Below are 112498 nucleotides of genomic sequence, written 5' to 3'. Positions count from 1 at the left end.
CAGCGACCGGACGCGGGCCTGAACCCCGTGCAGGATGTTGCGGGCGTCCGAGTCCGTGATACGGCGCAGTTGCAGGTTCAGGATCGAGGCGATCAATTGCAGGTTGTTCTTGACCCGATGATGGACTTCTTTCAGCAAGACGGTTTTTTCGCGCAGGGCATCTTCCCGCTCGACCTCGTCGCGGCGGATCAGGCGCGCCATCTTGGTGAAAGTTGAATCAATTTCACGCAGCTCGGCGGGGGCTTCGTCGGGAAGGCGCTGAAACTCTTCCCGATTGCCAAGGGCGAAACGACGAAGCTGGGTGTTGATATGACGCAGATGGCGAACAACCATGTAATTCACCGCAAACATCACCACCGCAACAGAGGCCAGCCACATCAGGAATGGAAACCCTACCCGCCACAGGTTGAAGCTTCTGGATTCATCGACATTCCAACTGCCAAGGACAAATAACTGTCCTGGTACAAGTTCCGCGACCGAGAATAGACGCTCTTTTCCTGCCACGCTGATAGAGGAAAAAACCCCATGCCGCGCAGAAATCATCTCTTGCATGATCGCGGGTTGGGGCAGAAAATCCTCTGCGTCGGGTTTGTCGGCGCTGGTCAGGGTTTGCCCTTGGTGATTGACCAGAAACGAAACGCGTGGCGATGTTTCGCTGTCTGGCATTGTCGCGATCATGTCAAAGGTCCGGCGCGATATCGAGATCGACAAGAAGCCAAGAAACGTGTCGCCGTCAAATACGGGGCGGTTGATCAGCACCACGGGGCGCCCGGTTATCACGCCAGAGGGCTGAAAGCTGAACGATGCCCTGGGATTGGCACTTGCTGCCGCAAATCCTTCGCTCTGGCTGAAGTCAACAGGCTCTCCTTCCGAGATACAGGCCATCTGACCTCGTGCATCAATAAAGCCCGCAAAGGAATAAAAGCCTGACTCGGCAATGAAACTTTCCAGAAAGGCGGAACAGGCGGTCGTGTTTTCCAGCCTGTCTGCGACCAGAGGTGACAATGTATCTGCCGATAGCATTGCACTTTCCAGCAGTGCGCGTTGTCCGGTGACCGTTTCGATTGTGCGGGCGATCAGCCCCGTCTCGAAGGCCGTTTTCTGCGTGTGCCAATTCTCGATTTCAGAATAAATGGCGATTGACCCCAGCGGCGCCAAAGCCAATGTCAGCAAAATCGCCAGGCGCGACGCCAGGCGATTGCCGATCTCAATCCGTTTTATGGATCTCCACGCTATGGTACAGCCCTCAGAAAATCGTGGGTGATGCCGCCATAACGGCTGCAACAGAACTGTCGGTCGACACGAGTTGATCTTCTCTGTCCAGGTTCAAAAGTTCTGCCAATGTCTTGCGCCCGCGATTGGCACGGCTTTTGATGGTGCCGGGCGCGCATCCGCAGGTTTCTGCGGCTTCTTCGACCGAAAACCCCAGCGCCCCGACAAGCAGCAGCGCCTCGCGCTGTTCGACCGGCAAGGTTTTGAGCGCGTCATTTAGTTCCTGCAACGCCATTCGACCGTCATGGTCGGGCTTTGAGGCAAGCTTGGCGGCAAAGCTGCCTGTGCTGTCTGACACTTCTTTTGCGCGTTTGCGCTGCTGTGACAGGAATGTGTTGCGCAGAATGGTAAACAACCATGCACGCAGATTCGTCCCTTCCTTGAATTGGTCGAACTTGCTCCACGCCTTGAGAACGGTGTCTTGAACAAGATCATCTGCGCTGGTTACATTTCCCGTCAGACCACGCGCAAAGGCGCGCAATGCAGGCAGGTGCGTAACGATTTCGTCACGCGGATCGGTCGGCGCAAGCGCCTCTTTTTGCGTTGTCATTCGTCACCTGACTTTTTCTGAGCGTCTTTTTCTCGCAGCGCATTCAGAAGTTCGGTCAGGCTGGGCGGAAGATCTTCGGACGTTGTTTCTGAATATAATCGTTTCAGGTTTTCATCAATCTGTTGCGCCACTGTGGGCGGAACTGTGCGTGATTCCTGATCGTCATTACTATTCATTGTCGTCATTTCGCCAAAGGCTCCAACTTCTTTCAACCTGACATGATCTTGCCGAATTCGCAAGACGGCGGACTTAAGCCGCATCACGGAACCAAACGCGGACTTCTGTGTTTGGTTCCGTGATGCGGAAAAAAACGTTGTAATGAAGCGTCAGAATTTGGATTGTCACAGGAAGACGGATTATTCCATGCACACACCCCTGGGAGAGACTATGTCGACATCGCTGCAGATTGCTAAAGAACTGCCATACCTGCGCCGCTACGCACGCGCGCTGACCGGATCGCAGCAGTCCGGCGATAGCTATGCTGCCGCAACCCTGGAAGCAATCTTGCAGGACCGCAGTTTGCTGAATGATGCCCTGACCCCCAAGCTTGCGCTTTTTCAGGCATTTCACACGGTCTGGCAAACGACCGGGGCGCCTGTCGGGCAAGAACCGGTAGAAGGACTCGAGGCGCGAGCGCAAAAGCTGCTTGCAGAACTTACCCCCAACACGCGCGAGGCGTTGTTGCTACGCTCGCTGGAAGAGTTTTCCTATCCGGATATTGCCCGGATCATACAGGTGCCCGAAGCAGAGGCGCAGGAACTGGTTGCCATTGCATATCGTGAAATGTCGAAATCAGTGCATGGCCGTATTCAGATCATCGAAGATGAACCGCTAATCGCACTGGATGTGAAAAGTATCGTGACCGAGATGGGGCACGAGGTCACAGGGATTGCCCGGACGCATACCGAAGCGGTCGCTTTGGGCAAGCGTGAAGCACCCGACTTGATCCTTGCTGATATTCATCTGGCCGATGACTCGTCCGGTGTAGAGGCGGTGACAGAATTGCTGGAAGAATACCCCGAAATTCCGGTCATCTTCATCACGGCCTATCCCGAGCGCCTGCTGACGGGTGACAAACCCGAACCCGCATTCCTGATTACCAAGCCATTTGAAGAAGAGCAGGTGCGCTCCGCGGTCTCGCAAGCGATGTTCTTTGCCTCAACCCAGACACTGAAAGTCTGAGGCTTCGATATCTGAAGCGATGACAAAGACCAAAAGACCCGGCACAGCCGGGTCTTTATCGTATTGCACGATGGCGGCCCCACGCGGTTTTCTCAAGCGGCTATTCCTGAGCGCGCTGCCACAGTTGGCCGCGCAGCGTTTCAGTGCACGCTCACTGGCTCCATATCGTTCTGCCGCGCCATGACAAAAGCCATTGTCCGGTCGGTGACTAATGCCAGCCTTTCGCCTTCTTCATGGTGAATCGCATAAAGATCGGTCACGCCGGGCAACTGGTCGCGGATTTCTGCGGGCAGGTCACGCGCCTTGATCGGGCGCACATAAGCGATCGGGCGACCTGTCGTTTTGATAGGAAACTCGCTGTTCATCTGCTCACCTCTCAGCCTCGTGTTATCGGGACGGTCTGCACCGTGTCTTCGGGTTCCTTGCGTACAAGGTCGATATGCAACAGCCCGTCTTCAAGCTGCGCTTTTGCAACATCCACGCCATCAGCCAGTGCGAAAGCGCGTTGGAACTGTCGCGCGGCAATGCCCCGATGCAGGAAAACGCGGCTATCATTTCCATTGTCTTGCTGCTGGCCATGTACCAGCAACTGGCGTTTCTCTACCGTAATCGTCAGATCCTCTTCGCGAAACCCGGCCAAGGCAAGCGTGATGCGAAACGCGTTCGGCGCGGTTACTTCGATATTGAATGGCGGATAGCCGTCTGTGCCCGCCCGAGCCGTGCGTTCAACCAGCCTTTCGAGCCTGTCGAAACCCAGCAACAGCGGGTGTGACGGAAAATTCAGTTTTGTCATCAGCTTCAGCCCTTTCAAGTAAGCGACATTGCTGCGGGCCCCGAATGCGGCGACCCTTTGCGCTATAGATATGGTGTGTTTTGCGCCGCTCACAAGAGGCGGCACGTCGCGTTCAGGCAGATCAAAGGCTTTTGCCGCAGCCTTTTTCCGGCTATCGTCACGCCTGCATCAACAAGTATAGAATCGCGCCCATGAATTCTCCGCAGGAACTGAGCCATGAAGACGTGTTGCGTGTCAAACTTGAAGTCTTGCGTCAGAAGCACCGTGACCTTGATGAGGCGATCAATGCCCTGCATGAGCAAGGCCCGCTTGCGCAGCTGACGATCCAGCGCCTGAAAAAAGAGAAGCTGAAGCTGAAAGACCAGATATCGCGCATTGAGGATGAACTGACCCCGGATATCATTGCCTGACGCGATTGCGCCCGTAGCGACCCTTGCTATAAGTGCCATGAATTTAGCCAAGAGGGGCCATATGTCCGATATTCAGGTAGGGATCATCATGGGAAGCCAGTCTGACTGGCCCACGATGCGCGAAGCGGCGCAGATGCTTGACGCCATGCAAATCCGTTATGAGGCGCGTATCGTATCGGCCCATCGCACACCTGACCGCCTGTGGGACTACGGGCGCAGCGCGGTAGAGCGCGGCTTGCAGGTTATTATCGCAGGTGCGGGTGGTGCTGCGCATCTGCCCGGCATGATGGCGTCCAAGACGCGTGTTCCTGTGATTGGCGTGCCAGTCCAGACCAAGGCGCTGTCGGGCGTGGATAGCCTGTATTCCATCTTGCAGATGCCGCGCGGCTATCCGGTTGCGACAATGGCAATCGGAGCGGCCGGGGCCGCCAATGCAGGATTGATGGCTGCTGGCATTCTTGCATTGCAAGACGATGCGCTTGCCGCGCGTCTGGACAAATGGCGCGCGGATCTGTCTGCCTCCATCCCTCAGGAGCCGCGCGATGACTGAGTTTTTGCCAGCCGGAAGCGTGATCGGCATATTGGGGGGCGGCCAACTGGGCCGGATGCTGTCCGTCGCGGCGTCACGATTGGGCTATCGGTGTCATATCTACGATCCCAGTCCCGAACCTCCAGCGGGCCAAGTGGCCGAGCATGTCACAACGGCCCCTTGGGATGATGCCGAGGCCCTGGCGCAATTTGCCGCGCGGGTTGATGTCATTACTTTTGAATTCGAAAATATCCCCACTGCGACCCTTGATCTGCTGGAACCGTTGCGGCCCATCCGCCCCGGCCGCCGCGCCCTGTCCGTGTCGCAGGACCGGCTGACAGAGAAAGAGTTTCTGCGCGGCCTTGGGTTGCAAACTGCACCTTTTGCTGCGGTGAACAGTGCCGATGAACTGGCGCTTGCGGTTGCTGACCTTGGCACCCCCGCAATCCTGAAAACACGGCGCATGGGCTATGATGGCAAGGGGCAGGCGCGGATTGACAGCGCTGCTGATATTCAACCGGCATGGGATGCCATGCAGGGTGCACCCGCCATCCTGGAGGGGTTTGTGACCTTCTCCCAGGAAATCTCTGTCATCGCGGCGCGTGGCCTGACAGGCGAGGTTGCGGCCTTTGATCCGGGCGAGAATGTGCATGAGGCCGGAATCTTGCGCGAAACCCGTGTGCCTGCGCGACTGTCGGGTGGCCAGCGCAGCGATGCAGTTTTGCTGGCGGCAAACATCCTGAATGCGCTGGACTATGTGGGCGTGCTTGGGGTGGAACTGTTTGTCACCAAGGACGGTTTGATCGTGAATGAAATCGCGCCGCGTGTGCATAATTCAGGGCATTGGACCCAGAACGGATGCAGCACCGACCAGTTCGAGCAGCATATCCGCGCTGTTGCGGGCCTGCCGCTGGGCGATGGTGGCCGCCATGCTGATGTGGTGATGGAAAACCTGATCGGTGACGACCTGAACCGCGTGCCCGAATTGTTGCGCGAAAAGGATGTTGCGGTGCATCTGTATGGAAAGCCGGAAGCCCGCGCAGGCCGCAAGATGGGGCATGTGAACCGGATTATTCGGTCAGAGCGTTAGAGCTTTGCCTGCAAACTGGCCAAGCAAAGCTGCGCGGAATCAAGGGCGTCAGCCCGCCGCGCATCGCCGGGCCGCACCCACGGCACGGCGATTTGGCTACCACCGGCGAGAAGATTTGATTTTGCGCGGATTGGGCTAGCATAAAGTGCTACAGATTCAACCTTGTATCGCCGCACCGCGGCCCGGCGCTGCGCGGCTTGTTGAAGCGTTCCACCGTCCGCAACGTCCACAATTCAGCCGCTCACCGCTCAAAGCGTTCGGTCCCTGAACCCTCGCGTTGCAACTGGCAGCCGCTACTGCGCAGCCGCGCGCAATATCTCTGACACCCAGTCTGGCACGACCTGACTTGCAGGGCCGAACTGTGCTGCATCAAACAGCGAGGCGGTGGCCGAAGGTTCCAGATTCAATTCCAAGGTCTGCGCGCCCGCAAGCGTGGCTTCCTGCACAAATCCGGCCGCCGGATAGACATTGCCTGACGTGCCGATGGCAACAAACATATCCGCCTGCGCCAGCGCCGCCTCGATCCTGTCCATGTAATAGGGAAATTCGCCAAACCAGACGATATCAGGGCGTGTTTTGGGGGCGCTACACGCGGGGCAGGGGTCATTCGGGGCCATTTCCGCAGGCGCGGCCCAGCGATGCGCGCAAGCGCCACACAGCGCGCGTGTCAGTTCCCCGTGCATATGAATGACCGACGCGGCCCCCGCCCGTTCCAGCAGGTCATCGACATTCTGCGTGACCAGTGTCACCTGATCGGGCCAAGCCTGTTGCAGGCGCGCAAGCGCATGATGCGCAGGGTTTGGCTGTGCTTGCAGACAATTTGCCCGGCGCGCATTGTAGAAGTCATGCACCAATGCAGGGTTGCGGGCAAAGCCTTCGGGAGTGGCCACATCCTCAAGGTCGTATTTCGTCCAAAGCCCGTCCTTGTCGCGAAATGTGCCCAGCCCGCTTTCGGCAGACAATCCCGCACCGGTCAGGATGACGATGCGCTGCATCTGCTTACCTCTCGTTCAGATGGTCGTGGATAACCTGCGCCAGTGCCTCGGAAATCCCGTCCACGGCCTGCAAATCCGACAGGCCCGCCCGCGCCACGGCCTTGGCTGAACCGAAATGCGCCAGAAGCGCACGCTTGCGCCCCGGCCCCACGCCTGCGATCCCGTCCAGCGGGGATGCGCTGACCGATTTGGCGCGTTTGGCGCGATGCGTGCCAATCGCGAATCTATGCGCCTCATCGCGCAGACGCTGGATGAAATACAGCACCGGATCATTGTGGCGCAGCGCAAAGGGGCGGCCACCAGGGCGGTGGAATTCCTCTTTGCCTGCGTCGCGGTCAATACCTTTGGCCACCCCCACCACCGGAATGTCATCAACACCCAGATCAGCCATGATTCCCGCCACAGCACTGATCTGCCCTGCGCCGCCATCAATCAACAACAGGTCGGGCCATGTTTCGCCCTGCCTGTCCGGGTCCTCTTTCAGCAGCCTCTCAAACCGGCGGGTCAGCACCTCTTTCATCATGCCGAAATCATCGCCCGGCGTCAGGCCATCGCCACGAATATTGAATTTGCGATACTGGCTTTTTATAAACCCGTCCGCGCCTGCCACGATCATGGCGCCCACGGCATCGGTGCCCTGAATATGGCTGTTGTCATAAACTTCGATCCGGGCAGGCGGCCCCTCCAGCCCGAAAGCTTCGGCCAGAGCTTCCAGCATACGGCCCTGCGCAGCATTCTGCGCCATGCGTCGCGCAAGGCTCTCGCGGGCATTGCGCAATGCGTTTTCGACCAGTTCCGCCTTTTCCCCGCGTTGGGGGGTGGCAATCTCGACCTTGCGGCCTGCGCGTTCAGACAGAAGGGCGCCCATCAGGTCTGTATTTTCGATCTCATGCGACAGCAGCACCAGACGGGGCGGTTCCTTGCTGTCATAAAACTGGCCCAGAAACGCTTCCAGGATTTCCGGCTCTTCTGCCCCGGCCCCTGTGGCCGGGTAGAAATCGCGGTTGCCCCAGCTTTGATTGGCGCGGATGAAAAATACCTGCACGCAAGCTTGCCCCTTTTCGAGATGTACCGAAATGACATCAGCCTCCGCCACTGATCTGGGGTTAATGCCCTGATTTTGCTGGACATTCGTCAATGCGCGAATGCGGTCGCGCAGGGCAGCCGCGCGTTCAAACTCCATCGCGTCAGAGGCTTTGCCCATTTCTTCCGCCAGTTGCGCCTGTATTTTCGTGCTTTTGCCCGACAGAAAGCGTTCGGCATCGGCCACCAGCCCGGCGTAATCACGCTCGGAAATATAGCCCACACACGGCGCAGAGCAGCGTTTGATCTGATAGAGAAGGCAGGGGCGCGTGCGGCTGTTGAACACGGAATCCGTGCAGTTGCGCAGCAAGAACACGCGCTGCAACTGGTTGAGCGTGCGGTTCACGGCCCCTGCACTGGCAAAAGGACCGAAATAGCTGCCCTTGGTTGCGCGCCGACCGCGATGCTTGCGCAACTGGGGAAAAGCATGGTCCTTGGGCAGCAGGATATAGGGAAAGCTCTTGTCGTCACGCAGCAGCACATTGTAGCGCGGCTTCAATTGCTTGATCAGGTTCTGCTCCAGCAGCAGCGCCTCGGTTTCGGTGCGCGTGGTCAGGAACATCATCGCGGTGGTTTCAGAGATCATCCGCGCGATCCGCGCCGAGTGACCCGACGGGCGCGCATAATTCGACACCCGCGCGCGCAGATTACGCGCCTTGCCGACATAAAGCACTTCGGATTTCTCGTTCAGCATCCGGTAGACGCCGGGTGATTTGTCCAGCGTCTTCAGATAGGACTGAATGCAGGCATGACCCCGCGTTTCAGAACCGGTCTTAATGATTTCTTCGGGTTCGTCTGACATGGCCTATCGGTTTGCGTGATTCTTTCTGGCTCTGCAATGTTTTCGACGTTCCTACAACCTGAATCATGTCCACGGAACCTGTGGATAACCTTGTGGAAAGAAACTGGATTAAGGGCATTTTCCCTTGATTAAAAGGCCAATCTCCAACTTGCCTAAAAAATGTGCAGATATATAACTAACTGAAAATAAATGGGATTTTTTTTGATTCTGACAACCATATGAAAATCCTACAGAATTTATCTCATTCCTGTGACATGTCTGTGAACAGTGCACAACTTCGGTCTTTTGGCCTAGGATGGCATGTCTGGCCCTGTGATGTCGGGGGTCTTCCAGATCAGATGTTGCCCGCCATCGACACATAAAAGCTGGCCTGTAACCGCGTGTGCATCAAGGAAAAAACCCAAGGCAGCGGTAATGTCATCAGGGTTCGCGCCACGCCCGAGCACCGTGGATTCACGGCTGTGCTGATACTGGTCCAAAGGCTGGTCAGCGGCTTGCAGGGTGGGGCCGGGGCCGATGGCATTAACCCGAATTTTCGGCCCAAGCTCTTGTGCGGCCATGCGGGTAAAGGCCCATAACCCCATCTTGGCAATGGAATAGGTCATATGCTCGGGCGTCAGCTTGCGCACTTTCTGGTCGATCATATTGACGACCAGACCCTGTGCAACCGGCTCTTCAGCGCTATCAGGAAGTGGCGGCGGACATTGCGCGGCGAATTGCTGGGTCAGGACAAAGGGCGCACGAAGGTTGGACATCAGATGCCTGTCCCAGCTTTCGCGGGTGGCCGTGGCGATCGAGTCCTGCTCGAAGATTGATGCGTTGTTGACCAGTACTGTCAGCGGCCCACCAAGCGCGCGAGATGCATCCGGCACCAGTGGGGCGAGGGCGGCCTCGTCCAGCAGATCGGCGCGCAGGCATATGGCCTTGCGCCCCAGCCCTTCGATCTCCTGCGCCAGTTCCTCTGCTGCTTGCGCTGAATTCGCGTAATGAATCGCCACATCATAGCCGCGCTGCGCCAGATATAGCGCCATTGCGCGCCCCAGCCGCTGCGCGGCGCCGGTGACCAAAGCTTTGCTCAAGGACTATCCTCCGTTCAGGAACAGAGCCCACAGATAGCCCAGATATGCCAAAAGCAATATCGCCCCGAATGCGCGACCAATGGGCCGCCCGCCCCAGATGAACGGCGCAAGCACCAAGGCCGCGCCCAGCATTACCCAAAGATCAAGCCGCAGCATTTCTGCCGGAACGGTCATCGGCCCGATCACACCCGCCACGCCAAGGATAAGCAGCAGGTTGAACAGGTTCGATCCAAGGATATTGCCCAGCGCCACCCCGCCTTCGCGGCGCAGCGCCGCCATGAGGGTTGTCGCCAATTCCGGCAGCGAGGTGCCGATGGCTACAATCGTCAAACCGATCACCACATCAGAGACACCCAGCGCCTCGGCAATATCCACAGCGCCGGTGACCAGCAATTGCGCGCCAATTGGCAGGCCAATCAGCCCAAGTGCCAGAAATAGTGCAATTTTCGGCCCGTGCAGGTTCGGGTCCGCGCCTTCCAACTCGTCAAGATCAATACGCGCCTTTCTGCCACGGATGATGCTGTCAGCCATGAACAGGCCGAAAGCCGCCAGCAGGACCAACGCCTGCCACAGCCCTATGACACCGGTAAAAGCCAGCGCAATGAACAGCAGCGTGGCCCCGATCATGATCGAAAAATCGCGCAGGCTTTCGCGGCCCAGCAGCACAGGGGCCAACAGCGCAGGCGCGCCCATGACCAGCAGGATATTGGCAATATTGGACCCCACGACATTGCCCAGCGCCAAACCGCCCGCACCTGCAAGCACCGCCTGCACCGAGACCAGCAATTCAGGGGCGGATGTGCCGAACGCAACCACGGTCATCCCCACCAGAAAGGCAGGAATACCCAACCTCAACGACAGGTTGACAGCGCCACGCACGAGAAAATCGCCTGCAAACAAGAGCAGAACAAGCCCTCCTGCAACAAGCAGAAGATCGATCAACATGAATTACTTTTCCTTACAATCACACGCATCGCCGCGCAGCATGAACTTGCCGCAACGACTGCATTTACGGGGGCGGGGCAGTTTTGCGGACCTTAATTTGTCCAATGGCGTCTTGTGGTTCGGGTTCAGAAACTTCTGGATCGCGCCCATGACCACCATGAAAACTAGAAATGCGGCAACGATCTTGATAATCACGTCTTATACCCCGTAGCGGGCATAAAGCGCGCGTTCTTCGGCCAAAGCCATTGTGTCGGACAGAAGCGACAGCCCCAGACGGGACAGAAACGGGCGGCGCATTCCGTAAATGCGAAACCGTACCTTGTCGCCGTAGCGCTCTTTCATAATCGGCACCAGATGGCCCAGCCCATCGACCAGACCAAGCTCTACCGCGCGATTGCCGACCCAGAATTCGCCGGTAAACAGGCTGTCATCATCCGCCAGTTTCGCACCGCGCCGCGACTTCACCTGCGCAATGAAATTCTGATGCACCTGGTCCTGCAAACTGCGCAGGCGCGCAACATCGTCAGGGTTTTCAGGGCTGAACGGGTCAAGCTGCGATTTCGACTTGCCCGAAGTATAGACCCGCCGTTCAACGCCGTAGCGGTTCAATGCCTCATGCAGGCCAAACCCTGCTGAAATCACCCCGATGGACCCGACAATCGAATTGCCATCGACAAATATATCATCTGCCGCAGTTGCCAGCCAATACCCGCCAGAGGCCGCGACATCCTCTACAAACGCGTGGACGGGAATCTCCACCTCTGCCGCCAGTCTGCGGATGCGCGCGGCAATCAGCGCCGACTGGACCGGACTGCCACCGGGCGAATTGATCACCAGCGCCACTGCCTTGGGCTTGCCGCGCCGGAACGCCATTTCAATTAGCGGCGCAAGGCTGGCATCATTCAGCCGCCCCGGATTGCTGCCGCTGGCAATCATGCCTTGCAAGCGAATGACGGCCACGGAAGGTTTGCGTTTTATAAGCGACATAATCTTGTTCATGGCGCTGCATGTAAGGCGATTATAGTGGCGCAACAAGAGGCGCCCAAAAGAATGCACACTTGCACGCGCAGGCCAGTCGGGTCAGATAGGCGGCATCATGCTGGATCGTCTGGAAATGTTCATCGCCCTTGCCACCGAGCGCCATTTTGGCCGCGCGGCAGAACGTTGCGGCGTAAGCCAACCCTCGCTGTCCTCTGCCATAAAGCAGCTTGAGGGGGAACTTGGTGTGCAGCTTGTCTGGCGCGGGGCGCGCTTTGAGGGGCTGACGCCGGAGGGCGCGCGGGTGCTGGACTGGGCGCGCCGCATTGTGGGCGATGCCCGGACCCTGAAAGAAGAGATGCGCGCCGCGCGGCACGGCTTGTCGGGCAATCTGCGCCTTGGGGTGGTGCCGACTGCATTGCCCATGATCGCGCAACTGACCGGCCCCTATCTGCGCCGCCATCCCAATGTGAAGATCGAAATCCTCTCGCGGTCCTCAATCGAGATCCTGCATCAGATCGACAATCTGCAACTGGATGCGGGAGTGTCCTATCTGGATAACGAACCCTTGGGCCGCGTGGTCACCGAACCGCTGTATCAGGAACGCTATCTTTTATTGATGCGGGTCGATCACGCCTTGGCCAAACGCCCGGCGCTGGATTGGGCTGAACTGGCTGATCTGCCGCTCTGTCTGCTGACGCAGGACATGCAGAATCGAAGGATCATCAATAATGAACTTGCGCGCGCCAATGTGCCTGTCGCGCCGCAGTTGGAATCGAACTCTGTCGTGGCGCTGGTCGCCCATGTGCAGGAAGGGCCCTGGGTCAGTGTGGTCAATGCCCATACTGCGACCTTGTTCGCAGCGACACCGGGGCTGTGTGCTGTGCCCTTGCAAGGCGAGGGCGGTGCAAAGCAGGTCGGGCTGATCGCGCCGTGGCGCGAACCGCATACGCCAGTGCTGAATGCCCTTCTGGCCGAGGCGCGGCGCTTCTCGCAGCAGTGAGACGGGACATAACCCGCAGCGCAGTCCCTTGCGGCCTACCCCGTGACATAACGCGCCAATTATACGGTTGTATCTGGAAACTGTCCGTCCGGGCATTTATAAGTCGAGCGACTGATTACGCTCATGTACACATGGTTTTTGGAGGTCGGAATGGAGTCTTGGTTAGAAGAACTTCGCAAAAGAATGCCGGGCGACGGGGCGGTGCGTGCCTTGGTCATCGGCGGTTTGGTCCTGCTGTTTCTGATCGTACTTGTTGACGCCTTTGGCGCAAGAGAGCGCGCAGTCGCTGCGCGTGCGAACCCACCGGTCGAAGAAACCCAGACAGCAACTGTGCCGTCTGTTTACCGGATTCCGCGCGACCTTGCCAGCGAAGCGGAGGCCGCGCGCGCACAGGCGCTTGCCGCAGACAGTGACGAAGCGCCTGTCGAAGCAGAGATTGCCGAAGACGCCATCGAGACCGATGTGGCTGAGGCTGAGGTAGCTGAGGATGCCGTGGAAGCTGATGTGGCCGAGGCAGAGGCAACCGAGGATGCCGTGGAAGCTGACGTGGCTGAGGCAGAGGCAACTGAGGAAGCTGTGGAAACTGATGTGGCTGAGGCAGAGGCAACCGAGGATGCTGTGGAGGCCGACGTGGCCGAGGCAGAGGCAACCGAGGAAGCTGTGGAAGCCGACGTGGCCGAGGCAGAAGCGACCGAGGAAGCCGTGGAGGCTGAAGCAGCCGAAGCTGAAGCGACCGAAGATGCTGCGCAAGATGTTGCCGCAGGTGATGACGATGCACTGGCCCTTCTGGCTGGCGCAGATATTGCCAATGGTGAAAGCGTATGGCGTCAATGTCGCGCCTGCCATATCCATGATGCCGAACAAAACCGTGGTGGGCCACATCTTGTGAACATTATCGGGCGTGAGGTCGCCGCCGCAGAAGGGTGGCGCTATTCACGCTCTCTCTCGGAACATGGGGGCGTCTGGACAGTGGAATCACTTCTGGCATGGCTGGAAAACCCTGACAGCTACATTCCCGGCAACCAGATGGCGTTTCGCGGGTTGCGCAATGAACAGGACAGGATTGATGTGCTTGGCTTCCTGAACGCCAGCAGCGCGAACTGACCTGAGACCCGCCAATGCCGGATGTGCTTCCGGCCTCGATCTGCCCCGCTGCACATGCCTGTGCCGGCGGGGCTTTTTCTTGGGTGATCCAGTCTGGCAACCGATCCCCGGCCAAGCTGCGCAGCGGGCCGGGGGCTTGGTGCGCGGCATAGGTATCTGCCCCCTTGTCATTCCGCCCGATCAGATTTAGCTTTCCCGTCACAACCGTTGGGGTGCCCTGTCACAGGGGCTGAGAGGCGCAAGCCAACCCATCGAACCTGATCCGGGTCATACCGGCGTAGGGAACGGTGACGAACAGATGCGCAGCATCTCTGGCCCGTATCCTTGCGTTTGACCCTCAAGCAAGGAGCGCCAGTTTGGTTCCCATCGCATTGACCATAGCAGGCTCTGATTCTGGCGGCGGCGCCGGGATACAGGCGGATCTGAAAACCTTTTCTGCGCTGGGCGTCTATGGCGCATCTGTCATCACGGCGCTGACGGCGCAAAACACCCGCGCGGTTACGCTGGTCGAAGCTGCAAGTCCTGCCATGATTGCAGCGCAGATTGCCGCTGTGTTCGACGATCTGAACATCCGCGCGCTGAAACTGGGCATGCTGGGCGGGTCAGAGGCGATCGAAACCGTCGCACAGGCGCTTGCGGGCCAGCACCTGCCGGTCGTGCTGGACCCGGTCATGGTGGCGAAATCCGGCGACAGGTTGTTGCCGCCCGAAGCGTTGCAGAGCTTGCGCCATGCACTACTGCCCCTTGCCACGTTGGTCACCCCAAACCTGCCCGAAGCCGCCGATCTGCTGGATACATCCCCCGCCCGGACCGAGGCCGAGATGATTGCCCAAGGCCACGCGCTGCGCGGCATGGGCGCGCAGGCGGTGCTGATGAAAGGGGGGCATGGCACGGGCAGTACATGCGTTGATCTGCTGGTCGAGGAGGGCGGTGTCACCGCCCTGACTGCACCGCGCCTGACCACGGTCAACACGCACGGGACCGGATGCACCCTGTCGGCGGCGATTGCAGCAGGGCTGGCGCAGGGTTTGGCGCTGGACGACGCTGTGCGCCGTGCACATGCCTATCTGCAAGGTGCAATTGCTGCGGCTGACAGTCTGGGGGTCGGGTCCGGGCACGGGCCTGTGCATCATTTTCACAAGGTCTGGGCGCATGGCTGATATCACCATCATCGGGGCGGGGGTCGCGGGCCTCTGGGCTGCGTGGGAAATGTGCAAGGCCGGGTTGACCCCGCGCATTCTGGACCGCAATGGCCCGCCGGGGCCGCATAGCTGCTCATGGTGGGCAGGCGGAATGCTGGCCCCCTATTGCGAAGGGGCGGTTGCTGAACCCGCTGTCGTCCGGCATGGCAAAGACGCCGCACGCGCTTGGGCCGAGGTGACAGAGGTCACATATCGCGGTTCGCTGGTTGTTGCCTTGCAGCGCGACCGGGCGGAACTGTCGCGCTTTGCGCGGCGCACGTCGGGCCACCGCCTGATCACAAATGAATTGGCAACGCTGGAGCCGGACCTGACCACAGCAGATCAGGCCCTGTTCTTCGAGGATGAAGCCCATCTTGACCCGCGCGGGGCCTTGCTGGACCTGACCCGCGCCCTGGCCGCGCAGGGCGTGTCAATCGAACGGGCCGAGGTCACCCCCGAGGAATTCTCTGGCCCTGTCATTGATGCGCGTGGTCTGGCGGCAGGGCTGCCGGGGCTGCGCGGGGTGCGCGGTGAAATGGTCGTGTTGCGCGCGCCCGATATCCGGCTTGGCCGCCCTGTGCGCCTGCTGCACCCGCGCCATCCGCTGTATATCGTGCCACGCGCGGGCGGGCTGTTCATGCTTGGCGCGACCCAGATTGAAAGCACGGACAAGCGCGGGATTTCCGCGCGTTCGACGCTGGAATTGCTGAGTGCGGCCTATGCGCTGGACCCGCGCTTTGCCGAAGCGGAGCTGGTGGAAACCGGCACCGATCTGCGCCCGGCCTTTGCCGACAATGTGCCGCGTGTCGTGGTGCAGGGCCGTGTGCTGCACCTCAACGGGTTGTTCCGGCACGGCTATTTGCTGGCGCCGGCGCTTGCGCAACAGGCGGCGGCGTTTCTGACACAAGGGATCAAGGGGGATATGGTCCATGAAAATTGAGGTGAACGGAGAGATGCGCGAGATCGCGGCCAATACGCTTGCGGACGCGCTGAGCGAACTCGACTGGGCTGAAGCGCGCGTTGCAACGGCGCTGAACGGTGCTTTCGTGCCCAAGGCCGCGCGGGCGCAAACCATGTTGCAAGACGGCGACCGGCTGGAAGTGCTGGCACCGATGCAAGGGGGCTGAGGTATGCGCGATTTTTATGGCGTCACGCTGAACTCCCCTCTCATGCTGGGCACAGCACAATACCCGTCCCCCGCGGTGCTGGAGGCGGCGTTTCGCAAATCTGCCGCGTCGGTGGCGACCGTATCCTTGCGCCGTGAAGGCGGGCAGGGGCAGGCGTTTTGGGATATTATTCGCGGGCTTGGTGTGCATGTGCTGCCCAATACTGCGGGCTGCTACAGCGCCAGAGAGGCGATCACCACCGCGCACATGGCGCGAGAGGTGTTCGAGACGAACTGGATCAAGCTGGAAGTGATTGGCCATGCCGACACCTTGCAGCCCGACCCCTTCGGCCTGCTGAAGGCAACCGAGGCGCTGGCCGCTGACGGGTTCGAGGTGTTCCCCTATACAACCGAAGATCAGGTTCTGGCCGCGCGCCTGTTGCAGGCAGGTGCAAAAGTGCTGATGCCTTGGGGCGCGCCCATCGGCTCTGGCCTTGGGTTGAACAATCGCTACGGGCTTAAAACCCTGCGCGCGGCCTTTCCCGAGGTGCCAATGGTGATCGACGCGGGCCTTGGCCTGCCCAGCCATGCCGCCGATGCGATGGAAATGGGCTTTGATGCGGTGCTGCTCAATACGGCGGTCGCGCAGGCGGGTGACCCAGTAGGCATGGCGCGAGCCTTTGCGCTGGCGGCACAGGCGGGGGCGCTGGCCCATGCCGCCGACCCGATGACCCCGCGCGACATGGCATCCCCCTCTACCCCTGTTGTCGGAAAGGCATGGCTATGACGCTGCCCCGGTTCTACCCGATCTTTGACAACGTTGATTGGCTGGAACGTGCCCTGCCACTTGGCGTGAAATTCCTGCAATTGCGCATCAAGGAGCGCGACCCCAACGCACTGCGACTGGATATTCGCGTCGGTCTGGCCATGGCGCAAACATATGGTGCGGCGCTGGTGGTCAATGATCATTGGCAACTGGCCATTGAGGAAGGGGCCGAGTGGTTGCATCTGGGGCAGGAAGACCTTGACGCGGCAGACCTGCCCGCGATCCGTCGCGCGGGGCTGAAGCTTGGTATCTCCACGCATGACCATGCCGAACTTGACCGCGCCCTTGCCCTTGCGCCGGATTATGTGGCGCTGGGGCCGGTTTACCCCACAATCCTGAAGCAGATGAAATGGCACCAGCAAGGGCTGGACCGGGTGACCGAATGGAAAGGGCTGGTGGGGGAAATCCCGCTTGTCGCCATTGGTGGCATGTCTGTTGAACGCGCCGCCGGTGCGTTCGACGCCGGCGCGGATATCGTCTCGGCGGTGACGGATATAACGCTGAACTCCGACCCGGATGCGCGCATTGCCCAATGGCTGGGGGCCTGTGCATGACCCGTTATGCCCGCCAGATGGTCTTGCCGGAAATCGGCGCAGACGGGCAGGCGCGGCTGTCACGCGCCCATGTGCTGGTTGTAGGTGCCGGGGGGCTGGGGGTGCCGGTGTTGCAATATCTGGCAGGCGCAGGGGTGGGGAAGATCACGCTTCTCGATGGTGACACAGTGGCAGAGCATAACTTGCATCGCCAGCCGCTGTACCGGATGGACCAGATCGGCCAGCCAAAGGCGCTTGCCGCTGCTGCGGCTTTGCAGGCGCTGAACCCCGAAACAGAAATTGTTGCCTATTGCGAATGGCTGGACCCGGCCAATGCGCCCAAACTGGGGGGCGCGTCGGATCTGGTGCTTGATTGCGCGGACACTTTCGCGGTCAGCCTGACATTGTCAGACACATGCCGCGATTCTGGCAAACCCCTGATCGCAGCCTCGGCGCTGGCGCTGTCGGGCTATGTGGCAGGGTGTTGTGGCGCAGCGCCTTCGCTGCGCGCCATTTTTCCCGACCTGCCGGAACGCGGGGCCACCTGTGCGACAGCGGGGGTCATGGGGCCGGTGGTCGGAACAATCGGCGCGCTACAGGCGCAAATGGCGCTTTCCGTGCTGCTGGGGCTGTCGCCTTCACCCTTGGGGCAACTTGTCAGTTTGGATGCCGCGCGCTGGCGGATGGGGGGCTTTCGGTTTGACGGGGCACCCGAACCCGCCCGCCCGCTGCCTTTCATCGCCCGAAATGACATAGGCGAAGATGACCTGTTGATCGACCTGCGCGCCGAATCCGCCCCCTTCAGCACGGCCGCGCGCCATATCCCGCCAGACGCCATTGCGTCGCTGCGCCCGCCATCGGGGGCGCGTGTGGTGCTGGCCTGTGCCACGGGTCTGCGCGCCCATAATGCGGGCCAGATCCTGCAAGCAAATTGGGGCGGCGATATCGCCCTACTTGCCCTTACCCACTGAAAGGACCGTCATGAAACACCTGTTTGCCGTATCATTGCTGACCGCAACCCTTGCGCTTCCCGTGCATGCACAGGACCGCCTCAGCGTCATGCTGGACTGGTTCGTGAACCCTGACCATGCGCCCATCGTTCTGGCGCAGGAATTGGGCTATTTCACCGATGCGGGGCTGGAGGTGGAAACCGTTACCCCTGCGGACCCGAACGACCCGCCGCGCATGGCGGCAGCGGGCCGGGTGGATATTGCCATCAGCTACCAGCCGCAACTGCACCTTAGCCGCCATAATGACCTGCCCCTGCGCCGCGTAGGCACGCTGATTTCGACGCCGCTGACCTGCCTTGTCGTGCTGGCAGATGGGGCGGTTCAGGACATGACAGACCTGAAAGGCGGCAAGGTGGGCTTTGCCGTGGCCGGGGTGCAGGAAGTGATGCTGGACGCCATGCTGGCCCATCACGGGATGGAGCCGACAGATGTCGAGCAGATCAATATCGGCTGGTCAATCTCGCCCGCGCTGATGTCGGGGCAGGTGGATGGCGTGATCGGTGCGTTTCGTAATTTCGAGTTGAACCAGCTTGAAATCGAAGGCAGCGCGGGGCGCTGTTTCTACCCCGAGGCCGAAGGCGTGCCCAGCTATGACGAGTTGATCTATGTCGCCAATCCCGACCAGATGGATGCGGATGTGATCGCCCGCTTTCTGGATGCGACCGAACGCGCGACAGGCTTCATCCTGAACAATCCCGATCAGGCATGGCAGATATTCTCGGCCACCGCATCCGAATTGCGCAGCGAGTTGAACACCCGCGCATGGTCCGATACATGGCCGCGCTTTGCCACCCGCCCCGCCGCACTGGATGCAGGGCGCTATGCGCGGTTTGAGGCATTTCTGGCCGAACGCGGGGCAACTGCGGGCGGGCTGTCGGTCAATGAACTGGCCATCGACGTGACCGCACAGGCCACACCATGAGCGCGCCGGACTATGGCCGCGCCTTCACCCTTTGGCGCGATGCTGCGCCCTTGTGGCAGGCCTATACGCGGCATGAGTTTGTCGAGGCCTTGCGCCGGGGTGATCTGCCACGCGCGAATTTTCTGCATTATCTGCGGCAGGATTATGTGTTCCTGACCCATTTCGCGCGGGCATGGGCGCTGGCGGCTGCGAAATCTGACACGCTGGCTGAAATGCAGGCGGCATCCGCCACAGTGCAGGCGCTGGTGCATCATGAAATGCCGTTGCATGTGCAGATCTGCGCGGCAGAGGGGATTGATGCGCAGGCACTTGAGGCCACAACGGAGGCCCCCGCCAACCTTGCCTATACCCGTTATGTGCTGGAGGCGGGCTATTCAGGCGATTTTCTGGACCTGATGGCCGCGCTTGCACCATGTGTGATGGGCTATGGCGAAATTGGCGCGCGGCTCAAAGGGGCAGGCGGGCCGTATTCCGACTGGATCGAAACCTATGCCGGGGCAGAGTATCAGGCGCTGTGCCATGATGTGGGCAGTCTGATTGATGGCGCATTGGCCCACAGGCTGGGGCCGGATTGGGCCAGCCTGCCGCGCTTCGGGCAACTAGGCCAGCGCTTTGCCACCGCCACAAGGTTGGAGGTCGGCTTCTGGCAAATGGGGCTTGAGGGCGTATGACGACCCTGCGCCTCCGTGGTGATCTGTGGATGGGCACAGCGCCGCTGATCCGCGATCTCGCGCTTGATCTGCCCGCATCGCGCTGGTCTGGCTTGCTTGGTCCGTCTGGTGTGGGCAAATCGACCCTTGCCCGGCTGGTTGCGGGGCTGCCCGGCCCTTACCGGCTGGAGGGCGCAATTTGCCCTGAAGATGGCAAGCCGCTTCAGGGCCGCGTGGCGATGATGGCGCAAGAGGGGCAGCTTTTGCCCTGGGCCGATTGCGTGCAGAACGTCACCATCGGCGCGCGACTGCGCGGGGTGCGGCCAGATGTGACGCGCGCGCGCGCCTTGCTGGCGCAAGTCGGGCTGAAAGGGTTGGAGCGCCGCCGCCCAGCGGCCTTGTCAGGCGGCCAGCGCCAGCGCGTGGCACTTGCGCGTGTCCTGATGGAAGATTGCCCTATTGTTGTGCTGGATGAGCCGTTCTCGGCCCTGGACACGCTCACCCGGCTGGCAATGCAGGATCTGGCCGCATCGCTGTTGCAGGGCCGCACAGTGATTTTGATCACGCATGACCCGCTGGAGGCTATTCGCCTGTCTGATCAAGCCTATTTGCTGGGGCCGGATGGGGCAGAAGTGCTGAACCTGCCCGCCAGCCCCGTCCCGCGCGACTACACTGCGCCCGAGACACTGGCCGCGCAGGCGCAGATGCTGGCCCGGCTGCACAGGGTGGAGTCTGAAACTTGCGCTGGATGAATACGCCCTTGCTGCGCGGCCTGCTGGCCTTGGGTTTCGCGCTGGCGCTGTGGCAGGGCGTGGTCTGGGCCAGTGGGGTGCCGCCGTTCATCCTGCCGGGGCCGGGGCGTGTGGGGGCCAGCCTTTGGGCCAATGCGCCCCTGCTGTGGGAACACGCGCGCTTCACAGCGGCCAATCTGGGCATGGGGCTGGCGGCCGGGGTGGCGCTGGGGGTGGCGACGGCGCTTAATCTGGCGCTGTCGCCCGGCGCGCGGCTGTTGTTGCGGCCCATGTTGATCTTTGCGCAGGCCGTGCCAGTCTTTGCGCTGGCCCCGATCATTACCTTATGGCTTGGCTATGGCGCACCGTCCAAAATTGTCGTGGTCATGCTGGTGATCTATTTTCCGGTCACATCGGCCTTTTTTGACGGGCTGATGCGCCTGCCTGCCCCGCTGAATGATCTGGCGCAGATGATGCGCGCAACACCCTTGCGCCGTCTGTTCCTGCTGCAACTGCCCAATGCGCTGCCCGCGCTGGCCTCTGGTCTGCGGTTGGCAGTGGTCTATGCGCCTTTTGCGGTCTTGATCGGGGAATGGGTCGGTTCGTCGCGCGGGCTTGGGTATCTGATGCTTATGGCCAATGGGCGCGGGCAGACCGACCTGATGTTTGCCGCCCTTCTGGTGCTGGCGGCGCAAAGCCTGATTCTGTTTGCGCTATTTGAAACGCTTTCGCGGGGTCGACTGGACAGGGCCGGGCAGTGAATGCCCGGCCTTGATTGTGATTTGGCTGACACCAGCGCAAATATCTGATCTTGCGCGGATTTGGCTGGCATAAAGTGCTACAGATTATGCGGTGGAACGCCGCACCACGGCCCGACGCTGCGCAGCTTTACACCCAGCGTTGATTCGTCTGCAAAGCCCCACAAACCCGCCCCTTGTCGCTAAGGGGCGGGTATTTTGTGTCAGGTGCCGGAGGTTAGCGCTTGCCGCGCCGGGGTGGCTCTGCCCCGCCGGGCCGCGCGGTGGCGCGGGGTTTGCGCGCGGCAGGCTTGTCCTTACCGGGCGGTGTGAAGCGTTTGGAGCTGTCGCGCGCATCGCTGAACGAGGCGGGTTTCCCGGCATGTTTCGGCTTGGCCCTTGGCGCGGGCTTGTCGCCGGGTTTCACTGCTGGATCGCGCCGTTCATACTTGGCCTTGGCGCGCGGCGCATCTGCTTTGTCCCTGGGCTTGTAGCTGTCCTTGCCGCGCGGCGCGTCAGCTTTTTCCCGCGGCTTGTAAGCTTCGGCCTTGTCTTTCGGCTTGTAAGAATCGGGCTTGCTTTTCGCGTGCGGGGCAGTGCTGGCGCTTGCGCTGTGGCGCGGCTTTCTTTCACCCTCGGCGCGCGGGGCGGCAGCGGCCTTGCGTTCGGGGGCCGGCTCTGCGCGCGGCCGTGGCGAAGGCGCGCTGGCGCGGTATTCCGGGCGTGGTCGGGGGCTGGACTCCGGCTTTGGCCTGCCGCCGCCGGATTGCCGGTCGGGTGCTGCATCCATCGGGCGTACCTTGACCCCGTCTTCCAGTACCCCATCTGCGCCGATGGTGGCCATGAAGCCAGCGGCGCTGGCCTCGGTCAGTTCGACATGTGTTTCGGTGTCCTGCACGCGGATCGCGCCGATGGCTGTTTTGTCCAGATTGCCCGCGCGGCATAGCAGCGGCAACAGCCAGCGTGGTTCTGCCTTGTCATTACGCCCGACTGACAGGGCGAACCAGCGGCTTGGGCCAAATGGCTTATGCTCACGCGCGGCGGGTTTGGTGTCTGGTGGCAACAAGTCCTCGGGCGCGGCATTGCGCTGCTGATACAGGCGCAGATAGGCTGCCGCGACCACTTCCGGCGCATGAAGGGCCAGCAGTTTGGCAGCAAAGCTCTGCTCATCCTCGGTCAGGGGGGTGGTCCATGCCGGGTCTGCCAGCAGCCGCTCTTCATCCTTTTGCAAGACATCCTCGACCGAAGGCGCAGTGGTCCATTCTGCCGAAATCTTGGCCCATTTCAGCAGGTTCTCTGCCTTGCGCACCGCCCGTGGTGGCACGATCAGCGCCGAGATGCCCTTGCGCCCCGCGCGCCCGGTACGGCCAGAACGGTGCAGCAGGCTTTCGGTATTGCTGGGAAGGTCCGCATGAATAACCAGATTGAGGTTCGGCAGGTCAATGCCGCGCGCGGCCACATCCGTGGCCACACAAACCCGCGCGCGCCCGTCGCGCATGGCTTGCAGCGCATGGGTGCGCTCGGTCTGGCTTAACTCGCCCGACAGGGTAACAGTGGACAACCCGCGATTGGTCAGGCGCGCGGACAGATGGCTGACAGCGGCGCGCGTATTGGCAAAGACAATCGCGCTTTCTTCGGCGTGATAGCGCAGCAGGTTGAAGATGGCATGTTCACTGTCAGATGCCGCCACACGCAGCGCCTGATATGAAATATCGGCATGTTGGTCTGTGCTGCCCAAGGTGCTGATCCGGCGCGCGTCGCGCTGGTATTGCTTGGCCAGTTTGGCGATCATGGGCGAGACGGTGGCCGAAAACAGCAGCGTCCGGCGCTCTTCGGGGGCTTTGGACAGCATGAATTCAAGGTCTTCGCGGAAGCCCATATCCAGCATCTCGTCGGCTTCATCCAGCACGACAGCGCGCAATTCACCCAGATCAAGGGCACCACGTTCGATATGGTCGCGCAAACGCCCCGGCGTGCCAACAACGATATGCGCGCCGCGTTCCAGCGCGCGGCGTTCCTGCCGACTGTCCATGCCCCCCACACAAGAGGTCACAACCGCGCCGGTTTTGGCATAAAGCCATGTCAATTCGCGCATGACCTGAAAGGCCAGTTCGCGTGTGGGCGCGACGACCAGCGCCAGCGGCGCTGCCGCAGGGCCGAAGCGTTCTTCGGTTCCAAGCAAGGTGGGCGCGATGGCCATGCCAAAGCCTACCGTTTTGCCCGACCCGGTCTGGGCCGAAACCAGCAGGTCCTGATCCATGATATCGGCGGCGGTGACCGCGTTTTGAACAGGGGTGAGTTTGTCGAAGCCACGCTCTGCAAGGGCTTCGGACAGCGGAGTGATCATAGTAAGTATATCCATAGAATTTGGCAGCTTGTGCCGTTGAGATGGGTCAACGCGACATATATCGGACCCATCCCCGAACGTCACATTGGGTGTCATTGCACCGGGCACCTGTAAGTGCCGATATGCGTCCTTGCGTCTTGTCATCACAGCAAGGGAGAGAGGTGGCCTGACCTGCCTGTCCGGACAAACCAGAGACGGGCAGGCAGAATACCCTCTCTCTCGCTGCGATTTGTCGTCATGTCAAGGACATGCCGCTGAATGGGCAAGGAAGTGGCAAGCCTGTGCTATCTGGCGCGGGTTTCAGCACATATACGCCACCAGTTGACATGAATCAGTGACAGGGCCGCGCCGCCTGTGTTCAGTTGCGCCAACGTCACAACGAAGATGGCCCTCGCAGCCACAGCCAGCCAGCGCGCTGCGCGCAAGCGCCCATCCTGTTCCTGCGCGTGCTTTCATGCGCGCTACCAGCACAAGGCCGGATCATGCCACAAAAGCCCAAGCCCCCGAAATCCGCCCAACCCAAAGCGCCGTCAGCGCCCCCGCCGCGTCGAAGCGTCCCGTCGGTGCCCCATCCCACTTCTGCTGCTCCGGGGCACACGCATGCGTCATTGGATCGCAGCACAATGGCCACGCTGGCGCGGATGACATCGGGGTTGTCGCCACATGCGATTCTGGATGCCTGGGGCGATTGGGCAATGCATCTGGCCCGCGCGCCGGGGCGTCAGATCGAATTGATGGAGCGCGCGCAATCCAACTGGCTGAAACTCGCGCGGTTTGCCGCCGCTGCAACCCTTGGGCAAAGCCCTGAAAAGCCCTTTGCGCCCGGTCGCTATGATACACGCTGGACACATCAGGGCTGGGCTAAAGCCCCCTTCGCGGTCTGGCAGCAAGGCTTTCTGGCAACGCAGGATTGGTGGCAGGGGGCCACATCTGACCTGCGGGGGCTGAAGCGACAGAATGCGCAGCGCACCGGATTCATGATGCGCCAGTTGCTGGATACCGTTTCGCCCGCCAACTTTCCTGTCGCCAATCCCGAAATACTGGAAAAGACATGGCAGACCGGCGCACGCAATCTGTTTGACGGGGCAGTGCATTACGCTGATGATGCGCATCACATTCTTGCCAATGAACATCGCCCCGTGCCCGATCAATTTGCCTTGGGCAAGGTGCTGGCCTGCACCAAGGGCGAGGTGGTCTTTCGCAATGAGCTGATGGAATTGATCCAGTATAGCCCGACAACCGACAAGGTGCAGGCAGAACCGGTGCTGATCGTGCCGGCATGGATCATGAAATATTATATTCTGGACCTCTCGCCGGAAAATTCGCTGATCCGCTGGCTGGTGGGGCAGGGCTATACTGTATTCTGCATCTCATGGCGCAATCCGGGGGCGGAACATGCCGACTTGTCGCTGGAAGATTACCGCCTGCAAGGTGTGATGCAGGCACTGGAGGAAGTGAACCGGATCGTGCCGGACCAGAAGGTTCATGCCAATGGCTATTGTCTGGGCGGAACGCTGCTGGCGATCACCGCCGCGACCATGGCGCGCGACCACGACACGCGGCTGGCCTCAATCACGCTGATGGCCGCGCAGGTCGATTTTGCCGAGGCGGGCGAATTGCTGCTGTTTCTGGATGAAAGCCAGGTCGCCTATCTGGAAGACATGATGTGGGCGCAGGGGTATCTGGACCGGCCCCAGATGTCAGGCGCCTTTGCCGCCATCCGGTCCGAAGACCTGATCTGGACGCGCGCGGTCCGGCGCTATTTTCTGGGAGAGCCGGATTTGCCCACAGATATGGGGGTCTGGGTCAATGACACCACCCGTATGCCCGCGCGCATGCATTCGGAATATTTGCGCGGGGTGTTTCTGGAAAACCGTATCACGGCAGGGCGCTTCGCGGTTGAGGGGCGTGTGATCGCACTTAAGGATATCGAGGTGCCCATGTTCGTTGTGGCAACAGAAACCGATCATATTGCGCCGTGGCGGTCCGTCTACAAGACGGCCCTGTTCACCGATTGCGATATGCATGTGCTGCTGACAAAGGGCGGGCATAATGGCGGTATTCTGTCAGAGCCGGGCCATAAGGGGCGGCATTACCGTATCGGGCACCGCCCGGCTGGCGCGCATTACCTTGACCCAGACAGTTGGCTGGCCGCCAATGACCCTGTGGCGGGGTCTTGGTGGCCGGAATGGTCACGCTGGCTGGACAGCCACAGCAGCGGCACTCAGGCCGCGCGCATCCCCGCGCTGGGCCTTGGCCCCGCACCGGGGGAGTATATACACCAGTGTTGATACAGGCCACCTGTCCTCAAATCTGGTTAACGGGGGCGTGCGGCGCAGGCGCATCTTTGTTTTCCGCACCTGAGACAACACGTCGCGATGAGTCGCGACAGTCGGCTTTGCGGGATTTTACGGACATAGCAAAGCCGGGTGCAAAGCCGCGCATCGCCGGGCCGCGGTGGGGCGATATTCGGTTAAATCTGTAGCACTTTATGCTGGCCAAGCCCCTGCGAGATCTGATCTGAGCGCTTGGGGCAGCCAAATCGCCGTGCCGTGGGTGCGGCCCGGCGATGCGCGGCGGCCTTCGGCCTTGATTCCGCGCAACTGAGAGTTCGCAACGCCCCCAAAAGCTGTCATTGGAGAGCGTGTCTTGGCGGGCGCACCCTAGAACACCGCGCGTGCCGCGCTGGTCAGCGCATGATGCAAGCTTTGCGCCGAGGAACGTGGCCCATAGACATGTATCCCCTCTGTCCCACGGATCACATAGCAGCCAAGATGCTCGATGACACTGCGCCGCGCCGCACCTTGGCCCAGCTTCGCCAGATCAAGGTTGCACAGGCGTTCAAACAAACGCTCAATCCCGTCGCCGGTGACATCAAAGCGCACCCATGCATCACTTTGTTCGGTCACGCTGGCACATTCGCCCAGCTTGGCAGAAAGCATCGCGGCAAGATCTTCGTGGCTGTCGTAAGGCGCTTCCACGATCCAGATATGCGGTCCGGTCCAGAAGGCACTCATCGCAGGGCCTTGCGTATGGGCTGCAACACCGGGGATATCTGCGCCCAAGACGGACGCAAGGGCGGTGCTACAGGCTTTTTCCTGCCCAAGCCGCGCCGCGACAGAGGCCAGCGCCCAATCGGGGGCCTCGGTTATCGTAACGGGGCCGATGCTGTCCTGCACCGGCGTGGTGCCCGCAAGGGCGGTCAGGGGGGCCAGATCATGCACGAAGTCGTTCTCCCTCTGGGTCGATGAAATGGGCCGAGACGATTTCGACCTCGGTATCATCCCCTGTCAGGGGCGAGGCTGCGCGCAGCACATCGCCCATGCGTTCGTCACCCGCTTTCAAAAAGCCGATGGCGATAAAGGATTTCAGACAGGGCGAATAACAGGCCGAAGTGACATAGCCCAGGTCATTGGCCGCTGTCATATCTGCCCCGATTTCCAGCAGATGTGCGCCTGCCAAGACCCGCGCTTTCGGGTTCTTGGGCTTGAAACCCACCAGCCTCAAACCATCCGGCTGGTTCAGCCCCTCGCGCCGTGACAGGACTGCACCAATACTGTCTTTCTTGTCGCTGACCATGCGTCCCATACCCAGATCGCGCGCAGTGGTCTGGCCGTTCAGTTCATTACCGGCCGCGTGACCTTTTTCAATACGCATGACGCCAAGTGCCTCGGTGCCGTAGGGGGTAACGTCAAACTCTTCTCCCGCCTGCATCAGCCGCCGGATCAGCGCGTCGCCATAGCGCGTTGGCACCGCGATTTCATAGGCCAACTCGCCCGAGAAAGAGATGCGGAACAACCGCGCCCGCAACCCGCCACAAACCGTGATTTCTCCGCAAGCCATGAAGGGAAACGCATCATTCGAGATGTCGAATTCCGGGTCCACGATCTTTTGCAACAGCTTGCGCGCATTGGGGCCTGCAACCGCAAACTGCGCCCATGCTTCGGTGGTCGAGATCAGTTGCACATCCATATCCGGCCACAGGCATTGGCGCGCAAATTCCATATGGCGGTAAACGGGAACAGCATTGGCCGTTGTGGTTGTAACAACAAAATGGTCTTCGGCCAGACGCGCGGCAGTGCCGTCATCCATGGCGATGCCATCTTCACGCAGCATCAGCCCATAGCGCACCCGCCCGACAGCAAGTTTCGCAAAACCGTTGCAATAGATGCGGTTCAGGAATGCGGCCGCATCCCGGCCCTGCACATCTATTTTGCCAAGCGTGGTCACATCGCACACCCCGACAGAGGCGCGCGTGGCCAGAACCTCGCGGTCCACGCTTTCGCGCCATGTTTTCTCACCCGCGCGCGGGAACCATTGCGCGCGCAGCCACATGCCAACCTCGACAAAAACCGCGCCTTGCTCGGTCGCCCATTTATGGCTGGGCGTCAGGCGGGTCGGCTTGAAATCGCGTCCGGTAGAACGCCCTGCGAGAGCGCCCATTGAAACAGGCGTATAGGGCGGGCGGAAGATGGTGGTGCCTGTTGCCTCTATGCTTTTGCCGGTCAGTTCCGCCATCACCGCAAGCCCGCCCATATTCGAGGTCTTGCCCTGATCCGTGGCCATGCCCAAGGTGGTGTAGCGTTTCAGATGCTCGACCGAGCGGAAGTTTTCCTGATGCGCCAGCTTCACATCCTTGACGGTCACATCATTCTGGAAATCCAGCCAGGCGCGCTTGGTGCCGCCAACATGCCAGAACGGGGTTATGTTGACAGGTGCATCCTCTGCCTGCGGCAGATCGGGTGCGGCGGCAGAGATGCCGATATCTGCCAATATGCGCCGCGCGCTATCGGCCCCGCCATGCAAGGCCGCATGGGTGCTGAAATGTCCTTGCGCAGCGCCTGCAACCGCCATCCCTTGCGGCAATTCTGCGCCGGGCACAAAGGCCGCAATCGCATTGTTCCAGACAGGCCGGCCGCGCTGGTGACAGGTCAGCGCAACATTCGGGTTCCACCCGCCTGCAACCCCCAGTGCGCCGACATCCAGCTTGCGGCTTTTGCCATTGGCCAGACGCACCGTTACCGATTTCAGCCCCAAACGGCCCGCAGTGTCGGTGACCTGCGCCCCGGCCAGAACTTCAGCCCCTTGCAGGGCGGGCGCATCTTCGCGCGTGTCGATGACAGCGGCAACCTTCACGCCCGCGGCCAACAGGTCGCTGGCCGTGCGATGACCGTCGTCATTATTGGTGAAAACAGCGACCGTCTCGGCGGGGCTGGCGGCCCAACGGTTGACATAGGCGCGCAGCGCGCTGGCGGTCATGATGCCGGGGCGGTCGTTATTGGCGAATGCGATGGGCCGCTCAAGAGCGCCCGCACATAGAAGTGCGCGCTTGGAATAGATGCGCCACAGGATCTGGCGCGGCTTGTCAGGCGCAGGGGTAAGCAAATGGTCGGACACCCGCTCGACCGCGCCATAGACACCATGATCAAAAGCCCCGAAAATGGTCGTGCGCGACAGCAGGCGGACATTCGGAAGGCTGGCCAGTTCGGCCACAACCTGCGCGGTCCAATCTGCGCCCGACTGTGCGCCCAGCGTAAATGTTTCAGCATTCAGCCGCCCGCCCATGCGGAAATCTTCATCCGCAACGATGACCCGCGCACCTGCACGCCCGGCGGTCAGGGCCGCTGCAAGCCCGGCAGGCCCGGCCCCGATAACCAGCAGGTCGCAATGAAGGAACCCCTTGTCGTAAAGATCGGGGTCCGGCTTGGTTGTGATGGAGCCAAGCCCTGCCGCGCGCCGGATGATGGGTTCATACAGCTTTTCCCAAAAGGCAGCGGGCCACATGAAAGTCTTGTAGTAAAACCCCGCTGTCAGAAAGTTTGACAGCCGGTCATTGATTGCCAGCGCGTCGAATTTCAGGCTGGGCCATGCATTTTGGGAATGGGCCTGCAACCCGTCAAACAGCTCCACCGTGGTGGCGCGGGTATTGGGTTCCTGCCGCCCGCCAGTGCGCAACTCGACCAATGCATTGGGTTCCTCGCTGCCCGCAGTCAGGACACCACGCGGACGGTGATATTTGAACGAGCGCCCCATCAGTCGCACGCCATTGGCCAGCAGGGCAGAAGCAAGCGTATCGCCGGGGTGCCCCTTGTAATACTGCCCGTCGAACCGGAAGCTGATTTTGCGTGTGCGGTCGATCTGGCCGCCTGTTGGCAATCTGCTCATGCGCTGCGCCCCGATTTGCGCGCAACATCGCGCGCCAGTTCAACCTGTGTGATCTCATGGGTCACGGTATTGCGTGTGACCACCAGCCATGACCTGTCGCCCTGCTCATGAAACCACAATTCGCGGTGCTGGCCCGCAGGGTTATCGCGCAGATAGGCGTAGTTATAAAACGCGGCGTCAGCGCCATCAGCCATGCCGTCCGGGCGGTCGATCAGGCGTGCGTCGCCTTTGTAGGTGAATTCCTGCGCGTCACAGGGGCCAAGCAGTGGATGGTTGATGATCATGCGCGCCCCCTTTGGCGGCTGGTCCCGGTGGTGGCTGTGGGATTTGAGTATTTTTGGCAAGAAAATGACAGCATGGAATGTGCCCCTAATGCAGGTTGGGCTGTGCGCCCATGCCCTTTTCGTCGATCATCCGGCCCTTTTCGAACCGGTCGAAGCGGTAAGCAGCGGCGGTTGGATGCGGGGTATCAGTGGCCAGAAGATGGGCGAAGCACCAGCCAGAGGCCGGCGTTGCCTTGAACCCGCCATAGCACCATCCGCCATTGAAATAGAGCCCGTCAATATGGGTGCGGTCGATGATGGGCGAGCCGTCCATGCTCATATCCATCACACCGCCCCACATGCGCAGCAGGCGCACGCGGCCAAGGCCGGGAAACAGCGCCATGCCCCCTTCAATCACATCTTCGACGACAGGCAGGTTGCCGCGCTGGGCGTAGGAGTTGTAGCCGTCGATATCGCCGCCAAAGACCAGTCCGCCCTTGTCGGACTGGCTGCAATAGAAATGCCCGGCGCCAAAGGTGATGACGCCCGGCAAGACCGGCTTCAACCCTTCGGAGACAAAGGCTTGCAGCACATGGCTTTCGATCGGCAGGCGCATTCCGGCCTGCGCCATGACACGGCTGGAATTGCCCGCCACTGCAACGCCGACCTTACCCGCCCCGATGAAGCCGCGCGATGTCTCGACCCCCTTGCACTGGCCGTTTTCAATCCGAAAACCTGTGACTTCGCAATTCTGGATGATGTCGACACCCCGGCTGTCGGCACCACGGGCATAGCCCCAGGCCACTGCATCGTGGCGCACTGTGCCGCCGCGGCGTTGCGCCAGCCCGCCCTTGATGGGAAAGCGCGCATCGTCGAAATTCAGGAAGGGATATTCACGCCGGACTTGTTCCGCGCTCAGCAATTCGGCATCGGCCCCGTTCAGCAGCATGGCATTGCCGCGCCGAATATAGGCGTCGCGCTGGGCATCCGAATGGATCAGGTTCAGGATGCCGCGTTGGCTGACCATGGCGTTATAGTTGAAATCCTGCTCCAGCCCTTCCCAGAGCTTGAGCGAGAATTCATAGAATGGCTCGTTTCCATCCAGCAGGTAGTTCGAGCGGATGATCGTGGTATTGCGCCCCACATTGCCGCCCCCGATCCAGCCTTTTTCGATCACGGCGATCCTGTGCTGGCTGAATTCCTTGGCCAGATAATAGGCCGTTGCCAGACCGTGCCCGCCACCGCCAATGATGATGATGTCATATTGGGGCTTTGGTTCCGGGTCGCGCCAAGCTGGGGTCCAGCCCTTGTGGCCGCTGAGCGCCTCTTTGATCACGCGAAAACCTGAATAGCGCATATTGTCCACTCCTTGCCCGGCCAGATCTAGCAAATAATCGCAATCTGACTGTCGCTGAATCGGACATGGGTTGCCTCGGATGCGACATGCTATAATAATTTTTGAACGACTGGCGGGTGTTGGGCGGTGTCGGAATCTGACATGTTAATTCGGTTTGCCCATTTTGTGCCGGGTTGGGACGACGCGCTATGGATGCCGCAGCATCGTGGTGCTTACCAATCTTGCCCATGCCAGCAGGCGCGACAGAAGTGTGACCTGGTGTTTGTCGCCTGACATCAGAAACCCTATGACTGCTACGAGGGGCGTTGCGGACATTCAATTGCGCGGAATCAAGGCCGCAGGCCTCCGCGCAGCGCCGGGCCGCCCCCACGTCACGGCGATTTGGCTGCCATCTGCGCAAAGATCTAATCTCGCGGGGATTTGGCCAGCATAAAGCGCTACAGAGTAAACCTTGGATCGCCGCACCGCGGCCCGACGCTACGCGGCTTTGCACCCGGCCTCGCTATGTCCCCTTTGTCCCGATAGCCGCCTCTCGCGAAAACAGCGCATGTGGCGCGGGAACCTTTCGTCAGGTGGCGAACACTCGCGCGCGTAGTCCGTACAGTATTTTCGCATTCCAGGATTTGGAGCAACGCCAACAGCGCCCTGTCAAGACACCGCTTTCGCCTGCATTGGGAAGAGCCCCGCGATGCAAGATGCGCGATTTTAGTAGCTGCGAATCAACCCGACAAGCCGCCCTTGCACCTGCACCTGATCATCCCGCAGCAGGCGCGTTTCATAGGCCGGATTCGCAGCTTCAAGTGCGATCATGCCGTTCTGGCGGCGAAAGCGTTTCAGCGTTGCTTCCAGCCCTTCAACCAGCGCCACGACGATGTCGCCATTATCGGCCGTGTCCTGTTCCCGAATGACAACGATATCGCCGTCATTGATGCCCAGATCAATCATCGAGTCGCCTTGCACTTCCAGCGCGTAATGGCTGGCGCGGCCACGCAACATGCTGGCGGGCACTGAAATATCGTTCACAACCGCGCTGATTGCCTCAATCGGTGTACCTGCCGCGATGCGGCCCATGATCGGCAGGCTAAGTGCAGAAGCGTCCACAGGCAGCGCCTGCGCGGGCGGGGCGGGCTTGCCACTTGCGCCGCCGTCAATGACCTTGGCTTCGAACCCGCCCTTGTTCAGTGCATCGGGCAGTTTCAGCACTTCAATCGCGCGGGCGCGGTGATGCATCCGCCGTATGAAACCGCGTTCTTCCAATGCGGTTATCAGCCTGTGAATGCCGGATTTCGACCGCAGATCAAGCGCATCCTTCATCTCGTCAAAAGAGGGTGCAACCCCGTCCGCTTCCATGCGCGTATGGATGAGCTTGAGAAGTTCAATCTGCTTGCGTGTCAGCACGGCGGCCCCTCCGGCGATGGTTTTGCAACAAAGACTCTCAGGATGTTCTATCTCTGTTCTGCGTGTGTGTCAACGGCGTCACAAAGGGATATACCGCATTTGTTCCCCCGCCTTGCGCGGCCCGTCCCCGGCGGGGTGGATCAGAAGCGCGTCGGATTGACACAGGACACTGAGAAGCGCGCTGTCCTGATTGGGGTGGGGCGAGATGGTGCCGCCGGGGCCAAGGTTAGCGCGCATGTAATGTGTCCGCGCGCCATTTGCGGGCAGATCGCGGCCCAGCGTGGCGGTGGCGGTTTGCATCGGATACGCGCCAAGCCCTTGTAACGCGCGCAACGCCGGGCGCATGAACAGATGGCCGCAGACGATGGAAGAAACGGGGTTTCCGGGCAGCCCCAGCAAGAGCGCATCACCCAGACGCCCGGCCATAAGCGGTTTGCCCGGGCGCATGGCCACCTTATAGAAGGCCCGGCTGGCACCCATATCTTGTGCGACAGGGCCAACCAGATCATGGTCGCCTACTGATGCGCCGCCAATGGTCACGATCAGATCGGCATCCGCGGCCAGTTCCAGCACAGCGCGCAGGCTGGCCACAGTATCACTGGCAATGGGCAGGATGCGGGCGCGTGCGCCCTCTGCTTCGGCCATCGCCTTGAGCGCGAAGGCATTGGAGGCAATGATCTGATCCGCGCGCGGTTCCTCTCCGGGCATGACGAGTTCATCCCCGGTTGCGATGATCGCAACATTCGGGCGGCGGCTGACTGTGGCGCGCGGGCAGTTCATGGCCGCCAGCAGCGCCAGTTCGGCCGGGCGCAAGCGGCGCGGTGCGCTGATCTGGTCCCCGGCTTTGAAATCCGTTCCTTGGGCGCGGATGTGCAGCGGCGTTTCAAGCGGCTGTGTCAGGGTTATTCTGTCACCATCGCGCGATACATCTTCTTGAATGATCACGCGATCTGCCCCTTGCGGAATCGGCGCGCCAGTGAAGATGCGCACGGCCTCTCCGGGGGTGACATGGCCTGCAAAGGCATGGCCGGCGGCGGCTTCGCCAATCACGCGGTAGCTTTCGGCGTCATGGCTGGCAACGGCATAGCCATCCATTGCCGAAGCCGGGAAGGGCGGTTGGTCACGTTGCGCGGCCACTGGTGCGCGCAGCACACGCCCCGCAAGATGGGGTAGCTCAACTTCTTCCGTGGGCAGAGGCGAGATCAACGTGAAAACATGCGTCAGCGCCTCTTCGACCGCGATCATGGCTGCGCCTCGTAGCGACCGGATTTGCCGCCATCTTTCAGCACCACGCGGGTGGCGGTGATGGTCATCGACTTTTCAGCGGCCTTGAGCATGTCATAGATGGTCAGCGCGGCCACGGAAGCGGCGGTCAATGCCTCCATCTCTACGCCGGTCTGGCCGGTGGTGCGCACTTCGGCGCGGATACGCACGCCGGGCAGGCTGTCATCCGGGGTCAGGTCTACCGAGACTTTGGTGATCGGCAGCGGGTGGCACAGCGGGATCAGGTCGGCGCAGCGTTTGGCCCCCATGATCCCGGCCAGTCGCGCAACCCCTAGAACATCGCCCTTCTTGGCGCGCCCCTCAGTCACCAGCGCGAGGGTTTCCGGCAGCATCTGCACGGCGCTTTCGGCGACAGCGACCCGCGCGGTATGCGACTTTTGCGACACGTCAACCATATGTGCGTGGCCTTCAGCGTCGAAATGTGTCAGTTTTTCCACATTACACCTTTTCTGGCAGGATCGGGTTTGCCAGTAGCGCGCGGGTGGCCTGTGCCACATCGGACTGGCGCATCAGGCTTTCACCAATCAGGAAGCTGCGCGCGCCGTAGCCTGCCAGATCGGCCAGATCAGCGGGGGTGTAAATGCCGCTTTCTGCGATCAGCATCTTGCCTTCGGGGACCAGCCGCGACAGCCGGCGCGTGGTATCCAGCGTTACCTCAAATGTGTTCAGGTTGCGATTATTGATCCCCAGCATCGGCGAGGTCAGCGCCAGCGCACGCTCCAGTTCGTCTTCGTCATGCACCTCGACCAGCACATCCATGCCCCATGCAAAGGCGGCCTGTTCCAGCTCTTGCGCCTGCGCGTCAGAGACCGAGGCCATGATGATCAGGATGCAATCTGCATGAAGCGCGCGCGCCTCTGCGACCTGATAGATGTCGTACATGAAATCCTTGCGCAGCGCGGGCAGGGATGTTGCCGTGCGTGCGGCGGTCAGAAAGCTGTCCGCCCCCTGAAAGCTGGGCGTGTCGGTCAACACGCTCAGGCAGGTGGCCCCGCCGTCTTCATAGGCGTGGGCCAGCGCGGGAGGGTCGAAATCGGCGCGGATCAGACCTTTTGACGGGCTGGCTTTCTTAATCTCGGCGATCAGCCCATAGCCGGTGGTTTCGGCCTGACGCAAGGCAGCGGCAAAGCCGCGCGGGGCGGGGGCATTGCGCGCGACCTCTTCCACATCTGACAGTGCGCGCGTGGCCTTGCGGTCCACAACCTCTTGCAGCTTGTAGCTTTTGATCTTGTCGAGAATGGTGGCCATGTGTGCAGTCTTTCAGAGTTCAGGCGGATATGGGGCTGATGCGGGCAAGGTTTTCAACCGCGCGCATGGCTGCCCCGGAATCGAGGCTTTCGCGCGCCTGCGCCACGCCTTCGACCAAGGCACTGGCTTTGCCTGCGATCACCAGCGCGGCGGCTGCGTTCAGCAAGACCGCATCGCGGTAAGCAGGGCGGCCCGCGCCTTGCAGCACGGCGCGTAATTCTTGTGCGTTCTCATCGGGCGCGCCGCCCAACAACTGCTCGAACGGGTGCACGGGCAGGCCCGCATCCTCGGGGTGGACCGAAAACGCGCGCAGGGCACCGCCTTCCAGTGCCACAACGGCGCTTTCAGCGGCAATCGACAATTCGTCCGTGCCATCGCCGCCATGCACCAGCCACGCGCGCTCGGTGCCAAGGGCACGCAGCGTTTCCGCCATAGGGCGCAACAAATCGGTCGAGAACGCGCCGGTAAGCTGGTATTTCACCCCGGCCGGATTGGTCAGCGGGCCAAGAATGTTGAATATGGTGCGCGTGCCCAATTCCATGCGTACAGGGCCAACATGGCGCATAGCCGGGTGGTGCATAGGGGCCATCATGAAGCCGATGCCTGCCTCTTGCAAAGCCTTTTCGACCACATTGGCCCCGACCATAACGTCAATACCCAAGGCCCCCAGCGCATCTGCCGCGCCGGATTTTGACGAGAGGTTGCGATTGCCATGCTTGGCCACTGGCACGCCAGCGCCAGCAACGACAAAGGCTGTCGCGGTCGAGATATTCAGCGTGCCCTTGCCATCGCCGCCTGTGCCGACAATATCCATCGCGCCCTCAGGCGCGCGGACCTTGACGCATTTGGCCCGCATCACGCTGGCGGCGGCGGCATATTCATCGACGGTTTCACCGCGCGTGCGCAGCGCCATCAGGAACCCGCCGGTCTGCGCCGGTGTGGCCTGACCCTCAAACAACAGGTTAAACGCGGCCTCGGCCTCGGACCGGGTCAGGGGGCGGGTGGCGGCAATGCCGATCAGGGGTTTGAGGTCATCCATCATGCGGCCACGGCTGCCTGATCCAGAAAGTTGCGCAGCATCGCATGTCCATGTTCAGACCGGATGCTTTCAGGGTGGAACTGCACCCCTTCAATCGGCAGGTCGCGGTGACGCAGCCCCATGATAAGCCCATCCTCCAGCCAGCTTGTCACTTCCAGACAGTCAGGCAAAGTCTCGCGCTCGACCACAAGCGAATGATAGCGCGTCGCCATAAGCGGTGATGGCAGGCCGTGAAATACGCCTTTGCCGGCATGGTGCATTTCGCCCAGCTTGCCATGCACGATCTGCGGCGCGCGAATAACCCGCCCGCCAAACGCCTGTCCGATGGTCTGATGGCCAAGGCAGACCCCCAGAAGCGGTACACGCGCCTCGGCGGCAGCATGGGTCAGGGCAAGGCAAATACCGGCCTGATCAGGGTCGCAGGGGCCGGGCGACAAGACGATTACTGAAGGATTAAGCGCCATTGCGGCCTGTACATCCAACGCATCATTGCGCCGCACCAGCACATCGGCCCCCAACTCGCCCAGATAATGGACCAGATTGTAGGTAAAACTGTCATAATTATCTATCAGCAGCAGCATCGGCGTGTTCCGGTGTTCTTGTCCGTTGGAAACCTACATGCCCGCGCCTATAGGCCAAGGTCAAGGGCGCGCGGCCCATTCCGTTTGCTCCGCGCGTGTATTTGTGGAAGAATCACCTGCGACCGTGCAGTATAGCCGCGGGGCAGGCGTTGATTTGAGAATAAGAGGCAAAGAGTGAACAGCAGTCTTCTTGCAGGTTTGGCCGTGGGCGCGGGTGTCGTTGTGGCCGGGGTCATAGCAACCACCGTCATGTTCCCACCTGTGCCAACGGCGCAGGTCAGCGACAGCGCCGCGCAGCAACAGGCCCAGCCGGAAGCCGAGACTGTCATCCTTCAGCCGCCGATGGAAGACCAACCTGCCGCGCCAGACGACACCCCCACTGTTCTGGGCGATGGGCTGATCGTCGAAGATGCAACCGAGACGCCTATGCCCGAGGATATGGCGACTGATGATGTTGCAACAGACGATATGGCGACTGATGATGTGGCGGCAGACGATGCTGTGACAGATGAGCCAGTTTCCGAAGATTCTGCGCCTGAGGTTGCGGAAACTGTCGATTTGCCTGAAACCGAGGTCACGACCGAAGATACGGACGCCCTTGCCGATGCTTCCGAAAGCGACGTGCCCCTAGCAGAGCACCGCCCAGAGGTCGATCAAGACGGTGCCCCGGCGACCGAGGCATTGTCAGAGGATGGCGCACCTGAAGCGCCGGGTGCCGAAGATCAGCCTGAAAGATCATCTCTGCCGACCGCAATCGCATCTGTCCCGCAGGCGGATGCGGGGGTCGGCGGTGACCAGTTCCAGCCCCCTGCGCCCATTGCGCCAGTGGATGACGCGCCAGAGGCCAGCATCGGCCCCGACGCCGACACCTCCGAAGAACAGCTTCCCGAGGTTGAGCTGCAAGCCATGCCCGGAATGCGCGTGTCCGGTCTGCCCCTGATTGGCGAGGGGTCAGATGCGCCCATCGTTGTCGATCAATCCCCTTTGCCACAGGTGGACCAGCGGCCCGCATTGCTGCGCAACTCGCTGTATCAGCCCGGGGATAGCGCGGGCAACAAGATGGCCATCATCCTGTTGGATGAGGGTCTGCCAATGCCTATACGGCGTGATCTGGCCGCGCTTGAATACCCATTCACGGTAGCATTGAACCCAATGGACAGCAGCGCGACCGAGGCGGCAGAAATATATCATGCGGCTGGCAAGGAAGTGGTCATCCTTGCAGCTGACCTGCCATCGGGTGCCACCGCATCTGATCTTGATGTATCGCTGAATGCCTATTTTTCTGCACTACCACTGGCCGTGGGGGTGATGGACCTGCCAGAGAACGGCTTTGCCCGCAACGCAGGATTGCTGCGTGAGGTGTTGCCAGTATTGGGACAGGACGGGCATGGTCTTTTGACATTCGCGGGCGGTTTGACACAGGCCGCGCGCGCCTCTGACGCGGCAGGCATTGCACATTCCGAAATATTCCGGGTTCTGGATGCAGGAAATGAGAATGCCTTTACCATCCGGCGCTTTCTTGACCGCGCCGTGTTTCAGGCCGCCCAGATTGGTCAGGTGATCGTTTTTGGCAATGCCTCCAACGAAGACACCCTTGAAGCTATCGAAATGTGGCGTGAGGAGCGGCGCAGCGGTCAAGTCACGCTTGTGCCTGTTTCGGCTATCCTGTTGCAGAACGACTAATCGTCATCACCTGATACAAGCTATACAGTGACAATTTCGACGGTTTTGAGGACCATGACGCGCGCAGAGGCAAGGTCTTCAGCTCGCCCCCGCTGCCCGGCGTCATGCGGTTTCGTTCCCGGTGCAGCCATCATGGGGTGATCTTGCGAAGCTGACCCATTCCAAGCATGGCGAAACCTTGTGTCCGGTGCCGAACGACCATGCTGTCACACTCTGGGCTTGAAGCTGCCAGCGCCACGGTCTAGACCACTGCAACGCTGGCCGCTTGCTGGAACTGGTAGACAGACCGGACTTAAAATCCGTTGCTCGCAAGGGCGTGTGGGTTCGACTCCCACAGCGGCCACCAGCTTAGGGATATATGCGAATTGGCGTGCCGTCGCGCACCATAGCATAAATGTCTTCCATTTCGCGGTCGGACACAGCGATACAGCCATCTGTCCAATCACCGCGCGCGCGTTGAAATTCCGGGCCGCGCCCGTGAATGAAGATATCGCCGCCGGGTTTCCAGCCGTTTTCCTTGGCGCGTTCCTTGTCTGCCTCATTCGGGTAATCAATTCCGATTGACAGGTGGAACCGGCTGTTGGGGTTGCGCCGGTCGATGATGTAATCCCCTTCCGGGGTGCGACGGTCGCCCTCACGCTCCTTATGGCCATTGGGGTTTCCGCCCAAGTCCACACGGAAGCTGCGCAACAACTGATTATGGTGCCAGAGGTCCATTCGCCGGGTTGCCTTGTGCACGACAACCTGCGTGACCTCCGGGCCGTTATAGGTGCGGAATTTGCTTGGGGGGGCCTTGCTGCAAGATGCCACGACAGCGACCAGCGCCAGCGCGGCGAAGACACGGAAAAAGAACATTATGACTGCCTCAGGATTTTTCCAACAACAATGCCTGAAGGGCCAGCTTCTGCCAAGTCCTGTTGAATGCACGATCACGGGTATGTCATTCGGCAGGCGGTGTCTTGTCGCTCCCTTCGGCATTCAGGCGGGCCTCGATCGCCGCAAGGCGCCTGAGCACCTCGTCGCGGTAATCTTCGGTTGCCTGATTGCTTTCGGCGGCATGGGCGTCCTGCATCGAATTGACGATCAGACCGACCAGCAGGTTCACCACGGCAAAGGTCGTGACCATGATGAAGGGCACAAAGAAAGCCCATGCATAAGGATAGGCTTCCATCACAGGGCGCACAATTCCCATCGACCAGGATTCCAGCGTCATGATCTGGAACAGCGTATAGGCCGAATTGCCCAGATCGCCGAACCAGTCCGGGAAGCTGTCCTGAAACAGCTTCGTGGCCATGACCGCGCCGATATAGAACAACATTCCCATCAGCAAAAACACCGACCCCATGCCGGGCAGGGCCTTGATGAACCCCTCAACCACCCGGCGCAGATTCGGGCTGACCGACACAACGCGCAACAAACGCAGAATACGCAACGCCCGCAACACACTGAATGTTTGCGCGCCCGGTAGCAGCGATATACCGACGATCAGAAAGTCGAAGATATTCCAGCCCGAGCGCCAGAATTGCCCGCGCTGGGCATGAAGTTTCAGCAGCAACTCGACGACGAAGATGGTCAGGCATGCCGTATCCAGCCCGATGATCAGCGGCCCTGCGACCCCCATCAGCGTGTCCGATGTCTCCATCCCCAACAGGATCGCGTTGAAGATGATTACAACGATAATCCCGTTCCGCACCCAAGGCTGGTCCAGAAATGCGGCAGTTTTTTCACGGCTTAACATACGCGCCCCCAATTTTCGGCTGTAGGGCGCGATATGCTATCTTGTGAACCGGGCTGCAAGCTCCACATGGGGGCTGAAGCGGAATTGATCGACCATTTGCACCCATTCAAGGCGATAGCCGCCCGCAATCAGCAATTTCGCATCGCGTGCAAAGGTGGCTGGATTGCAGGACACAGCCGCAATCCGCTTGATGGGCGAGTCCGCCAGCGCATTGCTTTGCGCCTCGGCACCGGCGCGGGGCGGGTCGATGACGGCTGCGTCAAATTTGGTCAGTTCGGCTGGCAGCATCGGGCGGCGGAACAGATCGCGCGCCTCATGGGTGATGCGTTTAAGGCCCGTCGCCTGCCGCCAGCCCGCATCCAGCGCGCGCAACATCTCGGCCTCGCCCTCGACCGCGTGGACTTCCGCACGTTCTGCCAAGGGGATGGCAAAGGTGCCACAGCCTGCGAACAGGTCCAGAATATGGGCCGCATCGCCCAACGCGTCCAGCACGGCGGCCTGTAGGGCGCGCTCTGCCTGTTTGGTCGCTTGCAAGAATGCGCCGGGGGGCGGGGCGATCAGCGCCCGCCCGATTTGGTGAAACGGGGGCCGCGCCTGCGCGATCACCTCATCCGCCCATGCCAGCCGTGCAAGCCCGGCCTGTCCCGCCCATTGGCCCAGTTCTGCGCGCATCTTGTCATCAAGCGGCTTGCCGCCCGTGACCGCCAGATCAAGCCCCGCATCCGACCGTGTCAGCGACAGTGACAGCGTGGTTTTGCGTGCCCCAAACCGTGCGGTCAGGTCTTCCAGCAGCGGCAGGGCAGCGGTCAGGTCCGGGTGCAGAATCAGGCATTCAGGCACGGGCGTGATCACATCTGACGCGCGGGCGTGAAACCCCACCAATGCGCCTTTCTTCAGCCTGCGGCCTGCAAAACCGGCACGTCTGCGGCTGTGCAGTGGCGAGATATGTGGCATGCGAAACTCTGCCGATAGCCCCTGCGCGGCCAGCGCCTGCCGGATCACGCCTTCTTTCCATTCGGTCACAAAATCGGGCTGCGCATGTTGAAGCGCGCAGCCGCCGCAATTGCGATAATGCGGGCAGGGCGCCTTGATGCGCAGCGGTGAGGGGGTCAGGATGCGCGGCGCTTCTATCCGACCCTGCACAATTTCACCGGTGACAACTTCACCGGGCAAACTGCGCGGTACAAAGACCGGCCCTTCGGCAATGCCGTCGCCATGATGGCCAAGACGGGTAATTGTGAACATGAAGCCTCTGTCTAACGTGTCTAACATGCTGTCTTGTCGAAGTTTTCGGGCCTGCACACCTTGGCGGGTGCGGCGCGGTGCGGTGGTCTTATCATGGTGCTGCGTGACAGACAAAGCTTCCTTGATGTCATCGTGACAGGGTGTTCTGTGCGCCTTTCAGGCAAATCTGCCGCTGCCATGCTTGCCTTGCGCGGCTACCCCTTGCGCACAGATCTGAATTCTGGCGGGTTTGAGCAGTATAATGTGCGACATAGCCAGCTTTGCATTACCCGCGTCACCTAGCCCGCTTATGCGCCTTCCTCGGCTGCCATGTCGGCGTCATCATCAAAGCCCAGAAATCCGCCTGATTGCCGCGCCCAGAACCGGGCATAGGTGCCGCCCGCTGCCAGCAGATCATCATGCGTGCCCTGTTCGATGATATGGCCATCATCCAGCACGATGATGCGGTCCAGCTTGGCAATTGTTGACAGCCGGTGCGCGATGGCCAGCACGGTCTTGCCTTCCATCAGCGGCTCCAGCGCGTCCTGAACGGCGGCCTCGACTTCGGAATCCAGCGCCGATGTCGCCTCGTCCAGCACCAGTATCGGCGCATTTTTCAGGAATGCGCGGGCAAGAGCGATGCGCTGGCGCTGCCCGCCGGACAGGCGTACGCCACGTTCGCCCAGATGCGCATCATATCCGCGCCGCCCTTCATGATCTTGTAATTCCAGAATAAATTCATGCGCCTCTGCCGCACGGGCGGCTTGCTCGACCTCGGCCAATGTCGCATCCGGACGGCCATAGCGGATATTTTCAAAGGCAGAGCGGTTGAACATCGCGGTTTCCTGCGTGACCATTGCGATATTGCGCCGCAAGCTTTCCTGCGTCACCTGCCGGATGTCCTGCCCGTCAATGGTGATGCGCCCGTCTTCCACGTCATATAGCCGCAGCAGCAGCGCCACGAGCGTCGATTTGCCCGCGCCAGATGCGCCGACAATCCCGATCTTTTCGCCCGGTGCGATTTTCAGCGCCAACCCTTCCACCCCGCCAGTCTGGCGGCCATAGGCAAAACTGACGTTGTCAAAGTGCAGCGCCCCGTTCACGCGCCCCAGCTCGACAGCATTGGCCGCATCTTGCAGGTTCGAAGGCTTGGTCAGGGTTTTCATGCCATCCTCGACCTCGCCCAGATTGCCGTAAATCGCCATCAGCACGAAACTGACCCAGCCTGTCATCTGCGCGATGCGGATCGCGACCGCGCCTGCCGCCGCAATCGCCCCCGGTGTTGCCTGTCCCAGCATCCACAGCCATAACGTACCGCCAATCAGCAGTACCGGCAGCACACCGGCCACCACCATCAGCCAGAAGCGGAACCACGCCTGCACCTCGCCAAATTCCACGGCACGGTCGCGAAACACACCCATCGCGTTCAGCGCGGCGCGATCCTCGAAATCGGAATGGGCAAACAGCTTGACGGTCTTGATATTGGTGATCGTATCCACCACCTGCCCGCTGACCTGCGCGCGCGCCCCCGCCCGCGCGCCAGAGCGTTTGCGCACCTGTGGCAGGAAATAGCGGATCAACGCCAGATACCCCACCAGCCAGATGGTGAGCGCCAGCGCGATCCGTGCATCAATCGTCAGCAGCAAAATGACCGACCCGATGATCGAGGCCAGCGCGAAAGCCATCGTATTGATCGTTTCATTCGCCACATCGGTCAGCGCACGCGCTGTCTGAACCTGTTTTTGCGCAATCCGGCCTGCAAAGTCGTTGTCGAAAAACGTGACCGGCTGGCCCAATGTCCAGCGGTTCAGCCGCGATTGCACCAGAACATAGACATTTGGCTGCACCACGATCGAATTGGCCGCTGAAGACAGACCAAAGGCGACAGGGCGCAAGATGATGAAGAAGAAAATGAAACTGACCACCAGCCACTTATGCTGGGCCAGAAACGCGGTCGGGCCTGTTTCCACCACCGCGTCAATAATCATCCCCAGTAGCAGGGCCGAGATGACCTCGGTCGTGCCGACCAGTGCCGAAATCACGGCCGCCACCAGCAAGACCGGCCATGCGCCGCGCACCGACCACAGAATAAAGGCCCAAAGGCTGCGCGGTGGCGCAGATGGCGCGCGTTCGAAAGCGTTGATCAGCCCGGCCAGCCGCTGCGCAGGACCGGGCCGGTTTTCTTCTGTGAAGTCTTCGCTCTGTGTGGTCAGCTTTTGTAACACAACGCCCCCAATCCTGATGCCAGATATAGGGGCGGCGCGGGCCAAAGGCCAGTCAGCCCAGCAACTCTGCCTTGCTCAGGGTGAAATTTGAGGCGATCCAGCGTTCTTCCAGCGCGCGCAACTGCGCGCCGAGTTCCGGCCCTTGCAGATGCGGCAAATCCTGTGCGCGCAACGGAAAGCGCGCCGCCGCGCCGCGTGCGATGCTGTCTAGAAAATCGGCGGGCAAGGGCGTTTCAAACAGGGCCGCACGCGCCAGCACCACATTGCGCGCGATCCCTTCGCCCAGTCGATAGGCCATCTCTGCCGCCGGGGTCATTTTGGCCAGCGCCGCGCGCATCTTGTCCAAGTCGCGCGCCTCGCGCCGGGTCAGGCGCAAGTGGTCGGTCTGGCCGCCCAGAACCAGCAAACGGCGCAGCCAGTCCGGCGCGATGCCCGCTTCCAGATGTACCAGCACTGCCAGCGCGTCCGGCTGCGCGCCCGGCAATATGTGCGCCAGCGCCCCGCATTGCGCCATTGCGCCAACTGCGGGGGCGGGGTCGGTCGCGGAAAGCAGCTTGCGCATCTCGGCCCCGATCCGCTCATGGGAAAGCCGGTCCAACCCCTCAACCCCAGCCGCACAGGCGGCCAGCGCATCGGGGTCCAGCCCCTGCGCCGGGTCGCCATATTGCGCATGAAAGCGGAAAAATCGCAGGATGCGCAGGTAATCTTCGCGGATGCGTGCAGTCGCATCGCCCACAAAGCGTACGCGCCGTGCGTGCAAATCTGGCAAGCCCCCGAGAGGGTCCAGCACCGTGCCGTCTGCGCGGGCATAAAGCGCATTCATGGTGAAATCGCGCCGCGTGGCATCTTCGCGCAGGTCGCTGGAGAAGGCGACAGTGGCATGTCGGCCATGTGTTTCGACATCGCTGCGAAAGGTGGTCACCTCAAAGCCTTGCCCGTCGGCCACCAATGTCACCGTGCCATGTTCGATTCCAGTCGGCACCGCGCGCAAACCCGCAGTTTCAGCAAGTGACATGACTGTTTCGGGCCGCGCATCGGTCGCAATGTCAATATCGGTCACAGACACGCCTATCAGCGCATTGCGCACACATCCGCCCACCACATAGGCCTGATACCCCGCCGCCGAGATCAGATGCAGCACGTCTTGCGGTGCGGCGGCGTGCAGCCATGCGTCCTTTATCTGCACGGCCCCGTCCTTTCGGCCAGACCGCGCAGAATGCGCGCCGTGGCCCCCCAAATGTAATACGGCCCCCAAGGCACGATATAATAGTTGCGCCAGGTGCCCCGCCAGATGCGCCGTTCCACGCGGAAACGCGCGGGGTCGGTGACATGGGCAAGGGGGGCGGCAAAAATCTCTGCCACCTCTCCGGGGTCGGGGCGCGGGGTGAACTCGCGCGTGATCTCAGCCAGAATGGGCGTGACCATGAACCCGGTCACGGTTTCATGCGCGGGAAGGGCGCCCAAGACCTCTACCGCGTCGGCGGGCAGGCCGATTTCCTCTTCGGCTTCGCGCAGGGCGGTGGCGACAAGGTCTGCATCGCCCTTGTCCTGCCGCCCGCCGGGAAAGGCGATCTGGCCGGGGTGATTGCGCAGATGCGACGCGCGCTTGGTCAGCACAAGGCGCGGCCCATCCGGCGTGCGCGACACCCCCACCAGTACCGCAGCCGGGCGCAAGACACGGTTTTGCGGCAGCACAATGCCCGGGTTGAGGTCAAAGTCGCTTGACCCTTGCCATGGAACGGCAACTGCGCGGCGCAACTGATCGATTGCGTCACTCGTCATTGCCCTTCGCCTCGAAACCCAGTTCGGCAGGGTCCATCACATAATGCGCCCCGCAAAACTGGCAGTCGGCGGTCACGGTCCCTTCGGGGGTGGTCATGGTCGAAATATCCTTGGCCGAATAGATCGACAGGCTTTGACGCACCTTATCTTCTGAACAGGAACAGCCGAAATGCACCGCTTGCGGGTCAAAGACGCGGGGCGCTTCTTCATGGAACAGCCGCAACAGCAATTCAGGCGGCTGCACATTTGGGCCAACCAGTTCCAGATCTTCGACCGTGTCCAGCAGCAGATTGGCGCGTGACCAATCTTCGGCGATGTTTTCACCCTCGCGCGGGCTGCTGCCCGAGGCTTGGGGCATATGTTGCAGCATCACGCCACCAGCGCGCCATTTCTCTGGCTGGCCGGGCAAGATTGCGCGCCCAAAGCTTAGTTCAAACCGCGTGGGCAACTGTTCGGATTGGTCGAAATAGGTTTCGGCGCAATCGGACAAGGATGTGCCCGCAATCGGTGTGATCCCCTGATACGGCGTCATATCCGGGCCTTGGTCGATCAGAATTGCAAAATAACCTTTGCCAATCTGTTCGAACGCGGGGCCGTTTGGGGCAACGCGTTCTTTGTCGAAACTGGCATAGGCGCGGATGCGCGCGGGCGCGCCGTCTTCCGACGGGGCATAGTAGTCGGTCGCAATCAGCCGGATTGGCCCACTGCCGCGCACCTGTACCGATAGCCGCCAGCGCAGCTTGATTGTCTGGCCGATCATCGCGGTCAGCAGCGTGGCTTCGGCAATAAGCGCCTCGACCGCGGGGGGGTAGTCGTGGCGTGCAAGCACCCGCTCCAATGCGGTATCCAGCCGCGCGACCCGGCCGCGAATATCGCTGCGATCCAGCTGGAAGGGCAGGACAGTGTCATCCCAGGCGATCTGTGCGCCGAAGCTCATATAGGTTTTCCTTGTCTTGTCCGGCAGGCGGGCTGCCGCGTGTCTGGCCCCTCCATATAGGAAGTCACGCCCAAGGGCCAAGTGCGATCCCGGCTTTGTCTTGGCTAAGGGGCTGGGGCAGGGACAAAATGCACAGCCTGTACGCCATTTCTGCGCAAGCAAGCACGCGCTTGCGGAAATGTCGCCGTGACGGCGCGCCCACGCCATCAGGCTTGACCCCGGTGACCCGCGCGCAGCCCGGTTCAGTCGCTGACTGGCACCCCGCGATAGAACCGCGCTGGCGCTTCCTCGATCTGCTGTGCCTGATCAAATTCCAGCAACGCGCCCGAGACATCATCATCAAACTCGTCTTTGCCCGCCCAGCGCATCAATTCCCATTTCAGCGCATCGACAAATTCGACCCCTTTCAGATGGGCCAGCTTTTCAAGGGCCGATCTAAGGCCATCTTCGCCGAATTCCTCGGAATTGGGGTTGGTGCATTCGGTTATCCCGTCGCTGTATAACAGCAAGCGGTCCCCCGGTTTCAGTTGTGCCTCGATCGTGGCGAAGCTGGCATTCGGGATCAACCCGATGGGCAGCCCCCCTTCACCAATATAGTCAATCTGGCCATCTGCCCGCTGAATGACAGGGTGCGGGTGGCCCGCCTGAACCAGCCGCAACCTGCCGGTTTGCAGGTCAATATCGGCATAGGCGATGGTCAGATAGGTTTCTGTATCGAATTCTTCCAGCATCAGTTCATTGATGCGCGCCGCCACTTCATGCGGGTCGCCTGCCCGGGGTTTGCCGGTTCGGGGATCACGGATCACCACAATATTCTGATGGTGTTCGCCCCCGGAAAACAGCCCTGCAACGCGGGCACCCAGCATGGCCGCAGCGACCCCATGCCCCGATACGTCAATCGCATAGACCCCGATTCGCGCCGTCGAGATGATGAACGTGCCCACCATATCCCCGCCAACATGGCCTGAGGATTGCAACAGCAGTGACAAGGTGCTGCCACCCAGGTCGTGATGTCGTTTGCGGATCAGCGATTGTTGCAATCTGCGCGCTTCCATCAGGTCGCGATCCACCGCATCATAGAGTTTTTGCAGCTCATCAAGCGCGGCGCGGACTTCACGCTCCATCGCAAGCAGACGTTCCCCGGCGGCAATTCTTGCGCGTAATTCCACAGGGGAAACAGGCTTGGGCAGGAAGTCATCCGCGCCAACATTCAGCCCTTCGGCCACAGCGGTCTTGTCGTTTTTCGACGTCAGCAGAATAAAGTAGCTGTACCGTTCCCCCTGTTCGGCACGAAAGTTGCGGCAGAATTCCAGCCCATCCATGCCGGGCATGACCCAGTCCGACAGGATAAGGTCGAAATGCTGCCTTGCGCAGGCCTCCAGCGCTTCGAGGCCGGATGCGGCCTCGCAAGTCTGATAGCCCCAGCCCTGCAGATGCCGGGCAAAGGTCATCCGCTGTGCGCGACTGTCATCAACGATCAACGCGCATTTGCGCGACTCAGCAGTGATGGAGGGGTTCTTGATTCTATGCGCCACGCAACTGGACCCGGAAAACTAACTATTGTGCACTCTCTTGCTCTTTGTGTTTTCGCAGGGCTTTCTTAAGCAGCCGTAAAGCTGGCATGCGTTGCGCGCACTTTCTTTTCTCTGTTTTGAGACCATTTGCGTAAGGGGACGTTAGGAAACTTATGACATATGTTCTGCGCAAAACTGGAAAGGCGATACATGATCAACTGGGCGCATGTTGCAGAACTTTATGCTGAATTTGGCGAAGACGCTTTTGTGGAGGTGCTTCAGGTTTTCATGTCCGAGGTCACGGAGGGCCTTGCCACGCTGGCGGCGGCCCAATCGCCCGCCGAACACCGCGAGTCGTTTCATTTCCTGAAAGGGGCCGCGCTGAATCTTGGCTTCGAGGAAGTGGCGGCCCTGTGTGACGAAGGAGAAATCCGCGCCGAAAGCCGCGCCGATTTCATTGAGCAGAAGGCGCAGATCATGATCCTGTTCCCGTCCACTTTTGCCCAGTTCGAACAAACGTGGCGCGACAGGATTGCACTTGCCGGGTAGAGACGGGCCCTGCAATCAGTCAGATCACAAATCCCGCAATCACATCATCATCAGTGATATCGGTGAACCTGAAACCCTTGGCGGACATGCGCGCAAACAGGCTGTCGAAATTCTCTGGTCGGTGCGTCTCGATCCCGATCAGGACAGTCCCGAAATTGCGCGCGGTTTTTTTCAGATACTCAAACCTTGCGATATCATCCTCTGGCCCTAGTGTTTCCAGAAAATCGCGCAAGGCGCCGGGGCGCTGGGGCAGGCGCAGCATCAGGTATTTCTTGGTGCCCATATGGCGCATTGCACGTTCTTTGACCTCTGGCAAGCGCTCAAAATCGAAATTGCCCCCCGATGTCAGGCAGACAACCGTCTTGCCAGCCAGCTCCGCGCCAAGGGCGGGCAGGATATCGACAGCCAGCGCGCCAGCAGGTTCCAGCACAATCCCTTCGACATTCAGCATCTCCAGCATCGTGACACAGATGCGGTTCTCTGGTGCGATCAGCAGATGGGCCGGGTCAATCCGGTGCAGGTGTTGAAACGTGCGCGCCCCGATCCGCGCGACAGAGGCCCCGTCCACAAAGCTGTCCAGCCGCTCCAGCGTGACCGGCTTCCCTGCGGCAAGCGCGGCTTGCAGACTGGCCCCGCCCATCGGCTCGACATAGCGCAGGGCAGTTTCCGCGCCTGTCTCTGTCAGGTAGCGGGTGACGCCTGCACTCAAGCCCCCCCCGCCAACTGGCAGGATCACCATATCCGGTGCATGGCCCAACTGCTCCAGCATCTCGACCGCGACACTGGCCTGTCCCTCGATCACATCATCATCATCAAACGGCGACAGGAAATGCGCGCCCTGTTCGGTGCAATAGTCCTGTGCCGCTGACAGGGCCTGATCGAAAATATCGCCGATCAGCGTTATCTCGACCTGATCGCCGCCAAAGGTGCGGGTCTTCATGATTTTCTGCTGCGGCGTGGTCACCGGCATGAAGATCGTGCCCTTCACCCCGAAATGACGGCAGGCAAAAGCCACGCCCTGCGCATGATTGCCCGCACTGGCGCACACAAAATGGCGCTGGTCGGGATGGGTCGCAAGGCGCTTGCGCATCGCATTGAATGCGCCGCGTATCTTGTAGCTGCGCACGGGGCTAAGGTCTTCGCGCTTCAGCCAGATATCCGCGCCGAAACGCTTGGACAGATGCGCATTGCGTGCCAGCGGCGTGGCCTCGAATACCGCGCGCATATCAGTGGTGGCGGCCTGCGCGGCCTTGGCAAATTCGCTCATTGCGCGCCCATCCATGTTTCAAGCTGCGCGCGCACAGCCGCCGGCATGGGGGCTGATTTGCGTGTTTGCGGGTCAAATATCACTTCGACAAGATCATAGGTGGCGTGCAGCGCGCCCGTATCTGCATGCAGCATGCGCAAATGAAAGCTGCAACTTTTGGTGCCCAGCTTCTCGACACAGCCATCTATAACGATCAGGTCGCCAGCCGTCAGTTCCTGCACAAAGCGCGTGGTCGCCTGCGCGGTCACCAGATGCACGCCATGCTGTGCCTGCATGTCGCGATAGGCCAGCCCCAACCGCGTCCAGAGGTGATAGGTCGCATCATCGAAAAACGGCGCATAATGGCGCACATTCATATGCCCGAAATGGTCGTGATGCCACGGGTGGACCACCCCGCGCAAAAGCTCCAGCCGTTTGGTCATCGCGCAATTCCTTGTTCAGTCTGCCCCTGATACCAGCCGCCAGACAAGAAACGCAACTGCCGCGAAAGGCAGGCTGCGCCCGACGATAAAGATCCGCCATGACCACCAGCGGCTTTTGGCGCCCAACGCATAGACCACGCGCGCAGGCGGCAGCACCCAGCACAGCAGCCCCGCACCGATCACCCCTGAGGCGATGATGACATTTGTGCCGCCAAACTGGTCAAGAAAATCCAGAAACGGCATTCCTGCCACGGTCAATTGCACCGGGCTGAAACTCAGGGCAGATGGCAGGCCAAGGCCGAACATCAGTGCCGCAGTCACACCGACGGCGCGCGCATTGGACAGGCGCAACTCTTCGGCAAAGGCCGCGATAATGACTTTCAGCCCCGCCAGACAACTGGAAAAGGCTGCCGCAAAAAACATGCCGAAAAAGGCGATGGCCAGCCAGATGCCAATTTCCATTTCGTCAAAAACGCGCGGCAGGGTCGAGAAGGCCAGCTCACTGCCTGCGCCGGGATCCATCCCGTAGGAGAAGACAAAAGGAAAGATCATCCAGCCCGCCAGAAGCGCAATACTTGTTTCCGTAGCTGCAACAATAAGGGTTGCTCGCGGCACATTGGTCTTGCGTGGGATGTAACTGCCATAGGTGACCAGATAGCCCTGACCAATCGCCAGCGTGTAGAAGGCCTGACCAAAAGCGAAAAACCACAATTCCGGCGCGCGCAGGGCGCCTGCCTCCCATGTTGTCATGAAGGCCACCGCCTCTGACCAGCCGGGCATGGTTGCTGCCACACCGACCAGGGCCGCGATCATCACCACCAGAAGCGGCATCAGCAGTTTGGACAGCGCCTCGATCGCGCGCACCCCGCGCAACAGAACCACCCCGGCAAGGGCCGTGACAATCAGGAAATACCAGACAGAGTTATATCCCGCCGTGAAGTCATCGAAATCCTGCAATTCCAGACGAACGGCATCGACGGCATATCCCAGTGTCCAACCGGTGATGACCAGATAATAGCTGGTGATCACGATGGTCAGCAAAACCACAGCCCAGCCATACACAACGCCCAACCGTGTTGCGCCGCGATAGGTGGTGACGACTGACCCTTGCCGCAAGCGCCCGGCGGCAACTTCCAGCATCATGATCGGCATCGCCACCACAACCAGCGCCAGCAGATAGGCGACAATAAACGCCGCCCCGCCATTCTCACCCACCATATAGGGAAAACGCCACAGGTTCCCCAGCCCTACCGCGGCCGCTGCCATCGAAAAGACAAAGGCCGGTTCGGATGACCATTGCTTGCGGTTTTGCTGCTCCAAGTGTCGTGCGACCATGTCCCCTCCTGCTTGCACATACCTATGAGCGCCGCCACGGGTTTCAATCGCGCCCCCTTGCCCATAGGCAGCAAAGCCAATAGACGGTTGCCAAACCGCAAAGTGTGACCGGAGCCACCATGACCAAAGCCCCCAAGAAAGTCGTGCTTGCCTATTCGGGCGGGCTGGATACCTCGATCATCCTCAAATGGCTCAAGACTGAATATGACTGCGAAGTGGTCACATTCACCGCCGATCTGGGGCAGGGTGAGGAACTGGAACCCGCGCGCGCCAAGGCTGAGATGCTGGGTATCGCCTCGGAAAACATCTTCATCGAAGACCTGCGCGAAGAATTCGTGCGCGATTTCGTCTTCCCCATGTTCCGTGCCAATGCACTTTATGAGGGGCTCTATCTGCTGGGCACCTCGATCGCGCGCCCGCTTATCTCCAAGCGTCTGGTCGAGATTGCGGCCCAGACCGGGGCCGATGCCGTTGCGCATGGCGCAACTGGCAAGGGCAATGATCAGGTGCGGTTCGAACTGTCCGCCTATGCGCTCAACCCTGAAATCAAGGTCATCGCGCCTTGGCGCGAATGGGACCTGACCTCGCGCACGCGCTTGCTGGAATTCGCAGAGGCCAACCAGATCCCTATCGCCAAGGACAAGCGCGGCGAAGCGCCCTTCTCGGTCGATGCGAACCTGCTGCACACTTCGTCCGAAGGCAAGGTGCTCGAAGATCCTGCGGTGGATGCGCCCGATTATGTCTATCAGCGCACCGTGAACCCCGAAGACGCGCCCGACCAGCCCGAAATTGTCGAAATCACCTTTGAGAAGGGTGATGCGACCGCGATCAACGGGCAGGCGATGTCGCCCGCCACCATCCTGACCGAACTCAACGCCTTGGGCGGCAAGCACGGTATCGGGCGGCTCGATTTCGTGGAAAACCGCTTTGTCGGCATGAAGTCGCGCGGAATCTACGAAACCCCCGGCGGCACCCTGCTGCTAGAGGCGCATCGCGGGATTGAACAGATCACCCTCGACAGTGGTGCGGGCCATTTGAAAGATTCGATCATGCCGCGCTATGCGGAACTGATCTATAACGGTTTCTGGTTCTCGCCCGAGCGCGAGATGTTGCAGGCGCTGATCGACAAATCTCAGGAACATGTCAGCGGGACTGTGCGTTTGAAACTGTACAAGGGGCATGTGCGCACCATCGGGCGCTGGTCTGATCACAGCCTGTATTCCGAGGCGCATGTGACATTCGAGGAAGATGCTGGTGCTTACGACCAGAAAGACGCGGCAGGCTTCATCCAGCTTAACGCGTTGCGCCTCAAGCTGATTGCGGCGCGCAACCGTCGCCTGAAGGGCTGAGCGGGCACATTTTCTTGCCCCAAATACTCCCGCCGGAGGCAGGCTTGCCCCCGGCGCCACGCCAGACCGGGGGACCGACATGACCAAACCCGTTGTTTTGTGCATCCTTGATGGCTGGGGTCTGAGTGCCGCACGCGAAGGCAATGCGGTTGCTCAGGCAGATACCCCGAATTTTGACCGCGTGATGCGCGACTGCCCCAATGCCAGCCTGATCACACATGGCCCCGATGCAGGGCTGCCCACAGGGCAGATGGGCAATTCCGAAGTGGGGCATACCAATATCGGCGCGGGGCGTGTTGTTGCGATGGACCTTGGCCAGATAGATCTGGCCATCGAGGATGGCAGCTTCGCCGAAAACCCGGCGCTTTCCGGTTTTATCGAGAAAATGCAAGAAACCGGCGGCACAGCGCATCTTTTTTCGGTTGTTTCCGACGGCGGCGTGCATGGCCATGTTGAACATTTGAAAGCGGCGATCAAGGCTTTGACGCAGGCAGATGTTCCTGTGGTGATCCACGCCATCACGGATGGGCGCGACGTCGCGCCCAAAAGTGCCGATACATTCATTGCCAATCTGCAATCCGCTTTGCCCCCGACGGCGCAGATTGGCACTGTGATCGGGCGCTACTGGGCGATGGACCGTGACAACCGCTGGGACCGGGTTGAACGCGCCTGGCGTGCCATCATCCGCGCAGAGGGCGAGGCAGCGCCCAGTGCATCTGATGCGGTCGCGGCAGCCTATGCCCGCGACGAGACGGATGAATTCATCGCGCCGACAATCGTGGCTGGCTATGGCGGGGCCAAACCCGGCGACGGGCTGTTTTGCCTGAATTTCCGCGCCGACCGCGCGCGTGAAATTCTGGCCGCGCTTGGCGCGCCCAGCTTCAACGGGTTTGACCGTGGCGCGCCGCCCAACTGGTCAGCCATGCTGGGAATGGTCGAATATTCTGACGCCCATAACGCCTTCATGCGCACCGCCTTTCCCAAACGCGAGATCGTGAATACGCTGGGTGCATGGGTCGCGGCGCATGGTCTGCGCCAGTTCCGTCTGGCCGAGACAGAGAAATACCCGCATGTGACCTTTTTCCTTAATGGTGGCAAGGAAAACGCCGAGCAGGGCGAGGCGCGGCACATGCCCTCCAGCCCCAAGGTTGCCACTTATGACCTGCAACCCGAAATGGCCGCGCCCGAAGTCACCGCAAAGCTGGTCGAGGTGATTGGCGAAGGCTATGACCTGATCGTGGTCAATTTCGCCAATCCTGATATGGTCGGCCATACTGGCGACCTGCACGCCGCCATCCGCGCTTGCGAGGCGGTGGATGCCGGGCTTGGCGCTGCACTGGAGGCGCTTGGCAAGCGCGGTGGGGCAATGCTGCTGACTGCCGATCATGGCAATTGCGAACAGATGATCGACCCGCAAACCGGCGGCGCGCATACAGCGCATACGCTCAACCCTGTGCCTGTCGCGTTGATCGGTGGGCCAGCCGGGGCAGGGCTGCGCAAGGGGCGTCTGGCAGATGTTGCCCCCACCATTCTGGACCTGATGGGGCTGGAGCAACCGCCCGAGATGACAGGCGAAAGCCTGATCATGCGATGATCCGGCAGGCGCTGCTGACAGGGGCATTATGCCTGTTCTGGTCCGGCGTTTCTGCGCTTGCTGATCCTGCCGAACGTGCGATGGACGCGGCGCGCGCCTTGGAAGCGGCCAGTGCCGCGATGCAGGCCGCCAGCAGCGGGCGCAACCAGATCAGCGCGCTCAGCCAGACCATACAGGCCTATGAGGACGGGCTGGTTGCGCTGCGTGACGGGTTGCGCGATGCCCAGTTGCGCGAGGCCGCGCTTGAGCGTGAATTCGCCGCGCGCAGCGAGGAGATGTCGCGCCTGCTTGCCGTGCTTATGGCGACGGGCCGTGTGGATGAAAGCGTTGCCCTTTTGCACCCACAAGGCGGGCTGGAAACCGCGCGCGCCGCCATGCTGCTGGGAGAGGTGACCCCGCCGCTGGCCCGCGCCGTTACAGACCTGCGCGATTCGCTGGAGGATTTGCGCGCCCTGCGTCGCGCGCGGCAATACGGGTTTCTGGCGCTCGAACAAGGGTTGAGTGTCGCGCAGGAGGCCCGCGTTGCCCTTGCGCAAGCTGTGTCAGATCGCGGACCGTTGCCCAAACGGCTGGTTGATGAGCCTGAGCAGCTGGAGGTTCTGGCCCGCAATGCCCGGACATTGGAAGACTTCGCACAGGAACTGGCGCAAACATCGGCGGCCAGCGATAACCGGCCTGCGGTCACATTTCAGGCCGCCAGAGGGACGCTTGCACCGCCCGTACGCGCCACGATCCTGCACCGCTTCAACCAGCCCGATGCCGCCGGGATTACGCGCCAGGGGCTGGTTCTGGCGACCGCCGCTGATGCGCTTGTCACAGCCCCCTGGTCGGCAACCGTGCGCTATGCGGGGCCGCTGGCCGGGCAGGGCGAGGTGGTGATTCTGGAACCGGCAGAAGCTGTTCTTCTGGTCCTGGCCGGGCTTGGGGAATTGCTGGTCTCTACGGGGGAAATCCTGCCGCTTGGCGCACCGCTTGGCAATATGCCGGGCGGACACAGTCCCGAGATAACATCTGGCAGTCGCAGTCAAACACTCTATTTTGAGCTACGAGAAGGTAGCAACCCCATTGACCCAGAGCCTTGGTTCGCATTCAGTGGGGGCTGAACAGGACGAGGAAAGCGCGCGCTGCCAAAGCGGGCCGGCGCAGGATAGGATAGCGGGATGAAAAGATTTGTCATGGCAGGTATCGGGGGCATTGTTGGCGGTGCTCTTCTTGCGACACAGGTGGCCGGGCCGCTTCTGGCTCAGGAACGGGTGCGCACAACGAATGTTTACGAACAGCTTGACCTGTTTGGCGATGTCTTCGAGCGCATTCGCAACCAATATGTCGAAGAACCTGATACCGCCAAACTGATCGAAGCGGCGATCAACGGCATGCTCATGTCGCTTGACCCACATTCCGGCTACATGCCGCCCGATGATTTCGACGATATGCGCACCCAGACCCGTGGCTCTTTCGGGGGCTTGGGTATTGAGGTGACGCAGGAAGAAGGGTTCATCAAGGTCGTCACCCCGATGGATGGCACCCCGGCCGATGTGGCGGGTGTGGAACCGGGCGACCTGATCACCCATGTCGATGGCGAGTCGTTGATGGGCCTGACTTTGGCGCAGGCGGTGGACCTGATGCGCGGGCCGGTCGGGTCTGAGATTATCGTGACCATTCTGCGTGAAGGGGTGTCCGAACCGTTCGACCTGTCGATCATCCGTGACACCATCCGCCTGCAAGCGGTCCGCGTGCGCACAGAAGGTGATATTGTCGTGCTGCGCGTTACCACGTTTAACGAACAGACCTTTCCAAACCTGCGCGATGGCCTGAATGAGGCGATCGAGGAACTGGGCGGAATGGATCAACTCGGCGGCGTTGTGCTGGATATGCGCAACAATCCCGGCGGCCTGCTGACGCAGGCAATCCGGGTGTCGGATGCGTTTCTTGAACAGGGTGAAATCGTCTCGACCCGTGGTCGCGAAGATGATGCGGGGGAACGGTTCAACGCACAGGCGGGCGATCTGATAGATGGCAAGCCGCTGGTTGTGCTGATCAATGCGGGCTCTGCCTCGGCATCCGAGATTGTGGCCGGTGCCTTGCAGGACCACCGCCGCGCGATTGTCGTGGGCACGCGCAGCTTTGGCAAAGGCTCGGTTCAGACAGTCATGCCATTGCGCGGGGATGGCGCGATCCGTCTGACCACGTCTTTGTATTACACACCCTCGGGCCGGTCTATTCAGGCGCTGGGCGTGTCGCCTGACATTGTGGTGGAACAACCGCGCCGCCAGCCTATCGAGGATGGCGAGGCAGAGGAAGCGCCCCGGACCCGTTCTGAAAACGACCTTCGTGGCCGTCTGGAGAATAACGACATGTCCGAGGATGAGCGCCGCCAGATGGAAGAAGAGCGTCAGAAAGCAGAAGATGTGGCGCGGTTGCGTCAGGAAGATTATCAGCTTGCCTATGCGCTGGATATCCTGCGCGGTCTGACCGCCCTGAACGGTCAGCGATGACGCCTGCGCAAATCGAGAAGCTGCCCTATCGCCCCTGTGTCGGGATTGTTCTGATCAATGCGCAGGGGCTGATCTTTGCGGCACAACGCATAGACAGCCCCACCCCGGCCTGGCAGATGCCTCAGGGCGGGATTGACGCAGGCGAAAATCCGGGCGTGGCGGCCTTGCGAGAGTTGCAGGAAGAAATCAGCGTCACGCCGGATCTGGTCGCCCCCTTGTCCGAGACGCGCGACTGGCTGGCCTATGACCTGCCGCACGAGATTGTGCCGAATATCTGGAACGGTTGCTACAAGGGCCAGCAACAGCGCTGGTTCCTGATGCGCTATCTGGGGCGTGATGATCAGATCAATATCCAGACGGCGCATCCTGAATTCTCGGAATGGCGCTGGATTGCGGCAGATGCGATGCTGCACGCGATTGTCCCTTTCAAACGCCAGATCTACCAGCAGGTGATTGACGAATTCCGCGATTGGCTGGCCTGACACTCCTCGCGCCACTTTGTCATACTCTGGTGTCAGAAGCTGTCTTTGACATGCACATGCTCATGGCTGGTATGCCCATGTCCGTGGTCATGCGCGTGCGCTTTCGTTTCTATCGGGATCAGGAACAGATTGCCGTGTTTCACCCCGCGCTGGCCCAGAACACCGTCGGCATAGGCTTGCAAGGCGGCGATGGGTCCGCGCAGGATTGCTGTTTCCAAACAAGTGTCATGGTCCAGATGAACATGGCTTGTACTGACGCTCAGCGCGTGGTTGTCGTGGTGATGGTGCATCAGGCGGCTGGCCAATTCGCGGGTGTGGTGGTCAAAGACATAGGACAGAACACCCATTGCCTCGCCGTCCTCGGCGGTGCTGCCCGGTTGGCGCAGGGCCGTGCGCAATAGGTCGCGCACAGCTTCAGAGCGGTTGTCATAGCGACGATCCGTAACATAGCGGTCCAGTTCTTCGCATAGGGGGCCGGGCAGAGTGACAGTGACACGTTGCACGCTGGTTTCCTTTCAGGGCAAAGCCTTGGCAACAGGCGGAAAAGCCAAAGCAATCTTGCACATGCACGCTTCGTGTCGCAAGCGGCCTTTGCGCGCCCCAAGCGCTGCCGCCCGGCGCGGGCTTGCCCATGCGCATACGAGAAGCTGTCAGATTTTCAATATTTAGTGTTCGCCACCTGACGAAAGTTTCCAGCGCCACGTGCGATGCTTTTGTGAGAGGTGGCTATGCGGGACTTTGTCGTCATCGCAAAGCCGGGTGCAAAGCCGCGTAGCGTCGGGCCGCGGTGCGGCGATCCAAGGTTTACTCTGTAGCGCTATATGCTGGCCAAGCCCCTGAAAAATTAAATCTTTGCGCTGGTGGCAGCCAAATCGCCGTGCCGTGGGGGCGGCCCATTGAGTCGCAGCGGCCTTCGGCCTTGATTCCGCGCTGCTCAAAGACTGCAACGCCCTCTCCAAGCAGTCATCGGGTATCTTGTGTCAGGTGTCAAAAACTAGCCCAAATAAACCAAGTGACTAAGGCGTATTCTGTGCAATGACATGCACAAACCCGATTTTTCGTGATCTTGGAACCAGCACCTGCCCCGCGCGGCGTGTTTGTGCATCACTGGTAGGGACGGGGTGTTCCTCACGCGGCCCGGAAATGCTTTGGGCCGCATGAGGTTGGTGTCTTCAGTCGCGACAATTGCGCACAGTCTCGATCATCAGCGCCACATTCTCAGGGTCAGCGTCAGGTGTAATCCCGTGGCCCAGATTGAAGATATGCGGCCCGTTGCGGAAGGCGCGGACAACACGTTCGGTCGCGTCTACCAGCGCCTGCCCGCCTGTCACCATATGGCTGGAAGCAAGATTGCCCTGCACGCAGCCATCAACCTGCACATGCTCGGCCGCCCATTCGGGGGAAACCGAATTGTCGATGGCCACGCAATCGGCCCGGGTGGCGCGGGCGAACCCGATATAGCCATCACCCGCCTCGCGTGGGAAGGCGATGACGGGAATGCCGGGGTGGCGGGCTTTCAACGCGGCGGTGATCTTGCGCGCGGGTTCCAGCGAATAGCGCAGGAACGCGTCGCCCTTCAGTGACCCGGCCCAGCTGTCAAAAATCTTGACCACTTCGGCCCCGGCGTCAATCTGCATGGACAGATATTCGATGGTGGCCGCCGTGATCCGGTCAATCAGCGCATCAAAAGCCTCTGGCGCGCCTTCGCGCATGGCATGGGCGGGGGCCTGATCCGGTGTGCCGCGCCCGGCGATCATATAGGTGGCCACTGTCCAGGGCGCGCCGGCAAAGCCGATCAATGTCGTCTCGGCGGGCAATTCGCGCGACAGAATCTTGACCGTTTCATAAACCGGCGACAGGGTGTCGTGAATCGCGTCTACAGGTTTCAGCGCCTCAACCCCGACCATGTCATTCAATGTAGACAGGCGCGGCCCTTCGCCGGTCACAAACCACAGATCCGCCCCCAGTGCCTGTGGCACAAGCAGGATATCGGCAAACAGAATCGCGGCATCAAACCCGTAGCGCCGGATCGGCTGCAAGGTCACTTCGGCGGCCAGTTCGGGATTATAGCATAGCGACAGGAAATCGCCTGCCTGCGCGCGCGTGGCCTTGTATTCGGGCAGGTATCGCCCGGCCTGACGCATCATCCAGATCGGCGGTGTGGGCAGCGTTTCGCCTGCAAGGGCGCGCAAAATAGTCTTGGTGGGGGCAGTCGCAGTCATGTGGGTTTCTCCTTGGTCCTGTCCTCGTCCCAAGACCGGCGCGCAATGTCAAGTCTGCGATACACTCTGCGCTTGTCAGGGCCGCGCATCGTGGCTAATCAGGGCGTATGACACACAGCTACCCGACCCCCGACCAGCCCCTGAAGATTGGCACACGCGGCTCTCCGCTGGCCTTGGCGCAGGCCCATGAGACACGCGCCCGCCTGATGGCGGCCCATGCCCTGCCAGAGGCCGCTTTCGAGATTGTGGTCATCAAGACCACTGGCGATGACCGCACCCTGATCGATGCGGACCGCCCCTTGAAGGAAATCGGCAACAAGGGCCTGTTCACCAAGGAAATCGAAGAGGCGATGATCGAGGGCCGCATCGACATTGCCGTGCATTCGATGAAGGACATGCCGACAGAACAGCCGCAGGGTTTGCTGCTGGACTGCTACCTGCCGCGCGAAGACACGCGCGATGCCTTTGTCTCGCGCCATGTGAAAACTCTGGCTGATCTGGCGCCCGGTCAGGTTGTTGGCACTTCCAGCCTGCGCCGCCGCGCGCAACTGCTGAACCGTCGCCCTGACCTGAAAGTGGTTGAATTTCGTGGCAATGTGCAGACACGGCTGAAAAAGCTGGATGATGGCGTGGCCGATTGCACCTTTCTGGCTATGGCCGGGCTGCACCGGCTGAATATGGTCGAGGTGGCGCAATCCGCCATCGCGCCCGAAGACATGCTGCCTGCCATCGCCCAAGGCGCGATCGGGATTGAACGCCGCGCCGATGACGCGCGCATGGCCGAAATGCTGGCCCCGCTCAACGATCTGGAAACAACGCAGCGTCTGGCCGCAGAAAGGGCCTTTCTTGCAGCGCTGGACGGGTCTTGCGAAACGCCGATTGCCGGGCTGGCGCTGATCGAGGGGGACGAAATCTGGCTGCGTGGCGAAATCTTGCGCCCCGACGGGTCCGAGCGGCTGTTCGAGGAAGGCCGCGCGTCGATTGCCGATGGCGCTGATCTGGGGCGCGACCTGGCGGCAAGGTTGCGCGCTCGCGCGCCTGCCGGTTTCTTTTCCTGGCTCTGATACTGGCATACACCGGCCTGCCCCCTTATCTGACATTACGACAAGGGGGCAGAGCATGGTGATCGGACGTCTGGCAGATGGGGCATTGCGCGGTGTGGACCGCGTGACCACAGGCGTGACCGATACGATTTCCGAAACATTTTTTGAACCTACGCTGCGGCTTGGTGTCACGGGCCTCAGTCAGGCCGGCAAGACAGTGTTCATCACCTCGCTGGTGGCCAATTTGCTGGACCGCGGGCGCATGGGCCGGATGGGCGCTGTTGCGGGCGGCCATATTGAGGCGGCGTTTCTGCAACCCCAACCCGATGACACACTGCCCCGCTTTGAATACGAGCGCCATCTGGCCGCGCTGACCGGCCCTGACCCGCATTGGCCTGACAGCACGCGCCATATCTCGCAATTGCGCCTGTCGTTTCGCATCCGGCCCGGCGGCATGCTGGCAGGTATGCGCTCGGCGCGCGTGCGTCATATAGATATTATCGACTATCCCGGCGAATGGCTGCTGGATCTCGTCTTGCTGGACAAATCCTATGCGCAATGGAGTGCCGAGGTGCTGGCACGCATGGAAAAGCGCGACTTCGCCGCCGATGTTCTGGCGCAGCTTCGGGCGACTGATGCCACGGCCCCGCATGACGAGGCGACAGCCCAAAGACTGACAGAGGCCTTCACCCGCTATCTGCAACAGGCCCGCGCCTTGGGGCTGCCCGACATTACTCCGGGGCGGTTTCTCTTGCCCGGTGAACTGGCAGGCTCTCCGGTGCTGACCTTTGTGCCGTTGGCGGGGGCAGGCGGGCGCGGCGCGCTTGTGCGCGAAATGGCGCGTCGCTTTGACGCATACAAGGCACAGGTCATCCGGCCGTTCTTTCGCGACCACTTCGCCCGGATTGACCGGCAGGTGGTGCTGGCAGATGTGTTGGGCGCAATTCATGCCGGGCCAGAGGCCGTGGACCGCCTTGGCCAGACATTGACCGAATTGCTGTCCGCCTTCCGACCGGGGCGCAATGCATGGCTTGCGCGGTTGCTGGGCGGACGGCGGGTCGAGCGTATCCTGTTCGCCGCGACCAAGGCAGACCATTTGCATCATAGCCAGCACGCAAGACTGACCGCGATCATGGCCGCGCTGTTGCGCCAGTCGCGTGACCGGGCTGATTTTGCAGGGGCAAGGACACAGGCGCTGGCGCTTGCCGCGCTGCGCGCCACAATCGAGGAAACCCATGACCGCGACGGGCAGTCATTGGATTGTGTGCGCGGACGCTTGCTGGATACAGGGCGACAGGCTGCATTTTATGCGGGCGAGTTGCCGGATGATCCCATGCAGCTTGTCGGGCCCGCGCGCGCAGGGGCGGCGCATTGGCTTGATGTCGATTATCAGATCATGCGGTTTGCCCCAGCCCCGCTGACGCGTGCGCCCGGTGATGGGCTGCCCCATATCCGACTGGATGCGGCAGCCGAATTCCTGCTGGGGGATGTGTTGCGATGAAAACGCCAAAACCGCTGCTGATCGACCTGCCGGAGGGGGCGGAATTCGACCCGGGCACCGCCCCGCCCCCCCCCGATGATGACCTGCCCCCGCCCGAGGGGCGCGCCATGCAGATGGCGCTGCGCGCAGGTCGCGCGCGCTTGTCCCTCTGGGCGCGGCTGGGGCTAAGTGCGGTCATCGGGTTCATCGTGCTTGTCGTCAGCGTGAACGCGTGGGATTTCGTGACCTCGCTCGTCGCGCGCAATACCGTCCTTGGCATCTTGGCGCTTGTTCTGCTGGCGGGTGTTGCAGTTGCAGGGTTGGTGATGGCCTTGCGCGAATGGGCCGGGTTTCGTCGTTTGCGCCGGATTGACACGCTGCGCCGACAGGCACAAGAGGCCCGCGAAACTGCAACCCGCGCCAGCGCATTGGCCGTCATCACGGCACTGGACAGGCTTTACACTGCGCGCAGCGACATGCGCTGGGCGCGTGCACGGCTGACAGAAATGGCCCCCGACCAACTCGACTCCGAAGGGCTGCTCGCGCTTGCTGAAAGCACCTTGCTGGCAGAACTCGATGCCCGCGCCCGGCGCGAGGTCGAAAGTGCCGCGCGTCAGGTTGCGCTTCTGACAGCCCTGATTCCCCTTGCGCTGGTCGATGTGCTTGCGGCGCTTGTCACCAATCTGCGCATGATCCGCCGGATTGCCGAAATCTACGGCGGGCGCGCAGGCACACTGGGCAGCTTGCGCCTGTTGCGCGGTGTGATTGCCCATCTTCTCGCGACCGGCGCAGTCGCGGTCGGCGAAGACATGATCGGCTCTGTCGCTTCGGGCAGCATCATCTCCAAATTCTCGCGCCGGTTTGGCGAGGGGGTGGTCAATGGCGCGCTGACCGCACGGCTGGGGATCGCGGCAATGGACATCTGCCGCCCCTTGCCATTTCAGGCATTGCCCCGCCCGCGAACCAGTCAGGTCATGAGCCGCGCCTTAAGCGGCCTGTTTGATAAGCCCGCATAGACCTGACCGCCCACATTTTCTTGCCAGAAATACTCAAGGGGGTTTCCCAAGGGGGGGCTTGCCCCCCTTTGGGGCGGGGGGCTCAGCTGTGGTCGCAGACCACAGATGCCGGGGGGCAGCCGCCCCCCGTCCCCCTTGTCCATCTGCGCAAGATCTCAGCGGGCTTGCGCGTGATATTCCGGGTTCGGCTCCATCCCCGTGGCCGAAGCGATCCGGTTTGTCATCGAGAAAAAACCGACCACTGCGATAATGTCGAAAATATCCCGGTCGGTGAGACCCTGCGCGCGCAATGTGTCGCGCTCTGCTTCGCCGATCTTGGCGCTGGCCTCGGTCACAAGGGCCGCGAAATCCAGCATGGCGCGCGTGCGCATGTCCAGCGGCGCGGCGCGGTAATTCATGACCATCGCCTCGCCCAAAGCCGGGTCGCCCGAAAGCTCTCGCACTGCCGCGCCATGCGCCACCTGACAATACCAGCACCGATTGATTGACGAGACAACGACCGCGATCATCTCGCGTTCCAGCTTGCTCAATCCGCTCTCGCCCAGCATCAGGTCATTATACATCGCCACGAAAGCATCGAATTTGGTCATATCGAACAGATAGGCGCGCAGAACATTCGGCACCATGCCCAGCTTTTCTTCGCAAATCTCCAGATAGCGCTGTGTGCGGTCCGGTATCTCGTCCGTGGCTGGCAGATCCAGCCGTGTGACTTGCTGTTGTGTCATTGCAATCCCTCCCTCTCGTCCCCGGCGCGGTAATGATAGCGGGTGCAGACCTGCATCCCGAGGCGTTCATACAGCGCACAGGCGCCTGTATTCGCGTCTGTCACGGCCAGGGCCAGCGTATGTGCGCCCTGCGTCTGTGCCCACCATGCCGCCCCCTGCACGATCAGCGCGCCTACCCCCTTGCGCCGCATATGGGGCAACACCTCAATCGCGTGCAGCATGGCAATACCCTCATGCAATGCACAGAACGCAACCCCCGCAGCGCGGTCTTCAATGCGGGCGACAAATCCGGTCTTGGGCGCGCCGGCACGGCCCATCACGGCAAGGCGCTGCGCGCCGATGCCGCCCTCTGCCCAGATATCGCGCATGATTGCCAAAGGGGGCCAGATATTAAACAGTTGGACATGACCGGGCTTGCGCGCCAGCGTTTCAGCATCTCCGGCATAGATGCGTGTCGGGTCCAGCAACCGGTAGCCGCGCCCGGTCAGAACCGCGTCAAGGGCGCTATCAGCGGCCCCCAGCCTGAACAACGGGGTCTGTCCGCGTGCGCGCATCCAGTCTTCTGCAACCTCGACAGGGGCATCTTCGCGCATGGGGCTGGCGGCCGAGACGCGCTTGCCCCCGCCCGCCCCGTCACGCAGCACCCAGCCATCCTGCCTGTGGGTTGTCAGTGCCGGCCAGGTCGCATCCAGTGCGGCGACAAGTTTGCCCGCCTCTGGCAAACTCACGCAACGGCCTCTGGGAACAGCGCTGCCAGTTTGACAAGGGCGGCGTCCACTTTCGCTTTGTCCGCACCGCGCACCACGACATTGGCCCCGAATGCGCCATCGCGCTGGAACGGGTAGCACCCGATGGAAAGATCCGGGAATGCCTCTGCCAGCGTTTTCAGGTCAGCGGCAATTTCGCCCTCGCCGCGCGGGATGGTCAGGTTCTGGCTGTAGAGTGCAGCCCCTGCAGCAAGTCCGGGCAGAAGGGCCGCAACCATCGCCTGAAACACGGCTGGCACCCCTGCCATGACATGCACATTCCCGATCGAGAAGCCCGGTGCGCTGGACACCGGATTGTCGATCAGCGTTGCGCCGTCTGGAATGCGCGCCATGCGTAGGCGCGCGGCGTTCAACTCCAGCCCCGTACGGGTGTAATGTTCGGCCAGAATGGCGCGCGCGTCGTCGCGGATATCCAGCCCGACCCCGAAGGCGGCCGCAACCGCATCGGCGGTGATGTCGTCATGTGTGGGGCCGATCCCGCCAGAGGTGAAGACATTGTCATACTCTGCGCGCAGCGCATTCAGGGCGGCCACGATCTTGTCATGCTGGTCAGTGACAATGCGCACTTCGCACAGGTCTATCCCGCGCAGCGCCAGTTGTCCGGCCAGAAAATGCATATTCGCGTCGCGGGTCCGGCCTGAGAGGATTTCATCACCGATAACAAGCATTGCAGCAGTAGGGTTGGACATTTGCCTTCTCCGAAAACGCATCTGCTATCGGTATAGGAGGGCGCGTGGCAGGTTCCAACCCCCCACGCGCGCCGGGTGCGGTTGTGTGTCAGACCGCGGGGCTGGCGACCGCGCGGCGGTAGATATGCCATGTCGCATGGCCCAGTACCGGCAACGCCACGAACAGGCCCAGAAACAGCGGCAGCATTGCGACAAACAGGCTTGCTGCAATTATGGCAGCCCATTTCAGCATGACCTGCGGGTTCGCGCGCACTGTTTCGAGGCTGACAATCATGGCGGTCATGAAATCGACATCGCGTTCCAGCAACATGGGCAGGCTGACCACGGTAATCGCGAACAGCGCCACCGCGACCAGCGCCCCGGCCAGTGATCCGACCAGCAGCATCATGATACCCGGCGCGGTTGCCAGCAAGGCAAGCGATTCGGTGCCAATGCCAGATTGCGCCAGAAAGATTGCGAAAATCCCGCGCGCCAGAATGATCCAGAAGCCAAAGACGATCAGGACGACCACACCCATCACCAGCAATTGTTCATCCCCGCGCCCGCGCATCGCGCCCAAGATTGCGCCCCAATCCATCGGTTCGCCAGCCTCGCGGCGGCGGCTGACTTCATACAGGCCAACCGCCGCAAAGGGCGCGAATAGTGGAAACCCCGCCGCTATGGGGATGAACCACGCCGCCTCTCCGCGTGCAAACAGCCCGAAATACAGCGCAATCCCGCCCAGCACATAGAAGGCCGCGAAAAACAGCCCGAAGGCGGGGTAGGCCTTGAAATCACTCCAGCCCGAAGCCAGTGCCGCGCGCAGATCGCTTTCAGACAGGTCGCGCGCGATATCGACAGGGGCAATATTTGCTTCTTTGGTCACGCTCATTGGTTGCCCTCCCTAATTCAGAGAGAACAAGCGTGCCAAAAGCTGCATCACCAATCAAGGTTTTCGCGCTAACTGTCTGGTGATCTGGCGACGATGGCCGTTTTTTTGCGGGCCTTGGTGTCAGTCTGAACGCGATCCTGCGACGCTGCGCAAATCCTGCATTAATTCCTTGAGCAACTTGGCCGCGACCTCGTCTGTCAGATTGCCTTGATCGTCAAATGCTTTGGACGGGTTTGAAAGCAGCATTTCTGGCCCTTGCAACAGATTGGGCCGGAATGCGACCATCATCAGGCGCAGGGCGAATTGCGTGCGCTCGCCACCTGCACGCCCCGCAGCGGCCGAGACGATGGCGACGGGTTTGTCCTTCCACGGTGCACCGCCCCGGCTAAGCCAGTCCAGCGCGTTCTTCAGCACCCCCGGCGGGGCCTTGTTATATTCCGGGCAGGCAATCACAACGGCATCAGCATTGGCGATCAATTCCTTAAGTTGCGTAACCTCTGCTGGCATGCCCTGCGCTTCCAGATCTTCGTCAAACAGGGGCAGGCGCAAGTTGCCTTCGGTAAATTCGGCCGGGCCAAAGGCATCTTTGGCGGCATGCATCAATTTTCGGTTCCAGGACTCTTTGCGAAGGGATCCGCACAAGCCCACCAATTTCAAATCAGACATAATCTCTCCTGCTACTGTTCAGGGTTCAAGCTATTATCAGGGGAACGAAAGACAATCCTGACGGGTTGCACAGTGGCGATAAATCTCTCAATCTGATGTTGAAAAAGTGAAAAAAGAGGGTTCGATGGTACAACGGCATGGCGGGCAGATTCTTGTGGATCAGTTGAAGGCGCAGGGCGTCACGCGGGTCTTTTCGGTGCCTGGCGAAAGTTTTCTGGCAGCGCTGGATGGGCTGTATGAGTCGGGCATCACCAATATCGTTTGCCGCCACGAGGGCGGGGCCTGCATGATGGCCGAAGCCCATGCCAAACTGACGGGAAAACCCGGTGTGGTCTTTGTCACGCGCGGGCCGGGGGCCAGCAACGCGTCCAGTGGGATACATGTAGCGCGGCAGGATTCGACGCCATTGATCATGTTCGTGGGCCAGATTGACAACCGCCACCGCGACCGCGAGGCGTTTCAGGAAGTGAATTACCGCGAATTCTTCAAACCTATTGCCAAATGGGCCGCCGAAGTGGACCATACCGAGCGCCTGCCCGAATATATCAGCCGCGCCTTTCATCAGGCCAGTTCCGGTCGCCCCGGCCCTGTGGTGCTGGCGCTGCCCGAAAATATCCTGTCTGCGCAAGCGGATGTGCCGGATATGCCCGCAGTTGCACCCACGCCGCCGTCGGTCTGTTCCGAACAACTGGACGCGGTGCAGGACATGCTGTGCAAGGCCAAGCGGCCCTTGGTGATTGCGGGCGGGTCGGTCTGGTCGGCGGATACGGCGCAGGCGCTTGGGCAATTTGCCGAGAATTTTGGCCTGCCTGTCTGCGTCACTTTCCGCCGGATGGACCGGATCGACAACCGCCACCCGAATTACGCGGGCGATCTGGCCGTGGGCATGAACCCGAAACTTGCGCAGCGGGTGCGCGACGCGGATTGCCTGCTGGTTCTGGGCTCTCGTCTGGGGGATATCGCAACAGGGGGGTATGAGTTGCTTGATCCGGCTAATCCCGGCAAGACAATCATCCATATTCACCCGGACCCCGATGAATTGGGCCGCGTGTTCCGGCCCGATCTGGCGCTGGCTGCGCCAGCGGTGGATGTGATTGCGAAGCTGAGCCAGCGCAAGGCACCGGATCACCCGGACTGGGCCGAATGGACCCGCGCGGCGCATGACGATTATCTGGCATGGGTGACACCATTGGAAACCCCCGGCGCGGTGAAGCTGGAACAGGTAATTCACCAGCTTTCCGACATGCTGCCGGACAATGCCATCGTGACCAATGGTGCAGGCAATTACGCGGCATTTCTGCACCGCTACCTGCGCGCGCGCGCCTTTCCGGGCCATCTGGCGCCCACATCCGGGTCGATGGGCTATGGCTTTCCAGCAGCGATTTCGGCCAAGCTGGAACACCCCGACCGCCCTGTAATCTGTTTCGCAGGCGATGGCTGTTTCCAGATGACACTGAACGAGATGTCAACCGCGCGCCAATACGGGGCCAATATCGTGGTGATCGTGTGCAATAACGGCCAATATGGCACCATCCGCATGCATCAGGAAAAGACCTATCCGGGCCGTATCAGTGGCACGCAGATGTTCAACCCAGATTACGCGGCGCTTGCCCGTGCATATGGCGGACATGGTGAACGGGTCGAGCGGACAGAAGATTTCGCCGCCGCCTACAAGCGCGCGACAGATGCGGGGCTGCCAGCGGTGATTGAGCTGGTTCTGGACCCGGATGCGCTGTCGCCGGGGCTGACCGTGGCGGGCGCGCGCGCACTGGCCAAGTAAGGCGCTTGGGTGAAGGGGGGCAAGGCACTCCCCTCGCCGCCGGCGCCATTGCCACCTGTCGCCCTTCGCTGACGAAGACTGAGTATTTTCAGCAAGAAAATGCTACAGGCGAAGCAATTCGGGCAGATGGGCCATGTCATGGAAGACCTGCGCCCCCTCGGCGCCGAGCCCTGCGCCAGTGTCATGCGGGGCAAAGCCGTAGCAGCGCATGGCGGCGTTGCGTGCAGCGCGGGCACCTGTGGCGCTGTCCTCGATCACCACGCAATGGGCGGGCGCGGTTCCCAGCGTTCGTGCCGCGTGCAAAAACAGGTCAGGCGCGGGTTTCGGGGCCGCCACATGTTCGGCGGAAAACATGCGCCCTTGCATCCGCGCCCATAGGGCTGGGTGCTGGCCAAGGGTGATTTCCATCTTGGCCATGCGCCCGTTGGACGCAACGCAATAGGGAATCGCCGCCCGGTCAAGCATGTCCATCACCTGCAGCACGCCCGGAATCACCTCGACCCCGCGTTCCAGAAGCGCATAGATGCGGGCATACATATCTGCCACCCAGCCTTCGGGAATGGTTGCGCCCAGTTCGGCCGCGCGCGTTGCAACGCCTGCGATGGTGCCGCCGACAAACAAGGAGGTGACTTGAGCCACCTCAAGCGGCAAGCCACGCTGTTCCAGATCGTCGCGCAGCAGGTTCAGGGTCAGGGGTTCACTGTCCACGATCACACCATCGCAGTCGAAGATTACAAGCGCGGGTGTCATGGGGCCTCCTTGCGGCGCAAAAAAGTGACATGGGTTTCGCCATAGCGGCGCTGGTCCAGTAGTTCAAACCCTGCCGGGGGCAGTTGTGGGCTGGCTTCTTCCCAGATGATCCGGGCATCCGGTGCGATCCAGCCGTCCGACAGGGCCGCGCCAAGCGCCGCCTCGCCGAGGCTTTTGCCATAGGGCGGGTCGAGAAAGACTAACGAAAAGCCGGGGCCGCGATTTTCGCCAAGACGGGTTGCGTCGCGGCGGAACACTTTGGTGCAGCCCATCGCGCGCATTTTCTCGATATTGGCGCGCAGCGCCGCGCGCGCAGCCGCGCCGTCATCGACAAAGGTGCAATGTGCAGCCCCGCGCGAAAGCGCTTCCAGACCCAGCGCGCCCGTCCCTGCGAAAAGGTCCAGCACGCGCGCGCCGTCGAGTGGCAGCGCATGGCTGCCGTTGATCAGCAGATTGAAGATCGCCTCGCGGACCCGGTCCGAGGTCGGGCGCAGATGCGCCTGTGCATCGCCTTCGCCAATATCGGCCAGTTTCAATCCGCGATATTTGCCACCAATGATCCTCATGCGCGCAAAAGCGCCTTGAGGTCTCTCTGCGGGTCCGCAAGGGCGGCCGGGTCGGGGCTGCGCCCCATTTCCAGCAGCCGCTTGCCCACCATGAATGCGCGCGCGTCGCCCATCGCATCGACGGCCAGAAACTTGTCGCCCGCGAAATACCAGTGGCTTGGCGCATCGCTTTGGCGGACGACAACGCGGTCATAGCCGGTATTCAGCCCCGCGATCTGCAATTTCATGTCATACTGATCCGACCAGAACCACGGCACCGGGTCATACTCCTTACCCGCGCCAAGCATGTTTCCCGCCACAAGCTCGGCCTGATCAATGGCATTCTGCACGCTTTCCAGCCTTAAGGATGTGCCGCGATAGGGGAAGGCCGCGCAATCGCCCGCGGCCCAGATATGCGGGTCCGATGTGCGGCCCTGCGCATCGACCTTGATGCCGTTCTCGACCATCAACCCGGCCGCCTCGGCCAGGTCTGTTGCGGGGGTGACGCCGATGCCCGCAATCACGAAATCTGCATCAAGCCGCGTGCCATCGCTTAAGGCGACGCCAGTCACATGGCTGTCGCCCTCGATCCGTTCCAATCCGGTCGCAAGCATGAAACGCACGCCGTGGCCTTCGTGCAGTGCCTGAATCGCGGCCGATGTCTCTGGCGCGGCGACACGCTGCAAGATGCGCGGGGCCATTTCCAAAACAGTGACCTGTAGCCCCTTTTTGGCGGCCACGGCGGCTGCTTCCAGCCCGATATAGCCGCCCCCCACAATGACCACACGGCGACCGGCGGTGAAATCCGGGGCCATTGCGTCAACATCTGCAAGGGTGCGCACGACATGCACCCCGCCAAGCGCGCCGCCGATCATGGCGGGCAGTCTGCGCGGGGTTGAACCTGTGGTCAGGGCCAAAGCGTCATAGGGCAGAACCTTGTCGCCAAGGCGCACAAGCTGTTCGCCGCGGTCGATATGGTCAACGGCAGCGCCAAGATGTAGATCAATTCTCTGGTCTACATAAAAACTTTCAGGGCGCAGAAACAGCCGCTCTTGCGTCATCTCGCCCAAAAGATAGGCTTTTGACAGGGGCGGGCGCTGATAGGGTGGAACGGACTCTTCCCCGATCAGGGTGATCTGCCCGGAAAAGCCCAGCGCCCGCAATTTGGCGACCAGCGACGCCCCGGCCTGACCGGCACCAATAACCACAATTCTGTTCATTCTGCTTCTGCCCCTCTGGCCGCTGTGGCACGTTACGCTATGTTCCGAGGACAAATAACCTCAACCAACACAGGAGCCAATCCATGACACTCGCACCAGGGGACAAATTGCCAGAGGCCAGCTTCAGCCGTATGGGCGAAAACGGGCCAGAGCAAGTTGACCTCTCCAGCCTGACCAAGGGCCGCAAGATCGTGCTTTTTGCTGTTCCGGGCGCATTCACGCCCACCTGCCATTCGGCGCATGTCCCCAGCTTCATTCGCACCAAAGAGGAATTCTCTGCCAAGGGTGTGGATGAAATCGTCTGTCTGTCCGTCAATGACCCTTTTGTGATGAAAGCATGGGGCGAGGCGACGGGTGCGAACGCCGCAGGTCTGACCTTGCTGGCCGATGGGACGGGCGGGTTTACCAAGGCGATCGGCATGAGTTTCGACGCACCGCCTGCCGGGTTGATCGGCCGGTCCAAACGCTACGCGATGGTGGTCGAGGATGGCACTGTCAGCCTGCTGCATGTCGAGGAAGGCCCGGGCGTGTGCGAAGTTTCGGCTGGTGAGGCGCTATTGGCGGCGATGTAATGGATGACTGCGCGCTCTCGGTCACGCTGAACAGCGATCTGGGTCAGATTGATCCCGCTCTCTGGGATGCCTGCGCCAACCCCGAGGGCGCGCAGCCCCCGCTTGACCCGTTTACCACGCATCGGTTCCTACACGCGCTGGAGCAGTCGGGATCAGTGGGCGCGGGCACAGGGTGGGAGCCGCGGCATATTCTGGTGCATCAGGGCAGTGATCTGATCGCTGCTGCCCCGCTTTATGTGAAGTCGCATTCACAGGGGGAATATATTTTCGACCATGCCTTTGCGCAGGGCTATGCACGGGCAGGGGGGCAGTATTACCCGAAATTGCAGATCGCAGTGCCGTTCACCCCGGCCACAGGCCGGCGGTTTTTATGCAAACCGGGCTTCGAGCCGCAAGGCACAGCGGCAATCTTGAAGGGCATGGCGCAGATTGCGCGGGATAACCGCTTGTCTTCGGCGCATGTGACCTTCTGTACGGAAGCAGAGGCGGAACTTGGCACAGAGCAGGGCTTTCTGCACCGGGTGACAGAGCAGTTTCATTGGGAAAATCCGGGATTTCAGAATTTTGAGGGCTTTCTGGCGGAACTCTCGTCGCGCAAGCGCAAGACCATCCGCAAGGAACGCGCCACAGCGCAGGGGTTTGGCGGCACCATCCGCGCCCTGACGGGCGATGCGCTGGAACCGGCGCATTGGGATGCGTTCTGGCAGTTCTATCAGGACACAGGCGCGCGCAAATGGGGCACACCCTATCTGACGCGGGCCTTTTTTGATCTGGTGCAGGACCAGATGCGCGATGATGTGCTTCTGGTACTGGCCGAGCGGGACGGCGAACCTGTCGCAGGCGCTCTGAATTTCATCGGGCAGGATGTGCTGTTCGGGCGCTATTGGGGCTGCATTGAGGATCATCCCTGCCTGCATTTCGAACTGTGTTACTATCAGGCAATGGATTTCGCGATTGCGCGCGGGCTGGGCCGGGTTGAGGCGGGTGCACAAGGAACCCACAAGCTTGCGCGGGGTTACATGCCTTCAAGGGTGCATTCGCTGCATTACTTCCCCGAGTCGGGGTTTCACAGGGCTGTGGCGGGGTATCTGTCGGAAGAGGGGCGCGCAATCGAATATGAAATGCGCGCCCTGGCAGATTACGCACCATTTCGCAAAACGGACGGAGGTAAACATGGCTGAGAAACTGACAGATCGCACTATGCTGGACCCGCTGAAGGATGCGGGCTGGAGCATGGTCGAGGGGCGCGATGCCATTACCAAGGAATTCGTTTTTGAAAATTTTGTCGAGGCGTTCGGCTGGATGACCCGCGTGGCGCTGGTAGCTGAGAAGATGGGGCACCACCCGGAATGGTTCAATGTCTACAAGACCGTCTCTGTGACATTAAGCACGCATGATGTGGGTGGTTTGTCGGAACTTGATGTGCGTCTTGCCAAACGCATGGATGCGCTGGCCGGGTAGGGCGGGGCAAAAGCGCGCTTGGCGCGGCCCACCCACCCACCCCCGTGCGTGTCGCGTTGCACGCGCCCCGCACTTGCCACGCCAAGCGCGCTTTTGTGCTGGTGTTGAGCGGCGTTTGCCAATATCCGCGCTGGAATGACACAGCAGCAGTATAAGATATTTCTGGCCTGCCTTCCGGGGTTGGAGGCCGTTTTGGCTGACGAAGCCCGCGCCGTTGGCTTGCCCGATCCCGTGGCAGTTGCCGGGGGTGTCGAAACTTCGGGTGATATGCACATGATCTGGCGCGCCAATCTTTGGTTGCGCGGGGCCAGCCGCGTGCTGGTGCGTATGGGTGAGTTTCGCGCGATGCATCTGGCGCAACTGGACAAGCGCGCGCGGAAATTTCCTTGGGGGGATTTCTTGCGTGCGGATGTTCCGGTCAAGGTGGACGCCATCTGCCTGCAGTCGAAAATCTACCACAAGGGGGCTGCCGCGCAGCGTGTGGAACGTGCGATAGCCGAAACGCTGGGTGCGCCGATTGATGCGGGCGCCGCATTGCGGCTGATGGTGCGGATCGAGGATGATCTGGTCACCCTGTCGCTCGACACATCGGGGGAGGGGCTGCACAAGCGTGGCCATAAGCTGGCGACGGGCAAGGCCCCGTTGCGGGAAACAATGGCCGCCCTGTTCCTGCGCCAGATGGGCTATGATTGCAGCCAGCCCGTGCTAGACCCGATGTGCGGGTCGGGGACATTCGTGATCGAAGCCGCAGAGATTGCATCCGGGCTGGCACCGGGGCGCACGCGCAGTTTCGCCTTTGAACACTTCGCCAATTTCGATGCGCGCGCATGGGAAAAGATGCGCGCGATCCGTGCCACCCAGCCCCCGCCGCAGTTTTTCGGTTTTGATCGGGATCAGGGGGCCATTCGCAACAGCCAGCAGAATGCCGAACGCGCAGGCGTGGCTGACTGCACGCGGTTTGTCTGTCAACCGCTTGGCGCATTGCAGCGCCCGGATACGCCACCGGGTCTGGTGATGGTCAACCCCCCATATGGCGCGCGGATCAGCAGCCCGAAATTACTGTATGGCCTGTATGCAAGCCTTGGCGAAGTGTTGAAGGCACAGATGAAAGGGTGGCGCGTCGGGCTGGTGACATCGGATCGCAAGCTTGCGCATGTGACCGGGCTGAACCTGACCCCCGGTCCGCTGCTGCCGCATGGCGGGCTGAAGGTGCAGCTGTTTCAAAGCGGACCGCTTTGAGCTGTTGCACGAAGCGAGCGGTTGCGACAAGCCGCGCAGCGTCGGGCCGCCCCCACGGCACGGCGATTTGGCTGCCACCAGCGCACAGATCTGAACTTTCGCGGATTTGGCGGCCATAAAGTGCTACAGATTCAATCTCGCATCGCCGCACTGCGGCTTTGTCTCGCGCTTGGTTATGTCCGCAAAGCTCCGCAAGCCTGCCAGTCGGGCGCTATTGCCCCTGCATCTTCTGCCACGCGCCAAAAATATACCGCGCTGTCATCAGGTCCAGATGCGCGCCGCCGCCATTCTTGCAGATTGTGATCGCATCCGGGCTGGGGCGGACAAAGCGACCGGCTGCAATGTCATAAAAATCGGCGCAGATGTCATCGTGGCTGATAACCCCGCGCGACAGCGGGTCTTTCATCTCTCCGATATGGTCCAGCACAGTCCGGCGGTTGTCTACGAACAGCGCCGCGCGTTGCAGGGCTGTGTCATCCACCTCGCGCATATCGGGGCGGAAGGCGCCGATCAGGTCCAGATGCTGGCCCGGTTGCAACCACTCGCCCTGTATCAGCGGTGCGCGGCTCATGGTGGCTGTGCAGATAATATCCGCCCCTTCGACCGCGCGCTGCAAATCGGCCTCAGGCTGCACACCGTCCAGCTTTTGGGCGAATTGGGCGGCACTCTCAAACCGGCGGCTCCAGACGGTGAATTGCGCATCAGGAAACAGGGCGCGATAGGCATCCACCATGCTGCGCGCGACCGTGCCTGCACCAACAAGGGTTATCTTGTGGCTGTCCGGGCGCGCCAGCAAGTTGGCGGCAAACAGGCTGTCACCTGCGGTTTTCCACTTGGTGACAAGGTGGAAGTCCAGCAAAGCCTCAAGCGTGCCATCCGCGTCGGAGTAAAGCGACACACCCCCATTCACAGCCGCAAGCCCCTTGTCGGTATTGCCCGGAAAGATGGTTGCCGTCTTGACCAGTGCGCCCATCCCATCAATCCACGCCGCACGCGACAACAGCGTGTCATCGCCACGATAGAGGAAGGTATCATCCAGTTCCGCCGGGGGCAGGGCATGGGCGCGCTCAAAAGCGCCAAGCAACCCGTGCCAGTCCAGATGCGCATCTATATCAGCGGTGATGATGGGCAGGGTCATGCGGATAGCGCCCGCGCATGAAAATCGACATGATCGGCCATGAAACTGGCGATGAAGAAATAGCTGTGATCATAGCCCGCCTGCATGCGGAACACGCCCGGCTGACGGCGCGCCGCCATTGCTTCGGCCAGTGCTTCGGGGCGCAGCAGGTCCAGAAACTGGTCCTTGCTGCCCTGATCTATCAGTAATTCGCTGCGCAGGCCGGATTCGCGCATCAGCAGGGTTGAATCATGCGCGGCCCACTGGCTTTCATCCGTGCCCAGATAGGCCGTGAATTGCTTGCGGCCCCAGTCGCTGGCGGTGGGGTTGGCAATCGGGGCAAAGGCGGAAACCGATGCAAACCTGTCAGGCAGACGCATGGCCAGTGTCAGGGCGCCATGCCCGCCCATGGAATGGCCGGTTATGGCCTGACGGTCTTCTTCCAGTGCGAAATTGGCCATCAGCACGCGCGGCAATTCCTCGGAAATGTAGTCCCACATCCGGTAATGCGCGGCCCACGGTGCTTGTGTCGCATTTACGTAAAACCCTGCGCCCTGTCCCAGATCATAGGCCGCATCATCAGCCACGCCTTCGCCGCGCGGCGAGGTGTCGGGGAAGACCACTGCCAGCCCGTGCCTTGCGGCATGTTCCTGCATATGCGCCTTGGTCATGGCGTTTTCATGCGTGCAGGTCAGGCCGGACAGGTACCATAGCAACGGCACCGGATGCAGCCGCGCTTCGGCGGGTAGGAACAGGCCAAAGGTCATATCACAGCCTGTTGCCGCCGAGGCATGGCGATACACGCCCTGAACCCCACCAAAACAGGCATTCTCCGAAACTGTTTCCATATTCATTCCCCTGTATTTTGCGCAAACCTGTCAGAAGCTGGTGACCCATGCAATCACAACCGGCACAGTTGCGATACTGACCAATGTAGAAACGAGGATCGTGGCCGATACCCGCGCAGGCCCGGCATTGTAATGTTGCGCCAGAATAAAGACATTGCCCGCAACCGGCAGGGCGGCCGCGGCAATCAGCACACCCGCCGATTGCGGGTCCACCCCGAACAGTGCAAGCGCGGCAAAGGCAGTCAATGCCGGGTGCAACACCAGCTTGCCGAAAGACAACCAGCTTACAACGGCAAGACGTTCGACTTTCTTGTCGGCCAGCGACGCGCCTATGGCAAACAGCGCGCAGGGTGTCGCCGCCGCCCCCAGCAGGGTCAGGAAATCATTGGCGATTGCGGGCATGGCAAAATCTGTCGCGGCCCATGCAAGGCCCAGAACCATGGCCATCACCATCGGGTTTTTCGCCACCGCAACCAGCAGTTTGCGCGGCAGGTCGCTGTCAACCCGGCCATCGCGCGACAAAGTGATGATGATGGTGAACAAGGATGAGAAGACGATCAGATCTATCGTCAGGATCAGCAACACCATCGGCACCGAGTCTGGCCCCAGCAGCACCACCAGCAGTGGCACGCCCAGAAACCCGGTATTGCCGATGATCGAGCAATGCGCTTCGATCAGAGCTTCCTCCATGCGGGCGCGGCGCAGGAAGGCAATTGCCATCACCAGCACATACAGCGCCCCACATGCCCAGAGATAGGCCGCCGCCGCGCGCGGATTCAGCAGATCGGCCATGCTGAGATTGGCCGCAAAGCCGAACAGCATGGCAGAAAGCGCGAAATAGAACACGAATTTGGTCAGATAGGCCGTGGCCTCTGGCGGGAAAAACCCTGTGCGGCCCGCGCCGAAGCCCAGACCGATAAGGCCAAAGAAAGGAAGCGTTTTCAGGAATATCTCGATCATGTTCTGAACGTGTTAACATGCGATTCTGCGCCGCGCCATAGAGCGCGACTTTTCCTTGCGTGCGCAAGCCTCTATCGTAGGCCCCAGAGGGAGTTTCCATGAACGCACCAGCCAATGTGAACAGACAGGGCCGCAAATTCGAGCAGGTTCTGGACGGCGCGCGGACAGTTTTTGTAGCGATGGGCTATGAACGCGCCAGCGTGGACGAAATAGCCCGCGTTGCAGGCGTGTCGAAAGCGACGCTTTATTCTTATTTCCCCGAAAAACGCCTGCTTTTTAACGAGGTTTACCGCACTGAAATTCTGCGCCTTGCCGATTCTGCGGTTGCCTTGTCCGGGGCGCAGCCCCCCGAAATTGCCCTGCGCGATGCCGCGCGCCGCATTCTGGAATATCTGACCTCGGATTTTGCGATCGCGATGTATCGCATCTGTGTCGCCGAATCGCAGCGCTTCCCTGAAATCGGGCGCGCTTTCTATGAAAGCGGGCCTGAATTGGGCCGCGCGCGGCTGGGGGCCTATCTGCGGGGAGCACTGGCGCGGGGGGAAGTGCAGATCGACGACATTGACCTGGCCGCCGATCAGTTTTTCCAGTTGTGCCAAAGCACGATCTGCGACCGGATTATTTGCGGGGTCCAGACCCAATTCTCTGAAGAAGAGATGATGCGCATCGTCGATGGCGCGGTTCAGACCTTCATGGCCCGCTACGGGGCGTGATCCGCCCCGCCCGGCCAAGTGGCACCGGGACAGGCCCGGTGATGCGCCTTAGCTGATCTCGAACACGCCCTCGATCTCTACGGCAACGCCTAGCGGCAGGGATGGCGCGCCGACCGCCGCGCGGGCATGGCGGCCCGCTTCGCCAAATACGGCAACCATCAGGTCCGATGCGCCATTCACGACCTTGGGCTGGTCAGTGAAATCCGGGGCGCAATTCACAAAGCCTGTCAGCTTGACCACACGGCGCAGGCGCGTCAGATCCCCGCCGCAAGCCGCGCGCAACTGTGCGATCAGCGCCAGCGCACAGGCCCGCGCAGCCCCTACGCCATCGTCAAGCGAAAGATCAGCCCCCAGCTTGCCGCAGATCAGCCCGTCCGGCCCGGAGCTGATCTGACCCGAGACGAAAACCAGCGACCCGCTTTGGACAAAGGGCACATAATTGGCGGCAGGTGCCGGGGCGTCGGGCAATGTCAGGCCCAACTCGCTCAGGCGTTGCTCAATCTCATTGGTCATGGGGTGTTTCCTGTTCTGGTGTAACTCGGCCTGCAATATGCACAACAATATGGGCAGAAAGCCAGCCCTTCCCTAGCCCGGTCGCCGGGTTTTCCGGCTGAAAACCATTTTTTGCGAGACCAGCTTCTCGGGCGGTCCGATCCAGGCATAGGCCAGAAGCGAAGGTTCCAGATCGGCCACCGTGATCCGGTGCATCTGTCCGGGCGGGTTGAAGATCATCGAACCGGGGACATACACCCCCTGATCATTCTGCGACATGGCGCCAGACAGGCAGATATAGCTTTCGGTGATCCCGTCATGCGCATGGGCGGGATAGATACAGCCGGGCGCGAACAGCACCAGCCCAAGGATGATCTGATCGCTGGGCACAGGTCCTGTGGGGCCGACCAGTTCGGTATAGGCATATTTCTGATCCAGCCCGCGCGGCACTTTCTCATACCCATATTGCCATGAAAGCTGGTCGCGCAGCCCATCAATGCTGCGGATCACGCGGGACATTGGGGTGCCGCGCCCTTGGTCCAAGGCGCGTTGCAGATGCGCGGTGACAGGTTTGTGGGCGGCATCGCTGTCCCGAAGGCTGGGGTTGGCGCGCAGGACACCCGAGATGCGTTCGCGCACCAGCCGTTGATGCGCCCGGATGGTCGCGCTGCCGCCAGCAGGAATCATGCGATACATTTCCAGAAAGTCACGCAGCAAATAGACCCATGCAGGCCGGCTGGTCATCAAGAGTGGTGGGGCAGGCTGATCCATGCTGACACAGTGTCAGGTGGCGGTCGGTGCGGCGCGTCTTTGCGCGACACGGGCCTGCCTGTCAGCGACATGTCAGACCAGACGCGACACCTCGACCGCTGCGCGCACGAAATCGGCAAATAGCGGATGAGGGTCAAAAGGCTTTGACTTCAGCTCGGGGTGGAACTGCACACCAATGAACCACGGGTGGTCTTCATGCTCGACAATCTCGGGCAGTTTGCCGTCAGGTGACATGCCAGAGAAGGTCAGCCCCTTGGCTTCAAGGTCCTTGCGGAATTTCGTGTCCACTTCATAGCGGTGGCGGTGGCGCTCTTCGATCCGGGTGGTGCCATATATCTGCGCGACGCGCGATCCGTCTTTCAGCGTGGCACTATAGGCGCCAAGACGCATGGTGCCGCCCTTGTCATCACCCAGCTTGCGTTCCACTTTGTGGTTGCCCTGCACCCATTCCTTCAGATGGTAGACAACTGGCGTAAAGCGCCGTTTCCCGGCCTCATGGTCAAATTCCTCCGAACCGGCATCCGGGATTCCGGCAAGGCTGCGCGCGGCCTCGATACAGGCCATCTGCATCCCCAGACAGATGCCGAAATAGGGGATTTTCTTTTCACGCGCATAGGTGGCGGCGCGAATCTTGCCCTCGGTCCCGCGTTCACCGAACCCGCCGGGCACCAGAATTGCATGATAGGCCTCCAGCGCGGGGCCGGGGTCTTCTGCGTCGAACACACTGGCATCTATCCACTCGACCTGCACCCTGACACGATTGGCAATGCCGCCATGCACAAGCGCTTCCTTGATGGATTTGTAAGCATCCTCAAGCTGGACATACTTGCCCACGATGGCGATACGAACCTCGCCTTCCGGGTTGGCAAGGCGGTCCACCACATCTTCCCAGACACCAAGATTGGGGCGCGGGGCAGGGGTGATGCCGAACGCATCCAGCACCGCCTGATCAAGGCCTGCTGCATGATAGGCAAGCGGTGCCTCATAGATGGATTTCAGATCATAGGCCGGGATCACCGCCTCGGGGCGCACATTGCAGAACAATGCAATTTTCTGACGCTCTTTTTCGGGGATGGGTTGTTCAGACCGGCAGACCAGAACATCAGGCGCGATCCCGATGGATTGCAATTCCTTCACCGAATGCTGGGTGGGTTTGGTCTTCAACTCTCCGCTTGCGGCCAGATAGGGCAGCAGAGTCAGATGCATGAAGATGCACTGGCCACGCGGGCTTTCATGGCTGAATTGACGAATCGCCTCAAAGAATGGCAGCCCCTCAATGTCACCCACAGTGCCGCCGATTTCGCACAGCATGAAATCGACCTCATCCGCGCCGATAGCGAGGAAATCCTTGATCTCGTTGGTGACATGCGGGATCACCTGAATGGTCTTGCCCAGATAGTCGCCGCGGCGTTCCTTTTCCAGCACATTGGAATAAATCCGCCCGGAAGACACCGAATCGGTTCTGCGCGCGGCAACGCCTGTGAACCGTTCGTAATGGCCGAGGTCCAGATCGGTTTCAGCACCGTCATCCGTGACAAAAACCTCGCCATGCTCAAACGGTGACATGGTGCCGGGGTCGACATTCAGATACGGGTCCAGCTTGCGCAAACGAACTGTGAAACCGCGCGCCTGCAACAACGCCCCCAGCGCGGCAGAGGCAAGCCCCTTGCCCAGACTGGAAACAACACCGCCGGTTATGAAAATATAGCGCGCCATGGTCCTGCGACCCCCCGTGAGATGCGTTTTAAAGGTCAGATGCCTGTCATCAGGCAGCAACCATCACGGGGTTTGAGCAATAGTCCAGTTCCGCCCAAACCGCAAGATGGCCGCAAGATCAGGCGGTAAAAAAACGCGCCTCACACTAAAGATTGTGTCTGCTGCTTAATCTGCTGGCGGTGGCGCCAGCGTGTCATCCGATGCAGGCGGTGGCAGCAGGCTGTCGCTCAGCGGCAATGCAGGGGCGTCCGGCGCGCTTGGCGCGGTCGGTGTGCCAAGCCGGTCCAGAACCGAGCTGCTGGCGGATTGTTGGGCCGCGATCACCGTCAGCGTCAGCGATGTGGCGATAAACGCAATCGCAAGAATCCATGTCAGTTTGGCCATCGCCGTCAAGGGCGGGCGGCCCGCATTGGCACTGCCATCGCCCCCGCCAATGCCAAGACCCCCGCCTTCAGAGCGCTGCATCAGCACAACGCCGATCAGCGTCAGCGCCAGCAAGAGATGGACAATCAGCACGACATTCTGCATCAGGACAACCCGTCTTTCATTACGCGGCCTACTTAGGCGCTGAAGCGCTGTCTCGCAACCCCTGTTTACCGTCTGCGCATGGGGTGTGTGGCGTTATTTCGGGTTTTCGTTCCCGCGTGACAGCGTTAAGAGGGCTGTCGGGTCGCATATCTTATCAGGAGAGCATTCATGGCCAATGTCGTCGTTGTCGGCGCTCAATGGGGTGACGAGGGAAAAGGCAAGATCGTAGACTGGTTGTCCGAACGTGCCGATGTCGTCGCGCGGTTTCAGGGGGGCCATAACGCGGGTCACACACTGGTCATTGATGGCAAGGTCTACAAACTGCACGCGTTGCCTTCGGGCGTGGTGCGCGGCGGCAAGCTTTCGGTCATTGGCAATGGCGTCGTGCTGGACCCTTGGAACCTGCTTAAGGAGATTGAGACAATCCGCGCTCAGGGCGTCGAGATCACACCTGAAACCCTGATGATTGCGGAGAACACGCCGCTGATCCTGCCGTTTCATGGCGAGCTTGATCGCGCGCGCGAAACGCAGAATTCCGTTGCCAAGATTGGCACGACAGGTCGCGGGATCGGGCCGTGCTATGAGGATAAGGTCGGGCGGCGCGTGATTCGCGTCGCCGATCTGGCGGATGACGCCACCTTGCAGATGCGGGTCGACCGCGCGCTGGTGCATCACAACGCATTGCGCAACGGGCTGGGGCTGGAACCCATTGACCGTGACGGATTGTTGGCACAGTTGCGCGAAATCGCCTCCGAAATCCTGCAATATGTCGCGCCTGTCTGGAAAGTTCTGAATGACAAGCGCAAGGCAGGCAAACGCATCCTGTTCGAGGGGGCGCAAGGCGCGCTGCTGGATGTGGATTTCGGGACATACCCTTATGTCACATCCTCCAACGTGATCGCGGGGCAGGCGGCCACGGGTGTGGGCGTCGGCCCCGGTGCGGTGGATTTCGTGCTTGGGATTGTCAAAGCCTATACAACCCGCGTCGGTGAAGGCCCTTTCCCGACAGAGTTGAATGATGCCGATGGCGAACGCCTTGGCACGCGCGGCCACGAATTCGGCACCACAACAGGGCGCAAGCGCCGCTGTGGTTGGTTTGACGCCTGCCTGCTGCGCCAGACCTGTGCGACCTCGGGCGTGACCGGAATTGCGCTGACCAAGCTCGATGTGCTGGACGGGTTCGAGACACTGAAAATCTGCGTGGGATATGATCTGGACGGGCAGCGGCTGGATTATCTGCCAACCGCCTCTGACCAGCAGGCCCGCTGCAAGCCGATTTATGAGGAATTGCCGGGTTGGTCCGAATCCACCGAAGGCGCGCGCAGCTGGGCTGACCTGCCTGCAAACGCGATCAAATATGTGCGCCGCGTGGAAGAGTTGATTGATTGCCCGGTGGCACTACTTTCCACCTCACCCGAACGCGAAGATACAATTCTAGTCACGGACCCGTTTGCAGACTGATGGCACTTTCATGGAAAGCACGTAGACGTTGGGCGCTGTTTGCGCTGGTGGTGGCCTTGCCGCTTTATATCGTGGTGGCGGTAACTGTTGTGACGCTGTTTGAACGGCCACATTTTCTGCTGGAACTGCTGATCTATGTGGTGCTTGGAATCCTCTGGGCGTTTCCGCTGAAAAAGCTGTTCATGGGGATCAGCCAGCCGGACCCTGACGCACCGCGTCAGGACTAGATCTTGGCAGTTGCAAAAAGATACCCTGTGACGGGGTTTACGCGCTGTGCGGGCTTTGCGAAGCGCGGAATCAAGGCCGAAGGCCGCCGCGCATCGCCGGGCCGCCCCCACGGCACGGCGATTTGGCTGCCCCAAGCGCATTGATTTGATCTTTCGCGGATTTGGCCAGCATAAAGTGCGACAGATTGAATGAAGCATCGCCGCACCGCGGCCCGGCGCTGCACGGCTTTGTACCCGGCGTTACTACGTCTGCAAAGTCCTGCAATGCTGACCTGCGTAAACCTAGCCAGCCCAGTGTCGGCCGAAAAACACCAGTGCGCCGCACCTGCCACATTTCGCGTCTGGCCCAACCATCCGCAGACCGTCAGAACTGCCTTCAATGTCGCATGATCGAAGCAAGGGCGGCTTAGCCGGTCCCATGCTGCGGCAGGTTTTTTGCCGCCAGCGCTGCGCGCCGCTTGCGCAACACTTCCCAGATATATAGCGCCATAGCCGCCCAGATCATCGGAAAGGCCACCATGCGCCCGCCCTCGAACGGTTCGCGGAAAATGAAGACCGAGATCAGGAAGATCATGGTCGGAATCGAGTAGCTGGAAATCGCAATCGTCGACAGGCTCAGGCCCTTGGCACCATTGGCATACAGGATCAGTGGCACAGCCGTAATCACGCCGCAGCCCAGCAGTAACGCCCAATCCAAGGCGCTGGCCTGCGTGGCATAGAGCACGCCTTGTGTCTGCGCCCATGCCAGATAGGCCAGCGCCACAGGCATCAGGATCAACGCCTCCAGCGCAAAGCCCTGATTTGGGCCGATGGGCAGGGCGCGTTTGAAAAACGCATAGCTGCCCCAACTGAACACGATCATCAGCGCGCCCAGCGGCAGGCTGCCAGCCTCGACACTCAGCACGACAACGGCCAGTGCCGCCAACCCCACTGCGCCCCATTGGCGCAAGGACAGACGCTCGCCCAGCAATGTGGCCCCCAGAAACACACTGAAAATGGGGTTGATGTAATAGCCAAGGGCCGCTTCCATGGCCTGCCCTGACTGGATCAGCCAGACATAGGTGCCCCAGTTGACGGAAATCAGCGCCGCCGTGACGCAGGCCATGCCCAACATGCGCGGGTTGCGAAAGGCCGCGCGCAAATCGGCTGTGCGCCCCAGCCAGATCAGCAGTGCCAGCGCCACGGGGACCGCCCAGATTACGCGATGCGCGATCACCTCGACGGTGGGCACATGTTCCAATGCCTTGAAGTAGAAGGGCAATCCGCCCCAGATGATGAATGCAGCACCCGCAAAGGCAAAGCCGCGCGGGGTGTCATCGCTCATCAGTAAGCCCCGCATGCACAGCGGCGGTAAACGCCTCGCCGCGTTTTTCGAAATCCGGATATTGGTCGAAACTTGCCGCCGCAGGGGCCAGCAGCACCACATCGCCCGGCTCTGCCTCGGCCATGGAACGTGCGACGGCTTGGTCCATGGTTTCGCAGATTTCATGCGCGGTGGTGCCAAGTTGCAGCGCAAAATCGCGCGCGGAATGGCCGATCAGATAGGCTTTGCGCACGTGGCCCAGATGCGGGTGCAGCGCCGCGATCCCGCCATCCTTGCCAAGGCCACCTGCGATCCAGCGGATATTGTCAAAAGCCTGCAAGGCCTGCGCGGCGCTTTCGACATTGGTGGCCTTGGAATCGTTGACGTAGCGCACCCCGCCCGCTTCGGCGATCAACTGGCTGCGATGGGGCAGGCCCTTGAATGTGAGGAAGGCATCCTCGATCAGGCGCGGCGCAATCCCAAGGCTGCGCGCCACCGCATAGGCGGCGCAAGCATTCTGGTGGTTATGCGCCCCCGGCAGGCCGGGAATGGCGCGCAGATCAATAGAGGCCATCTGCTTGCCGCGCCGATATTCTGCAAGAAACCCCTTGCGCGCAAAGACGTTCCAGCCCGGTCCAGCCAGCTTTTTCCCGCTGGAGATTCGGATAACCCGCGCATCTTCGGGGGCCAGCGCCAGTTGTCCGGCCAGATACTGGCCCTCCACCTCATCCACGCCGATCACGGCACGGTCCGGCCCGCCTTCGGCAAACAGGCGTCGCTTGGCCGCGAAATAGCCCCCCATGCCATTATGGCGGTCCAGATGATCTGGTGACAGGTTGGTGAACACCGCAATATCGGGCGTCAGGGCGCGCGCAAGATCCAACTGGTAGCTGGACAATTCCAGAACCACGACCTCGCCATCCTGCGGCACATCAATCGACAACACCCCCTTGCCGATATTGCCTGCCATCTGGCTGGGGCGTCCGCATTCGGTCAGGATGTGATGTATCAAGGCTGTTGTGGTGGATTTCCCGTTTGATCCGGTGACCGCGACGACCTTGGGCGGCTGGTCGAACGCCATCGCCGCTTCGGTCGTGAAGCTGCGAAAGAACAGGCCAATATCGTTATCGACCGGCACACCTGCGGCATAGGCAGCCGCAATGATGCGATTGGGCACCGGGTAAAGATGCGGAATGCCCGGGCTGGTGATCAGCGACGCCACGCCAGACCAGTCCACACGCCCCAGATCATGCAGGTCTATGCCCGCAGCTTCGGCCTTGGCGCGGGCTTCGGGGCTTTCGTCCCATGCCAGCGGTATGGCCCCGCCAGCACGCAGCGCCGCGCATGTCGCAAGGCCCGATCGGCCCAGACCAAGCACCGCGACATTCTGCCCCTCAAAGCCCTGCACAGCAATCATGATGCACCCTTTTTTCCTGTCCGGTCCGAACGGCCTGTTCGCTGGCCCTGTCTGGGCCAAGTTGCCTTGACGCGCAAGACCCGCCCCGCGTGATCGGGTTTTCATTGAGGACCATGCCGGATTGCGCTAGATTTGCTGCATCGCAGCATGAGGGGCGCCATGTCCGGAATTCTTGTTATCATCGCAGCCCTTGGCGCGCTGATCTATCTTGCCTATCGGGGGCTGAGCCTATTGCTGCTGACCCCCGCACTGGCAATACTCGCCGTGCTTGCCAGCGAGGGCGGGCCGCTGCTGGCCAGCTATACCCAGATTTTCATGGAGGCGACGGGCGGGTTCATCATCCAGTATTTCCCGCTTTTCCTGCTGGGCGCGGTTTTCGGCAAGCTGATGGAGGCGTCGGGGTCCGCCCGCGTGCTGGCGGATGGCATTATTCGCGGGCTGGGGCCTGCGCGTGCCATTCTGGCGGTGATTCTGTCTTGCGCGGTCATGACCTATGGCGGCGTGTCGCTGTTCGTGGTGGCTTTTGCTGTCTGGCCCATCGCCTCGGCCCTGTTCCGGGAAGCGGAATTGCCCAAGGTTCTGATCCCGGCAACCATCGCGCTGGGCGCTTTCACATTTACCATGACGGCACTGCCCGGAACGCCCGCCATCCAGAACGCGATACCCATGCCCTATTTCGGCACGACACCTTTCGCCGCACCGGGGCTGGGCGTGATCACAGGCGCGTTGATGCTGGGCCTAGGTTGGGTCTGGCTGGAATACCGGGCGCGTGCGCTTGGGCCGGGCTATGGCGACGAGGATGACACATCAGAAACGCGCGATACCGACAGCGCTCCGTCACTGATCATCGCGGCTGCGCCCTTGGTGCTGGTGCTGGCGCTGAATCTGGCCTTCACCTTCGTTCTGATCCCTTCGATGGACACAAGCTATCTGGCGCAGCCGGAATTCGGGCAAACCGATATTGGCGCGTTGCGCGGGGTCTGGTCGATCATTGCGGCGCTGACCTTGTCGTCGCTGGTGCTTGTGGGTTTGAACTGGACATGCCTGGCCAAGGGGTTGTCACAAACGCTGGATGCGGGCGCCAAGGATTCGCTCAAGCCGATTTTCAACACGGCATCCTTGGTGGGGTTCGGCGCGGTGATTGCTTCGCTTTCGGCCTTCGCCCTGATCCGTGATTGGGTGGTAACGGCGGGAGGGGATAACCCGCTGATATCGCTGGCGATTGGCACCAGTTTGCTGGCGGGGATGACCGGTTCTGCCTCGGGTGGGATGTCGATTGCACTGTCGACCTTGGGAGAAACCTATCTGGAAATGGGGCAGGCGGCGGGCATCTCTCCTGAACTGCTGCATAGGGTCACGGCCGTTGCCACAGGCGGGCTGGATGCGCTGCCCCATAATGGCGCGGTGATCACGCTGCTGACGATCTGCGGGCTGACCCATAAGCAGGCGTATAAGGATATTGCCATGGTCGCGGTGATTATTCCGCTTGTGGCGCTGGCCGTGCTGATCACTCTGGGCACCATGCTGGGCAGTTTCTGATACCTGTTCAGATTCATTGGCTTGGTCCTGATCGCAGCCAGGTCCGCCATGTCCGACGCACCCCGCAAAACTCCGCCCGCTTCTGCTTGTAACAAAAAACTGCCACCAGGCCCTTTGCGCGACTGCCCGACCTTGCGCAGACAAGGCCAGACGCATAAAGAGTGGCGCGAAATGTCTGCGGGGAAGGGTCGGCCCATGCCGCTTCTGGTGATGAAATTCGGCGGTACTTCGGTCGCGGATCTGGAACGGATCCGCAATGCTGCGGCCAAGGTCAAGGCTGAGGTGGAACGCGGCTATGATGTGATTGTCATCGTCTCGGCGATGTCAGGTAAGACCAATGAACTGGTCGGCTGGGTCAATGAAACCTCGCCGCTCTATGATGCGCGCGAATATGATGCTGTGGTCAGCTCTGGCGAGAATGTCACCGCAGGGCTGATGGCGCTGACGCTTCAGGAAATGGATGTGCCTGCGCGGTCATGGCAGGGCTGGCAGGTTCCGATCCAGACCACCAGCGCACATGGCGCGGCGCGCTTTGTCGATATCCCGCGCGCCAATCTGGACGCGAAATTTGCCGAGGGGTTCAAGGTCGCGGTGATCGCAGGTTTTCAGGGCGTCAGCCCCGAAGGGCGGATCACCACCTTGGGCCGTGGCGGGTCGGACACGACCGCTGTGGCCTTTGCCGCAGCTTTTGAGGCGGAACGCTGCGACATCTACACCGATGTAGATGGCATCTATACGACCGACCCGCGCATCACCTCGAAAGCGCGCAAGCTGGAAAAGATCAGCTTTGAGGAAATGCTTGAACTGGCCTCGCTTGGCGCAAAAGTGCTGCAAACCCGTTCGGTCGAACTTGCGATGCGCTACAAGGTGCGGCTGCGCGTTTTGTCATCTTTTGATGATACTGACGAAACATCTGGAACCCTGGTCTGTGATGAGGATGAAATCATGGAATCGAAAGTCGTCTCGGGCGTGGCCTATAGCCGCGAAGAAGCGAAACTGACCCTTGTCACCGTCGAAGACCGCCCCGGCATCGCCGCTGCGATATTCGGGCCGCTTTCAGAAGCGGGGGTGAATGTCGATATGATCGTGCAGAACATTTCCGAAAAGAACTATCAGGGCAGCGACAAGCCTGTGACCGACATGACCTTCTCTTGCCCGGTCGATCAGGTGGGGCGCGCGCGCAAGGCATTGGAGGCGGCCCGCGATGCTGGCAGCATCGGCTATGAAAAGCTGGAAATCGACACGGACGCCGCCAAGGTTTCGGTGGTGGGCATCGGGATGCGCAGCCATGCCGGTGTTGCTGCGCGTATGTTCAGCGCACTTGCCGCCGAAGGTGTTAATATTAAAGTCATTGCCACATCTGAAATCAAGATTTCTGTATTGATAGACAGGAAATATATGGAATTGGCCGTTCAGGCGCTTCATGATGCGTTTGGACTGGACAAGACGGGCTGAGGCAGGCCCAAAAGCAGGATCGGAGGGGCCATGCCCCACAGAACGGAAACTGACAGCCGCAAGCTGTTGCGCAAATTACGCGATGAAATGTCGCTGGCCAATCCGGGGCAGGAACGTCTGGACCGGATTACCACGATCATCACCGAATCGATGGGCGTGGATGTTTGCTCGATCTATCTTTTCCGTGACTCTGACACGCTGGAGCTTTGCGCAACCGAAGGTTTGCGCCCCGAATCCGTGCATCAGACCAGATTGCGCCTTGGCGAAGGGCTGGTCGGCAAGGTTGCGCGGCTTGCGCGCCCCGTCAACACCGCCAATGCCCCTGCCGAACAGGGGTTTCGCTATATGCCCGAAACGGGGGAGGAGGTGTTTACCTCTTTTCTGGGTGTGCCGGTCCAGCGGTTGGGGGAACGGCTGGGCGTGCTGGTCGTACAGGCCAAAGAGCCGCGCCTGTATTCCGAGGATGAGGTGTATGGGCTGGAAGTGGTGGCGATGGTCATCGCCGAGATGACCGAATTGGGGGCCTTTACTGGCGAAGGCACCAGTTTCGCAACCCCGCACCAGAACCCGGCCATGCTGCGCGGTGTGACCGCTCAGGAAGGCGAGGCCGAGGGGCAGGTCTGGCTGCACCAGCCGCGCGTGGTGATTACCAACCTCATCAATGATGACAGTCGCGCAGAACTCGCCCGCCTTGAAACTGCGATCGAAACCTTGCGCGTGTCCATCGACCAGTTGCTGGCCACCGCCGGAACGCGGGACAAAGAACATATGGAGGTGTTGCAAACCTACCGGATGTTCGCCCATTCGCGCGGCTGGATGAAGCGGATGGAAGAAGACATTCGCCTTGGCCTGTCTGCCGAAGCGGCCGTGGAAAAGGAGCAATCCTCTGCGCGTGCGCGTCTGGAAAGGGTGCCTGACGCCTATCTGCGCGACCGTCTGCATGATCTGGATGACCTCTCGAACCGCCTGCTGCGGATTCTGACAGGTCAGGGCAATGAAACCGGCGCCGAGATGCCAGAGCGCCCGATACTGGTCGCGCGCAATATCGGGCCGGGGGAGTTGCTGGAATATGGCCGCAAATTGCGCGGTGTTGTGCTGGAAGAAGGGGCCGTTGGCAGCCATGCAACCATCGTTGCGCGTGCGCTGGCGATTCCGCTGGTGATCAATGTGCCGCGCATAACGACCGAGGCGTTGAACGGCGACCATATCCTTGTCGATGGGACCGAAGGCGTGGTGCATCTGCGCCCTGATGACAGCATCTCCAGCGCGTTCCGTGACAAGATGGCGATGCAGGCGAAGGCGCAGGAACGCTATGCGATCCTGCGCGACAAGCCCGCGCAGGCGCGATGTGGCACAGAAATTTCGCTCAAGATGAATGCGGGCTTGTTGGCAGATCTGCCCTCTTTGCCCAATTCCGGCGCTGACGCGGTGGGGCTGTTCAGAACCGAGTTGCAGTTTCTGGTGCAGGACCGGATGCCCAAGCGGTCTGATCTGGTGGCGAATTATGCCCGTGTCCTTGATGCGGCCGCCGGTCGAAAAGTGTATTTCCGCACGCTGGATATCGGGTCGGACAAGGTCATGCCCTATATGAACCGCCCGGACGAGCCGAACCCGGCTATGGGCTGGCGCGCGCTGCGCGTAGGCTTGGACAAGCCCGGTGTCCTGCGGATGCAGTTGCAGGCGCTGATCCGTGCTGCGAAAGGCCGCGCGCTAAGCGTCATGTTCCCGCTGGTTGCAACGGCCAGCGAATTCACGCAGGCGCATGATACTTTGCTGCGCGAGATTGAACGCGAGCGGCGCCTTGGCCACCCACTGCCTGAAAAGCTTGAAGTCGGGGCCATGCTGGAAACCCCCTCTCTCGCCTATGCGCCCGACAGTTTTTTCGAGGCCGTGGATTTCATCTCGATCGGGGGCAATGACCTGAAGCAATTCTTCTTTGCTGCCGATCGTGAAAATGAACTTGTCCGCCGTCGCTATGACACGCTGAATGTCAGTTTTCTGACATTTCTTCAGGTGATTGTGGATCGCTGCCATGCGGCCGAAACTGACCTGTCCTTTTGTGGCGAAGATGCCGGGCGGCCCATTGACGCGCTGGCACTTGCGGGGATTGGCATCACCTCTCTGTCCATGCGGCCTGCATCAATAGGGCCGGTGAAGTCATTGATCCGGCGTGCAAACCTGATCGAAGTCAGCGAATTGATCGCGCGGGTGCAGTGCCGGGGCCTGGAAACTGCGCGGCCTGCCTTGCTGGACTATGTCGCGACGCTGGTGGATTAGGGCTGCACGGTTCAGTGCCGCGCGGCTTGTGTCACTTTTCCAATCTTTCCACAGGTTGCAGGTTATCAAGACGCAGTTTCACGCAACTGGCGCGCGCGCGGCAACCTGCGCCGCAGATGGTCAATGCGATCGGTAATCTCTGTGCGCACAGGACCTTCATGCGGGGGGTCGATCAATGTGCTGCGCCATGCCTCGGGCGGGTTGCGCCCGGCTGCGCGCCGGTTCCAGCGCAACCCCTCCAGCACCTGCGCAGCCCCCTCAGGGATGTGGCCCTGCACTGCCCAGCCGTTCAGCGCGCCCCAGACGCGGGTCCAGCACCGCGCCACTGACCAAGGGTTGTAGCCGCCGCCACCTAGCACGATCAGCCGTGGCGCAAGCGCGGTCAGGGCCACGGCAACCTCGGCATGGGCGTTGTTGGACAGCGACAAGCGCGACAGCGGGTCTTCCTCTATCGCGTCAGACCCGCATTGCAGAACGATCGCGTCGGGGTCGAACCGTTCCAGCGCGGGCAGGATCAGGCGTTGCAGGATGGTGCGCATCTCGGTGTCGTTCAAGCCGCGCGGCACCGGCAGGTTCAACGCGCGGCCCCCGCCATCATCGTCCAGCGCGCCGGTAAAGGGCCAGCGCCGTTCTTCATGCACCGAGATCATCAGCATATCGCTGGCCCCCGTCAACGCAGCTTCAACCCCGTCGCAATGATGGGCGTCGATATCGACATAGGCAATCCGCGCCAGACCAAGCTGGCGCAGCGACAGCAAGCACAGGACAGGATCGTTTAGGTAGCAAAAGCCATTGGCATAGCTGGCCATTGCATGATGCGTGCCCCCGCCGGGCACATGGACAATGCCGCCGTCACGCACCAGTTCTGCCGCCAGCATGACGCCGCCTGCGCCCGTGGCCGGTCTGCGATACATTTCGGGGAAAACCGGGTTGGCGGTGCTGCCCAGGCCGTGGCGCGCGCGTGTGTCATCATCCACGCGCTGTGTGGCCTCTGCCTGTTGCAGGGCGGCGATATAGTCAGGGGTGTGAAACAGTGTCAGCGCGCGCGGCTTGGCGCGCGGGCTGGTGCGATATTGTGAAGGCGGCAGCCACCCCAGCGCGCGCGACAGGTCCATCACGGTCGAGACGCGCGGAATATGCAGCGGGTGCCATGCCCCATAGCTGGAGCCGCGATAGATTTCCGAGCCGATGAAGATCGGGGTCATTGAAGGGCAGCACGGATTTCGCGTGTAATGGCGCGCGCAGTGGGGCGCGTGGCCGAGCCCCAAAATCCGATAAGCTCCCCTTCCGGGCCGATCAGTGCCTTGTTGAAATTCCAGTTTGGCACATGCCCATGTTCTTCGGCCAGCCACTGGTAGAACGGGTGCGCCTGCTGCCCGCGCACCGGGGTGATTTGCGTGATCGGGAATGTCAGCCCGGTCTGAACGCGGCAGAAATCCGCAACTTCTTCGTTGCTGCCAAGTTCCTGCCGGAAATCATCTGACGGGACCGCCAGCACGACCAGCCCGCGTGGGCCATAATCTTCATACAGGCTTTGCATATCCCCGTATTGACGGGTGAACCCGCAAAGCGAGGCGGTGTTGACCACCAGCACCGGCTGTCCGCGCCATTGCGACAGATCCAGCGGGCTGCCGTCCAGTGCGGTAAAGTCGAACGCCCAGGCGGGCAGGGCAAAAATTGCGAGCACAAGGCCAAGGGCAGATCGTCGCATGAAACCTCCATCATCTGCACCAGAGGTAGCAGGCGAGCGCGGCAGAGCAAGTTATTGGCACTTGAACTGAACCGGAAGATGTTTAGATTTGGGCGCTGATCACTAAGTCCATGACCCATGATAAAATTTTCTTTGAAATGCAGTAACGGACATGCGTTTGACAGTTGGTTCAAGTCCGGCGCTGCCTATGATGATCTGAAGCATCGCGGCTTGATCCAGTGTCCCGACTGCGGGGGAAGCAAGGTCGAAAAGGCCCTGATGTCGCCTGCCGTGGCGCAGGGCCAGCAACAGACGCCGCCCGCCCCTGCCCCTCAGGAGGACACAGATACTGCGGCCGCCGCCGAGAAACTGAAAGCCCTGCGCAGCAAGATAGAGGCCAGTTCCGAATATGTGGGCGAACGTTTCGCCACTGAAGCGCGGGCCATGTATCTGGGCGATATCCCGAACCGTGCGATCTATGGCGAGGCCAAGCTGCAAGAGGCAAAAGCCCTGATCGAAGACGGCGTGCCCGTTTTGCCCTTGCCCTTCATTCCGACACGCAATTCCAACTGATATTTCTGGTCTGCTGCAGGGCAGGGCTACGCGTCGCGTTCGGTCCCGCAATTATTTATCAGGCGCCATTCCCCGGAATCGCCCTTGGGTCGTTTGCATCCGCTGGCGCGATGCGGGCAGCGCACGCTGTCTGACCATTTCCTTCAGCCTGTCGCGCTAATCTGCGCATGCCGCCTAACCGTGCTGCCTTGGCATATCGGCCAAGGGCGCTTGTGCGGGCAAACTGAGGACAGGCATGAGCATATGACCACCAAAAACTCCCCGCCCGGCGGGCCGACACCGGAAAACATGGTGTCCTATTCCGAGCAGCTTCTCGCCATCAGCATCTCGCGCCTGACGCGCCTGCTGGAGAGCTATGATGACATCACGCCAGCCTGTGGAAAGGAATTGACCGAAGAATTCCGCAGCCTGCGCAAAGCCCTGGAGATTGCTTATCATGAACGCGCACAGCTACAGAAACTCAAAGGTGTCGAAGCCGCCAATAGCGCTGCCCTCGACCTCGGCGCCGCAAGAGACGAGATCACCCGCCGAATTTCTTGCCTCCGCTCCGCCCGAGATGGTGACGCAGTTTCTTGACAGTCTGAGTGATGCCACGCTGGCCGCGCTGCCCTGGCTGTTCGAATTCTGGGCAGCCCCCCACCAACTGCCCCCCGAAGGCGACTGGCGCAGTTGGGTCTGCCTTGGCGGGCGAGGCGCTGGCAAAACGCGCGCGGGCGCGGAATGGGTGCGCGCGCAGGTTGAGGGCGCGCGGCCAAATGATGCAGGGCGCGCGCGCCGCGTGGCGCTGGTGGCCGAAACCTACGATCAGGCGCGCGATGTGATGGTATTTGGCGATAGCGGTATTCTGGCCTGTTCGCCCCCTGACCGGCTGCCACAATGGGAAGCGACCAAGCGCCGGCTGGTCTGGCCCAATGGCGCGATTGCGCAATGTTTCTCGGCCTCGGACCCCGAAGCGCTGCGCGGCCCGCAATTTGACGCGGCATGGTGCGATGAATTGGCCAAATGGCCTAAGGCAGAAGAAGCCTGGGACATGCTGCAATTCGCGCTGCGCCTTGGCGCACATCCGCGCCAGTTGATCACCACCACCCCGCGTGCGCAATCGACGCTGAAATCCATCCTGCAAGCGCCCTCAACCGTCATGACCCATGCCGCGACAGAGGCCAACCGGGCATGGCTGGCCCCGTCCTTTCTGGAAGAAATCCGCGCGCGCTATCGCGGCTCGCATCTGGAACGGCAGGAATTGGACGGGGTGCTGGTGGAAGATACTGAAGGCACGCTATGGCCGATCGCGCTTCTGGACCGCGCGCGGGTGGCGCAGGTGCCGGAGCTGTCGCGCATCGTGGTGGCGGTGGACCCGGCTGTCAGTTCAGGCCGGAAATCGGACCTTTGCGGGATTGTCGTGGTGGGCGCGGTGACCGAAGGCCCGCCATCAGACTGGCGCGCCTATGTGCTGGAAGATGCAAGCCTGCGCGCATCCTCGCCGACGGCATGGGCGCGCGCGGCGCTGGATGCGATGGCGCGCCACGGCGCAGACCGGATCGTGGCAGAGGTCAACCAGGGCGGTGATCTGGTGGCCGAAGTGCTGCGCCAGATTGACCCGCTGGTTGCCTACCGCGCCGTTCATGCCACGCGCGCCAAAGCCGCGCGCGCCGAACCTGTGGCGGCCCTTTATGAGCAGGGACGCGTGTTTCACGCCGCGCGACTGGGACCACTGGAAGATCAGATGATGCAGATGACCGCGCAGGGCTATCGCGGCACTGGCAGTCCTGACCGGGTGGATGCGCTGGTCTGGGCGGTGCAGGACCTGATCCTTGGCCCGGCGGCGCGCTGGTCACGTCCGATGGTGCGTACGCTGTGATAGCGGCGTCTTTACGGGCTTTGGCTAGGGTGGTTTTCGGACATGATGGCATTGTGATGCAGGCGGGGGGCTGTCTGCCCCCCGCACCCCCCGAGGATATTTTTGCAAGGATGAAATGGGCGGTGATGGAGAGAGGCAGACATGTTTGATTTTCTGCGCAAGGCACGCGCGCCTGAAATTTCGGCAACGGCGGGGCCAGAGGCGAAGGCTTCGGCTGTTGGTCCGCTGACCGCAGGGCGGATAAGCACAAGGACTGAAGCATTCGGAGGGGCTGGCGCAGCCTGGACTGCGCGCGATGGCGTGTCGTTGGCGCGTGCCGGGTTTTTGGGAAACCCGGTGGGGTTTCGTGCCGTGCGGTTGATATCGGAGGCGGCGAGCGCGCTGCCGCTGATCGTACAGGATTGCGAGCGGCGCTATGAGACGCACCCGGTGCTGGATCTGCTGTCCCGCCCCAACCCGGCGCAGGGGCGCGCAGAGTTGTTCGAGGCGCTTTATGCGCAGCTGTTATTGTCGGGCAATGCCTATCTGGAGGCGGTAACCGATGCGGTCGGGGCTGTGCGCGAATTGCACGTGCTGCGGTCCGACCGGATGCATGTGGTGCCCGGGCCTGATGGCTGGCCGGTTGCCTATGATTACACTGTGGGCGCTGCGAAGCACCGGTTTCACATGAGCGAGGGGGCCGCGCCGATCTGCCATATCCGCAGCTTTCACCCGCAAGATGACCATTACGGCCTGTCCCCGCTGGAGGCCGCACGCCGCGCGGTGGATGTGCATAATGCCGCGTCCAACTGGTCCAAGGCGCTGCTGGACAATGCCGCGCGCCCCTCTGGTGCGATTATCTATCGCGGCGATGCAGGGCAGGGCAGTATGAGCCCCACGCAGTTCGAGCGGTTGCAGGCCGAGATGGAGGCCCATCACACAGGCGCGCGCAATGCGGGCCGCCCGATGTTGCTGGAAGGCGGGCTGGACTGGAAGCCGATGGGCTTTTCCCCTTCGGATATGGAGTTTCAGAAAACCAAGGAAGCCGCTGCGCGCGAGATTGCCACGGCCTTTGGGGTGCCGCCCATGTTGCTGGGCATCCCGGGGGATGCGACCTATGCCAATTACCAGGAGGCCAATCGCGGTTTCTACCGTCTGACGGTCTTGCCGATGGCGATGCGGGTCAGCGCGAGTGTCGCGCATTGGCTGTCGGGCTTCATCCCCGGTGTGGTGGAGGTGAAGCCTGATCTGGACCAGGTGCCCGCGCTTGCGCTTGAGCGTGAACAGCAATGGCGCCGCGTGGGTGAGGCGAGCTTTCTGAGTGATGCTGAAAAGCGCGTGCTTCTGGGTTTGCCGCCGCATGTCGAGGGCGCATGAGTGCGCGCCGAGCCATCGGCGGATCGCGCTATCTGTATGACAGTTTCGAGGCGGCGCAGGCCCGCATCGACGCACAGGAGCGCGTGTTCGAGGCCCGCAAGGAAGCGCTTGAATTTCGGATGATGCGGCTGGAAGGCGCGCTGGAGCGGCTGGAAAAACGGCTGTGGGTTGCTGTGTTCGGTGTGGTGGCTGGGGTGTTGTTGCATGGCGCATTGGCGCTGGCCAGCGCGTTGCAGTGAAAGGAAAGATTGTATGGAGTATAAATTCACCCCTCCTCAGGCTGCCTTGGCGCTGATTGAAGGGCACCGGATCGAGGGCTATGCCAGTGTGTTCGGGCGGCGCGACAAGGGGGGCGATACGGTCTTGCCAGGTGCCTATGCGGGCGCGCTGGCACGCATGGAAGCGCGCGGCGACAAGGTGCGGATGCTGTGGCAACATGACCCTGCCCAGCCGATCGGCATCTGGGATGAGGTTGTCGAAGACAGCCACGGTTTGCGTGTGACAGGCCGGTTGCTGCCTGAAGTGGCGCGGGCGCGCGAGGCACAGGCGCTGCTGAAAGCCGGGGCGGTTGACGGGCTGTCGATCGGCTATCGCACCCTGCGCGCCGAAGCGCTGCCGGGGGGCGGGCGCAAATTGATCGAACTGGACTTGTGGGAGGTCAGCCTTGTGACCTTTCCGATGCAGGCAGAGGCACGGCTGAGTCAGAAAACCGATATTCTGGGACAGATTTGTGCCCTGGCGGCGCAGTTGCGCAGTGCGCGTGCGGCTGTTGCGCGGCTGTAACGAACAGCGTGCGCCCTATTCACCTGATTTTGGGCAAAGCGGCCTAACCTGCCCCTGATCGACCTGAACCTTTCCCTTGCAGGAGACTGACATGACCCGACCCGCGCCTGACGCCGCGGGCCAGAGCGGCGCGACTGCGCCCGAGGCCCTTGACCCGGATCTTGAAATGAAAGCCGCGATGCGTGGCTTTGCGCAGGAACTCGACGCCTTTCAGGCCGAGATCACCCGAAAATTTTCACAACAGGAAGAGCGACTGACCATGCTGGATCGCAAGACTGCACTTTCCCCCAATCGCCCGGTGTTGAGCACTGCACATGCGGGCGAGAACCTTCATCATAAGGCCTTTGACACCTATCTGCGGTCGGGCGACGACAGCCCCCTGCGCGGGTTGGAGCTGGAGGCCAAGGGCCTGAACACACAGGTTGCCGCCGAGGGTGGCTATCTGGTGGACCCGGAAACCGCCTCTGCCATTCGTGGTGTGTTGCATGCCACTGCTTCTATTCGCGCGATTGCCAGCGTGGTCACGGTCGAGGCGACATCTTTTGATGTGCTGGTCGATCATTCGGATGTGTCCTCGGGCTGGGCCACTGAATCGGGCAGCGTTGCGGAATCGGACACACCCAGCATCGACCGTATTCCCATCCGGCTGCATGAACTGGCGGCCATGCCGAAAGCCAGTCAGCGCCTGCTGGATGACAGCGCGTTCGATGTTGAAGGCTGGCTGGCAAATCGTATCGCTTCGAAATTCGCGCGGGCAGAGGCGGCGGCCTTTATTCATGGTGACGGGGCGGACAAGCCGCGCGGCTTTCTGACCCATGACGTGATCGAGGATGAACTGTGGGAATGGGGTAACCTTGGCTATATTGCGACCGGGGCCGATGGCGATTTTGCGACCATCAATGCCTCTGACGCCATTGTGGACCTGGTCTATGCGCTGGGCGCGACTTACCGCGCCAATTCGGTTTTCGTGATGAATTCCAAGACCGCAGGCGCTGTGCGCAAGATGAAAGACGCCGATGGCCGGTTTTTGTGGTCAGACGGGCTGGCCGCGGCAGAGCCTGCGCGGCTGATGGGCTATCCGGTGCTGGTGGCCGAAGATATGCCCGATATCGCCACTGACAGCATGGCGATTGCCTTTGGCGATTTCGCCGCCGGGTACACGATAGCCGAACGGCCCGATATGCGGGTGCTGCGCGACCCGTTCAGCGCGAAACCGCATGTGTTGTTCTATGCCACCAAGCGCGTGGGCGGCGATGTGTCGGATTTCAAGGCGATCAAGCTGCTGAAATTCGGCACCAGCTGACAAGGCTTCCTGCCCTGTGCGGTTGCGCAGGGCAGGGCGGGTGCCCTGATACCTGTTTGCCCGGTCTGACCAGCCCTGACCCTTCGCGCCCGGCTTGGGTAAGTCGGGCATGTCAGGGCACCGATCTTCCCGATTTTCTGCGCGAGGCTGACATGACCCTGACCGAGATGACCCCCATCCCCCTTGCCGCATTGCCCTTGGCCGAGTTGCGCGACCATCTGCGCCTGTCTTCGGGCTTTGCCGATGACGCGACACAGGACGGGCTGCTGGAACAGTATTTGCGCACGGCCATCGCCACGGTGGAAGGGCGGGTTGCGCGGGTCTTGTTCCTGCGCAGCTACAGCCTGCGCCTGTCGCGCTGGCGCGATGGCTATGCGCAAGCGTTGCCCGTAGCACCTGTGACCGCGCTGCACAGCGTGACCATGCTGGATGCAGGCGGCGCGCCCACACTGGTCGATCCTGCGCGTTACCGGCTGGATGCCGATGGCGTGCGTCCACGGCTGGAATCGGCGGGCACTGCGCTGCCCGCCATTCCAACTGGCGGGGCGGTGGTGATCGAATTCGCAGCCGGTTTCGGTGCGGAGTGGTCGGACATCCCGGCTGATCTGCGGCAAGCGGTGCTGCTGTTGGCCGCGCAATATTATGAAAGCCGTGACATGGGCGGCAGCGCCGATATGAGCTTTGGAATCCGCGCGCTTCTGGAGCGCTGGCGCGATCTGCGGCTGGGGGGGCGGGTATGAGCACCGCGCCCAACCTGACGCGTGCGCTGGTGCTTGAAACACCTGTCGTCAGCCCGGATGGCGCGGGCGGTTTCGTGACGCAGTGGCAGGCGCTTGGCACGCTATGGGCCGAAATCCGGGCGGGGGCAGGGCGCGAACGCTTTGCCAGCCTTGGCCCGTCGGGCGAGGTGCGGCTGCGCATTCTGGTCCGCGCCGCGCCACATGGTTCCGACGCGCGCCCGCGCCCGGACCAGCGCCTGGTCGAGGGGGCGCGGGTTTTCCGCATTCTGGCTGTGGCTGAGGCCGATAATCAGGGCCGTTATCTGATCTGCACCGCGCAAGAGGAGTTGCCCGCATGAGCTATGTCATCGCGCCGGCCCTGCAAACGGCGATTTTCCAGCATCTTGCTGCGGATACTGCGTTGTCAGTGCAGCTTGGGGGCGCGCTGTATGACGCGATCCCGCCCGCGACCCCGCCCGCTACCTATGCGCTGCTGGGCGTGGAAGATGCCATCGACCGGTCTGACACTTCCGGCCACGGGGCCGAGCACCGGCTGACAATCTCGGTTGTGACCAATGCCAGCGGGTTTCTGGCCGCCAAACAGGTGGCCGCGCGCATTTGCGAGGTGCTGGAGGAACCAGACCTGACCCTTTCGCGCGGGCGGCTGGTGGGCATGTGGTTTGACCGCGCCGAGGCCCGCAAGACCGAGGGCGACCAGACCCGCCGCATCGACCTGCGCTTTCGCGCGCGGGTCGAGGATAACTGATTTTCACATTGAAGGAGGGTGGCCCGATGGGTGCACAGAATGGCAAGGACTTGCTGGTAAAGGTCGATATGACAGGTGATGGCCAGTTCGAAACTGTCGCGGGCCTGCGGGCCACGCGCATCAGTTTCAACGCGGAAACGGTCGATGTCACGTCGCTGTCATCGGCTGGCGGGTGGCGCGAATTGCTGGGCGGTGCGGGGGTTAAATCTGCGTCCATTTCCGGCTCTGGTGTGTTTCGTGACGCTGGCACGGATGAACGCGCGCGCGCCATTTTCTTCAATGGTGAAACGCCGGATTTTCAGATCATCATCCCCGATTTTGGTATTATCGAAGGGGCCTTCATGATCTCGGGCCTTGATTACGCGGGCACCCATAACGGCGAGGCGACCTTTGAATTGTCGCTGGCCTCGGCGGGTCAGCTTACCTTTGTCGCGGATTGATCCATGAGCAACCCTAACGCAGGTGAAGTGACCCTGATGATTGACGGCCAGCCCCATATGCTGCGCCTGACCCTTGGTGCGCTGGCCGAACTGGAAGCGGCGCTGGGCGAGGATACGCTTCTGGCGCTGGTCGAGCGGTTCGAGCAGGGGCGCTTTTCAGCGCGCGATGTGTTGGCGCTGATCGTGGCGGGCTTGCGCGGCGGGGGGTGGCAGGGGCGGGCATCCGAGCTGACCGGCGCCCAGATTGAGGGCGGCTTGCAGGGGGCAGCGCGGCTGGCCGCACAGCTGCTTGCGCGCGCCTTCACGCCGCCCGCATGAGCGCCCTGGACTGGCCCGCGCTGATGCGCCTTGGCCTGCGCGATCTGCGCCTGCACCCGCGCGATTTCTGGGCCATGACCCCGGCCGAGTTGATGATCATGGCCGGGCTGGAAGGCGCGCCAGGCCCCCTGACCCGCGCGCGGCTGATGGAGTTGGCCGCGCGCTACCCCGATACTGTGAAAGGCTCGCAACATGACCAATCTCAGCGATCTTGAGGCGCAGATTTCCGCGCTGGAACAACGCCTGGGCCAGACCACGGGGCTGGTGGTCGAATTTGACAGCGAACTGGCAGGGCTGGGGCGCAGCCTGACCTTTACAGGGCGCGAGGTGGAAGGGCTTTCGCGCAACTTCTCAACCGGGTTGCGGCGGACCTTTGATGGCGTCGTCTTTGACGGAATGCGGATGCAGGATGCGCTGCGCGGCATTGCCCAGACCATGTCGAACAGCGTTTACAATACGGCCATGAAGCCCGTGCAGAACGCTTTTGGCAGCCTTCTGGCGCAGGGTGTTACCGGGGCAATGGGCGCGATCATGCCCTTTGCCAAGGGCGGTGTCATCTCTCAGGCGACGGCCTTTCCCATGCGCGGCGGCACTATGGGGCTGATGGGCGAAGCGGGGCCAGAGGCGATCATGCCGCTGTCACGCGGCGCTGACGGGCGTCTGGGGGTACGCGCTGCGGGGCAGGGGCAGGCTGTGAATGTGACCTTCAATGTCTCAACCCCCGATGTCGCTGGGTTCCAACGCTCGCAATCCCAGATTGCCGCACAGATGAGCCGCCTTCTGGCGCAGGGCAACCGTAACCGCTGACAGGGGGCACAAAATGGCATTTCACGAAATTCGCTTTCCCGCCAATATGAGTTTTGGCGCACTTGGCGGGCCGGAACGGCGCACCGAGATTGTCGAACTGGCCAATGGCTTTGAAGAACGCAACACGCCCTGGGCCGGGTCGCGCAGGCGCTATGACGCAGGGATGGGGCTGCGCGCGCTGAATGATCTGGAAGCGATGATTGCCTTTTTTGAGGCGCGACAGGGTATGCTGCATGCGTTTCGCTGGAAGGATTGGGGCGATTACCGCTCGGCCCGGGCATCCGGCCCGATTACGGCCTTCGATCAGCTTCTGGGGCTTGGCGATGGCACCAATCGGGTGTTTCAGCTGCGCAAGGCCTATCAATCCGGCGCGCAGACCATCTGGCGCGAGATTGTGAAACCTGTGGCCGGTTCGGTTCTGGTGGCGATCGGGCGCGATGCGCTGACCCTTGGCGTGGATTATGAGGTCGATTCAACCACGGGCCAGATCACCCTTGCGCGCCCGCCTGATGCGGGTGCCGAAGTTCAGGCGGGGTTTGAATTTGATGTGCCGGTGCGGTTTGACACCGATCTGATCCAGATTTCGATGGCCAGTTTCAAGGCAGGCGAGTTGCCAAAAGTGCCGGTGATCGAGGTGCGGCTATGAGCCTTGATGCGCATCTGGCCACCGGCACCACTACCATCGCGCGCGCCTGGTCGCTGACGCGCGCTGATGGGCGGTCGCTGGGTTTTACTGACCATGACCGCGATCTGGAATTCGCGGGCGTCCGCTTTCGTGCCGATGCGGGCCTGAGCGCGCGCGCGCTGGAACAGGTGACCGGGCTGGCCGTCGATAACTCTGAAGCCTTTGGCGCATTGCGTGACGCGGGTCTTACCGAAGCGGATATTATGGCTGGCCGCTATGATGGCGCTGCCTTGCGCATATGGGAGGTGAACTGGGCCGATACCCGCTTGCGCCGCATGATCTTTCGCGGAACTCTGGGCGAGATTACACGCACGGGCGGGGCGTTTCGGGCAGAATTGCGCGGGCTGTCGGAACCCTTGGGCCAGCAGGGCGGGCGGGTCTATCATGCAGGCTGCGCTGCGGTGCTGGGGGATGGGGCGTGCAAATTCGACCTTTCGACGCCGGGGTATTTCGTGGAAATACCTGTCCTGACAGTGCAAGAGGGGCAGGATTTCGGATTCTCCGCGCTGGGCGATGTGGCGCAGGGCTGGTTCGCGCATGGGCGCTTGCGCGTGCTGAAGGGCCAAGCGGCGGGTCTGGTTGGCCATATCCGCGAAGATCGCATGAAAGACGGCACCCGCCATATTTCATTGTGGCAATCCCTTCGCGCGCCCATCGCCCCCGGTGATCTGGTCCGGCTGGAGGTGGGTTGCGACAAGCAGGTTGAAACCTGTCGTGTCAAATTCGCCAATTTGCTGAATTTCAGGGGGTTTCCGCATATTCCGGGTGAAGACTGGATGATGGCCTATCCCAAAACGGGCCGGCACAATGATGGCGGCGCGCGGCGCGGATGAACGGGCAGGGCGAAATCGTAGCGCTGGCGCGGCAGTGGATCGGCACACCCTATCACCACCGCGCCGCGACATGCGGTGCGGGCGCAGATTGCCTTGGTCTGATCCGGGGTATTTGGCGGGCCCGTTTCGGGGCAGAGCCGGAGCCTGTGCCGCATTACTCCCCCAGTTGGGCCGAGATCGGGGGGCAGGAGCAATTGTTGCAGGCGCTGTCGCGCCATTTGCAGCCCGCATCCCTGCCCGAGGATGGGCAGGTTTTACTGTTTCGTCTGCAAGCGGGGGCCGATGCCAAACATCTTGGCATCCAGTCCGGGGGCGGGGCCTGCTTCATTCATGCCTGCCCGCGCGCAGGTGTGGTGCAAGCGCCTCTCTCTGCGCCTTGGGCGCGCCGGATCGTGGCGCGCTTCGCCTTTCCCCCAAGCCTTTGAATTTGATGGAGTGACACATGGCAACCTTGGTGCTTTCTGCGGTGGGTGCAGCGGTCGGGTCCAGCTTTGGCGGTTCTGTCCTTGGCTTGTCGGGCATGGTGATCGGGCGCGCAGTCGGCGCAACATTGGGCCGGGTCATTGACCAGCGGTTGATGGGCGGCGGCTCTCAGGTCATCGAGCATGGCCGTATGGACCGGCTGCGCATGACTGGGGCCAATGAGGGAACACCGGTGCCACGGATCTGGGGCCGCGTGCGGCTGGGCGGACAGGTGATCTGGTCCACCAATTTCCGCGAACGGGTGCGGACAAGTGGCGGGGGCGGTGGAAAACACGCGAAAAAGCCGAAAGTCCGCGAATACAGCTATTCGATCTCGCTTGCGGTTGCCCTGTGCGAGGGGCCAATTCTCGGGATCGGGCGCATCTGGGCCGACGGGCAGGAAATCGCCGCTGCGGATTTGAACCTGCGGTTATATCACGGCAGCGAAGACCAGCTTCCTGACCCGTTTCTGGAAGCGGTGGAGGGGCCAGGCAACGTGCCGGCCTATCGCGGCATTGCCTATGTCGTTATCGAGGATATGGCCTTGGGCGAGTTCGGCAACCGCGTTCCGCAACTGAGTTTTGAGGTCATTCGCAACACCAGTGGCGATCACCCGCAAAGCCTGTCTGACCATGTGCAAGCTGTGGCCCTTATGCCCGGCTCCGGCGATTTTGTGCTGTCTGCAAGCCCCGTTTATACGCGCGGCGCATCCAGCCCCTTCGCACTGCTTGGCAATGCCGACCGGCAGGCGATGAATCTCAATTCGCCGACCGGCAAGACTGATTTGGCGGCCTCTCTGGATGCGCTGTCGCAGGAATTGCCGAATAGCGCGTCAAGTTTGCTGATCGTGTCATGGTTCGGGTCTGATTTGCGGGCCGGTAGCTGCCAGATCACCCCGAAGGTCGAATATTCCAACCGTGTGGCGGTTGGCCAGCCCTGGTCTGTGGCCGGGCGCGCGGCTGGGCAAACCGCCGAAGTTCCGCGCCTGAATGGCCGCCCGGTCTATGGGGGCACCCCCTCGGACCGCTCTGTTCTGCAGGCCATCGCCGCGCTGAAGGCACGCGGACAGAAAGTCGTCTATTATCCGTTCATCCTGATGGAAATCCTGCCTGAAAATGGCTTGCCGGACCCTTGGTCGCAGGCGGCGGATCAGCCGGTCCTGCCGTGGCGCGGGCGTATCACCAGTGAAAAAGCCCCCGATCAGCCCGGCAGCCCGGATGGCACGGCACAGGCACAGGCGGATGTGGCCACGTTTTTCGGCACGGCAAAGGCCAGCGATTTTTCGGTTTCGGGCAGTTCGGTCAGCTATTCTGGCCCGTCCCAATGGCGCTACCGGCGGTTCATTCTGCATCAGGCGGCGCTGTGCAAGGCCGCGGGCGGTGTGGATGCATTCTGTATCGGTTCGGAAATGCGGGGGCTGACCCAGATTCGCGGGCCTGAAAACAGCTTCCCGGCTGTTGCGGAACTGATCGCGCTGGCTGCCGAAGTGCGCGCGCTTCTGGGGCCGGAGGTCAAGCTGACCTATGCTGCCGACTGGTCGGAATATTTCGGATATATCACCGCGCAGGGGGACCGTTTCTTTCATCTGGACCCGCTCTGGGCAGATGAGAATATCGATTTCATCGGCATCGACAATTACATGCCGCTGTCGGACTGGCGTGATGGCGTGGATCATCTGGATGCCGATTGGGGGGATGTGCATAATCTGGAGTATCTGCGCGCCAATGTGGCAGGCGGCGAGGGGTATGACTGGTTCTACGCCTCTGATGCCGACCGTCGCGCGCAGAACCGCACCCCTATTCTGGACAGCTCTGACTGGCGGGAACACTGGATCTGGCGCTACAAGGATTTGTGCGGCTGGTGGGAGAATGACCATCATGACCGCATAGATGGCCTGCGCGCGACTGAGCCTACAGCCTGGGTGCCGCGCTCCAAGCCATTCTGGTTCACCGAATATGGCTGTGCGGCGATTGACCGGGGCACCAACCAGCCCAATGTGTTTCTGGACCCGAAATCGTCGGAATCCTTTGTGCCCTATTTCTCGCGCGGCTGGCGGGATGATGCGATTCAGGTGCAATATGTGCGCGCTGTGAATGAGTACTGGTCCGACCCGGCACACAACCCGGTTTCGGAATTCTATGACGGGCCGATGGTGGATATGTCGCGCGCCCATCTCTGGGCATGGGATGCGCGGCCCTATCCCTGGTTTCCCGGCAATCAGGACTTGTGGTCGGATGGCGAGAACTGGGCGCGCGGGCATTGGGTCAGCGGGCGCGCGACGGCGCAACCGCTTGATGGTGTGATTGCCGAGATTTGCGCGCGCGCAGGTATCCTTGATGCAGATGTCAGCCGCGTGCATGGGGTGGTGCGCGGTTTCGCCATGGCCTCGACCGAGGCACCGCGCGCAATGCTGCAATCGCTTCTGCTGGCTTACGGCGTCGAGGCGATCGAGCGCGAAGGACGGCTGATCTTTCAGATGCGCAACGGACGGGCAAATGCGCGGCTTGGGCCGGATGACCTTCTGCGCAATGATAGCGGCGATCTGGTCGTGATCCGCGCATCAGAGGCGGAAACCAACGGTCTGGTGCGGTTGGGTTATGTCGAGGAGGGCGCGAATTACGAGATGCGCATCGCCGAGGTCGGGTTTCCTGATGAAGCGCAGCAGGGCGCGTCGGGTGCCGACCTGCCATTGGTGATGACCGAGGGCGAAGCCAGCCTGATTGCGGAACGCTGGCTGGCACAGGCGCGGGTGTCGCGCGACACGGCGCGGTTTCGCCTGCCGCCCTCTCGCGCGCTTGGGGCTGGCGATGTGGTCGCGCTGGATATGGGCGCGGGTGCTTCGCTATGGCGGATTGACCGCGCGACCCTGGCGCAGGGGCGCGAGGTTGAAGCCACGCGTGTCGAGGATGCCATTTATGACTGGGGCGATACCGCGCGCAGGGGGTCGGCGCTGATCACGCCCCAGCCGCCTGTGCCGGTGCAGCCGATTTTTCTGGACCTGCCCGTGATCGCGGGGGAAGAGCCGGCGCAAAACCCCTGGATCGCTGTTGCGGCGCGGGCATGGCCGGGGATGGTGGCGCTGCACCACATAAGCGGCGCGGACATGTTCGAACTGGACGCCCTGATCGCACAGCCAGCGCAAGTTGGTGTGACGGAAACCCCTTTGCTGGCAGCAGGGCCGGGCCTTTGGGACCGTGGCGCGGCCTTGCGGGTGCGTATGTTATCGGGCCAGTTGGACACTGTGTCACCGGCCACTGTGCTGGACGGGGCCAATCTGATGGCAATCGGGGCTGGCACCGAGTGGGAGCTGTTCCAGTTTGCCGAGGCCGAGTTGATTGAGCCGGGCCTGTATGATCTGCGGCTGCGCTTGCGCGGCCAGTACGGGACAGATGGCGTGATGCCGCCTGTCTGGGCCCCGGGGGCGGTTGTGGTGCTGATTGATCCCGCACTGGAACAGATCGCGCTGCCGCTTGATGCGCTGGGCATGGAGCGCCGCTACAGGATCGGCCCCGCCAGCCGCCCGTTGCATGACCCCAGCCATAGCGATGTCAGCCAGAGTTTTCAGGCTGTCGGCTTTCGCCCTTACCGACCTGCGCATCTGCGTGCGCGCCGCGACGGGGCCGGGGATCTGCATATATCCTGGATCCGGCGCACAAGGCGCGGCGGCGACGGATGGGGTGCGCCGGATGTGCCGCTGTCCGAAGCGTTTGAGCGCTATGTCGTGAGGGTGCGCAAGGGCGCGGCAGTGCTGCGAGAGGTGCAGTGCGATGCACCGGGATTCGTCTATACAGCAACGGCGCAATTGCAAGATGAGGTCGGCAGCGCGGGGTTTGCAATCGAAGTGGCGCAGCTGTCAGATGTGGTCGGTCACGGCCCCTTTGCCCGGTTGGAGACTGAATAGTGACCCGCCCCCGCGCGCAAGCGGCCCACCCGCCCACCCCCGCAAACCGGCTGCGCCAGTTTGCTTGCCGCTTGCGCGCGGGGGCCTGTTTTTGCGGGGCGGGCCATGCGTGAGGTCACTTTCGGTGATATCCGCGCGGCTGCGCGCGTATTGCTAGGTTGGCCTTCGGGAACCTGGCCCGAGGTGATGCACAGCCTTCTGCTAGAGGCACATTGTGCTGACTGCTATCGCAAGCGATGGGGTCGTGTGCATCCGCGCTTTGGCAATGGCACGCTGATGAGCGCTGCGCTTTCGCGTCATCCGGTGGCGGAGCCCGCACCCTCGAACCCGGCCTATCTGGCGGCACTTGCGGCCGCTATCGCGGGCGTCCTTGACTGGAAAAGCCGTAACCGATCTGACACTTCCGCCACGGGGGCTTAGGTGACGATTCCCCTTTCCCTGCCGCCTGCCTGCCCCTATATCGCCGCCATGGCACAAACACCGCTTCTGCAACTCTCGAATATCTCGCTGACCTATGGCGGCAATCCTGTCTTTGACGGGCTGGACCTTGTGGTTCAACCCGGTGACCGGGTGGCGCTGGTGGGGCGCAATGGTTCTGGTAAATCCACCCTGATGAAGGTGATGGCCGCGCTGGTCGAGGCTGACAAGGGCGCGCGCAGCCTCTCGCCCGGTGTGACCGTGGGCTATATGGAACAGGACCCGGATTTCAGCGGTTTTGCGACCCTGGGGGACTATGCCGCCCAGAATCTTGACCCGGCTGAGGCCTATCGCGTCGAGATGGCCGCCGAGGGTCTGGATTTTGACCCCAGCCTTGACCCTGAAAAGGCATCAGGTGGTGAGCGGCGCCGCGCGGCTTTGGCCAAACTGCTGGCAGAAGCGCCTGAATTGATGCTGCTGGACGAGCCGACCAACCACCTTGATATTCATGCCATCGGCTGGCTGGAAGCGCGCCTGCGCGAGACGCGCGCGGCCTTTGTGCTGATCAGCCATGACCGCGCCTTTCTGCGCGCGCTGACCCGCGCAACCCTATGGATTGATCGCGGTCAGGTGCGCCGCCGGGAATCCGGGTTTGACGGGTTCGAGGAATGGCGCGATACGCTTTGGGCGCAGGAAGACGAGGCCCGCCACAAGCTGGACCGCAAGATCAAGGCCGAAGCGCGCTGGGCAGTGGAAGGGATCAGCGCAAGACGCAAGCGCAATCAGGGCCGGGTGCGCGCGCTACAGGAATTGCGCGCGCAACGCGCCAGCCAGATCAAACGCCAGGGCACTGCCGCAATGGCGATGGAAGCGGCGGCCCCTTCGGGCAAGCTGGTCGCCGAGTTGGAACATGTGCACAAGGCCTATGGCGACCGCGTGATCCTGCGCGACTTTTCGCTGCGTGTGATGCGCGGGGAACGCGTGGCTTTCGTCGGCCCCAATGGCGCGGGCAAAACAACGTTGCTGCGGATGATCACGGGCGCGGAAGAGGCCGATCAGGGCAATATCCGGCGCGGCACCAATCTGGAAACGGCCATATTCGATCAGAGCCGCGCGCAACTGGACCCGAATGCCTCGCTTTGGGAAAACCTGACAGGGGATCCGTTGATGCGGGTGCCGGGGCAGGCAGATCAGGTCATGGTGCGGGGCCAGCCCAAGCATGTGGTTGGTTATCTGAAGGAATTTTTGTTCGATGAAGCACAGGCACGCGCCCCTGTGCGGTCCCTTTCAGGGGGGGAGCGGGCGCGCCTGCTGCTGGCGCGGATCATGGCGCAACCTGCCAATTTGCTGGTGCTGGACGAACCGACCAATGATCTGGATGTCGAAACGCTGGATTTGCTGCAAGACATTCTGAGCGAGTTCGACGGTACGGTTCTGCTGGTCAGCCATGACCGCGATTTCATCGACCGTATCGCCTCGACCACGCTTGTCTTTGAAGGGGCAGGGCGGGTGACGGCCTATGCTGGGGGGTGGTCGGATTATCTGGCGCAACGCCCCGAGGCCGACAGCCCTGCGCCTGCCTCTGGCGCGGGGTCGCGCAGCAAGGACAAGCCAAAGCCGAAAGAAAAGGTAAAGTCCGGGCTAAGCTATACTGAAACGCACCGTCTGGAGAAGCTGCCCGCCGAGATTGCACGGTTGGAGGCAGAGATTGGCAAGCTGACAGAATTGCTGGCCGATGCGGATCTGTTCACGCGCGAGCCGGTGAAGTTTCGCAAGGCGACCGAAGCAATGGCCGCGCGTCAGACCGCGCTGGAGGCGGCAGAGGAAGAATGGTTGATGCTGGCCGAAAAGGCCGAGGGGTAGGCCCTGCGCACAGGTGGCGTTGGCGCAGAGGCCCGCGCCAGGTTCAGGGCAGGATTTCGCAGGGGTAGCAAAAGTCGCGGTGCGGAAACGCACAGCGCAACCTAATCCCGCTTGCGCCCGCGCCGCAGCAACCGCCCGATCAGGAAAGACGTGCGCGGCACATACGTGTAGCGGGTGCGGTCATCGGGGGCAGGGCGCGCCCGCATCCGCACCAGCCCGAAGACTACCAACAGGATATGCGCGACAGAGATGAAGATGAACATCGCCGCAGGCCCGTATTGATCTATCAGAACAGAGGCGATCAAGGGGCTGGCAATCGCGCCAACAGCATAAAGGAACATCAGCGCCGCTGACAGTTCCACCGCCTCGGACGGGTCGGTGAAGTCATGCGCATGTGCCGCCGAGATGGAATAGATCGGAAATGTGGTCATGCCGAAAAATCCGGCTGCAAGAAAGATTGCCACCACGCCACGATCCGCACTGGCCACTGTCGCAGCACAGGCCAGAACCGAGGCCACCGACAACCATATCAGCACTGCGCGCCGGTCAAATTTATCGGCCAGCCAGCCCACCGGAATCTGCACCAGCGCGCCGCCCAGCACATAGGCCGCCAGAAACAGCGCGATCACATCTGCCTTCAGCCCGACCGACAAGGCATAAAGCGGCCCCACCATGCGAAAGGCCGCGCCAGTAATGCCAGATACAACAACCCCGGCAGCCGCTAGGGGCGAGCGATTCCATGCAAAGCCCGGCCGCAACCTTGGGGCACCAGATACGGGCGGGGCCTCGGACCGGGTCAGCACCAGCGGGAACAGCGCCGCGCAGCATAACAGCGCCAACAGGTTATAGGACACATAAGAGGCCGGAGTCAGAACCCCGATCAGAAGCTGTGCGCCCAGACTGCCCACAATATCAACCACACGGTAGACGCCCATCGCGCGGCCCCGCGTCTCGTTGGTCAGCTTGGCCTGTAACCACGCCTCAATGATCGTGTAGCAGCCCGCAACGGCCAATCCCGACGCCATGCGCAGGATGGCCCATGCCAGCGGATGAATGACGAGCATATGTGCAAGAATGCCAATCGTGCCCGCCGCTGTCAGCGCCGCAAAGGCGCGCGAATGGCCCACCTGCCCCATAAGGCGCGGCGCCCACCAGCACCCGATGAAAAACCCGATGAAATGCGCCGAGCCCAACAGCCCGATCTGACCCGCGCTGAAGCCCAGCTCAACCCCCGACAGCGCATCCAGCGGGACGACACCGCCAAGGCCAAGCTGCAACAGGACAACCGACAGGAACAGCGCGCCAAAGGATATCAACAAACGCATCTTGGCCACATGCTCCGACAGTTTCCGCAAGCAGAGTGCCGTGCGGATCAGGCAAGGTCCAGTGGCGATGTCGGATTTTGGCGGCGTTTCGATCGATTCCCGGCATTTGATTCTCGCAAACCGGGTGAGTCGGCGGTGTCAGCGCGAAGGTGCCGTGCGAATAGTATCTCAAGGGCGGGTATTGAACGAAGACACTCTGAGAGGGGGTAATTTAAATGCTCTGCAGGGCAGTCAGGCGCATTATTGCTGCGCAACGCTGATGAAATTTTGGGCAAACTGGAAAAAGTGACAGATTCATGAATTTCTCTCTTGCGTGTTTTGATTGTATTACCTAGATAGCGCTCACCGGCGGCTGAGAGGTTGCTGGGGGAGGCGGCGGGCCTGAGGGTTTGTTGCTTAGAGATTTTCGAGACAGGGTTGCATGGGGTTGCGCCGGATTGGTGTAGCGCTGTGTGTGTTTTTGTCTTGTGTTGTTTGACAGAATTGGAACTTGAAGAGATATGAGGGCGGTTTGGTTCATTTCGATGGATCGGCCCTTCACATATCGGCTCGCTAGGGAGGCTTATGTTTCCCGATGATGTGAGTGTCAGCTTCACTGTTTTGCGGCTTTTGTTTCTTTGGAACGGAAGCGCAGAACAGAGGTAACGTGTTCGGATGAATAATCTGGACGCGTTGATATGTGCTTGGGTTTGACGTCAAGGATAGCTGTTTTTCAGCTTTCAACTTGAGAGTTTGATCCTG

General features: G+C 61.3%; 114 protein-coding genes, 1 tRNA gene and 1 riboswitch (1 of these 116 cut by a window edge). Of the genes, 60 read left to right on the top strand and 55 right to left on the bottom strand.

Going from position 1 to position 112498, the window contains the following annotated elements; translation table 11 throughout:
- The 3 genes from EV660_RS13430 to EV660_RS13420 all read right to left on the bottom strand — a co-directional run.
- On the bottom strand, positions 1 to 1173 hold the 5' portion of the coding sequence (locus EV660_RS13430) for a sensor histidine kinase (RefSeq protein WP_071478967.1). Its footprint begins 501 nt before the window's first position; 1173 of the gene's 1674 nt are visible here — the first part of the coding sequence; its start codon is at positions 1171 to 1173; the stop codon falls past the left edge of the window.
- A gap of 73 nt (positions 1174 to 1246) precedes the next feature.
- On the bottom strand, positions 1247 to 1822 hold the full coding sequence (locus tag EV660_RS13425; protein ID WP_071478968.1) for an RNA polymerase sigma factor: 576 nt from the start codon (positions 1820 to 1822) through the stop codon (positions 1247 to 1249).
- Complete coding sequence (locus tag EV660_RS13420) at positions 1819 to 2082, bottom strand: NepR family anti-sigma factor (RefSeq protein WP_244927326.1); 264 nt, start codon at positions 2080 to 2082, stop codon at positions 1819 to 1821. The genes EV660_RS13425 and EV660_RS13420 overlap by 4 nt, the downstream gene beginning before the upstream one ends.
- A gap of 127 nt (positions 2083 to 2209) precedes the next feature.
- Between EV660_RS13420 and EV660_RS13415 the strand changes: the two genes are divergently transcribed.
- On the top strand, positions 2210 to 3004 hold the full coding sequence (locus EV660_RS13415; protein WP_071478970.1) for a response regulator: 795 nt from the start codon (positions 2210 to 2212) through the stop codon (positions 3002 to 3004).
- A 140-nt stretch (positions 3005 to 3144) separates the two neighbouring features.
- Here EV660_RS13415 and EV660_RS13410 read toward each other — a convergent pair whose 3' ends face one another.
- Both EV660_RS13410 and EV660_RS13405 read right to left on the bottom strand, forming a co-directional pair.
- Positions 3145 to 3369 (bottom strand): DUF1150 family protein, encoded by a 225-nt coding sequence (locus EV660_RS13410; protein ID WP_071478971.1) that lies wholly within the window; start codon positions 3367 to 3369, stop codon positions 3145 to 3147.
- Positions 3370 to 3380: 11 nt separating this feature from the next.
- Complete coding sequence (locus EV660_RS13405; protein WP_071479083.1) at positions 3381 to 3797, bottom strand: Hsp20 family protein; 417 nt, start codon at positions 3795 to 3797, stop codon at positions 3381 to 3383.
- 191 nt (positions 3798 to 3988) lie between these two features.
- On the opposite strand from EV660_RS13405, the gene EV660_RS13400 reads away from it, so the two are divergent.
- The 3 genes from EV660_RS13400 to EV660_RS13390 all read left to right on the top strand — a co-directional run bounded on the left by EV660_RS13400 (position 3989) and on the right by EV660_RS13390 (position 5826).
- Positions 3989 to 4207, top strand: coding sequence for a YdcH family protein (locus EV660_RS13400; RefSeq protein WP_071478972.1), 219 nt, complete (start codon positions 3989 to 3991; stop codon positions 4205 to 4207).
- Between the two features lie 61 nt (positions 4208 to 4268).
- On the top strand, positions 4269 to 4757 hold the full coding sequence (gene purE, locus EV660_RS13395; RefSeq protein WP_071478973.1) for a 5-(carboxyamino)imidazole ribonucleotide mutase: 489 nt from the start codon (positions 4269 to 4271) through the stop codon (positions 4755 to 4757).
- On the top strand, positions 4750 to 5826 hold the full coding sequence (locus EV660_RS13390) for a 5-(carboxyamino)imidazole ribonucleotide synthase (protein WP_071478974.1): 1077 nt from the start codon (positions 4750 to 4752) through the stop codon (positions 5824 to 5826). The genes purE and EV660_RS13390 overlap by 8 nt, the downstream gene beginning before the upstream one ends.
- 293 nt (positions 5827 to 6119) lie before the next feature.
- Here EV660_RS13390 and EV660_RS13385 read toward each other — a convergent pair whose 3' ends face one another.
- From EV660_RS13385 to EV660_RS13365, 5 genes are all read right to left on the bottom strand, one after another.
- Complete coding sequence (locus tag EV660_RS13385; protein ID WP_071478975.1) at positions 6120 to 6821, bottom strand: NAD-dependent deacylase; 702 nt, start codon at positions 6819 to 6821, stop codon at positions 6120 to 6122.
- 4 nt (positions 6822 to 6825) lie between these two features.
- Positions 6826 to 8706, bottom strand: coding sequence for an excinuclease ABC subunit UvrC (gene uvrC, locus EV660_RS13380; RefSeq protein ID WP_071478976.1), 1881 nt, complete (start codon positions 8704 to 8706; stop codon positions 6826 to 6828).
- 290 nt (positions 8707 to 8996) lie between these two features.
- On the bottom strand, positions 8997 to 9785 hold the full coding sequence (locus EV660_RS13375; RefSeq protein ID WP_071478977.1) for an SDR family oxidoreductase: 789 nt from the start codon (positions 9783 to 9785) through the stop codon (positions 8997 to 8999).
- A gap of 3 nt (positions 9786 to 9788) precedes the next feature.
- Positions 9789 to 10730: a calcium/sodium antiporter gene (locus EV660_RS13370; RefSeq protein WP_071478978.1), complete on the bottom strand. Its 942-nt coding sequence runs from the start codon at positions 10728 to 10730 to the stop codon at positions 9789 to 9791.
- 198 nt (positions 10731 to 10928) lie between these two features.
- Complete coding sequence (locus tag EV660_RS13365) at positions 10929 to 11729, bottom strand: S49 family peptidase (protein WP_071478980.1); 801 nt, start codon at positions 11727 to 11729, stop codon at positions 10929 to 10931.
- 97 nt (positions 11730 to 11826) lie between these two features.
- On the opposite strand from EV660_RS13365, the gene EV660_RS13360 reads away from it, so the two are divergent.
- The 12 genes from EV660_RS13360 to EV660_RS13305 all read left to right on the top strand — a co-directional run bounded on the left by EV660_RS13360 (position 11827) and on the right by EV660_RS13305 (position 21534).
- Positions 11827 to 12711 (top strand): LysR family transcriptional regulator, encoded by an 885-nt coding sequence (locus tag EV660_RS13360; protein WP_071478981.1) that lies wholly within the window; start codon positions 11827 to 11829, stop codon positions 12709 to 12711.
- 150 nt (positions 12712 to 12861) lie between these two features.
- Positions 12862 to 13815, top strand: a complete 954-nt coding sequence (locus EV660_RS13355) for a c-type cytochrome (RefSeq protein ID WP_134014010.1) — start codon at positions 12862 to 12864, stop codon at positions 13813 to 13815.
- A gap of 198 nt (positions 13816 to 14013) precedes the next feature.
- A riboswitch (TPP riboswitch) is annotated at positions 14014 to 14116 on the top strand.
- A gap of 55 nt (positions 14117 to 14171) precedes the next feature.
- Positions 14172 to 14975 carry a bifunctional hydroxymethylpyrimidine kinase/phosphomethylpyrimidine kinase gene (gene thiD, locus EV660_RS13350; RefSeq protein WP_071478983.1) on the top strand — a complete coding sequence of 268 codons (804 nt, stop codon included), beginning with the start codon at positions 14172 to 14174 and terminating at the stop codon, positions 14973 to 14975.
- Positions 14968 to 15936, top strand: coding sequence for an FAD-dependent oxidoreductase (locus tag EV660_RS13345; RefSeq protein WP_071478984.1), 969 nt, complete (start codon positions 14968 to 14970; stop codon positions 15934 to 15936). The genes thiD and EV660_RS13345 overlap by 8 nt, the downstream gene beginning before the upstream one ends.
- Positions 15926 to 16123: a sulfur carrier protein ThiS gene (thiS, locus tag EV660_RS13340; protein WP_071478985.1), complete on the top strand. Its 198-nt coding sequence runs from the start codon at positions 15926 to 15928 to the stop codon at positions 16121 to 16123. The genes EV660_RS13345 and thiS overlap by 11 nt, the downstream gene beginning before the upstream one ends.
- Before the next feature lie 3 nt (positions 16124 to 16126).
- Positions 16127 to 16888 carry a thiazole synthase gene (locus EV660_RS13335; protein WP_071478986.1) on the top strand — a complete coding sequence of 254 codons (762 nt, stop codon included), beginning with the start codon at positions 16127 to 16129 and terminating at the stop codon, positions 16886 to 16888.
- Positions 16885 to 17481, top strand: coding sequence for a thiamine phosphate synthase (locus EV660_RS13330; protein ID WP_071478987.1), 597 nt, complete (start codon positions 16885 to 16887; stop codon positions 17479 to 17481). Before EV660_RS13335 ends, EV660_RS13330 begins: the two co-directional genes overlap by 4 nt.
- Entirely contained in the window at positions 17478 to 18431 is a 954-nt protein-coding gene (locus EV660_RS13325; protein WP_071478988.1) for a HesA/MoeB/ThiF family protein, read from the top strand. Before EV660_RS13330 ends, EV660_RS13325 begins: the two co-directional genes overlap by 4 nt.
- Before the next feature lie 10 nt (positions 18432 to 18441).
- Complete coding sequence (locus EV660_RS13320) at positions 18442 to 19392, top strand: ABC transporter substrate-binding protein (protein ID WP_071478989.1); 951 nt, start codon at positions 18442 to 18444, stop codon at positions 19390 to 19392.
- On the top strand, positions 19389 to 20063 hold the full coding sequence (gene tenA / locus EV660_RS13315) for a thiaminase II (protein ID WP_071478990.1): 675 nt from the start codon (positions 19389 to 19391) through the stop codon (positions 20061 to 20063). Before EV660_RS13320 ends, tenA begins: the two co-directional genes overlap by 4 nt.
- Complete coding sequence (locus tag EV660_RS13310) at positions 20060 to 20794, top strand: ABC transporter ATP-binding protein (protein WP_071478991.1); 735 nt, start codon at positions 20060 to 20062, stop codon at positions 20792 to 20794. The genes tenA and EV660_RS13310 overlap by 4 nt, the downstream gene beginning before the upstream one ends.
- Positions 20791 to 21534, top strand: coding sequence for an ABC transporter permease (locus tag EV660_RS13305; RefSeq protein ID WP_071478992.1), 744 nt, complete (start codon positions 20791 to 20793; stop codon positions 21532 to 21534). Before EV660_RS13310 ends, EV660_RS13305 begins: the two co-directional genes overlap by 4 nt.
- A gap of 214 nt (positions 21535 to 21748) precedes the next feature.
- Here EV660_RS13305 and EV660_RS13300 read toward each other — a convergent pair whose 3' ends face one another.
- Entirely contained in the window at positions 21749 to 23857 is a 2109-nt protein-coding gene (locus tag EV660_RS13300) for a DEAD/DEAH box helicase (RefSeq protein WP_071478993.1), read from the bottom strand.
- A gap of 608 nt (positions 23858 to 24465) precedes the next feature.
- On the opposite strand from EV660_RS13300, the gene EV660_RS13295 reads away from it, so the two are divergent.
- Positions 24466 to 26148, top strand: coding sequence for a PHA/PHB synthase family protein (locus EV660_RS13295; protein ID WP_244927325.1), 1683 nt, complete (start codon positions 24466 to 24468; stop codon positions 26146 to 26148).
- 372 nt (positions 26149 to 26520) lie between these two features.
- On the opposite strand, the gene EV660_RS13290 is transcribed toward EV660_RS13295, so the two are convergent.
- From EV660_RS13290 to EV660_RS13245, 10 genes are all read right to left on the bottom strand, one after another.
- Positions 26521 to 27081 carry a sarcosine oxidase subunit gamma gene (locus EV660_RS13290; protein ID WP_071478995.1) on the bottom strand — a complete coding sequence of 187 codons (561 nt, stop codon included), beginning with the start codon at positions 27079 to 27081 and terminating at the stop codon, positions 26521 to 26523.
- A complete protein-coding gene (locus tag EV660_RS13285) occupies positions 27074 to 30022 on the bottom strand; it encodes a sarcosine oxidase subunit alpha family protein (RefSeq protein ID WP_071478996.1) in 2949 nt (982 codons plus the stop codon). Before EV660_RS13285 ends, EV660_RS13290 begins: the two co-directional genes overlap by 8 nt.
- On the bottom strand, positions 30019 to 30306 hold the full coding sequence (locus tag EV660_RS13280) for a sarcosine oxidase subunit delta (RefSeq protein WP_071478997.1): 288 nt from the start codon (positions 30304 to 30306) through the stop codon (positions 30019 to 30021). The genes EV660_RS13285 and EV660_RS13280 overlap by 4 nt, the downstream gene beginning before the upstream one ends.
- 85 nt (positions 30307 to 30391) lie before the next feature.
- A complete protein-coding gene (locus tag EV660_RS13275) occupies positions 30392 to 31642 on the bottom strand; it encodes a sarcosine oxidase subunit beta family protein (protein ID WP_071478998.1) in 1251 nt (416 codons plus the stop codon).
- Positions 31643 to 32347: 705 nt separating this feature from the next.
- A complete protein-coding gene (gene lexA / locus EV660_RS13270) occupies positions 32348 to 33040 on the bottom strand; it encodes a transcriptional repressor LexA (protein ID WP_071478999.1) in 693 nt (230 codons plus the stop codon).
- Positions 33041 to 33118: 78 nt separating this feature from the next.
- Positions 33119 to 34285 carry a molybdopterin molybdotransferase MoeA gene (locus EV660_RS13265; protein WP_071479000.1) on the bottom strand — a complete coding sequence of 389 codons (1167 nt, stop codon included), beginning with the start codon at positions 34283 to 34285 and terminating at the stop codon, positions 33119 to 33121.
- Positions 34282 to 34761 carry a cyclic pyranopterin monophosphate synthase MoaC gene (gene moaC / locus EV660_RS13260; RefSeq protein ID WP_100319108.1) on the bottom strand — a complete coding sequence of 160 codons (480 nt, stop codon included), beginning with the start codon at positions 34759 to 34761 and terminating at the stop codon, positions 34282 to 34284. Before moaC ends, EV660_RS13265 begins: the two co-directional genes overlap by 4 nt.
- Position 34762: 1 nt before the next feature.
- The gene (gene trpC / locus EV660_RS13255) at positions 34763 to 35572 is read right to left on the bottom strand and encodes an indole-3-glycerol phosphate synthase TrpC (RefSeq protein WP_071479001.1); all 810 of its coding nucleotides are present in this window, start codon (positions 35570 to 35572) and stop codon (positions 34763 to 34765) included.
- Between the two features lie 19 nt (positions 35573 to 35591).
- Positions 35592 to 36614, bottom strand: coding sequence for an anthranilate phosphoribosyltransferase (gene trpD, locus EV660_RS13250; protein WP_071479002.1), 1023 nt, complete (start codon positions 36612 to 36614; stop codon positions 35592 to 35594).
- Positions 36611 to 37192: an anthranilate synthase component II gene (locus EV660_RS13245; RefSeq protein WP_071479003.1), complete on the bottom strand. Its 582-nt coding sequence runs from the start codon at positions 37190 to 37192 to the stop codon at positions 36611 to 36613. The genes trpD and EV660_RS13245 overlap by 4 nt, the downstream gene beginning before the upstream one ends.
- A 174-nt stretch (positions 37193 to 37366) precedes the next feature.
- Here EV660_RS13245 and EV660_RS13240 point away from each other — a divergent pair, with 174 nt between their 5' ends.
- Positions 37367 to 38875, top strand: coding sequence for a divergent polysaccharide deacetylase family protein (locus EV660_RS13240; RefSeq protein ID WP_071479004.1), 1509 nt, complete (start codon positions 37367 to 37369; stop codon positions 38873 to 38875).
- A 259-nt stretch (positions 38876 to 39134) separates the two neighbouring features.
- A tRNA-Leu gene (locus EV660_RS13235) sits at positions 39135 to 39221 on the top strand.
- A gap of 2 nt (positions 39222 to 39223) precedes the next feature.
- On the opposite strand, the gene EV660_RS13230 is transcribed toward EV660_RS13235, so the two are convergent.
- The 3 genes from EV660_RS13230 to EV660_RS13220 form a co-directional block, all read right to left on the bottom strand.
- Positions 39224 to 39730, bottom strand: coding sequence for a L,D-transpeptidase family protein (locus EV660_RS13230; RefSeq protein ID WP_071479005.1), 507 nt, complete (start codon positions 39728 to 39730; stop codon positions 39224 to 39226).
- 85 nt (positions 39731 to 39815) lie between these two features.
- The gene (locus EV660_RS13225; RefSeq protein ID WP_071479006.1) at positions 39816 to 40613 is read right to left on the bottom strand and encodes an ion transporter; all 798 of its coding nucleotides are present in this window, start codon (positions 40611 to 40613) and stop codon (positions 39816 to 39818) included.
- Between the two features lie 36 nt (positions 40614 to 40649).
- Positions 40650 to 41858, bottom strand: coding sequence for a class I SAM-dependent RNA methyltransferase (locus tag EV660_RS13220; RefSeq protein ID WP_071479007.1), 1209 nt, complete (start codon positions 41856 to 41858; stop codon positions 40650 to 40652).
- Between the two features lie 33 nt (positions 41859 to 41891).
- Between EV660_RS13220 and EV660_RS13215 the strand changes: the two genes are divergently transcribed.
- Positions 41892 to 42140 (top strand): hypothetical protein, encoded by a 249-nt coding sequence (locus EV660_RS13215; protein ID WP_071479008.1) that lies wholly within the window; start codon positions 41892 to 41894, stop codon positions 42138 to 42140.
- 5 nt (positions 42141 to 42145) lie between these two features.
- Here EV660_RS13215 and EV660_RS13210 read toward each other — a convergent pair whose 3' ends face one another.
- The 5 genes from EV660_RS13210 to EV660_RS13190 form a co-directional block, all read right to left on the bottom strand.
- Entirely contained in the window at positions 42146 to 44050 is a 1905-nt protein-coding gene (locus tag EV660_RS13210; protein ID WP_071479085.1) for an ABC transporter ATP-binding protein, read from the bottom strand.
- Between the two features lie 64 nt (positions 44051 to 44114).
- Positions 44115 to 45248 carry a CCA tRNA nucleotidyltransferase gene (locus tag EV660_RS13205; protein ID WP_071479009.1) on the bottom strand — a complete coding sequence of 378 codons (1134 nt, stop codon included), beginning with the start codon at positions 45246 to 45248 and terminating at the stop codon, positions 44115 to 44117.
- Positions 45239 to 45844, bottom strand: coding sequence for a CoA pyrophosphatase (locus tag EV660_RS13200; protein WP_071479010.1), 606 nt, complete (start codon positions 45842 to 45844; stop codon positions 45239 to 45241). The genes EV660_RS13205 and EV660_RS13200 overlap by 10 nt, the downstream gene beginning before the upstream one ends.
- Positions 45834 to 46781: an Hsp33 family molecular chaperone HslO gene (gene hslO / locus EV660_RS13195; protein WP_071479011.1), complete on the bottom strand. Its 948-nt coding sequence runs from the start codon at positions 46779 to 46781 to the stop codon at positions 45834 to 45836. Before hslO ends, EV660_RS13200 begins: the two co-directional genes overlap by 11 nt.
- A gap of 242 nt (positions 46782 to 47023) precedes the next feature.
- Complete coding sequence (locus EV660_RS13190; protein ID WP_232727374.1) at positions 47024 to 48316, bottom strand: SpoIIE family protein phosphatase; 1293 nt, start codon at positions 48314 to 48316, stop codon at positions 47024 to 47026.
- 189 nt (positions 48317 to 48505) lie between these two features.
- On the opposite strand from EV660_RS13190, the gene EV660_RS13185 reads away from it, so the two are divergent.
- Positions 48506 to 48844: an Hpt domain-containing protein gene (locus EV660_RS13185; RefSeq protein WP_071479087.1), complete on the top strand. Its 339-nt coding sequence runs from the start codon at positions 48506 to 48508 to the stop codon at positions 48842 to 48844.
- A 19-nt stretch (positions 48845 to 48863) separates the two neighbouring features.
- On the opposite strand, the gene ilvA is transcribed toward EV660_RS13185, so the two are convergent.
- From ilvA to EV660_RS13170, 3 genes are read right to left on the bottom strand one after another with little or no spacing between them, the layout of a single operon-like run.
- Positions 48864 to 50111, bottom strand: a complete 1248-nt coding sequence (gene ilvA / locus EV660_RS13180; protein WP_071479088.1) for a threonine ammonia-lyase IlvA — start codon at positions 50109 to 50111, stop codon at positions 48864 to 48866.
- Positions 50108 to 50533, bottom strand: a complete 426-nt coding sequence (locus EV660_RS13175) for an acyl-CoA thioesterase (protein WP_071479012.1) — start codon at positions 50531 to 50533, stop codon at positions 50108 to 50110. The genes ilvA and EV660_RS13175 overlap by 4 nt, the downstream gene beginning before the upstream one ends.
- 15 nt (positions 50534 to 50548) lie before the next feature.
- Positions 50549 to 51868 (bottom strand): sodium-dependent transporter, encoded by a 1320-nt coding sequence (locus EV660_RS13170; protein WP_071479013.1) that lies wholly within the window; start codon positions 51866 to 51868, stop codon positions 50549 to 50551.
- A gap of 119 nt (positions 51869 to 51987) precedes the next feature.
- Between EV660_RS13170 and EV660_RS13165 the strand changes: the two genes are divergently transcribed.
- From EV660_RS13165 to EV660_RS13145, 5 genes are all read left to right on the top strand, one after another.
- Positions 51988 to 53217: an argininosuccinate synthase gene (locus EV660_RS13165; RefSeq protein ID WP_071479014.1), complete on the top strand. Its 1230-nt coding sequence runs from the start codon at positions 51988 to 51990 to the stop codon at positions 53215 to 53217.
- Between the two features lie 79 nt (positions 53218 to 53296).
- Positions 53297 to 54811: a 2,3-bisphosphoglycerate-independent phosphoglycerate mutase gene (gene gpmI, locus EV660_RS13160; protein ID WP_071479015.1), complete on the top strand. Its 1515-nt coding sequence runs from the start codon at positions 53297 to 53299 to the stop codon at positions 54809 to 54811.
- Positions 54808 to 55914: a murein hydrolase activator EnvC family protein gene (locus EV660_RS13155; RefSeq protein WP_071479016.1), complete on the top strand. Its 1107-nt coding sequence runs from the start codon at positions 54808 to 54810 to the stop codon at positions 55912 to 55914. Before gpmI ends, EV660_RS13155 begins: the two co-directional genes overlap by 4 nt.
- Positions 55915 to 55971: 57 nt before the next feature.
- The gene (locus EV660_RS13150; protein WP_071479017.1) at positions 55972 to 57306 is read left to right on the top strand and encodes a S41 family peptidase; all 1335 of its coding nucleotides are present in this window, start codon (positions 55972 to 55974) and stop codon (positions 57304 to 57306) included.
- The gene (locus tag EV660_RS13145) at positions 57303 to 57788 is read left to right on the top strand and encodes an RNA pyrophosphohydrolase (protein WP_071479018.1); all 486 of its coding nucleotides are present in this window, start codon (positions 57303 to 57305) and stop codon (positions 57786 to 57788) included. The genes EV660_RS13150 and EV660_RS13145 overlap by 4 nt, the downstream gene beginning before the upstream one ends.
- A 32-nt stretch (positions 57789 to 57820) precedes the next feature.
- Here the strand turns inward: EV660_RS13145 and nikR are convergent, their stop codons facing one another.
- Positions 57821 to 58291 (bottom strand): nickel-responsive transcriptional regulator NikR, encoded by a 471-nt coding sequence (gene nikR / locus EV660_RS13140; RefSeq protein WP_071479019.1) that lies wholly within the window; start codon positions 58289 to 58291, stop codon positions 57821 to 57823.
- A 669-nt stretch (positions 58292 to 58960) separates the two neighbouring features.
- Positions 58961 to 60010, bottom strand: coding sequence for a uroporphyrinogen decarboxylase (hemE, locus tag EV660_RS13135; protein ID WP_071479020.1), 1050 nt, complete (start codon positions 60008 to 60010; stop codon positions 58961 to 58963).
- A gap of 107 nt (positions 60011 to 60117) precedes the next feature.
- On the opposite strand from hemE, the gene hemC reads away from it, so the two are divergent.
- From hemC to EV660_RS13120, 3 genes are read left to right on the top strand one after another with little or no spacing between them, the layout of a single operon-like run.
- A complete protein-coding gene (gene hemC / locus EV660_RS13130; protein WP_071479021.1) occupies positions 60118 to 61074 on the top strand; it encodes a hydroxymethylbilane synthase in 957 nt (318 codons plus the stop codon).
- Positions 61075 to 61129: 55 nt separating this feature from the next.
- On the top strand, positions 61130 to 62554 hold the full coding sequence (locus tag EV660_RS13125; protein WP_071479022.1) for a YcjX family GTP-binding protein: 1425 nt from the start codon (positions 61130 to 61132) through the stop codon (positions 62552 to 62554).
- Positions 62551 to 63549, top strand: coding sequence for a YcjF family protein (locus EV660_RS13120; RefSeq protein WP_071479023.1), 999 nt, complete (start codon positions 62551 to 62553; stop codon positions 63547 to 63549). Before EV660_RS13125 ends, EV660_RS13120 begins: the two co-directional genes overlap by 4 nt.
- Positions 63550 to 63704: 155 nt before the next feature.
- Here the strand turns inward: EV660_RS13120 and EV660_RS13115 are convergent, their stop codons facing one another.
- From EV660_RS13115 to EV660_RS13095, 5 genes are all read right to left on the bottom strand, one after another.
- Positions 63705 to 64274, bottom strand: coding sequence for a peroxidase-related enzyme (locus EV660_RS13115; RefSeq protein ID WP_071479024.1), 570 nt, complete (start codon positions 64272 to 64274; stop codon positions 63705 to 63707).
- Positions 64271 to 65002, bottom strand: coding sequence for a GNAT family N-acetyltransferase (locus tag EV660_RS13110; protein WP_071479025.1), 732 nt, complete (start codon positions 65000 to 65002; stop codon positions 64271 to 64273). The genes EV660_RS13115 and EV660_RS13110 overlap by 4 nt, the downstream gene beginning before the upstream one ends.
- Positions 64999 to 65730, bottom strand: coding sequence for a competence/damage-inducible protein A (locus EV660_RS13105; RefSeq protein ID WP_071479026.1), 732 nt, complete (start codon positions 65728 to 65730; stop codon positions 64999 to 65001). The genes EV660_RS13110 and EV660_RS13105 overlap by 4 nt, the downstream gene beginning before the upstream one ends.
- 88 nt (positions 65731 to 65818) lie before the next feature.
- The gene (locus EV660_RS13100) at positions 65819 to 66601 is read right to left on the bottom strand and encodes a DUF2189 domain-containing protein (protein WP_071479027.1); all 783 of its coding nucleotides are present in this window, start codon (positions 66599 to 66601) and stop codon (positions 65819 to 65821) included.
- A 120-nt stretch (positions 66602 to 66721) separates the two neighbouring features.
- Positions 66722 to 67267: an NADPH-dependent FMN reductase gene (locus EV660_RS13095; protein ID WP_071479028.1), complete on the bottom strand. Its 546-nt coding sequence runs from the start codon at positions 67265 to 67267 to the stop codon at positions 66722 to 66724.
- A 124-nt stretch (positions 67268 to 67391) separates the two neighbouring features.
- Between EV660_RS13095 and EV660_RS13090 the strand changes: the two genes are divergently transcribed.
- Positions 67392 to 69047, top strand: coding sequence for a thiamine pyrophosphate-binding protein (locus EV660_RS13090; protein WP_071479029.1), 1656 nt, complete (start codon positions 67392 to 67394; stop codon positions 69045 to 69047).
- 102 nt (positions 69048 to 69149) lie between these two features.
- Here EV660_RS13090 and EV660_RS13085 read toward each other — a convergent pair whose 3' ends face one another.
- The 3 genes from EV660_RS13085 to EV660_RS13075 are packed head-to-tail and all read right to left on the bottom strand — an operon-like array spanning position 69150 to position 71562.
- Positions 69150 to 69797 (bottom strand): HAD family hydrolase, encoded by a 648-nt coding sequence (locus EV660_RS13085; protein WP_071479030.1) that lies wholly within the window; start codon positions 69795 to 69797, stop codon positions 69150 to 69152.
- Positions 69794 to 70363 carry a 16S rRNA (guanine(966)-N(2))-methyltransferase RsmD gene (rsmD, locus tag EV660_RS13080; protein ID WP_071479031.1) on the bottom strand — a complete coding sequence of 190 codons (570 nt, stop codon included), beginning with the start codon at positions 70361 to 70363 and terminating at the stop codon, positions 69794 to 69796. The genes EV660_RS13085 and rsmD overlap by 4 nt, the downstream gene beginning before the upstream one ends.
- Positions 70360 to 71562 carry an NAD(P)/FAD-dependent oxidoreductase gene (locus EV660_RS13075; protein ID WP_071479032.1) on the bottom strand — a complete coding sequence of 401 codons (1203 nt, stop codon included), beginning with the start codon at positions 71560 to 71562 and terminating at the stop codon, positions 70360 to 70362. The genes rsmD and EV660_RS13075 overlap by 4 nt, the downstream gene beginning before the upstream one ends.
- A gap of 83 nt (positions 71563 to 71645) precedes the next feature.
- Here EV660_RS13075 and EV660_RS13070 point away from each other — a divergent pair, with 83 nt between their 5' ends.
- The 4 genes from EV660_RS13070 (at position 71646) to EV660_RS13055 (ending at position 74834) form a co-directional block, all read left to right on the top strand.
- Complete coding sequence (locus tag EV660_RS13070; protein ID WP_071479033.1) at positions 71646 to 72134, top strand: peroxiredoxin; 489 nt, start codon at positions 71646 to 71648, stop codon at positions 72132 to 72134.
- Positions 72134 to 73315, top strand: a complete 1182-nt coding sequence (locus EV660_RS13065; protein ID WP_071479034.1) for a GNAT family N-acetyltransferase — start codon at positions 72134 to 72136, stop codon at positions 73313 to 73315. The genes EV660_RS13070 and EV660_RS13065 overlap by 1 nt, the downstream gene beginning before the upstream one ends.
- Positions 73308 to 73595: a 4a-hydroxytetrahydrobiopterin dehydratase gene (locus tag EV660_RS13060; RefSeq protein WP_071479035.1), complete on the top strand. Its 288-nt coding sequence runs from the start codon at positions 73308 to 73310 to the stop codon at positions 73593 to 73595. The genes EV660_RS13065 and EV660_RS13060 overlap by 8 nt, the downstream gene beginning before the upstream one ends.
- A gap of 135 nt (positions 73596 to 73730) precedes the next feature.
- Positions 73731 to 74834 (top strand): THUMP domain-containing class I SAM-dependent RNA methyltransferase, encoded by a 1104-nt coding sequence (locus tag EV660_RS13055; RefSeq protein WP_071479036.1) that lies wholly within the window; start codon positions 73731 to 73733, stop codon positions 74832 to 74834.
- A gap of 211 nt (positions 74835 to 75045) precedes the next feature.
- Here the strand turns inward: EV660_RS13055 and EV660_RS13050 are convergent, their stop codons facing one another.
- The 3 genes from EV660_RS13050 to EV660_RS13040 are packed head-to-tail and all read right to left on the bottom strand — an operon-like array spanning position 75046 to position 77759.
- Positions 75046 to 75972 carry an ornithine cyclodeaminase family protein gene (locus EV660_RS13050; protein WP_071479037.1) on the bottom strand — a complete coding sequence of 309 codons (927 nt, stop codon included), beginning with the start codon at positions 75970 to 75972 and terminating at the stop codon, positions 75046 to 75048.
- Positions 75969 to 76799, bottom strand: a complete 831-nt coding sequence (gene fghA / locus EV660_RS13045; protein WP_071479089.1) for an S-formylglutathione hydrolase — start codon at positions 76797 to 76799, stop codon at positions 75969 to 75971. The genes EV660_RS13050 and fghA overlap by 4 nt, the downstream gene beginning before the upstream one ends.
- A 30-nt stretch (positions 76800 to 76829) precedes the next feature.
- Positions 76830 to 77759 (bottom strand): AEC family transporter, encoded by a 930-nt coding sequence (locus EV660_RS13040; protein ID WP_071479038.1) that lies wholly within the window; start codon positions 77757 to 77759, stop codon positions 76830 to 76832.
- A gap of 98 nt (positions 77760 to 77857) precedes the next feature.
- On the opposite strand from EV660_RS13040, the gene EV660_RS13035 reads away from it, so the two are divergent.
- A complete protein-coding gene (locus EV660_RS13035) occupies positions 77858 to 78472 on the top strand; it encodes a TetR/AcrR family transcriptional regulator (protein WP_071479039.1) in 615 nt (204 codons plus the stop codon).
- Positions 78473 to 78520: 48 nt separating this feature from the next.
- On the opposite strand, the gene EV660_RS13030 is transcribed toward EV660_RS13035, so the two are convergent.
- From EV660_RS13030 to secG, 4 genes are all read right to left on the bottom strand, one after another.
- Complete coding sequence (locus EV660_RS13030; RefSeq protein WP_071479040.1) at positions 78521 to 78985, bottom strand: RidA family protein; 465 nt, start codon at positions 78983 to 78985, stop codon at positions 78521 to 78523.
- A 72-nt stretch (positions 78986 to 79057) separates the two neighbouring features.
- A complete protein-coding gene (locus tag EV660_RS13025; protein ID WP_232727375.1) occupies positions 79058 to 79708 on the bottom strand; it encodes a dimethylsulfonioproprionate lyase family protein in 651 nt (216 codons plus the stop codon).
- A 99-nt stretch (positions 79709 to 79807) separates the two neighbouring features.
- Positions 79808 to 81451 (bottom strand): CTP synthase, encoded by a 1644-nt coding sequence (locus EV660_RS13020; protein ID WP_071479042.1) that lies wholly within the window; start codon positions 81449 to 81451, stop codon positions 79808 to 79810.
- Positions 81452 to 81616: 165 nt separating this feature from the next.
- Positions 81617 to 81979, bottom strand: coding sequence for a preprotein translocase subunit SecG (gene secG, locus EV660_RS13015; RefSeq protein ID WP_071479043.1), 363 nt, complete (start codon positions 81977 to 81979; stop codon positions 81617 to 81619).
- A 168-nt stretch (positions 81980 to 82147) separates the two neighbouring features.
- On the opposite strand from secG, the gene EV660_RS13010 reads away from it, so the two are divergent.
- Entirely contained in the window at positions 82148 to 83440 is a 1293-nt protein-coding gene (locus EV660_RS13010; protein WP_071479044.1) for an adenylosuccinate synthase, read from the top strand.
- The gene (locus EV660_RS13005; protein WP_071479045.1) at positions 83440 to 83667 is read left to right on the top strand and encodes a DUF2842 domain-containing protein; all 228 of its coding nucleotides are present in this window, start codon (positions 83440 to 83442) and stop codon (positions 83665 to 83667) included. The genes EV660_RS13010 and EV660_RS13005 overlap by 1 nt, the downstream gene beginning before the upstream one ends.
- A gap of 406 nt (positions 83668 to 84073) precedes the next feature.
- Here the strand turns inward: EV660_RS13005 and rarD are convergent, their stop codons facing one another.
- Positions 84074 to 84991, bottom strand: coding sequence for an EamA family transporter RarD (gene rarD, locus EV660_RS13000; protein ID WP_232727376.1), 918 nt, complete (start codon positions 84989 to 84991; stop codon positions 84074 to 84076).
- Entirely contained in the window at positions 84981 to 86387 is a 1407-nt protein-coding gene (gene murD, locus EV660_RS12995; RefSeq protein ID WP_071479090.1) for a UDP-N-acetylmuramoyl-L-alanine--D-glutamate ligase, read from the bottom strand. The genes rarD and murD overlap by 11 nt, the downstream gene beginning before the upstream one ends.
- 159 nt (positions 86388 to 86546) lie before the next feature.
- Between murD and EV660_RS12990 the strand changes: the two genes are divergently transcribed.
- The 3 genes from EV660_RS12990 to ptsP all read left to right on the top strand — a co-directional run bounded on the left by EV660_RS12990 (position 86547) and on the right by ptsP (position 91658).
- Positions 86547 to 87926: a GntP family permease gene (locus EV660_RS12990; protein WP_071479048.1), complete on the top strand. Its 1380-nt coding sequence runs from the start codon at positions 86547 to 86549 to the stop codon at positions 87924 to 87926.
- A gap of 195 nt (positions 87927 to 88121) precedes the next feature.
- Positions 88122 to 89381 carry an aspartate kinase gene (locus EV660_RS12985; RefSeq protein WP_071479049.1) on the top strand — a complete coding sequence of 420 codons (1260 nt, stop codon included), beginning with the start codon at positions 88122 to 88124 and terminating at the stop codon, positions 89379 to 89381.
- A 30-nt stretch (positions 89382 to 89411) separates the two neighbouring features.
- Entirely contained in the window at positions 89412 to 91658 is a 2247-nt protein-coding gene (ptsP, locus tag EV660_RS12980; protein WP_071479050.1) for a phosphoenolpyruvate--protein phosphotransferase, read from the top strand.
- Between the two features lie 65 nt (positions 91659 to 91723).
- Here the strand turns inward: ptsP and EV660_RS12975 are convergent, their stop codons facing one another.
- Both EV660_RS12975 and EV660_RS12970 read right to left on the bottom strand, forming a co-directional pair.
- Positions 91724 to 92863 carry an acetoin utilization protein AcuC gene (locus EV660_RS12975; protein WP_071479051.1) on the bottom strand — a complete coding sequence of 380 codons (1140 nt, stop codon included), beginning with the start codon at positions 92861 to 92863 and terminating at the stop codon, positions 91724 to 91726.
- Positions 92860 to 93369: a glutathione peroxidase gene (locus EV660_RS12970; protein WP_071479052.1), complete on the bottom strand. Its 510-nt coding sequence runs from the start codon at positions 93367 to 93369 to the stop codon at positions 92860 to 92862. Before EV660_RS12970 ends, EV660_RS12975 begins: the two co-directional genes overlap by 4 nt.
- A 117-nt stretch (positions 93370 to 93486) precedes the next feature.
- Between EV660_RS12970 and EV660_RS12965 the strand changes: the two genes are divergently transcribed.
- The 20 genes from EV660_RS12965 to EV660_RS12870 all read left to right on the top strand — a co-directional run bounded on the left by EV660_RS12965 (position 93487) and on the right by EV660_RS12870 (position 110432).
- Positions 93487 to 93921: a DUF1178 family protein gene (locus EV660_RS12965; protein ID WP_071479053.1), complete on the top strand. Its 435-nt coding sequence runs from the start codon at positions 93487 to 93489 to the stop codon at positions 93919 to 93921.
- Between the two features lie 243 nt (positions 93922 to 94164).
- The gene (locus EV660_RS18910) at positions 94165 to 94497 is read left to right on the top strand and encodes a hypothetical protein (protein WP_134014007.1); all 333 of its coding nucleotides are present in this window, start codon (positions 94165 to 94167) and stop codon (positions 94495 to 94497) included.
- Positions 94478 to 95779: a DNA-packaging protein gene (locus EV660_RS12955; RefSeq protein ID WP_100319109.1), complete on the top strand. Its 1302-nt coding sequence runs from the start codon at positions 94478 to 94480 to the stop codon at positions 95777 to 95779. Before EV660_RS18910 ends, EV660_RS12955 begins: the two co-directional genes overlap by 20 nt.
- 141 nt (positions 95780 to 95920) lie before the next feature.
- Entirely contained in the window at positions 95921 to 97135 is a 1215-nt protein-coding gene (locus tag EV660_RS12950) for a phage portal protein (protein WP_071479055.1), read from the top strand.
- Positions 97132 to 97374 (top strand): GTA head formation protein, RCAP_rcc01685 family, encoded by a 243-nt coding sequence (locus EV660_RS12945; protein WP_071479056.1) that lies wholly within the window; start codon positions 97132 to 97134, stop codon positions 97372 to 97374. The genes EV660_RS12950 and EV660_RS12945 overlap by 4 nt, the downstream gene beginning before the upstream one ends.
- A gap of 13 nt (positions 97375 to 97387) precedes the next feature.
- Positions 97388 to 97918, top strand: a complete 531-nt coding sequence (locus tag EV660_RS12940) for an HK97 family phage prohead protease (protein WP_071479057.1) — start codon at positions 97388 to 97390, stop codon at positions 97916 to 97918.
- Positions 97919 to 98009: 91 nt separating this feature from the next.
- Positions 98010 to 99221 (top strand): phage major capsid protein, encoded by a 1212-nt coding sequence (locus EV660_RS12935; RefSeq protein WP_071479058.1) that lies wholly within the window; start codon positions 98010 to 98012, stop codon positions 99219 to 99221.
- Between the two features lie 152 nt (positions 99222 to 99373).
- On the top strand, positions 99374 to 99961 hold the full coding sequence (locus tag EV660_RS12930) for a head-tail connector protein (RefSeq protein WP_071479092.1): 588 nt from the start codon (positions 99374 to 99376) through the stop codon (positions 99959 to 99961).
- Positions 99958 to 100299 (top strand): head-tail adaptor protein, encoded by a 342-nt coding sequence (locus EV660_RS12925; protein ID WP_071479059.1) that lies wholly within the window; start codon positions 99958 to 99960, stop codon positions 100297 to 100299. Before EV660_RS12930 ends, EV660_RS12925 begins: the two co-directional genes overlap by 4 nt.
- Positions 100296 to 100706: a DUF3168 domain-containing protein gene (locus EV660_RS12920; protein ID WP_071479060.1), complete on the top strand. Its 411-nt coding sequence runs from the start codon at positions 100296 to 100298 to the stop codon at positions 100704 to 100706. The genes EV660_RS12925 and EV660_RS12920 overlap by 4 nt, the downstream gene beginning before the upstream one ends.
- A gap of 26 nt (positions 100707 to 100732) precedes the next feature.
- Positions 100733 to 101146 carry a phage major tail protein, TP901-1 family gene (locus EV660_RS12915; protein ID WP_071479061.1) on the top strand — a complete coding sequence of 138 codons (414 nt, stop codon included), beginning with the start codon at positions 100733 to 100735 and terminating at the stop codon, positions 101144 to 101146.
- Between the two features lie 3 nt (positions 101147 to 101149).
- A complete protein-coding gene (locus tag EV660_RS12910; protein WP_071479062.1) occupies positions 101150 to 101464 on the top strand; it encodes a gene transfer agent family protein in 315 nt (104 codons plus the stop codon).
- Positions 101461 to 101679 carry a rcc01693 family protein gene (locus tag EV660_RS12905; RefSeq protein ID WP_071479063.1) on the top strand — a complete coding sequence of 73 codons (219 nt, stop codon included), beginning with the start codon at positions 101461 to 101463 and terminating at the stop codon, positions 101677 to 101679. The genes EV660_RS12910 and EV660_RS12905 overlap by 4 nt, the downstream gene beginning before the upstream one ends.
- Positions 101657 to 102271 (top strand): phage tail tape measure protein, encoded by a 615-nt coding sequence (locus EV660_RS12900; RefSeq protein WP_071479064.1) that lies wholly within the window; start codon positions 101657 to 101659, stop codon positions 102269 to 102271. Before EV660_RS12905 ends, EV660_RS12900 begins: the two co-directional genes overlap by 23 nt.
- A gap of 13 nt (positions 102272 to 102284) precedes the next feature.
- Positions 102285 to 102917 carry a DUF2460 domain-containing protein gene (locus EV660_RS12895; protein ID WP_071479065.1) on the top strand — a complete coding sequence of 211 codons (633 nt, stop codon included), beginning with the start codon at positions 102285 to 102287 and terminating at the stop codon, positions 102915 to 102917.
- Positions 102914 to 103789: a DUF2163 domain-containing protein gene (locus EV660_RS12890; protein WP_071479066.1), complete on the top strand. Its 876-nt coding sequence runs from the start codon at positions 102914 to 102916 to the stop codon at positions 103787 to 103789. Before EV660_RS12895 ends, EV660_RS12890 begins: the two co-directional genes overlap by 4 nt.
- Positions 103786 to 104214, top strand: a complete 429-nt coding sequence (locus EV660_RS12885; protein WP_071479067.1) for a C40 family peptidase — start codon at positions 103786 to 103788, stop codon at positions 104212 to 104214. The genes EV660_RS12890 and EV660_RS12885 overlap by 4 nt, the downstream gene beginning before the upstream one ends.
- 17 nt (positions 104215 to 104231) lie before the next feature.
- Positions 104232 to 108152, top strand: a complete 3921-nt coding sequence (locus EV660_RS12880; protein WP_071479068.1) for a baseplate multidomain protein megatron — start codon at positions 104232 to 104234, stop codon at positions 108150 to 108152.
- Between the two features lie 105 nt (positions 108153 to 108257).
- Complete coding sequence (locus EV660_RS12875; protein ID WP_134014005.1) at positions 108258 to 108572, top strand: DUF7742 family protein; 315 nt, start codon at positions 108258 to 108260, stop codon at positions 108570 to 108572.
- A gap of 48 nt (positions 108573 to 108620) precedes the next feature.
- Positions 108621 to 110432 (top strand): ABC-F family ATP-binding cassette domain-containing protein, encoded by a 1812-nt coding sequence (locus EV660_RS12870; RefSeq protein WP_071479070.1) that lies wholly within the window; start codon positions 108621 to 108623, stop codon positions 110430 to 110432.
- 101 nt (positions 110433 to 110533) lie between these two features.
- On the opposite strand, the gene EV660_RS12865 is transcribed toward EV660_RS12870, so the two are convergent.
- Positions 110534 to 111757 carry an MFS transporter gene (locus EV660_RS12865; protein ID WP_071479071.1) on the bottom strand — a complete coding sequence of 408 codons (1224 nt, stop codon included), beginning with the start codon at positions 111755 to 111757 and terminating at the stop codon, positions 110534 to 110536.
- 552 nt (positions 111758 to 112309) lie between these two features.
- On the bottom strand, positions 112310 to 112498 hold a 189-nt coding region (locus EV660_RS18835), incomplete at its 5' end, for a hypothetical protein (RefSeq protein ID WP_211116223.1).

Origin of the sequence: Roseinatronobacter bogoriensis DSM 18756, from assembly GCF_004366635.1 — a bacterium.
GTDB lineage: Bacteria > Pseudomonadota > Alphaproteobacteria > Rhodobacterales > Rhodobacteraceae > Roseinatronobacter > Roseinatronobacter bogoriensis.
The sequence above is the reverse complement of the archived record's forward strand: the minus strand, read 5'-3'. Positions and strand labels throughout refer to the sequence as shown.

Bases quoted from the DNA above. Each gene is read 5' to 3' on its own strand.
- EV660_RS12920 (WP_071479060.1), top strand. From the start codon at position 100,296: ATGAGCTATGTCATCGCGCCGGCCCTGCAAACGGCGATTTTCCAGCAT.
- EV660_RS13030 (WP_071479040.1), bottom strand. From the start codon at position 78,985: ATGACCAATGAGATTGAGCAACGCCTGAGCGAGTTGGGCCTGACATTG.
- EV660_RS13075 (WP_071479032.1), bottom strand. From the start codon at position 71,562: ATGAACAGAATTGTGGTTATTGGTGCCGGTCAGGCCGGGGCGTCGCTG.
- EV660_RS13100 (WP_071479027.1), bottom strand. From the start codon at position 66,601: ATGAGCGTGACCAAAGAAGCAAATATTGCCCCTGTCGATATCGCGCGC.
- EV660_RS13125 (WP_071479022.1), top strand. From the start codon at position 61,130: ATGGTGATCGGACGTCTGGCAGATGGGGCATTGCGCGGTGTGGACCGC.
- EV660_RS13155 (WP_071479016.1), top strand. From the start codon at position 54,808: ATGATCCGGCAGGCGCTGCTGACAGGGGCATTATGCCTGTTCTGGTCC.
- EV660_RS13165 (WP_071479014.1), top strand. From the start codon at position 51,988: ATGACCAAAGCCCCCAAGAAAGTCGTGCTTGCCTATTCGGGCGGGCTG.
- EV660_RS13025 (WP_232727375.1), bottom strand. From the start codon at position 79,708: ATGACCAGCCGGCCTGCATGGGTCTATTTGCTGCGTGACTTTCTGGAA.
- EV660_RS13360 (WP_071478981.1), top strand. From the start codon at position 11,827: ATGCTGGATCGTCTGGAAATGTTCATCGCCCTTGCCACCGAGCGCCAT.
- EV660_RS13420 (WP_244927326.1), bottom strand. From the start codon at position 2,082: ATGCGGCTTAAGTCCGCCGTCTTGCGAATTCGGCAAGATCATGTCAGG.
- EV660_RS13085 (WP_071479030.1), bottom strand. From the start codon at position 69,797: ATGACACCCGCGCTTGTAATCTTCGACTGCGATGGTGTGATCGTGGAC.
- EV660_RS12940 (WP_071479057.1), top strand. From the start codon at position 97,388: ATGGAGTATAAATTCACCCCTCCTCAGGCTGCCTTGGCGCTGATTGAA.
- EV660_RS12970 (WP_071479052.1), bottom strand. From the start codon at position 93,369: ATGCGACGATCTGCCCTTGGCCTTGTGCTCGCAATTTTTGCCCTGCCC.
- EV660_RS13200 (WP_071479010.1), bottom strand. From the start codon at position 45,844: ATGACGAGTGACGCAATCGATCAGTTGCGCCGCGCAGTTGCCGTTCCA.
- EV660_RS13390 (WP_071478974.1), top strand. From the start codon at position 4,750: ATGACTGAGTTTTTGCCAGCCGGAAGCGTGATCGGCATATTGGGGGGC.
- EV660_RS13285 (WP_071478996.1), bottom strand. From the start codon at position 30,022: ATGAGCAGATTGCCAACAGGCGGCCAGATCGACCGCACACGCAAAATC.
- EV660_RS13300 (WP_071478993.1), bottom strand. From the start codon at position 23,857: ATGATCACTCCGCTGTCCGAAGCCCTTGCAGAGCGTGGCTTCGACAAA.
- fghA (WP_071479089.1), bottom strand. From the start codon at position 76,799: ATGGAAACAGTTTCGGAGAATGCCTGTTTTGGTGGGGTTCAGGGCGTG.
- EV660_RS12945 (WP_071479056.1), top strand. From the start codon at position 97,132: ATGAGTGCGCGCCGAGCCATCGGCGGATCGCGCTATCTGTATGACAGT.
- EV660_RS13265 (WP_071479000.1), bottom strand. From the start codon at position 34,285: ATGATCGCGGTCGAAGAGGCGCTGACGCATGTTTTCACGTTGATCTCG.
- EV660_RS12885 (WP_071479067.1), top strand. From the start codon at position 103,786: ATGAACGGGCAGGGCGAAATCGTAGCGCTGGCGCGGCAGTGGATCGGC.
- murD (WP_071479090.1), bottom strand. From the start codon at position 86,387: ATGATTGCTGTGCAGGGCTTTGAGGGGCAGAATGTCGCGGTGCTTGGT.
- EV660_RS13175 (WP_071479012.1), bottom strand. From the start codon at position 50,533: ATGACCAAACGGCTGGAGCTTTTGCGCGGGGTGGTCCACCCGTGGCAT.
- EV660_RS12865 (WP_071479071.1), bottom strand. From the start codon at position 111,757: ATGCGTTTGTTGATATCCTTTGGCGCGCTGTTCCTGTCGGTTGTCCTG.
- purE (WP_071478973.1), top strand. From the start codon at position 4,269: ATGTCCGATATTCAGGTAGGGATCATCATGGGAAGCCAGTCTGACTGG.
- hslO (WP_071479011.1), bottom strand. From the start codon at position 46,781: ATGAGCTTCGGCGCACAGATCGCCTGGGATGACACTGTCCTGCCCTTC.
- EV660_RS12895 (WP_071479065.1), top strand. From the start codon at position 102,285: ATGGCATTTCACGAAATTCGCTTTCCCGCCAATATGAGTTTTGGCGCA.
- EV660_RS12870 (WP_071479070.1), top strand. From the start codon at position 108,621: ATGGCACAAACACCGCTTCTGCAACTCTCGAATATCTCGCTGACCTAT.
- EV660_RS13145 (WP_071479018.1), top strand. From the start codon at position 57,303: ATGACGCCTGCGCAAATCGAGAAGCTGCCCTATCGCCCCTGTGTCGGG.
- EV660_RS13405 (WP_071479083.1), bottom strand. From the start codon at position 3,797: ATGACAAAACTGAATTTTCCGTCACACCCGCTGTTGCTGGGTTTCGAC.
- EV660_RS13305 (WP_071478992.1), top strand. From the start codon at position 20,791: ATGAATACGCCCTTGCTGCGCGGCCTGCTGGCCTTGGGTTTCGCGCTG.
- EV660_RS13120 (WP_071479023.1), top strand. From the start codon at position 62,551: ATGAAAACGCCAAAACCGCTGCTGATCGACCTGCCGGAGGGGGCGGAA.
- EV660_RS13070 (WP_071479033.1), top strand. From the start codon at position 71,646: ATGACACTCGCACCAGGGGACAAATTGCCAGAGGCCAGCTTCAGCCGT.
- EV660_RS12890 (WP_071479066.1), top strand. From the start codon at position 102,914: ATGAGCCTTGATGCGCATCTGGCCACCGGCACCACTACCATCGCGCGC.
- EV660_RS13185 (WP_071479087.1), top strand. From the start codon at position 48,506: ATGATCAACTGGGCGCATGTTGCAGAACTTTATGCTGAATTTGGCGAA.
- EV660_RS12930 (WP_071479092.1), top strand. From the start codon at position 99,374: ATGACCCTGACCGAGATGACCCCCATCCCCCTTGCCGCATTGCCCTTG.
- EV660_RS13335 (WP_071478986.1), top strand. From the start codon at position 16,127: ATGCGCGATTTTTATGGCGTCACGCTGAACTCCCCTCTCATGCTGGGC.
- EV660_RS12950 (WP_071479055.1), top strand. From the start codon at position 95,921: ATGTTTGATTTTCTGCGCAAGGCACGCGCGCCTGAAATTTCGGCAACG.
- trpC (WP_071479001.1), bottom strand. From the start codon at position 35,572: ATGGCCACCATTCTCGACAAGATCAAAAGCTACAAGCTGCAAGAGGTT.
- uvrC (WP_071478976.1), bottom strand. From the start codon at position 8,706: ATGTCAGACGAACCCGAAGAAATCATTAAGACCGGTTCTGAAACGCGG.
- trpD (WP_071479002.1), bottom strand. From the start codon at position 36,614: ATGATGGATGACCTCAAACCCCTGATCGGCATTGCCGCCACCCGCCCC.
- EV660_RS13385 (WP_071478975.1), bottom strand. From the start codon at position 6,821: ATGCAGCGCATCGTCATCCTGACCGGTGCGGGATTGTCTGCCGAAAGC.
- EV660_RS13040 (WP_071479038.1), bottom strand. From the start codon at position 77,759: ATGATCGAGATATTCCTGAAAACGCTTCCTTTCTTTGGCCTTATCGGT.
- EV660_RS12990 (WP_071479048.1), top strand. From the start codon at position 86,547: ATGTCCGGAATTCTTGTTATCATCGCAGCCCTTGGCGCGCTGATCTAT.
- EV660_RS13050 (WP_071479037.1), bottom strand. From the start codon at position 75,972: ATGACCCTGCCCATCATCACCGCTGATATAGATGCGCATCTGGACTGG.
- EV660_RS13225 (WP_071479006.1), bottom strand. From the start codon at position 40,613: ATGTTAAGCCGTGAAAAAACTGCCGCATTTCTGGACCAGCCTTGGGTG.
- EV660_RS13060 (WP_071479035.1), top strand. From the start codon at position 73,308: ATGGCTGAGAAACTGACAGATCGCACTATGCTGGACCCGCTGAAGGAT.
- EV660_RS13095 (WP_071479028.1), bottom strand. From the start codon at position 67,267: ATGTCTGATTTGAAATTGGTGGGCTTGTGCGGATCCCTTCGCAAAGAG.
- thiS (WP_071478985.1), top strand. From the start codon at position 15,926: ATGAAAATTGAGGTGAACGGAGAGATGCGCGAGATCGCGGCCAATACG.
- tenA (WP_071478990.1), top strand. From the start codon at position 19,389: ATGAGCGCGCCGGACTATGGCCGCGCCTTCACCCTTTGGCGCGATGCT.
- EV660_RS13065 (WP_071479034.1), top strand. From the start codon at position 72,134: ATGGATGACTGCGCGCTCTCGGTCACGCTGAACAGCGATCTGGGTCAG.
- EV660_RS18910 (WP_134014007.1), top strand. From the start codon at position 94,165: ATGACCACCAAAAACTCCCCGCCCGGCGGGCCGACACCGGAAAACATG.
- EV660_RS13325 (WP_071478988.1), top strand. From the start codon at position 17,478: ATGACCCGTTATGCCCGCCAGATGGTCTTGCCGGAAATCGGCGCAGAC.
- EV660_RS13230 (WP_071479005.1), bottom strand. From the start codon at position 39,730: ATGTTCTTTTTCCGTGTCTTCGCCGCGCTGGCGCTGGTCGCTGTCGTG.
- EV660_RS13245 (WP_071479003.1), bottom strand. From the start codon at position 37,192: ATGCTGCTGCTGATAGATAATTATGACAGTTTTACCTACAATCTGGTC.
- EV660_RS12910 (WP_071479062.1), top strand. From the start codon at position 101,150: ATGAGCAACCCTAACGCAGGTGAAGTGACCCTGATGATTGACGGCCAG.
- EV660_RS13310 (WP_071478991.1), top strand. From the start codon at position 20,060: ATGACGACCCTGCGCCTCCGTGGTGATCTGTGGATGGGCACAGCGCCG.
- EV660_RS12965 (WP_071479053.1), top strand. From the start codon at position 93,487: ATGATAAAATTTTCTTTGAAATGCAGTAACGGACATGCGTTTGACAGT.
- hemE (WP_071479020.1), bottom strand. From the start codon at position 60,010: ATGACTGCGACTGCCCCCACCAAGACTATTTTGCGCGCCCTTGCAGGC.
- ilvA (WP_071479088.1), bottom strand. From the start codon at position 50,111: ATGAGCGAATTTGCCAAGGCCGCGCAGGCCGCCACCACTGATATGCGC.
- EV660_RS12935 (WP_071479058.1), top strand. From the start codon at position 98,010: ATGACCCGACCCGCGCCTGACGCCGCGGGCCAGAGCGGCGCGACTGCG.
- EV660_RS13410 (WP_071478971.1), bottom strand. From the start codon at position 3,369: ATGAACAGCGAGTTTCCTATCAAAACGACAGGTCGCCCGATCGCTTAT.
- EV660_RS12875 (WP_134014005.1), top strand. From the start codon at position 108,258: ATGCGTGAGGTCACTTTCGGTGATATCCGCGCGGCTGCGCGCGTATTG.
- EV660_RS13370 (WP_071478978.1), bottom strand. From the start codon at position 10,730: ATGTTGATCGATCTTCTGCTTGTTGCAGGAGGGCTTGTTCTGCTCTTG.
- rarD (WP_232727376.1), bottom strand. From the start codon at position 84,991: ATGAGCGATGACACCCCGCGCGGCTTTGCCTTTGCGGGTGCTGCATTC.
- EV660_RS13355 (WP_134014010.1), top strand. From the start codon at position 12,862: ATGGAGTCTTGGTTAGAAGAACTTCGCAAAAGAATGCCGGGCGACGGG.
- EV660_RS12880 (WP_071479068.1), top strand. From the start codon at position 104,232: ATGGCAACCTTGGTGCTTTCTGCGGTGGGTGCAGCGGTCGGGTCCAGC.
- EV660_RS13220 (WP_071479007.1), bottom strand. From the start codon at position 41,858: ATGTTCACAATTACCCGTCTTGGCCATCATGGCGACGGCATTGCCGAA.
- EV660_RS13330 (WP_071478987.1), top strand. From the start codon at position 16,885: ATGACGCTGCCCCGGTTCTACCCGATCTTTGACAACGTTGATTGGCTG.
- EV660_RS12925 (WP_071479059.1), top strand. From the start codon at position 99,958: ATGAGCACCGCGCCCAACCTGACGCGTGCGCTGGTGCTTGAAACACCT.
- EV660_RS13090 (WP_071479029.1), top strand. From the start codon at position 67,392: ATGGTACAACGGCATGGCGGGCAGATTCTTGTGGATCAGTTGAAGGCG.
- EV660_RS13345 (WP_071478984.1), top strand. From the start codon at position 14,968: ATGGCTGATATCACCATCATCGGGGCGGGGGTCGCGGGCCTCTGGGCT.
- EV660_RS13105 (WP_071479026.1), bottom strand. From the start codon at position 65,730: ATGTCCAACCCTACTGCTGCAATGCTTGTTATCGGTGATGAAATCCTC.
- rsmD (WP_071479031.1), bottom strand. From the start codon at position 70,363: ATGAGGATCATTGGTGGCAAATATCGCGGATTGAAACTGGCCGATATT.
- EV660_RS13020 (WP_071479042.1), bottom strand. From the start codon at position 81,451: ATGGCGCGCTATATTTTCATAACCGGCGGTGTTGTTTCCAGTCTGGGC.
- gpmI (WP_071479015.1), top strand. From the start codon at position 53,297: ATGACCAAACCCGTTGTTTTGTGCATCCTTGATGGCTGGGGTCTGAGT.
- EV660_RS13275 (WP_071478998.1), bottom strand. From the start codon at position 31,642: ATGCGCTATTCAGGTTTTCGCGTGATCAAAGAGGCGCTCAGCGGCCAC.
- EV660_RS13115 (WP_071479024.1), bottom strand. From the start codon at position 64,274: ATGACACAACAGCAAGTCACACGGCTGGATCTGCCAGCCACGGACGAG.
- EV660_RS12985 (WP_071479049.1), top strand. From the start codon at position 88,122: ATGCCGCTTCTGGTGATGAAATTCGGCGGTACTTCGGTCGCGGATCTG.
- EV660_RS12915 (WP_071479061.1), top strand. From the start codon at position 100,733: ATGGGTGCACAGAATGGCAAGGACTTGCTGGTAAAGGTCGATATGACA.
- ptsP (WP_071479050.1), top strand. From the start codon at position 89,412: ATGCCCCACAGAACGGAAACTGACAGCCGCAAGCTGTTGCGCAAATTA.
- EV660_RS12900 (WP_071479064.1), top strand. From the start codon at position 101,657: ATGACCAATCTCAGCGATCTTGAGGCGCAGATTTCCGCGCTGGAACAA.
- EV660_RS12905 (WP_071479063.1), top strand. From the start codon at position 101,461: ATGAGCGCCCTGGACTGGCCCGCGCTGATGCGCCTTGGCCTGCGCGAT.
- EV660_RS13005 (WP_071479045.1), top strand. From the start codon at position 83,440: ATGGCACTTTCATGGAAAGCACGTAGACGTTGGGCGCTGTTTGCGCTG.
- EV660_RS13170 (WP_071479013.1), bottom strand. From the start codon at position 51,868: ATGGTCGCACGACACTTGGAGCAGCAAAACCGCAAGCAATGGTCATCC.
- EV660_RS13055 (WP_071479036.1), top strand. From the start codon at position 73,731: ATGACACAGCAGCAGTATAAGATATTTCTGGCCTGCCTTCCGGGGTTG.
- EV660_RS13320 (WP_071478989.1), top strand. From the start codon at position 18,442: ATGAAACACCTGTTTGCCGTATCATTGCTGACCGCAACCCTTGCGCTT.
- EV660_RS13035 (WP_071479039.1), top strand. From the start codon at position 77,858: ATGAACGCACCAGCCAATGTGAACAGACAGGGCCGCAAATTCGAGCAG.
- EV660_RS13365 (WP_071478980.1), bottom strand. From the start codon at position 11,729: ATGAACAAGATTATGTCGCTTATAAAACGCAAACCTTCCGTGGCCGTC.
- secG (WP_071479043.1), bottom strand. From the start codon at position 81,979: ATGCAGAATGTCGTGCTGATTGTCCATCTCTTGCTGGCGCTGACGCTG.
- EV660_RS12975 (WP_071479051.1), bottom strand. From the start codon at position 92,863: ATGACCCCGATCTTCATCGGCTCGGAAATCTATCGCGGCTCCAGCTAT.
- EV660_RS13425 (WP_071478968.1), bottom strand. From the start codon at position 1,822: ATGACAACGCAAAAAGAGGCGCTTGCGCCGACCGATCCGCGTGACGAA.
- EV660_RS13400 (WP_071478972.1), top strand. From the start codon at position 3,989: ATGAATTCTCCGCAGGAACTGAGCCATGAAGACGTGTTGCGTGTCAAA.
- EV660_RS13150 (WP_071479017.1), top strand. From the start codon at position 55,972: ATGAAAAGATTTGTCATGGCAGGTATCGGGGGCATTGTTGGCGGTGCT.
- EV660_RS13010 (WP_071479044.1), top strand. From the start codon at position 82,148: ATGGCCAATGTCGTCGTTGTCGGCGCTCAATGGGGTGACGAGGGAAAA.
- EV660_RS13415 (WP_071478970.1), top strand. From the start codon at position 2,210: ATGTCGACATCGCTGCAGATTGCTAAAGAACTGCCATACCTGCGCCGC.
- EV660_RS13280 (WP_071478997.1), bottom strand. From the start codon at position 30,306: ATGATCATCAACCATCCACTGCTTGGCCCCTGTGACGCGCAGGAATTC.
- hemC (WP_071479021.1), top strand. From the start codon at position 60,118: ATGACACACAGCTACCCGACCCCCGACCAGCCCCTGAAGATTGGCACA.
- EV660_RS12955 (WP_100319109.1), top strand. From the start codon at position 94,478: ATGGTGACGCAGTTTCTTGACAGTCTGAGTGATGCCACGCTGGCCGCG.